Genomic DNA, 103,214 nt, shown 5'->3' with positions numbered 1-103,214 from the left:
TGGCGGCGATTTCGAGTTATCTGGCCGACAAGGGCTGCAACATCATCGACAGCTCGCAGTTCGACGATCTCGATACCGGCAAGTTCTTCATGCGCGTCTCGTTCATCTCGGAAGAGGGTCTTTCGGGCACCGAGATCGGCGCCGATTTTCCACCGGTCGCCGCCCCCTTTTCGATGGATTACGAATTTCACGACAGCGAGAAGCGCATGAAGGTGCTGCTGATGGTGTCGCGCTTTGGCCATTGTCTCAACGACCTGCTCTACCGCTGGAAGATCGGCGCGCTGCCGATCGACATCGTCGGCGTCGTCTCCAACCATTTCGACTACCAGAAGGTCGTGGTCAACCACGACATTCCCTTCCACCATATTCCGGTCACCAAGGCCAACAAGGTTCAGGCCGAAGCCCGTATCATGGAGGTGGCCGAGCAGACCGGCACCGAGCTGATCGTGCTCGCCCGCTACATGCAGATCCTGTCGGACGAGATGTGCCAGAAGATGTCGGGCAAGATCATCAACATCCACCATTCCTTCCTGCCGAGCTTCAAGGGCGCCAACCCCTACAAGCAGGCCTACGGCCGCGGCGTCAAGCTGATCGGGGCGACGGCGCATTACGTCACCGCCGATCTCGACGAAGGCCCGATCATCGAGCAGGACACGGCGCGCATCACCCATGCGCAGTCGCCCGACGACTACGTCTCGATCGGCCGCGATGTCGAAAGCCAGGTGCTGGCCCGCGCCATCCACGCCCATATCCATCACCGCACCTTCATCAACGGCAACCGCACCGTGGTCTTCCCGGCAAGCCCCGGCAGCTACGCCTCCGAACGCATGGGTTGATCGCGGGGATCAATCGGCGGCGCGCAGAGGCTACAGAAGTTTTGGGGAAATGCATGGCGGGCGGGGTTGCCATGGCGCGAAAGACTTATATACTCAGGAAATAAATATTCCGTAGAAGAAATAAGAGGGAACGGGAATGGCTCTATCATGGCGTTTCTCAGTGCTAGCGGATCGGCATCGCGCTCTGGGATCGAAGCTTGAGGACTGGAGCGGCATGGGAACCGCCTGGACCTACGACAAGGACATGTCGGAAGAGCATGTCGCCGTCCGCACCAAGGCCGGCATCATGGATGTCTCGGGCCTGAAGAAGGTGCACCTGGTCGGCCCGCACGCCATCGCCGTCCTCGACGCCATGGCCACCCGCGACCTGACCAAGATCTATCCCGGCCGCTCGGTCTATGCGACCATGCTGAACGAGCGCGGCCACTTCACCGACGATTGCATCGTCTATCGTACCGGCCCGAACTCCTGGATGCTGGTGCACGGCTCCGGCTCCGGCCACGAGGAGATCGTCAGGCAGGCGGCAGGCCGAAATTGCGCCGTGCTCTTCGACGACGACCTGCATGACCTGTCGCTGCAGGGTCCGCTCGCGGTCGACTATCTCGCCAAATACGTCCCGGGCATCCGCGATCTCAAATATTTCCACCACATGCAGACGACACTGTTCGGCGCACCGGTGATGATCTCGCGCACCGGCTATACCGGCGAACGCGGCTACGAGATCTTCGTGCGCGGCCAGGACGCCGTCATGGTCTGGGACCGGATCGTCGAGGAAGGCAAGGAGATGGGCATCATCCCCTGCTGCTTCTCCGTGCTCGACATGCTGCGCGTCGAAAGCTACCTGCTGTTCTACCCCTACGACAATTCGCAGATGTATCCCTTCGCCGACCAGCCGCCCGGCGACAGCCTCTGGGAACTCGGCCTCGACTTCACCGTCAGCCCCGGCAAGACGGGCTTCCGCGGCGCCGAGGAACATGCCCGCCTCAAGGGCAAGGAACGCTTCAAGATCTTCGGCATGCTGATCGATGCCGATGGACCGGCCGATCTCGGCGACGACGTTTTTGCCGATGGCAAGAAAGTTGGCGTCATTACCTGCCCGAGCTATTCGTCGCTGACGAAGAAATCCATGGCGATTGCCCGTCTTGACGTTGACAAGGCGGTGCATGGGACGAAACTCGAAGTCCGCGGCAAGACCGTGAAGGCAAACGCCACCGCCCACACGCTCCCCTTCGACGATCCGGAGAAGAAGAAGAGGACTGCCGTAGGTTAAGGAGCACGCAAATGCTCGTTGCAGGCATCAAGAGCCGACCAGTCTACACGGGCCTGACCATCCAGCCGCACGCCCGGCGGCACATTTTCGCACTCGAAGGGGAGGGTGCCAAGGCTCTCCTCGACCAGCGGCCGGCGCTTGACGAAACCGCCCTTTCCCGCAGCGAAATCCTCTATGTCGCCCGCGGCTCGCAAGGTTCCGGCCTGGACGAGGCACTGCGCCAGCTCGGCGCCGACATGTTTTTCACGGCCCCGACGATCGCAACACTGCTCTTCCGATTGAAGGGCTCGCTTGCCACCGCCCATATGGGCACGCGGCTTTATATTGCGGGCACCGAAGGCTTCATCGGCCAGTCAATGCTGGTGGCGCTCGACTACGGCATGGACCACGCCTCCGTCATCACCGAGCACCGCGGGTCGCTCGCCAGACGCGTGCAATGCGTTCATTGCAAGGGCATTACCGACGACGTCACCGCCAGTCCCTTTACCTGCAGCCATTGCGGGTTGACGCTTCTGGTGCGCGATCATTATTCGCGCCGGCTCGCCGCCTTCCAGGGCGTCAATATCGATGCGGAAGAACCGGGCAGCGCGCCCGACCCCGAGGAGTTGTTCCTTTGAGCGGCGGCACAGAAATTCCCGTCCGCGTGGCGCGGATCACCCCGATCGCCGAACGCGTCAAACGTTTCCGCTTCGAGCGCCTCGACGGCAAGCCGATGCCTTATTTTTCCGGCGGCGCGCATATCATCGTCTCGATGAACGATGGCGGCCATATGCGCCGCAACGCCTATTCGCTGATGTCGCCGCCGCATGATTGCGCAGCCTATGAGATCAGCGTGCTGCATGTCGAGGATTCACGCGGCGGCTCCACGTTCATGCATGAGAAGGTGAGCGAAGGCGACGAACTGAGGGTCAGCTACCCCGTCAATCTCTTCCAGCCGGACTGGCGCGGACGCAAGCATCTTCTGATCGCCGGCGGCATCGGCATTACCCCCTTCATCGCGATGATGGAGCAGTTCTCCCGCGAGGGCGCCAATTTCGAGCTGCATTATGCCATCCGCACGCGCGATCGCGGCGCCTATTGGCGGCAACTGCTGGAGCGCTACGGTTCCCATCGCATCAAGATCCATTGCGACGCCGAAGGCGCCGCCATCCCCCTGACGCGCCTGCTCGACAGCCAGCCGCTCGGTACGCATCTCTATGTCTGCGGCCCGTCCGGGATGATCGATGGCGTGCTGAAAACCGGCGTCAATGCCGGCTGGCCGGAACAGAATCTGCATTCGGAACGGTTCCTGTCGTCGCTGCCCGGCAAGCCTTTCACGATGGAGCTGATCCGCTCCGGCAAGAGCGTGAAGGTCGGCCATCACGAAAGCATGCTGGAGGCGATCGAAGCGGCGGGCGTCGACGCACCCTTCCTCTGTCGCGGCGGCGCCTGCGGTCAATGCGAGACTGGGGTCGTCACCTGCGAGGGCAAGCTGCTGCACAATGACGTCTATCTGACGAGCGAAGAAAAGGCCTCCGGCCGCAAGGTGATGATCTGCGTTTCCCGCTTCGAGGGAAACAGGCTGCATCTCGATCTTTGACGGCATCGGATGAAGCGGAACAAGGAGACCGATATGGCAATAGCCTTCAAGCAGGAAACCTTCCGGAATGATTTCAGCTACGGCAACAGCCCCGAAAACATCCGGCGCTTCCCGTTTCCCTTCGAGCGCGACGAATACATGTATTCCGTCAACATGGAGCCGCATGTGCGTGGCCGGGCGGGCACCGTCTTCGAAAACCTGATCGACGTCGACGAACATTATGTCGCCGAGATGCACGACCGGGCACTTGTTTTGAAGGAGGATCCGCTTCGCTATCAGGCCCTGCCGCACATGATGAGCGCGCAATGGGATACGCTGGAACTGCTGATGGAAGAGCAGGCGGCGGGTAATCCCGACCATTTCACGCTGATCCGCAACGGCGACCAGTGGCGCTGGATCAACCGCCCGCTCGGCATCGACGACAGCTTCACCTTCGGCGATGCCTCGACGCTGCCCTATGAGCCGTTCGAATACATCACCCGCCAGGCCCAGGGCGATTTCTGCATCGTCGACCAACGCGACGGCAATCTGTGGATGGATGCCGGCATGGTAACGACGCAGGCCGACTGGTCGCTCGATTTCGATATCGGCATGAATTTCATGGAATGGCATGGGCCGGTGCCGCTCGCCCACCAGATCGGCGTCTTCGACCGGGCGCTGAAATTCCTGTTGAACCTGCAGCAAGGCAAGCCGACACGGCGGTTCAACTGGACGATGACGATCAATCCGCGGCTCGACACCAGCCCCGAGAATTATCACAAATGGGGTCCAGATCGCACCACCGTGACATCGGGCAATGTCGGCGAGAAGGTGTATCTGCGCGTCGAGCTGCAGAGCCTCTGGCGCCTGCCGCGTTCCAACGCCATCCTTTTCGTCATCCGTTGCTACCTGATGAACATGGAAGAACTCGTCACCGTGCCGAAGTGGGCGCGGCGCTTCCCGCGCGTGCTGAAGACACTGCCGCCAGAGCTCATCGATTATAAGGGCCTCACCCGTTTCCGCGAGACGACGATCGACTGGCTATCCAAATATGACGATGGCGCTCCGACCAGCCCCGGCATCTTTCCCGACTGAGGCGCCGCGATGCACACCAGCACCGCGCATCTCTCAGGCGCGGAAAACACCGTAACGATTTGAATTTCTTTCGTAAATCGATATCGCATAATCAAGAGGGGAATGCTTCATGACAAGAGTAGCCGTCATCGGTGCCGGTCCTTCCGGGCTGGCGCAGCTGCGCGCCTTTCAATCGGCTGCCCAGAAGGGCGCCGAGATCCCGGAGATCGTCTGCTTCGAAAAGCAGTCGGACTGGGGCGGGCTCTGGAACTATACCTGGCGCACCGGCCTCGACGAATATGGTGAGCCGGTCCATGGCAGCATGTATCGTTACCTCTGGTCGAACGGTCCGAAGGAATGCCTCGAATTCGCCGACTATTCCTTCGAGGAGCATTTCGGCAAGCCGATCGCCTCCTATCCGCCGCGCGCCGTGCTCTGGGATTATATCAAGGGCCGTGTCGAGAAGGCGAATGTCCGCCATTGGGTACGCTTCAGCACGCCGGTGCGTATGGTCCGCTTCGACGAAGCGACGAAGAAATTCACGGTGACGGCGCATAACCGCGTCGAGGACCGGATGTATGACGAGGAATTCGACTATGTCGTCGTGGCATCAGGTCATTTCTCGACGCCGAACGTGCCCTATTTCGAGGGCGTGAAGGCCTTCAACGGCCGCGTACTGCATGCCCACGACTTCCGCGACGCGCTGGAGTTCAAGGGCAAGGACATCCTACTCGTCGGCCGCAGCTATTCGGCCGAGGACATCGGCTCGCAATGCTGGAAATACGGCGCGAAATCGGTGACGACGAGTTACCGCTCGAAGCCGATGGGCTTCAAATGGCCGGAGAATTTCGAGGAGCGGCCGCTGCTGACCAGGCTCGAAAACCGCACGGCGCATTTCCTCGACGGCTCGACCAAGGAGGTCGATGCGGTAATCCTCTGCACCGGATACCAGCATCACTTCCCCTTCCTGCCTGACGACCTCCGGCTGAAGACCGCCAACCGCCTTTGGGCGGACAGTCTCTACAAGGGGGTGATCTTCGATAAGAACCCGCAGCTCTTCTATATCGGTATGCAGGACCAGTTCTATACTTTCAACATGTTCGACGTACAGGCCTGGTGGGCGCGCGACGTGATGATGGGCCGCATCGCGCTGCCGCCGCAAGAGGAGCTGAAAGCCAATTTCGACATGTGGCGCGCCCGCGAGGAGACGCTCGAGGATGCCGAACAGATGATCTGGTATCAGGGCGATTATGTGAAAGAACTGCTTGCCGAGACCGATTATCCCTCCTTCGACATCGAAGGCACCAACCGGACCTTCATGGAGTGGGAACATCACAAGGCCCACAATATCATGGGCTTTCGCGACCATGCCTATCGATCGCTGATGACCGGCAACATGTCGCCGAAGCACCACACGCCCTGGGTCGACGCGCTCGACGATTCCAAGGAGGAATATCTGCGCAACTGATCGGGCGAAGACTGCCGCGGGACAAGGTGTTCGCACACCTTCGTCCCGCATATTGCGGCCCACGCCTTTGGAACGTGACGACATAAATCCATCTGCAACTCTTCTCTTCGGACGTGGTCTTCATGGATTTTCAAACGAGCATTCTCGGACGCATGAGCGGCTTTCTCTATCGCTGCCGTGCCGATGAAAACTACACGATGCTTGAGATGACCGACGGCATCGAGCGCATCTTCGGTTATCCCCCCGACCAAATCGTCGGCAACCGCACGCGAACCTTCACCTCGATCATGTACGAGGAAGACGTGCCTTTGATGGACGAAATCGTCGGCCGGGCGCTGGAGAAGCGCGTGGACTGGACGATGGAATACCGCATCCGCCATGCAATGGGTCATCTCATCTGGGTGACAGAGACCGGCGGCGGCATCTGGGATCAAAAGGGCGAGCTTCTCTACCTCGAAGGCAGCATCATCAACATCGAATCGCTCTATCAGCGAATCGATGAACGGACCGCCGACATGCGCGTCACCGCTTCGAAGACCAACGAGATCCTGCAATCGCTGCGCTACCTGAAGCTGCTCGCCGTCAATGCCGGCATCGAGGCGGCCCGCGCCGGCACCGCCGGATCGGGCTTTGCCGTGCTTGCCGCCGAGATGCGCTCGCTCGCCAACTCCTCCGAAGAGGCCGCGCGCGCCATTTCCGAGGCACAACGCAAGGCGGAAGGCTGAGCGTTTCCCCGGCCAGCGAAATAATTATGGCTCGGGTCGAAGGCTGGATCGTTAACCGCTCTACGCCTGCTGATATTACAACACATTTTCAAGGACTTGCCGCAGTTTTGCGGTTGAAGTATCTTATCTCATTGTGGGGAATGTTAAGGCCGCGTTAACTTTTTGTTAACCATAGCCGCGCTAGACATGGTCAACGATTTCTTCACATAGATGACCAAAGTGCTAACAGACGCTCGCTCTATCCGCATCAAGGGCCGCTCTTTCCTCGCGGTCATGCTGTCCCCGGATCTTCCCATCGATGATTGGTTGATCAGGCTGGACGATCTGGCCGCGCGCTCGGCCGGCTTCTTCCTCGGACGGCCTGTCGTGCTCGACCTGACGGACCTGCAAATCGACCGGCCGCAGCTGAAGGACCTGATTGCCGAACTTGCCAAGCGCAATGTCAGCATCATGGGTATCGAAGGCGCACGGCCTTCCATGCTCGGCACGGGCATGCCCCCGGCGCTCAAAGGCGGCCGCTCGGCTTCCGACATCGAGGTTCAGGCGAATGAGCCTGTCGATCCGGTCGGGAAACAGGCAGCCGCCGAACCCCGTCCGGCGATGCAATCGATCGTCATCAGGGAGCCCGTGCGCTCGGGACAATCGGTGATCTTCCCGGAAGGCGACGTCACGGTCATCGGATCGGTCGCCTCCGGCGCGGAGGTCATTGCGGGAGGATCGGTCCATATCTACGGGGCGCTGCGCGGTCGCGCCATGGCAGGATCCATCGGCAACGCATCGGCGCGGATTTTCTGCCGCAAGCTCGAGGCCGAGCTGGTTGCAATCGACGGCATCTACAAAATGGCCGAGGACATGGCCTCCAATCTTCGCGGACAAGCTGTTCAGCTTTGGCTGGAAGACGACGCGATCATGGCAGAGAAACTGATCTGACGACAGCGCCGCGCGCTTTCATAAGATGCGCAAAGGACGTTGAAACACTTTGAATTGCGCCACGGCAAAGGAGAGAGACATGGGGAAAGTGATCGTCGTCACGTCAGGCAAGGGCGGGGTCGGAAAGACGACCTCGACCGCCGCATTGGGAGCGGCGCTGGCGCAACGCAATGAAAAAGTCGTCGTCGTCGATTTCGACGTCGGCTTGCGCAATCTCGACCTGATCATGGGCGCCGAGCGCAGGGTCGTCTACGACCTGATCAATGTCATCCAGGGCGACGCCAAGCTCACCCAGGCGCTCATCCGCGACAAACGGCTTGAGACGTTGTTCCTGCTGCCGGCCTCGCAAACGCGCGACAAGGATAATTTGACGGCCGAGGGCGTGGAGCGCGTCATCACTGACCTGAGGCGTTATTTCGACTGGATCATTTGCGACAGCCCCGCCGGGATCGAACGCGGCGCAACGCTTGCCATGCGCCATGCCGATGCTGCCGTTGTTGTCACCAACCCGGAAGTCTCGTCGGTACGCGATTCCGATCGCATCATCGGCCTGCTGGATTCCAAGACCGCCAAGGCCGAACGCGGCGAGCGGATGGAAAAGCACCTGCTTCTCACCCGCTACGACGCCAACCGCGCCGAGCGCGGCGACATGCTCAAGGTTGACGACGTCCTGGAGATCCTGTCCATCCCGCTGCTCGGCATCGTGCCCGAAAGCATGGATGTTCTGCGTGCATCGAACATCGGCGCGCCGGTCACGCTGGCAGACAGCCGCAGCGCGGCTGCGATGGCCTATTTCGATGCGGCCCGCCGGCTCGCCGGCGAGACCCTGCCGATGGCGATCCCTGAGGAAAAGCGGAATATTTTCGGCAAGATCTTCGGACGGAGGGCGGCATGAATATTTTCCGTCTTTTCAACAAGCAGAGAACCGCACCGGCCGCTCGCGAACGCCTGCAGGTGCTTCTTGCCCACGAGCGCTCTTCAGCCGGGTCGGACCTGGTCACGCTGCTGCGCGAGGAAATTCTCGCGGTAATCGCCAAGCATGTACAGCTCGACCACGACAAGGTGCAGGTGACGATCGATCGCAACGAATACGTCTCGACGCTCGAGATCGATGTCGAAATCCCGTTGAATGCAGCCGTGCAGGCCGCTTGAAAGAGGGCGCTGCCTGTTCAGACGACAGGCAGCGCTGACAATCACGACTTTCTGGCTTTTCGATTGGCGTAACGCAGGTCGCGTGCGGCCTTTCGGGCGGCTTCATCGGCAATCACGCGAGCGATCCGGTCTTTGTCGGCCGCTTCGCGCGCGTCGGCATCAGCACGTGCTTCGGCCTCGGCGGCCGCCTGACGTTCAGCTTCTGCGGCTTGAGCCCGCTCCAGTTCCTCACGCTTTACCCGCTCCCGCTCGGCGCGCCGTTCTTCCCGGGCTTCGGCGACGGCTTGACGCTCCGCCTGCTTTGCGATCCGCGTGGGTTCGGCCGTATCCTTGGCGGTACGAAACGCATTGAGGAGAGCCGCCTTGGCTTCGGCAGCGGCGCTGCGACGATCGGAAAGCTCGTTGTTTTTGGCGTGTTTCAAATCTGTTACCTGACTGTTTGACTGCGACACTAGAGCATGACGCCGAAACCGGTGGGGCTCTTCGGATGACCCTATGCTCTATTTCTCGATTTGGATCTGGACAGTATTATGCCAATCCGGCGTGTAATCATCTAGATCTTGAATCAAATTTTCTTTTTTCGCTTCACGGCAGGGCCGGCGGCCGCGCTCGCGCGATCCTGCAATTCCTTCGCTTCACGGGCTTCGCGCAGTCTCAAGGTCTTTTCCTCGCGGGCGCGAACGGTCTGATCGATCTCTTCCACCGCGCGGCTTCTCGCCAAGAATTGCGATTGTGCGTTTCCGAAAGCGATCTCCGCCTGTTGGCGTGATTTGCTGTGTGTATCTGACATATTCGTCCTGGATTTCATTTAAGCGCCGCGCGTCTTTTTAGCAAAGGACGGTGGAACGCTTGGAATTGCTGCGTCATTCCTTAAACCGATTCCGATTTAAGGAATGATGCAGTGTTCGCTCAGCGAACGCAACAAAAAGGCCAGGCAACTTGCCTGACCTCGCCGGTATCACGCTTTCAACAGTGCCAGTACATCCGTGGTCAAAGGAAAGCAGATATCAATTTAAGCAGCTTGAAGATTGCAAGCGGACATTTTGCCCGACTTGTTATCGCGCTCAAGCTCGTAACCGATCTTCTGGCCTTCGACGATCTCACGCATGCCGGCGCGCTCAACGGCCGAGATGTGAACGAAGGCGTCAGCGCCACCGTCGTCAGGCTGAATGAAGCCGAAGCCCTTGGTGGAATTGAACCATTTAACTGTGCCAGTGGTCATAACAAACCCTTTCATAGCAATTGACAGGCCGCACGTGCGAGATGCACGACGGATGATAATCTCGATTTTGAAGAGGGAAGTTCGTCCAGGGCACGTTGTCGGCGTGCGATAACAAAAGTCAAACAAGCAATATCGACTATCCGGATATAATCATTGAACTCGAATTTGTCAACTTTCAGTTCTTCGAAACTCGATATTCTCTAAATGGTTGTATCTCAGCGGCTTTACACATCGCCGCAGAGCCGGCTCTTCCCCCGTGGTATCGGGCCGATATTAAGCAGCAGACGAGCCGCTGCCTAACTCGGAGGAATGATGATCAAAGTTTGATGCAGCTACCGTCCGGAAAACCGGATCTGTGGGATCGGCTCACCTTTCCGGATAGCCGCAGTTGCAGCGGCCATTCCCTCTGCGCCATCCCTGGTGTCGAGGATACCAGCGGTGACTTGGAGGGTAATGACGTCTGCGGCCGACACACCGCCCGACGACCAGGCCCGGATGAGCGAGCGCATCTTCCCGTAGGCAAGGGTCGGTCCGTTCGCGAGGCGCTGCAGGAGATCTTCCGTGACCTTCTCCAGTTCGGCGTCAGGAGCAAGGTGGGTTGCGACACCCAGATCCAACGCGGCCTTGCCGGATATCATCTCCGAGAGCAGGACCAGGCGCGTGGCGCGCGCACTGCCGACGCGATCGGCAAGTCGCTGCACTCCGCCGGTCATGGGAACTCCACCGACCATTCCCTCCGGGAAGAAAAGGTGTGCCGACTCTGCCGCCACGAGAAAATCGCATGCGAGAAGGAGTTCAAAACCACCGCCCAGCGCCATTCCGCTTACAGAGGCAACCGTCGGTATCGGCAATTCCTCAATCGCGCGCAACGAAGCCAAAACATCGGCGGCGAACGCTTCCAGGAATTTCGATCCCTTGCCTCCAATGTCACCTGGGTTATCTGCTATGGCGAAGCTGCCGGACGCGGAAGTCACATGAAGAACGCGGATGTCGCTTTCGTATGCCTGACGCACGCCAGCCCTCAGCGACGAGGGATAATCGGCTCCCGGCTCGCTGGCCGCGTCACCGAGCAAGATCAGCTTGCCCACCATACCATGCTGCTCGAAACGGAACGAACTCATGTCTTATCTCCTAATTTACTGACACTTATAGCCAGGCAGGCAGAACGCCTGCTACAAAACGGCTGGTACCGCACGCCGCGCTTGGCGTTGGCTATCGAGCCTATTATGTTACGTACATTACAGAATGGTGGTTGGCAATGGCCCGTCCTCGTACGTTCGAAGAAAGTGAAGTGCTGGATCGCGCGGCGGACGTGTTCAGCCGCCATGGCTATCACGGCTCAACCATGGTGGAGCTGACGGCCGCGATGGGCCTGAACTCACCCAGCATCTACGCCGCCTTTGGAAGCAAACGCGGGCTCTTCGACGCCGTTCTCAGGCGCTGCAGCGCTCGCGAGGACGAGCACTGGGCATGGGCGCTCGCCGCTCCGACGGCCGAAGGAGTCGTCAAACGCTTGCTGACGACCTCGCCGGAGCAGACGTCGAGCCGCGTTCTCGTCCATGCGGGTTTGGCGATGGGAGCGGAGAATGCAGACATCCCGCCTGCGCTGCTGCATCGCCGCCAATCAGCAGAGCTGAAACTACGAGACCGGTTCGAAGAAGCGAAGCGGGCGGGCGACCTCCCGGCAGAGGCTGATACCTCACGGTTGGCGAGCTACGTAACGGCGGTGCTCGGCGGTCTCGCCATGAAGGCCGCCGGCGGGGCACCGCACGGCGACCTGCGAGAGGCTGCCGAGCAGGCGGTAGCGGCGTGGCGGGCAATCAGGGACGTCGCAGCCGCTACGAACATTCGTACAGGGGGTTCGCCGCCGGCGGGGGAGCGAAGCCGCGACCCGCGAAGGTTTAGTGCAGATGCGGCACTCGATGCTGCCATGAAGCTCTTCTGGACCAGGGGTTTTACCGGCGCGTCGCTCAGTGATCTCACCGAGGCGATGGGGATCACCCGCCCAAGTCTCTATGCCGCGTTCGGCAACAAGGAAGCGCTCTTTTTCAAGGCTCTCGACCTCTACCAGTCTCTTCGGAAAGACTACATGACCGAGGCACTCCAGACCCCGACGGCGCGGGGCGTTTTCGAGGCACTCCTCAGGGGGGCGCTACGCGACCAGTTGGACGAGGAACAACCGCGCGGCTGCCTGATGGTTCTTAACGCGATGCAGGGAGGTGACGAGGCGCAGGCGATCCGCATCGAGGTCCTCAGGCGCCAGGCCATCGGGCGCGACCTGCTCGCCGCAAGGTTTGAGCGGGCCAAACGCGAGGGCGACCTGTTGCCGACGGTCAATGTCGACGGTCTCGTGCGTTTCGTCCAATCCCTGATGCACGGCATTCTCGCGCAGGGAGGGGCCGGCGCAAGCCCAAGCGAGCTGGAGGCGCTCGTTGAGAGCAGCCTGACCATGTGGACCGCGTCGGCAGATTTATCGATCGGTAAAGATTAGGCCTATCGAAGGGCTGTTGGTATCTTTACCGATCGGTATAAAGCCCTTAGGCGGAGACATCATCGCTTTCCCAGGAACCAATCTGCGACACCACCGTCGAACGCATGCATTACGAGCGCGGTCGCGTCTTCTGCGGGTCGTAGTGCGAAAGCGGCACGATTGTCGCCGGCAGGCGTTTCTGGTGGCCGTCGAGCTTGCCGATTTCGACCTCGGTGCCGGGACTTGCATGCATGACGTCGATGCGGGCGAGCGCGATCGTCTTGCCGAGGATCGGCGAGCGGGTGGCACTGGTGACGACGCCGACCTGAGCCCGGCCGATATGGATGCAATCGCCATGGCCGACCGCCTCGTTGGCCTTGACGTCGAGGCCGACAAGCAGATGGCGCGGATGCTCCTTGCGCCGGATCAGCGCCTCGCGGCCGATGAAATCGTCCTGCTTGGATTTCAGCGGCACGGTGAAGCCGATGCCGGCCTCGAACGGGTCCGTCTGGTCGGTGAATTCGTGATGGGCAAAGATCAGACCTGCCTCGATGCGAACCATGTCGAGCGCCTCCAGCCCCATCGGCTTCAACCCGTGCGGCTGCCCCGCCTCCCAGACCGCGTCGAACACCGCCAGCGCATCCTTCGGATGACAGAAGATCTCGTAGCCGAGCTCGCCGGTGTAGCCCGTGCGCGAGACGACGACGGGCGCGCCCTCGAAACCACCGATGCGGCCGACAGTGAAGCGGAACCATTCGAGCTCACCGATCGTCGGCTGGCGCGGCGCCGTCCAGATGATCTCCTTCAGGATATCGCGGCTCTTCGGCCCTTGCAGGGCGATATTGTGCATCTGGTCGGTCGAAGAGCGAACCCAGGCCTTGAAGCCTTTTTCTTCGGCCTGCTGACGCAGCCATATGCCACTGAAATCATCGCCGCCGATCCAGCGGAAATTCTTGTCGCCGAGGCGGAAGAGCGTGCCGTCATCGATCATGCCGCCGTTTTCGTAGCACATGGCGGAATAGACGACCTGACCTGTCGACAGTTTGCGCACGTCGCGTGTCAGGCAATATTGTAAGAGCTCCTCGGCATCCGGCCCAGTCACCTCGAACTTCCGCAGGGGCGAAAGGTCGATGACGGCGGCGCGCTCGCGGCAGGCCCAATATTCCTCGACCGGTCCCTCGGCGGAAAAGCGGTTCGGCAGCCAATAGCCGCGATATTCGGTGTAATCGCGCGTCAGGGTCGAGAGGCGTGGATGGAAGGCGGTTTCGCGCGTCAGTTCGGCGTCGGCATCTGGGGTCATGCGATAGGCCACCGCTCGTGAGAATTTTTCTTTTCCGGAAAAGGTGCGGACATGGATATCCGTCGGATCCCAGCCGTTCGCCGCGTCGATATCGTCGGGGCAGGACGATGAGACGCAGACAAGATCGGTGAGCGCCCGCATCAGCACGTAATCGCCGGGGCGCGACCAGGGCTCGTCGAGATAGAGCTGGTTGTTGTGGTCGATATTGGTGTTGTAGAAATAGTTCAGCGCTTCCCAACCCTTGCGGCCGGCAATGCCGTAAGGCGCCAGCGCCGCGTTGAAATTGTCCGTGCAGTTGACGTGGCCAGGATAACCCATGTCGTCGTAGTAGCGCGAATTGCAGGCGGTCGCGAAAGCATCGTGGCGCCCGACCGTATCCTGGACGATTTCGACCAGCGGCTCGAAGTCCCGGTCGAAGGCCTTAGAGGGCAGGCCCGGCATAGGATAGCTGCGGCTGAGCAGTGTGCGGGTAACCGTCGAATCAAGCGCGAGATCGAGGCCCTTGTCGACCTTGCGGGCGGCGAAAGCTTGGAAATCGGTGCACTGGCGCCCATAAACATCGATGATCTGGATGAATTCGCCGGCACGCACGAAATAGGCCGCGGCGGTCGCCGCCCGGATGCGGATATCCTCGATGGGGTCGGCGGCCGGTTCCGGCAGGGCGGAGGCGTAGTCGCGGATCAACAGGCTGCGCTTGATCCTGATCTCGATCGGCGTCGCCGTATCTTGGGCCTCCGGCAACATGGCGCCGGCCGGTGCCGCGACGATCAGCAGGCCCTTCATGGAAATCGTGAAATCCGCCCGGCTGCCCGGGCTCGATCCCGCCCCGAAGATGCGGAGCGCTCCGGCCGCGGCAAGATCGGCGCCGCGCCGCTCAAGCGCTGCGCGGGTGCGGGCAGCACTCTCATCCTCCCCTTGAAGAATGGCCTTCAAACCTTCGGCTGAATTGCTGAATGCCGTTCCGAGACCCGCCGCCAGGAAGCGTCCCTTTTCGTTGAGGAAAGAGACCTCGCAAACCTGTCCGCCCTCGCTGTCGATGACAGTGACGCAGTCGCCCGGCTCGACACGCACCACGACCGATCCGCCGCCTTTTGCCCTGTAGCGCTCCGTTCCCTCCGGCAAGGTGGGAATGCCCGGATAACGCACGAGGCTCGCGGTTGCCGGCCGCAGGCCCGTCATAGCAGGATGAAGTTCTCGCATTCTGCCCTCATTGGGAGGATCGGCATGCCCTCGGGCACCACCCATACAGGTTACAAAATGTCTCGCGAAAGTAAAGTCATGTTGACTAAAAAGAAAATATCTTCACTATGCATCAAGGGCTGAGACTCGGGAATCCGTCGGGAACACGGATCGCCAAAATCATCCGGGCGGGCTTGAGACTGTCAGGGAGACACGTTCAGGGAGACGTACAAAGATACGTCCGGAACAATCGAATGGGGAATTTCACTGATGACAGACGTTGTGGAGGCCGGGATTTCATCCGGCACCGAAGGTAAGCTTGTACGCGCGCTCGACTGGAAGGGCGCATTCTGGGTGGCTGCGGGCGTGCCGCCGCTCGTTCTTTTCTCCATCGGCGGCATTGCGGGCACGACGGGCAAGCTCGCCTTCCTCGTCTGGATCATTTCGATGGTGATGGGTTTCCTGCAATCCTTCACCTATGCCGAAATCGCCGGCATGTTCGCCAACAAATCCGGCGGTGCCTCGGTCTATGGCGCCACTGCCTGGCTGCGGTATTCGAAATTCATCGCGCCACTATCCGTCTGGTGCAACTGGTTTGCCTGGTCGCCCGTGCTGTCGCTCGGCTGCGCCATCGCCGCCGGTTATATCCTCAATTCATTCTTCCCCATCCCGGCGGCGGATTCGCAGATGGTCCTCGACTGGATCTCCGCGCATGCCGCTTCCATCACGGCCGATAGCCCCCGCGTCGCCGAATATATCGCGGCTCATGCCGGCACGACGCCGGATGACGCCGTCAAGGCGTTGCTGAGCACCGACGGCGTCGCCGCGCTGACGCCGTGGATCCGCAGCTGGTCGCTCGTCAGCTTCGGCATTCCCTTTCTTGCCACCGCCAACGTCAATGCTACCTTCTTCATCGGCGGCATCCTGATGCTGATCATCTTCGCGATCCAGCATCGCGGCATTTCGGAAACCGCCAGCGTGCAGAAGTGGCTGGCCATCATCGTGCTCGTGCCGCTGCTTATCATCGGCCTCTACCCCATTGTCAGCGGCCATATCCTTGCCGCCAACGTCACCGGCCTGGTGCCGCCGACGGCCGCCTATTCCGGCGCCGACGGCACCTGGAGCAATGGCGGCTGGACGCTCTTCCTCGGCGGACTCTATATCGCCGCCTGGTCGACCTATGGCTTCGAGACGGCCGTCTGCTACACCCGCGAGCTCAAGAATCCGAAGACCGACACCTTCAAGGCGATCTTCTATTCCGGCCTTGCCTGCTGCCTGTTCTTCTTCCTGGTGCCCTTCGCCTTCCAGGGCGTTCTCGGCCATGCAGGCATGCTCGCCCCCGGTATTGTCGACGGCACCGGCGTTGCCGAAGCGCTCGGCGGCCTGATCGGCGCCGGCCGGGTCGTCACCCAGTTGCTCGTCGTGTTGATGATCATGGCGCTCTTCCTCGCCATCATGACGGCGATGGCCGGTTCCTCGCGCACGCTCTACCAGGGCTCGAAGGACGGCTGGCTGCCGAAATATCTCGACCACGTCAACGAAAACGGCGCCCCGACACGGGCGATGTGGACCGATTTCGCCTTCAACCTCTTCCTTTTGGCCATCGCCTCGGATACCGGCGGCTACTTCTTCGTGCTCGCCGTGTCGAATGTCGGATACATCATCTTCAACTTCCTGAACCTCAATTCCGGCTGGATACACCGGATGGACTCCGGCCATATCGAACGCCCCTGGAAGGCGCCGACCTGGCTGATCGGTCTCAACACAGCGCTTGCCTTCGTCAATGCTCTGTTCCTCGGCGCCGGCGCCAAGGTCTGGGGTTATTCCAATGCGCTCTGGGTCGGCTTCATCTTCGCCGCCCTGATCCTGCCGGTCTTTGCCTATCGCCACTATGTGCGCGACGGCGGAAAATTCCCGGCAGGTGCGATGGAAGATCTCGGCCTCGTCGGCCAGGATCTTGGCGTCAAGAAGGCCGGCATGCTGCCCTATCTCGCGCTCGCCGCCGGTCTGGCGATCGTCCTGATCGCCAACGTGATCTTTCAGCTTCCGGCTTAAAGTGCCTCCCAAGCAAAAAAGCCGCCATGGAAACATGGCGGCTTTTTGCATTTGTGGGCGAAGCTCAGCGGCCGCCTTCGATCTTGCGGTGGCGCTGGTTGATACCGCCCTTGCCGTAGGGGTAATCGAAAGGCTGAGGCGCGCTTACCTCATCCAATCTCGCCAGGTCATCGTCGGAGAGCTTGAGCTTCATGGCGCCAAGATTGTCGGCCAGTTGCTCCGGCGTGCGGGCGCCGAGGATGACCGAGGTGATCGCCGGCTGCGCCGCCGTCCAGCCGAGCGCCACCTGCGCCATGCTGACGCCATGCGCCCTGGCGATCTCCTCGACAACGCCGATAATCGCCCAGGTTCGCTCCATCGCATTGCGCGGCGCATAGGACTCACCGCCGCGATTGGGATTTTCGCCGAGCCGGGTGGCGCCAGTCGGCATCTCGTCGCGCTTGTACTTGCCGGTCAGCCAGCCGCCGCCGAGCGGCGACCAGGGCAACAGGCCCATGCCGGCATCCTGGCAGGCGGCGACGATTTCGAGTTCGATGTCGCGCACCAACAGGTTATATTGCGGCTGCAGCGTCACCGGGCGGGTATAACCCCGCGCCTTGGCGATTTCGGATGCCTTGGCGATATGCCAGCCGACATAGTTGGAGAAGCCGTAATAGCCGATCTTGCCTGATGATACCGCATCGTCGAGGAAGCGCAGCGTCTCTTCGATCGGCGTCAGCGCGTCCCAGGCATGCATCTGGTAGAGATCGATCTGCTCGAGGCCGAGGCGGCGGAGAGAATCGTCGAGCGCCTGACCGAGATGCCGGCGCGACAGGCCGATGTCATTCGGTCCGTTGCCCATCGGAAAACGTCCCTTGGTGGCGACGATCGCCTGGCGGGCTTCGGTCGGGCGGGCCTTCAGCCAGCGTCCGATGATCTCTTCCGACTTGCCGGCGCTATAGACATCGGCAGTATCGATGAAATTGCCGCCCCAGGCGAAATAATCGTCGAGCAGCTTGTGCGAGGCCGCCTCGTCGGCCTCCGCGCCGAAGGTCATGGTGCCGAGGCAATAGGCAGTGACGACGGTCCCGCTGGAACCGAGCTTGCGACAATCCATTTTTCCTCCTCATGCGGAGACCCACAGCCGACGTGCAAAACCGTCGGGGTAGAAGCCGGGGCTCCCGCAATCAATGTCAATATCGTGCTTGAGGCGGCCACTTGCCGCCGGATGACGTCTGGCGCCCTGGGCTCAATCTGGCGCAGGGGCGAGGGCAGCATAACCAATCCGACCGGTGCCACAAGTGGGAAAAAATATTCCCGCGGGCGCCACCGGCGACGGTTACGCTTTTCTCGAGAACGACCCGTCGAGCAGATCGGCTGCGGCGACCCCGGTCTCATAGGCGCCGTGCGCCGTCGAGTAACGCGAGCGAGAACAGGCCTCACCCGCAAAGAATATCCGCTGGTCATGCGGTGCAGCGAGACGGCTGCGCAGATCGGAGGCGCCCGGCTCGGCATAGGAATAGGAGCCGCCGATATGGGGTGCAGCGGCCCAGGCCGACATTGCCGCCACCGACAATTCCTTGCGGATATCGGCGCCGAATGCTGCCGCCAGTTCATCCCCAGCGAAGGCAAAGGCGGCCTCTTTTCCCTCCCGCTCCAGATCATGCGCGAGGTCGCCGGCAAAATAGGCTTCGACGACGGCAGCGCCGAGTGGCCGGAGCTGATAGGTGCCGGTCGCGCCGCGGCTGATGGAGCCGAGCATATGGGTATCAGCCGGCAGCGCCTGCTGATTTGCGAGCCTGAGGAAGAGCTTGTCGGCGAGCCCGAGCGGCAACCGCGCCGCTGCCTCGATCTTCTCGGGCAAAGGCGGGTCGAAAACAATCTTGCCAGCGGCAAGCACATTCGTCGAAACCGTCACCAGCACCGCACGGGCACTGAGCCCACCCTGATTCGTCTGAATGTCGATGCGGCCGGCATGGCGGTGATTTACGCGCGTCACTTCGACGCCGAGCCTCGTCGCAACCGGCCTGCCGTAACGGCAGATCAACGTCCCATAGCCCTGGCGCACCCGCCAATCGGGGCCAGGACCGGGGTCGTATCGGTTGTAGTCGAGGACCGACGAGCGTTCCAGCTCGGCGCCGGTGATATAGGTGCCGATCGCCCGGATCTGCCCGTTCCAGGAATTGCCGGGTTCGAGCATCTCGGCCAGATCGGTGTCATCGCCTTCATGGCTTTCAAGGCGTTCGAAATAGTCACCGATCGCCGCTCGCGCGGCGTGGGTCTCCGCATCGTCCCGCTGCAGCCGCCGGCCGCCGTTCCAGGGCGCCGGTGTATGGTCGACCGCCAGTCCGACCTCACCGGCGATCGCGGTCCAGGCGTTGGTCCGCGCCCCATGCAGCCAGCCGCAACCGAGATCGAGTGCGATATCGCCGGCTTCAGGCAGCCCGACGCTCCAGGCGCGGCCGCCGAGACGATCGCCCGCTTCAAGCAGCAGGATGGAAAGATCCGGGCGGATTGCCTGCAGGCGACGAGCAGCGGCAATGCCGGCGGCGCCAGCGCCGATGATGACGACATCCTTCTCGGCGCCCCTGCCGTTGTCACCAGGCATGCATTCTCCTCCCGCCGCTCACCGCTCACCGCTCAGCTAAGCCTCCGTGTCCCCGAAACGCAAGGGTGTATAGCGCCGCGCGCGATGGATTAAACTGCGTCTCCATGACATATAGATCCGATGAGCGTGAACAGAGATTCGCAACTCGACATGTTTGCCAAGGCATCGCCCGCGGTGGTCCAGCTACGCGACCCGTCGCGCCGGCGGCTATCGCAGCCGGCCGCCTATTCCGACGAAGAGATGGCGCGGGCGCTTGAAGAGAGCGGCAACTACCGCATCCTCAGGAAACTGACTGCCCGGCCGGTCGCAGCCGCCAGACGGCCGGAGTTTTCGCGGCTCGGCGTCATTCTCGATACGGAGACCACAGGTCTCAATCACCGCAGCGACGAGATCATCGAAATCGGCGCCGTCGCTTTCACATTCGACGACGGCGGTGCGATCGGCGACATCGTCGGCATCTATGGCGGCCTGCAACAGCCATCGCGGCCGATACCGCCGGAAATTACCCGGTTGACCGGCATCACCGATGCGATGGTCGAAGGCCAGGTCATCGATATAAGATCGCTAAGCGATCTGATCGAGCCGGCGGATCTGATCATCGCCCACAATGCCGGGTTCGACCGGCCGTTCTGCGAAGCCTTCTCGAAGGTTTTCGCCGGCAAGGCCTGGGCCTGCTCGGTTTCGGAAATCGACTGGAGCGCCCGCGGTTTCGAAGGCACCAAGCTCGGCTATCTCGTCGGCCAGGCCGGTTATTTCCATGACGGCCATCGTGCCGTGGACGACTGCCACGCGCTGCTGGAAATCCTCGATCGGGAACAAGGCGACGGCGAGAGCCCGTTCGCGGAGCTTTACAGCGCCAGCCAGTGCTGCCGCATCCGTCTCTTTGCCGAACACAGCCCGTTCGAGATGAAGGACCATCTGAAGGCGAGGGGTTATCGCTGGTCTGATGGAAGCGACGGCCGCCTGAAGTCCTGGTGGATCGAAGTCGGTGAAGACGATCTCGGCGACGAACTGTCCTATCTGCGCTCGGAAATTTACCGATGGAAAGAGGCGGAGCCGCCGATCGTCCGGCTGACGGCCTTCGATCGTTTCAAATCTTGAGCAGAAACGACTCCCAAATCTGACGACCCATGCAAGCGTCGCATAGGTGCAGTGATGCATTGGCGCTGCAACAATCGATCGGCTCGTATTATATACAAGTCATCGAAGCGAACGAAGCGCCAAGGACTGGCAGCTAGGCTTCGAAAGCCCATCGAAAGGGGATCATCATGAACGTAGCACGCTCTTTCAATAACTGGCGCAAGTACCGTCAGACGGTCGCTGAACTGGGCCGTATGTCCACGCGCGAACTGAACGACCTCGGCATCGGCCGCAGCGACATCAGCAACATCGCTCGCGCTGCCATCGCCCGCTAACGGCCCGCAGACTAAGCATTATCGACACTTGGCCAGCGCCTGCTTTCTCTAGAAGCGGGCGCTTTGCTTTTGGGCTCCCGGTTGATGGAACCACGGCGAGGGAGCCGCCCGCTTTTCGCATAGCGCATAGCTGCCTTGCAAAGAAATGCCTACCAACTAAGCACGAAATAAGTATGATTATTTCTATCGAAGCGATGCACCTCCTCCCGCATCCCTTCGACATGCGGGCGCCCCATCCTCCTCCTAGGGTCGTCTGCGGGAACGGCAGCACTCCTCCTCCCAGCTGTCGTTCGGTTTTTTTCGAAAGCCTGCCGCACCTCCTCCCGCGGCAGGCTTTTTCGTTTTTGGCCGATCGCGCCAAAACCGCCGCTCGCGATCCGTCGCCCGGCATTGGTGACTTTTTCCTGCTTATCGCTGATTTTACTCCCGATTCCTGCGGCCACCGCCCACTGCGACCCGGTGCTGCAGAAACATATTGACTTCGAATTTGTCGTACAACTATGTAACCATTCGGTTCATTGCCGAGCGAAACGGCCGCCGAGCGGATCCGGCTCTCGCGGGAGCAACGACGCTTGACGACAACGAAACTGAAGGAATTTGACATGCAGATCGACGTGAGGCACTCCTCCCATCCCGAGGCCGTGCGCGAATACGACACGGAGACGCTGCGGCGTCACTTTCTGGTGGAAACCATCTTTGCAGGCGGCGAGATCCGGCTGACTTATTCCCACTACGACCGCATGGTCATCGGCGGCGCGACGCCGCTGGCCGATGGACTGGCGCTGACGGCGCCGACGGCGATCGGCCAGGAAACCTTCCTAGCCGAGCGCGAACTCGGCGCGCTCAACATTGGCGGCGCCGGCCGCATCGTCGTCGACGGCACCAGCTACGATCTTGCCAAGTATGATTGCCTCTATGCCGGTAAGGGCGCCAAGGACGTCCGGTTCGAGAGCGCGGATGCCGCCAATCCGGCAAAGTTCTATCTGGTCTCGACGCCGGCACATCAAGCGCACCCGACGGTGCTGCTCACCCGCGAGAAAGCCCGCCACCTGACGCCCGGCGACGCGGCAACGGCCAACAAGCGATCGATCTACCAGTTCATCCATCCTGAGGTTTGCCAGTCCTGCCAACTGACCCTCGGCTTCACCATGATCGAGCCGGGCAGCGTCTGGAACACCATGCCGGCCCATACGCATGACCGGCGCATGGAAGCCTATCTTTATTTCGATCTCGAAGCCGAGCAGCGCGTCTTCCACTTCATGGGCGAGCCGCAGCAGACCCGGCATATGCTTGTCGCCAACGAACAGGCGGTCATCTCGCCGCCGTGGTCGATCCATTCCGGCGCCGGCACCAAGAATTACAGCTTCATCTGGGCAATGGCCGGCGACAACAAGAGCTTCACCGACATGGATCATATCGCCATTGCGGATCTGAGGTGATCGTGGTGGCAAACCCCTTCGACCTTTCCGGCAGGACTGCCGTCGTCACCGGCGCCAATACCGGCATCGGCCAAGCCATCGCGGCGGCGCTGGCCGGGGCCGGCGCTTCGATCGTTGCCGTCGGGCGCTCCTCGATGGACGAGACCGAGACGCTGGTGAAGCAGGCGGGAAGCCGCTTCCATGTCGTCAAGGCCGATCTCGGCACGATCGAACCAGTCAAGGGGATCGTCGCTGAGACCATCCAGACCTTTGGCGGCCTCGACATCCTCGTCAACAATGCCGGCATCATCCGCCGCGCCGATGCGCTCGACTTCACCGAGGAAGACTGGGACGCGGTGATCGACGTCAACCTGAAGACCGCCTTTTTCCTGTCGCAGGCGGCCGGTCGCCATATGGTCGACAAGGGCAGAGGCAAGATTATCAACATCGCCTCGCTGCTCTCCTTCCAGGGCGGCATCCGCATCCCCTCCTATACCGCCTCGAAAAGCGGCCTTGCCGGCCTGACCAAGCTGCTCGCCTGCGAATGGGCCGGCAAGGGCGTCAACGTCAACGCCATCGCGCCCGGTTATTTCGTCACCAACAACACCACGGCGCTGCGCGAGGATGCCGACCGCAATACCGCCATCCTTGCCCGCATTCCGGCCGGGCGCTGGGGAACGCCGGATGAACTCGGCGGTGCCGCGGTGTTCCTGGCATCGTCGGCCTCCGACTACGTGCACGGCACGGTGCTGCCCGTCGACGGCGGGTGGCTGGCACGGTGAGCGGTGATCCGCATTATCCGGAGCTGCCGTGACTTACGTCGTTTTGCCTTTCCTGCCGGCATGCGTTAGCAAAAGGAAATGAGGCTGGCGCAGCCGCATCGGGGGCAGGATCGACACAAGATGACGGATAGGGACAACGCGGTTACCACCACTCGGCAGCCGCCGAACCTGCGCAGCGGCCTTGCCGACACGCTGATGGCGCAGATCGAATCCGGCGATCTGAAGCCCGGCCAGCGCCTGCCGACCGAACAGGCGATCATGAGGACGACCGGCGTCAGCCGGACGATCGTTCGCGAGGCGCTCGCCACCCTGCGCGCCAAGGGCCTGATCACCACGCGGCAAGGGCTTGGCGCGTTCGTCGCGAACGATCCGACCCCCAGATCCTTCTCGATCATTCCCAACGACCTGCAGTCGATCGACGAGGTTCTGCGCGTGCTGGAGCTGCGCATGGGGGTCGAATACGAAGCCGCCGGTCTTGCCGCGCTGCGGCGCACGCCTGAGGATCTCGACCGCATGCAGGATCGGCTCGCTGCGCTCGACAAGGCGCTGGAGGAGGGCGGATACGGGGCGCAGGAAGACTACGCCTTTCACAGGTCCATTCTGGTCGCGACGCAGAACTCCTATTACGGCCGCCTCTTCGATACGTTCGGCGACCTCATGGTGCCGCGGCAATGGGCACGCTTGGACAAAATGACGGCGGCCGAGCGCAAGCGCCATGCGGCGCGCATGCGCCGGGAACACCATGCCATATTCGCGGCGATCCGCGACGGCGAAGAGGCCGCCGCCCGCCGCGCCATTCGAACCCACCTCTCGAAGAGTGCCGCCCGCTTCGAAGAACTGCGCGACGCCAGCACTTCGTCGTGAATATTACGCGTCGGGCTTCGGCTTCATTAGCCGCCGCCAAGCGGCATGATCCGTCCGCAACTCGACGGAGGCGTGAACCTCAGGCAACAGCGGTTTGCGTCTGCGCCGGCCGAAGCGCCGTTTGAAGCCGAGGATATTTTCGACAACGCTCCTGGTGTAGAGCCCGGGGCCGCTTGAATAGATCCGCCACCCGCCGTCGACGGCTATCTCTCCCGCCTTGACGCGCTCCCATTCGGCCGCGGCCTGATAACGGTCATGAAAGGCCGCATCGCTGCTGCTGAAATAGCTGTTGCGCTGGCGCAGCGAAGCATGCGGCAGCACTGTCGTGACCGAGATCGGGTTGACGACTGAAATCGCCTTCCAGAGTTCGTCGGCTTCGGCGTCCAGCGCCAGCGTTTCGCAATAGCGCAGATGCGCATGCACATACATCAGCCCGATCTCGCGACCGACGAAGGAGGAGGATTCGGCGCGGCGAAACAGCGTCTCCGGTCCGCCGGCATAGGTCGCGGGTTTCTCCATCAGCCGCACGCCGTCGGGGAAGCGCAGATGCTTGTCGATCAGCTTCATATGAGCGCGTCGCTGATCGGGTGTGAACAGGCCGCCGAGCATTGCCTGCGTCATCGAGATAAGCGAGTAGGACAGGCCGGTGCGCTTATCGCTCGGGTGCAGCAGCAATTCGACGCCGTCATGGGCGGGATCGAAGATGCCGTAGCCGGCAACGATGCCATCCCGCATCAGATGACGGTTGAAATCCCGGCGCATCGCCGTTGCTACCTTCCTCAACCCCTTGGCCTCGACGCCGTGGCCGAGTCGGCGCAGGATTGCGGAGTAACGGACAATCTGCTCGTAGAGCAGGGCAACGGTCCAACTGCTGACCATCCAGTCGCGCAGATGTGGATCGGCCGGCTGCAGGGAATCGTTCCAGTCTCCCTCGCCATAGCGGATCAGATGCGTTCCGGGGATGAAAGCTTCGCGGACGGTGTCGAGCAGTTTCTCGACATGGATCGCGATAGTGTCGGTTTGGGCCGCCCTCTGCATGGTTTTTTCATCGCGCCAGGAGAGCTTCTCGTCAAGGATGGCGAGATCACCCGTCGCTTCGATATAGTCGCAGAGCGCCTTCAGCGGCCAGACGACGATATCGCCGTGGCTGTCGCCCGCCCTGATGTTGGCATAGGGCTCCAGCATGAACCACTGCGGCCAGTCGCCCTTCTCAAGGTATTGTTCGCTGAAAACGGTCTTTAGCACCTCCTTGGCTTCGCGATCATGCTCATAGGCAAGCAGGAACTCGATCGGCCCCTGGCAGGCGTCGCGTGTGCCCCAGGCCGCACCGGTATATTGCTCGAGGCCGTGCGGCACGCTCACATGCACGATGGCATCATGCGCGAGCCAGGGCAGCAGGGTCGTCTGCGCGGCAAGGTCGGGCGAAGGGTCGCCGATCGCCAGGCCGCGCACGGTGTTGCGCCAGAATGTCGAGGCCGGCGCCAGCATGGCCTCATCGGTGACGCCGGCCTGATAACGCTCTGCCAGCCGCTCGGCTTCTTCGGCATCGGTCATCGAACCGACGACGGCCAGGGAGAGCGCCTGCGTCGGCCGGGATCTGAGCGCGACGAAGGCGCCGTTGCGCGTGACGCCATCGCCATAGAGCAGTTCGTCGCCGCCGATCTCCTCGATGGCATCGGGGGTCGCGCTCACCAGCCAATAGGCGGCCTCGGGATAACGTTCGCCCCAGAGCCAGGCCGGATCCGGCCGAAACAGGATGCGCTTGCCTGAGGTATCGAATTCGATCTGGCCGCCCGCGTCATATTCACGCTCGCCGAGCACGACATGGCCGAACACCAGGAAGCGGCACGGCTTGCCCTCGACCGAGACGGCCCACTGCATCGCCGCTTCCTCGCCGGAGGCGACCGCCGTTACAATGATGGTGCGGTCGGCGCACTTGTAGATCCAGCGGCAATCGCTGAGCCCCATTTCGAAAGCCGACGGCACCGCCAGCAGCTGCCAGCCGGCGCCAACATCCACCATGATGCGCAGCCCGCTGGCGCGCGTCAGGTTGTAGGGATCGCGGGAGACGGAAAACAGCTTGTGAAAGGAAGTGTTGCCGATCGTCAGCTGCGCGGCGAAAATGCCCTGCATCCAACAGGTGGCGGCAAGGGTCGAATCGTCGAGCAGCATATTCTGGCCGCTTCTGACGATCGCGCCGTGGCGGCGCGCCACCAAAAATTCCTTTTCGCGCAAGACGACATGGCGGTTGAGGACGCCGTCCGGCACGAAGAACGACAGCAGCTTTCCGTCGACGCGTTCCTCCAGGCTGCGCTGGGGATAGAGCCGGCCTATCGCCTTTTTGTCGAGCGGCTCGACCTCCAACAGTGACGCGTCCGGCAGCAGGCTGCGGGCCGGCGCCGTCTCCTCGATATCGGCGATCGCACCGTCTGCCGCCGCGAGCCCGCCGAGCCGCGCAAGATCGGCATCGCTCGAGGCCTCGAGATGATCGGCGGCAAAGAGCGCGAAGAAGGTCGCGGTCGCGCCGCTTGCGGTGACAGACAGCAATTTCGACTGGATGGCGGGGCAGGCCGTTTCCTGCTGGCGCCGTTTGCTCGGCAGGCTGGTGCCGAAGCGGCCGACCAGCCGGTCGTCGAGACGGTCTCTCGCCTGCACCAGTTGGATCGCATCCGTGGCATAGGCAACTGCCCCGTCGAGGCAACCCTGCGCCAGCCAAGGATTGCGGCCACCTCCCTGTTTGAGATTTTGCCGGTTCATCACCACAGGTCCGAATGCCTGGTGATCGGCGATATGGTGATCGACATATTGCGAGGCATAGGCCTCGCTGTTCATCAGGAAGCCGCGATCGCCGAGACCGACATCCTGGATCAGCACCAGATCGACCGGCAACGTTCCATCCTTCAGATGCCGGATGGCGACACGCCAGAACCAGGCCGTCTCGGAAGGATGCAGCTCGAGCCGGACGTTATAGTGAATATCCCCGGCCTCACCACTCCAGGAGAAGCTGGTGGCGTTATGTCCGAAGCTGCCATTGGCGCGCGGCCCGACGATTTCGACGACATCGGGCCGAGCGCCGCCGACCCGCAGGTAAAGGCGGCCGATACCACCGATGAGCGGCGAGCCCTGGATCTGGTTGACCTGCACCGATCCCTTGTCGTCGGCATATTCGATGGCAAACAGCGTGCCGTTCGGCAGCGCCGATATCGACAGGCCGGAGCCGTTGCTGATCGCAAGGAGGCCAAGGTCGTCGCGGCGGGGCATTTGAAGACTGCGGTCAAGGTCCGGGGCCATTGAGATCTCGTCGATTGGCTTCAGAGGGGAACTGGAGGATGACGCAAAATGATTGAGAGAAATCTTACCGGCAGCCGGTCGATCGGGCAACCTGTCGTCCTATGTCACGTAGACGCCGGCCGCCTGGCGAAGGGCACGCAGAGCAGGGCGCAACTCGTGAGGACGGCGACGACCATCCAGGCTTCGTTGATCGCCTGCGCGCTTGCCGCGGTCTGGATCAGCGGATCGAGCAGCGCCGTCGTATCGGCGTCGAAACTGCCGCTATGTCCCGATATCGCCGGAAGGGGAGCGCCGACGAAGGTCGCAACCTCGATGTCGCCGGCTTGAAGACGGGTCCAGAGGCTTTGGCCCAGCGGTTCCGAGCGGGTGTAGATGATCGTGTCGATCAGCGCGATGCCGATCGCCCCGCCGAGATTGCGCATCAAATTGAAAAGACCGCTGGCATCGGGAATGCGATCGGCCGGGAGCGTGCCGAGCGCCAGCCGCGTCGGCGGCAGCAGGCAAAACATGATGGCGACGCCGCGCACGACCTGCGGCCAGAACATCGCGTCATAATCCGAACGCGGATCCTGAAAGGCGCTCATCCCAACGCCGATCGCAAACAGGGCGAAACCGGCGGCCGACAGCAGCCGCGCATCCAAACGCTTCTCCAGCGCGACCGCGACCGGCGCCGTGATCAGCTGGGCGATGCCGGTGACCAGCATTGTCATGCCGATCTCAAGGGCGTCGTGGCCCCTGACGAAAGCGAGAAAGACCGGCATCAGATAGACGGAGCCGAACAGGCCGATACCGAGCACGAAGCTCAGAACCGAGCCGACGAGAAAGTTCCGGTCAGTGAAATTGCCGAGATCGACGATCGGCCGGCCGCGGTGCAGCGTTCGCCGGATGAAAATACCGCCCGACGCCAGGCAGACCGCCAGCAGGCTCAGCACATAGGTCGAGGTCCAGCCGCTGGTCGGCGCCTCTTTCAGGCTGAGTTCCAGGGTCGTCAGCGCGGTTGCCATCAGCAGCAGCGACAGGCCGTCAAGATGCCGGAGTTCGGACGGATCGGCCGCCTGTCGCGGCAGGAAGAGCGCCGCCAGGATTGCCGAGGCAATGCCCGGCAGGATGTTGATCAGGAACAGCCAGTGCCAGGAATAGGTCTCGGTCAGCCATCCGCCGACGATCGGCCCGACGGTGGGCGCCAGCACCGCAAGCACGCCGGCGATCGTCGTCGCCAGCGCCTGCCGCTCGTTCGGGAAAAGGATGAACACGGCCGAAAACACCGAGGGGATCAGCGTTCCGCCGGAAAAGCCCTGCAGTACCCGCCAGGCCACCAGTTCACCGAAACTGCTGCTGGCAGCACAGCCAGCCGAGGCCGCAACGAAAACGCTGATGGCGGTAACGAACAGCCACCGCATCGTCAAAAGCCGCGTCAGCAGGCCGGTCAGCGGGATCGCCACCACTTCGGCGATGAGATAGGCCGTCTGTATCCAGCTCATCTGATCCGGATCGATACCAAGCGCTGACTGGATAGTCGGCAGCGATGTCGCCACCACCTGAACGTCGAGGATCGCCATGAACATGCCGATGCACATGGCGATGAAGCCGAGCCAGACGATGGCAGGCCTCGCATCGGGATGGGCAGGCTCAACTCGTTCCATGCGATGATCCCGCGCGCGCGGCATTTTCTGCCCCGGTGAGAAGACCGATCATGTTTGCGGTCGAGACGATCGACATGTCAACCGGCAAATCAGGGCAAAAGGGTCACCAAATGCGATCGAGTCCGGCCGGGAAGGCTAGGCTCGATCGTTTGATCGGCGGAGGTGAGCCGGGCGTTTTATGCGCCCGGCTCCCTTCGCATCGGCGTTTGCGATTAGCCGCGGAACAGCGACAGGATATTCTGGGAGGACGAATTGGCGATCGACAGCGACTGGATCGCCAGCTGCTGTTGCGTCTGCAAGGCAGACAGCTTGCTCGATTCTTCCTCCATGTCGGCATCGACCAGCCGCCCGACGCCCGAGTCGATCGAATCGGACAGCGCGTCGACGAAATCTTCCTGCAGTTCGATGCGGGTCGAAACCGAGCCCAATTGCGCACCGGCGGACGTCATCGCCGATAGCGCGGATTCGATGGTCGAAAGCGCCGACTGGATCTGACCGGTGGTAAAATTGGTAATGTCGAGCGAGTAGACGGAATCGCCGTTTGCATCCGCCGTTCCGAGGATACCCGTGGAGGTTTCGATTGACCCGCCGCTCATGCCGAACAGCACATTGCCCAGGGAGGCAGTATCCAGAACGTAATCCGTCATCTTAACGGAAACGGCGCCGGAGCCGTCGCGAACAAATGACGATACGACGCTCTTCGTGCCGTCAGCGCCAGCGACCCAGTTTTCGCCTGAGAACGACGCCGACTGGGCAATGCTCATCAGCTGCTCTTGCAGCTGACCGATTTCTTCCTGGACCTTTGATTTGTCGACACCGTCTTCGGTCGCGGCCACCAGCTTGGCTTTGATCTCGTCGACGACGTCGATCGCACTGTCCATTGCCGTGTAAGCCGTATCGACCTTTGCCGCGCCGAGGCCGAGCGCATCGGACACGGCAGACAGCGCCTTGTTGTCGGAGCGCATCGTGGTGGCGATCGACCAGTAGGCGGCATTGTCGGACGCGGTGTCGACCCGGTAGCCTGTGGAGACACTATTCTGTGTCGTTTCGAGATTGGAATTGATGCTGCGCAGCGTCTGAAGGGCAGCCATCGCGGAATTGTTGGTATTGATGCTCGTCATGGGAAATTCGCCTGGTTCGGAGGTTGAATATGTTGAAACCCGGGCAAACATCCCGGCCGTGGCGAGCAGCCTCATGCTTATTGACCTGGAGTTTCCGATCAATTCGCCATCGTTGGATTAATTATCGTACTTAAAAGTACCTTAATGATTAACGCGGCGAGCCCGGCCCTTATTTTTTTGTTCACCATGAAATTGTGCATCTCGATGTCTGCCGAGAACGGCTCCGGATGCCGCCCGCAAAAATTTGAGATCGGCAATTGACGCACCGGCGGGAAACTGACTATCAATATTAAATCAATTTGATTGACTTCAAAAATAAAGAACGAGGGAACGTTGGAATGAGATCGAGCAAAAGCATGTTTCGCAACATTTCCGTGCGCGCCGGCTGGGCAGCGGCAACCGCTCTGACGGCGCTCGTCGCTTTCGGGACGGGCAGTGCGGCCGCTGAATCGGTGCTGACGATGCACATCGAGGAGCAGACCAGCTGGGTTCAGAACTTCAATCCGTTCGATCTTGCCGGCCGCCGGCAGAGCACGATGGATTTCATCTACGAGCCGCTGGTCATCTTCAATGCCGAGGATGGCGGTAAACCGGTTTTCCGCCTGGCGACCGCCTACAAATTCTCCGAGGATATGAAATCGGTCACCTACACGCTGCGACCCGGTGTGAAATGGTCCGACGGCCAGCCGCTGACGTCGGCCGACGTGAAATATACGATCGACCTCATGCTGAAGAACGCAGCCCTCGACACGGTCGGCATCGGTCAGACCGTTGCCTCGGTCGAGACGCCCTCGGCGACCGAGGTGAAGATCGATCTCAAGGCCGTCAACTCCGATTTCCCGGAAACGCTGGCCGACCTCGCCGTCGTTCCCGAGCATATCTGGAAGGACGTTTCCGATCCCGTCGCCTTCAAGAACGAGAAGCCGGTCGGTTCCGGCCCGATGACCGAGCTGCGCCGCTTCACGCCGCAGGTCTACGAGCAGTGCCGCAACCCGAACTATTGGGACGCCGCCTCGCTGCATGTCGATTGCCTCCGACTGCCGCAGATTTCCGGCAACGATCAGATGCTTGCCATCCTGCCTGAGGGTAACATGGACTGGATCGGATCCTTCATTCCCCAGATCGACAAGACCTTCGTCGCGCTCGATGCCGACCATAACGGCTATTGGCAGCCGCCGGCCGAAACCGTCGCTTTCCAGATGAATTTCAAGAGCGGCAATGAAGGCAACCTCGAAGCCTATAAGGATCTGAACTTCCGCCATGCCTTCAGCCTCGCCATGGATCGCAAGTCCATGGTCGATATTGCCGGCTTCGGCTACCCCGTCGTCAATGAGCATGCAACCGGCCTGCCGCCGCGCTTCGAAAGCTGGCGCAACAAGGATGCCGAAGGCGGCAAGGACGCCTTCGTGGGCTTCGATACCGAAAAGGCCAGCAAGATTCTCGACGATGCCGGCTACAAGAAGGGCGCCGACGGCTTCCGCACGACGCCGAGCGGCAAGCCGATCGCCTTCCCGATCATCGTTCCGAACGGCTGGACGGACTGGATCGATGCCGTCCAGATCGCGGTCGAAGGCCTGCGTGCCGCCGGCATCAACGCGTCGGTCGCGACGCCCGAATATGAACAATGGCGCAAAGAGATCATCGACGGCAGCTTCGAGGTGGTCATGAACTCCCGCGCCGACGGCGCAACGCCGTTCCGCGGCTATTACCAGAGCCTCTCGACCGCCTATGGCGGGCGCATCACCGGCGCGCCCTCGCGTTATTCGAACCCGAAACTGGACGCGCTTTTCGATCAATATCTGCAGGCGACGTCGGACGACGATCACAAGAAGATCTTCAACGACATTCAGCTGCTGATCGCCGACGACTTCCCCGTCGTTCCCGTCTTCAACGGGCCGACCTGGTATCAGTTCTCCAGCAAGCGCTTCACCGGCTGGGTCATCGACAAGGATCCCGTGATGAATCCGGAGGATCACGACAACAACCGCATGCGCCTGATGCATCTGCTGCGTCTCAAGCCGGTCAGCTAAACCTCGCGAGGGAGCAGAAATGCGCATTTCGAGCCGGCGCCTCGGCGTCTATGCGGTCGCGCTGGCCTTTGCCATCGTGGTGAACTTCATCCTTCCCCGGCTGATGCCGGGGAGCCCGGTCGATGCCATGGTTGCCCAACTCGGCCCGCGGGCAACGCCTGCCGCCGTCGAGGCGATCAAGGCGCGCTTCGGCGCGGTCGACCAGCCGATGCTTTGGCAATTCGCCGATTACCTGAAGGGGCTGGCAACCCTCGATCTCGGCGTCTCCGTCAAATATTACCCCCAGACCGTCGTGCAGGTGCTCGGCCGCTCGACGCTCTGGACCATCGTCCTTGTCACGACCGCGATTATCTTTTCCCTCTGTGTCGGTGTCGTGCTGGGCGCAGTTTCGGCCTGGCGCCGCGGCGGGCGATTCGACACGATCGTCTCGCCGCTCTCGGTGATCATGATTTCGGTGCCGCCCGTCATCGTGGCGCTGACGACGCTTTTCGTCTTCGCGGTCTCGCTGCGCTGGTTTCCGGTGGGTTATGCCTACGATCCCAATCTCGATCCCGCCTTCAATTTCACCTTTATTGGCAGCGTCTTCGCCCATGCGATCCTGCCGGTGCTGACGCTTTCGCCGTTTCTGATCGGCGAATTCCAGACGACGATGCGCTCGTCGATGATCTCGGTGCTCGGCGAGGACTATGTGACGATGGGACGCGCAAAGGGGCTCAGCCACCTCACCGTGATGTTCGGCTATGGCGCTCGCAATGCCATGCTTCCCGTGCTGACCAATCTGGCGCTGATGCTCGGCGCCGTCTTCGGAGGCTCGATCGTCACCGAAATCGTCTTCAACTATCCCGGCCTGGGGCTGACGCTCTATACCGCGAGCATCGCCCGCGATTACCCTGTCATCCAAGGGCAGTTGCTGCTGATGACGCTCGCGACCCTTAGCGCCAACTTCCTCGTCGACATCATCTACGGCTTTGTCGATCCGAGATTGCGGGAGGCCGCGTGATGAGCTTTACGCTGTGGCCCATCTTCAAGCAGAAGAAAGCGCTCGCTGGCCTGATCATCATCGCCATCCTCTGGCTGATGGCGCTGTTTGCGCCGCTCGTTGCCCCCGGTGAGCCGGGAGCGCGTGTCGGGCGCTCGCATCAGCCGCCGTCGATCGAACATGTTCTCGGCACCACGAAGATGGGACGGGACGTCTATCGCCAGTTCGTCTGGGGCGCGCGCAGCTCTCTTTCCGTCGGCTTTGCCACCGGCATTGCCATCACCGTTCTCGGCACGGCGATCGGGCTCGTCGCCGGTTATGCCGGAGGCAGGACGGATGCCTGTCTCGACCTTGCTACGAATGCCGTGCTCGTCATCCCGAACATGCCGCTTCTGATCCTGCTCGCCTCCTTCGCCGGCACGGTGGGGCCGATGACGATCATGACGATCATCGCGCTGACCTCCTGGCCATGGGGGGCCCGCATGACACGGTCGCAGACGATGGCGCTTCGCAATCGCGATTTCGTCACGGCGTCGAAGATGATCGGCGAGCCGGCCTGGCGCATCATCTTCGTAGAGATCCTGCCGAACCTGACGACGCTGATCGGGATCAACCTCGTCGGTAGCATCATCTACGCCATCGTCGCCCAAACGACGCTCGAATATCTCGGCTTCGGCGATCCGCTGAAAGTCTCCTGGGGCACGATGCTTTACAACGCCCAGAATTCCTCGGCGATCATGGTCGGCGCGTGGTGGGACATCGGGGTGCCCGCACTCGGTATCGCGCTCACCGGCCTTGGCCTTGCGCTTTTGAATTTCACCTTCGACGAGATCGCCAATCCGCAGCTCCGCTCCGGCCCGGCGCTGACCCGCTGGTTTCGCCTCAACCGCGCCCGCAACAGGGAACTGGAGTTTGGCCGATGAGCGACAATCTTCTCGAAATCGAAAAGCTCAATGTCGACTACCTCGTCGACAAGGGAGAATTCCGCGCCGTGAAGGAAGTCTCCTTCACGATCGGCCGCGGCGAAATCTTCGGGCTTGCCGGTGAATCCGGCTGCGGCAAGAGCACGATCGCATATGCTATCACCCGTCTTTCCAAGGCGCCCGCCTGGATCAGCGGCGGCAGCATCCGGTTGGACGGGCAGGATCTCCTGAAGCTGCCGGAACGCGACTTGCAGAAAATCCGCTGGAAGCGCATCGGAATGGTCTTCCAAAGCGCGATGAATTCGCTCAATCCGCTGATGCGGGTCGAGGCGCAGTTCCACGACGTTCTGCGCCGGCACACCGGCTGCTCGCATGCGGAATCCCGGGCGCGGGCCGAGGAAATGTTCCGCCTCGTCGGCATTCCCACGCATCGCATCGGCGATTACCCGCACCAGTTCTCCGGCGGCATGCGCCAGCGTATCGTCATCGCGATCTGCCTGGCGCTGAGACCCGAGCTGATTATCATGGACGAGCCGACAACGGCGCTCGACGTCGTCGTGCAGCGGGAGATCCTCGAACAAGTCGTCGACCTGCAGCGGACCTATGGCTTCTCCGTACTCTTCATCACCCATGACCTGCACCTGATGGCGCAGCTCTGCCGGCGCATCGGCGTCATGCTGAAGGGTGAACTCGTCGAAGTGGGCGACGTCAGCCAGGTCGCCCATGCGCCGAAACACGAATATACGCAGAAGCTTTGGAATGCCATTCCGCAGCTTCCGGACAATCGGCAGCTATCGGGAGTCGTGGCATGAAAGCGGAGGCAAATCCCGTTGTCGCTGAAGCGGTGATCCGGCTCGAAGGGATAGAGCGCAATTTCGGCGCGGTCCGCGCGCTGAAAGGCGTATCCTTCTCGCTTTTTCCCGGCCGGGCATTGGCGCTCGTCGGCGAATCCGGCTGCGGCAAGACGACCTGCGCCCGCATCATTGCGCGCCTGGACGGGCCGACCGACGGCAGGCTGTTTTTCCGCGGGCAGGAGCTGACTGCCCGCGGCCAGGCTGGGGCTGAGCATCGCTACCGCCGAGAGGTGCAGATGGTCTTCCAGGATCCATTCTCGTCGCTCAACCCGGCCTTTACCGTCAGCCATCATCTGGCGCGGCCGCTGCAATTGCATCGGCCGAGCGGCGCAAAGGCTGATCTCGCCGAGGAGATTACCCGGCTGCTCGCAAGCGTCGGGCTAGAACCCGATGTGACCAGACAGAAATTCCCGCATGAACTTTCGGGCGGGCAGCGGCAGCGCGTCAACATCGCCCGGGCGCTTGCCGTCGCACCGAGCGTGCTGGTGGCCGACGAGCCGACCTCGATGCTGGACGTCTCCATCCGCAAGGATATTCTCGATCTGCTCGCCAGGGTGAAACGGGAAAACGATCTCGCCATGCTCTATATCACCCACGATATCGCAACGGCGGCGCATGTGGCCGAGGAGATCGTCGTGATGTTTGCCGGCCAGATGGTCGAATGGGGGGACACCGAGAGGGTTCTTTCCGACCCGCGCCATCCCTATACAAGGCTGCTGCTTTCCGCCGTTCCGGACGGCAGCAGGCCGTTCGTGACGGGCGGAAGCGCACGTTTCCTCGAACAGGCCGAGAAGGTGCGTTCGCTGAGTCGCCCTGAATCGGCGGTGATCGAGCAGGTCGGCCCCAACCACTTCATCCGCGCGCTCGGCGTTTCCAATGCCGAAATGCCCAAGAGCTGATTTTCAAAGCCCGATTCTCAACAGGAAAGAGTGACCATGTCCACACCGCGACCGAAAACCCTGCGGCTTGAAACCCTTTGGAACCCGCCTGCCGACGGCAAGGAGTTCTCCTATGTTCTGCGCCTCAAGAACCTCGGCAGCGAGCCGCTTTCGAATTTCTCCCTCTGCATCAGCGGTCCGGGCCGCGTCGATCCGGCCGGGCGGGTCGAAGGCGCCACGGTCTCAAAGCGGCTCTCCAATTTCACCGAATTCCAACCGCCGGCCGATTTCGTTCTCGGCGCGGGCGAGACCTGGACGGTCTCCGTCTATGCACTGAGCTGGCAGTTCCGTCATTGGACGGACGGCGCGACGAGCGCCTATCTCGCGCTTTCCGACGGCAGCACCATCGTGCTCGGTATCGAGCCGACGCGCTCTTCGGTCAGCAATGCGCCGCTGAAACGCGGCGCCGAGATCTATCCGGTACCCGTCAATGCGCCCGTCCAGGTGTCGATCATCCCTTGGCCGAACCATGTGGCCGTCACCTCGCGCCAGCCGCTGCCGGCCGGTTTTGCGCCGCAGGCACGGAGCGGGGAAGGGGAGGAGGCGGCGCGAAGCTTCGCGGCGCTGGTGGAGCATCTCTTCGCCGTCGAAGGCATCGTGCGGACTGAGGCGGAAGGCGCGGTCCCGGTTGCCCTGAAAGATGCCGCAGGGCTCAGTCCGGAGGCCTATCGGCTGAGCTTCGAGGGTGAGACGATCACGATCGAGGCAAGCAGCCGGACCGGCTTTCTCTATGGCCTCGTGACACTTGGCCAGATCTGGCGCGGTGCAAGGCTGCATCCCGGTGTCTTCCGGTTTCCGGCCTCGGGCGAAATTGTCGACGAGCCGTCGATGAGCTGGCGCGGCCTGCATCTCGATGTCGCCCGCCAATTTTACGGCGAAGCCGAGATCAAGAAGCTGCTGGCGGTGCTGGCCTGGAACAAGCTCAATCGTTTCCACTGGCATCTTTCCGACGACGAGGCCTGGCGCGTCGAGATCGACGCCTATCCCGCCCTGACCGAGATCGGCGCCTGGCGCGGCCACGGCCTTGCCGTTCCGCCGCTGCTCGGTTCCAGCCCGGCCCGTACAGGCGGCTATTACACCAAAGCCTCTATCCGCGAGATCGTCGCCCACGCAAAGAGCTTCGGCATCGAGATCGTGCCGGAGATCGATGTGCCCGGTCACTGCTACGCGATGCTGCAGGCGATACCGGAGCTGCGCGATCCGGCCGAGGTCGGCAGCTATTATTCGGTTCAGGGCTTTCCAGACAATTGCATCAATCCGGCCCGCGAGAAGACCTACGAGATCGTCGAGACCATCCTTACGGAACTCATCGAGCTCTTTCCGTTCAAGACCATCCATCTCGGCGCCGACGAAGTTCCCCTCGGCGCGTGGTCCGGCTCGCCGGAAGCACTCGAGCGCCTGCGCACAGTCGCCGGCGGCGAGGTTGCCGATGCGCATGCCAAGCGGCTGAACGTCGTGACCAACACCCACGGCGCCGACGATATCCACGGCTCGGGTGCGGCCGTCCTGCAGGCGGAATTCCTGAACCGAGTCCAGCGCTTCCTGGCGAGCAAGGGCTGCATCACCGGCGGATGGGAAGAGGCGGCGCACGGCGATGTCATCGACAAAGCGAAGAGCTATCTCTGCAGCTGGCGCAATGTCGAGGTCTCGGCCGAACTCGCCGAACGCGGCTACGAGATGGTCGTCTGCCCCGGGCAGGTCTATTACCTCGATATGGCGCTCAGGCCCGACTGGGATGAGCCCGGCGCCAGTTGGGCGGGGACTTCGGATGCGGAAAAGCTCTACACCTTCGATCCCATCGGCGGCTGGACAGCGAGCCAGAAACAAAAACTACTCGGCATCCAGGCCTGCATCTGGTCGGAACCGATGACGGATCGCGCCGTTTTCGACCGTCTGGTTTTCCCGCGCCTTTCGGCACTGGCCGAAACCGGCTGGACGAAACCGTCATCCAAGTCGTGGGAGCGTTTCAAGGCGCTGGCAGGGCTGATGCCGCTGCTTTATGGGCTGCAGGAATCCTAAAGCGCGTCGCATCAAACTTGATTCATGCGACGCGCTTCAGGCCTTTGTTTTTATGCGTGTCGTTATCCCGGAACCGCTGCACACTTCCGGGCGACATGCATTAAGGCGAGGATTGGGACCGTGATAGAATGTTCCTGGTCGGCGCCACCGAGCCGTCTTTCATACGCTTTGAGTAGGTCTGCGAGGTTGGCGGTCGGCCGTTGGGGCACCCGATCGGGTTAGCGTGGTAAGTATTGTAGAATATGCGAATGTGCGCATAATTTCTGCGGCTGGAGCTGCCAGGCAAGAACGATCGAGGGCTCTGGGAGATCCCAATGGAAACAATCGTCGAAGACGCCCATGTTGGCGTCGTGTCGCCCGAACTCGTGGTCGATGCCCTGTTTGCATGCCGAAAGACGGCGGCGATCAAGGCGGCCATCGAGCTTGATCTCTTTACTCATATCGGCGAGGGCAAAACGGCAGCCTTGTTGGCCTCGGCAACAAGCGCCTCGGAACGTGGAGTGCGCATCCTGTGCGACTACCTCGTGGTACATGGTTTCCTGACAAAGGAGAGCGGACAGTACCGGATGACTCCCGCGACCAGAATGTTCCTCGATCGCAATTCGCCGGCCTATATGGGCTCCGCTGTCGAGTTCGTCGCCGCACCCGAAATACTGGATAATTTTCTGCGCGATCCGGCCGCCGTCGTGCGAAACGGCGGTTCGGCCGGGCTTGCGAACATGTCGTCAGACAATCCCGTCTGGTTGAAGTTTGCGCGCGGCATGGGCTCCTTTACCGGGCTCAGCGCCAAAATACTGGCCGGCGAAATCTCCGGCTGGCCGAGGTCTCCCAAAAAGGTCTTGGACATCGCTGCAGGTCCAGGCATTTTCGGGATCGAAATTGCGAAAGCCTTTCCATCAGCGGAGATCGTCGCCATCGATTGGGCCGCCGTATTGGAGCTGTCGCGGCAGAATGCGGAAAAAGCCGGCGTGGCTGACAGGTATCGGACGATCGCCGGCAGTGCCTTCGATGTCGATTGGGGCACGGGTTATGATCTCGTCCTGCTTCCAAATTTTCTGCACCACTTCGATCTGCCGACATGCGCAGGGCTGTTGCGAAGGATCATCGCCGGTCTTGCAGAGGATGGTCGGATCGTTGCGGTCGATTTCGTGCCGAACGAAGATCGCGTGTCGCCACCTTTTCCGGCAGCCTTCTCCTGGGAGATGCTCGCCAGCACGCCGGCGGGCCAAGCCTATACGCAAAGCGAACTGACTGAGATGGCAAGACTGGCCGGCCTTGCCGGCGTCACAGTCAAACCGATGCCGCCGACTCCTTCAAGTATCATTCTGTTTGAATAGCCGGTCGACCGTCGCTGTGTCGCCGCGCGCGCCGTAGCCCGGCTCTACGACCAAGCCGGCTATCGGCTAAACTCAATTTAGCCGACCGGCTTTTGCAGAACGTCGAAGCGCGGATTGGTTTCGGAAAAGATCGGCAGGGCGGCGGCGCCGAGGATGGCGGTATCCTTGCCGGTCATGCCGATCATGACGCGGGGGATGGTCCGCTTCTGGCCGGGATCGATCGGGACGTGCAGCGGCTCCAGCCGTTCTGCGAGCCGGCGCATCAGCAAGGTCGATACGCTGCCGCCGAGCACGATGGTCTGCGGGTCGAAGGCAAGTTCGAGGAAGTCGAGCGTCTGCCGCAGCGGCTGGACGGCCTGGTCGAGCCAGGCGTCCAGACCTTCGCCGCCCTTGGCGATCCGCGCGTCGAGATCGTCGGAAGACAGCTCCTCGGCATTGGCAATGCCCATGAATTCGTAGGCGACGGTCGGCGAGATGTAGCGGTCCAGGCAGCCGCGCTTGCCGCAGCTGCAGAGCTTGCCGTGCGGCTCGACGATGATATGGCCGATCTCGCCGGCATTGCTGCGGCTGCCCTTGTAGAGGTGGCCGTCGAGGAACATTCCAGCGCCGATGCCGCCGCCGCCGGCAAGAAACAGATAGACGAAGCTGCCCAAACCGCGGGCGACGCCGTGGAGGCGCTCGCCGATCGCCGCTGCGGTCGCGTCGTTTTCGACGAGCACCGGCACCTTGACCCGCTGTTCCAGTTCATGCCCGACCGGAAAATCCTGCCAGCCCGGCAGATTCTGCGGGCTGAGAGAGGTGATGCCGCCATCGGCATAGCGGCCGGGCAGGGCCATGCCGACGCCGAGCAGCCGGTTTCGGTCGAAGACGAAGGCCTGTTGAATGTCCTCGACAATGGATTGCAGAACCGGCATCGCCCGTTGCGGATCGGGATGTTCGATAGGACGCTCGATGCGCGCGCGGACGGCGCCGGAGAGATCCGTCAGAACGCCGCTGGCACGTTGACGGCCAAGTTCGAGGCCGATCGAATAGGCGCCGGCGGGATTGATCGAATAGGGGATGATCGGCTGGCCGCGCGCCAGCTTCTGCGCCTCGGCCGGGACGAGAAGGTGCGACCTCTCCAGTTCCTCGACGATATTCGACACGGTCTGGGCGGTCAGCGCCGTCATCCGGGCAATCGCCGCGCGCGACAACGGACCGTTCGTCCGCACAGCCTCGATCACCACACGCCGGTTGTGAGATTTGGCCTGCTCGAGATTGGTGCCGGAGATCGCCTTCATGTCGCCTTCAAAGCAAATGGTGCCCCACCCTTGTCACAAGATGGAAAACGATGAAAGCCGCATTCTTCGTCAGGCCTATTGAACCCCGGCGTCAACCGGCGCAACGGCATTGCGTCTCTGCAGCAGGCCGAGGATCGTTATGCCCGACAGGCCGGTGACAGCGCTGAGGATGGCGGTCCCGGAATAACCTGTCATCCAGGTGCCGGCGGCAAAGACCAGCGCGCCGATCCCGGCGCTGGCAAAGATATTGACGGAGATCAGCGCGCTGCCGAGGCCCGGCCGATCGGCGATGAGATCCTGCAGATAGGTGATCGGAATGCTGATGATCGCCGCGGCGCCGATGCCGGCGATCAAGGTCAGCGCATAGAGGTGCCATGGCTCAGAGGCAAAGCCGAGAAGGCTGAGGAACACCGCATAGATGACGGTGCCGGCGGCAAGCGCCGTCATCTGCCCGGTTTTCCGTGCAATCCGCGACCAGACGATGATGAAGACGATTTCCAGCAAGGCGACGATGCCGACAAGAATGCCGACATCGCTGAGCGCGCCATGGGCAGCACCGGTGGCGATCAACGGCAGAAGGGCGTCGTTCAGATGCAGCGTGCTGGTGATCAGCGCCACACCGGCGATATGCGCTGAAATCCGCGGCGAAATCACCTGCCGCAGGGCGCCGAGATAGGTGAGATGATGAACCGCGGCCATCTCCGTTCCCACCCGTTTCGGCAAGGCGAAGAGGATGATGCCCTGGCAGAGAAGGCAGGAGATGGCGGCAAAGAGATAGGCCGGCAGCATGCTCGATGCGCCCGAAAGCAGCAGGCCGGTCACTCCCGGAATCAGCACCCAGGAGAGCGAGATCATGGCGCGCACGCCTGAATTGGCCGTCACCATGTCGCTCCGGGTCATGCCGTGCATCGCCGCGCGTGCATTGGCAAACAGCAGCGAGTTCAGCGCCCCGTAGATCGGCAGCGGCAACAACCCGCTGATGATGAAGACCGCCGCGCTCGGAAAGGTATAGACCATACCGTAGCCGACGATGCCGAAGATGCAGGCGCCGATCATCGCCGAACGGTACTCGCCGAGCCGATCGGCGAGATTGCCGAGCAGGATGCTGATGACCACGTTCACGGCCGCCGAGGCGAAGCTCAGCACGGAATAGAGGCCGTCGCTCAAGCCCAATTCGCGGATGCCCACGATCGAACGATAGGGCGCGGTCATTGCGCCTGCCATTCCGAAGGTGAAAATGGCGATCATGCTGGCGCGGATCGCCGGATTGCGGAAGACGTCGGGGAAAAGGCGGCTCATGCGCTCATCTGAATGTCAGTAATGTTCCGATTGGGAAAAGGTCCGCGCCAGCTCGGCCTGGCCGGCCGTCAGGCCGCAATCGACAGGCAGGCAGACGCCGGATATGGCGGCGGCGAGCGGACCGGCAAGAAAGCCAACGGCATTGGCGACATCCTGGGGATCGACGACGCGCTGCAGCGGATACCAGCGGCGGGCTTCCTCGAAAACATTCGGATTGGCGGCAGCGCGTTTCTCCCAGGCCTGCGTCTTCACCGTGCCGGGGGCGACGGCGTTGGAGCGGATGCCGAACTTGCCGTATTCGACGGCGACCAGCCGGGTGAAATGCAGAAGCCCGGCCTTGGCGGCGCTATAGGCCGGGTGTCCGAAGACATTCATGCCGTTGACCGAGGCGATGTTGACGACGGACCCTTTCGACGCCTTCAGCATCGGCTCGACGGCGCGAAAACACAGGAATGCCGCTTCGAGATTGAGCGCAATGTCCGCTCGCCAGATTTCGGGCGTCGTCTCGTGAAGGCTGGTGGCGCGGGCCGCCCCGGCATTATTGACCAATGTTCGCACCACGCCGGCGTCGGCGGCGCGTCTGACCAGTTCCGCAATGCTCGCCTCGCTGGTCACGTCACATCCGACGGCCACGAAGCGATTGTCCGGCCCGAGCTTTGAGGCCACCGCAGCCGCAGCGGCAGCATCGATATCGGCGAGCAACACGACATCGTGGTCATCGGCGAGCCGCGCGGCGATCGCAGTACCTATATCGCCCGCAGCGCCGGTGACGATCGCTATCGACTTCGTCATTTTCTGTCGCTCCCGTTCATGAACCTCAATCTCCAAGCAATTGCCGGTCGTCGCCGTCGCGGTGGAGGACGAGCTGCTGCTTGATGCGCCTGAGCGTGGTCGTCGCCTTCGGCTGCACCGCATAGGCGACCAGGCTCGACAGAATATCGACCGTCGCGATGTAGGCGATGCGTGTCGAAGTCGGGCGATAGATGTTGTTGCCTTCGGGAAGGTCGATCGGCACGACGATTTCGGCAGCCTTGGCAACCGGGCTTGCCGTCTGGGTCAGGGCGATCGTCTTCACCTTGGCCCCGCGGGCAAGCTCGAAGGCCCGCACCAGCTCCATATTGCGCCCTGAGAAGGACGAGCCGATCAGCACGTCGCCCGGCCTTGCCGCGGCCGCCATCATCAGCTGCATGCTGTGATCGGAACTGGCGGTGATGCGAAGCCCGAGACGGAACAGCCGGTTCTGCAGCTCGTCGGCGATCATCGACGAATTGCCGCCCGAGCCGAAGGCATAGATCATATCGGCCTTGGCGATGTGAGAAACGGCGGCTTCGATCGCCGCAAGATCGAGCGACCTATGCAGCAGAAACAGCGCGTTCTGGGCCTTGGTGATGATATCCTGGGCGACATCGGCCGGATCGGTGCTTTTCGATTCCGGTTTCAGATAGCGAACGCCGATATGGGCGGTCCGGGCGAGCTGCACCTTGAAGTCGGAAAAACTCTCGCAGCCCAGCCGCCGGCAAAAGCGCGTGACGGTCGGCGGCGATACCTCGGCCCGTTCGGCGAGCTCGATGATCGAGGCGTTCACGGCGAACTCGAAGTCGTTGACGATGATCTCCGCGATGCGGCTCTCGGAGGGGGAGAGCTTGCTCTTGTCTTCCTGCAATGTCGAAAAGATATCCAAGCCCGTTCCCACCCTTATTCCTCAAGCATCCTTCTTCTTATAGGCCACGCAGTCGATCTCAACCTTGCAATCGACCATCATCGACGATTGCACACAGGCACGCGCCGGCGGATGCTCGCCGAAATACTCCTGATAGATCTTGTTGAAGGTCCAGAAGTCGCGCGGATCGTCGAGCCAGACGCCGACGCGCACGACATCCTCGACGCCGTATCCGGCCTCCTCGAGAATCTCAAGAACATTGGCGATCGTCTTATGGGTCTGGGCGATGATATTGCCGTCGATGATTTCGCCGTCTTCCATCGCAACCTGGCCGGAAACATAGAGCCATCCGTCGGCTTCGACCGCACGCGCGAAAGGCAGCGCCTTGCCGCCGGCGCCCGTTTGAACAGTGCCATAGCGCTTGATGGGCATGCCGATGTCCTTGCAAATTATTTTCTTGATAAGTTGACAAAGGACCATAGAAAGCAGAATTTGACCAGTGAAAAACATGAATTATGAAAAGAATTTCAATCCGGGGCAGATATGCGCGATCCTTTCCTGAATCCTTTTCCCTCCGACAGCGCCCGGCAGGTTATCTGGGAAATGCTCGTTCCGCGCGATATCGATGCTTTTCTCGCCGCCGATTGGTCGATGGTGGAGCATGATTTCGTCGAAGAGGGCTTCATCGGCATCGATGCCCAGAAGCAGGTCAGTTCGGACAGATGGCGGCTCGCCTTCCCGACGCTGTCGGCCTATCGCCAGGAATGGCTGAGGCAGGCGAAGGATTTCGCCGAGCAGAGCTTCGCGGAAGATCCGCGCACGGCGATCTTCACCACGACGACGCTTGAGGATATCGAGATCGAAGGCGACATGGCGCTCGTTCGCAAGAAGTTCGACGGCGGCATTTCCAAGTCCGACGGCACCCGAGACGTCCTGCAATGGCAGACGCTTTATTATTGCAGGCTGCACCAAGGACGCTGGAAAATCTCAGGTTTCACCGGCTACCTGCCGAACCCGATGGGGTAAAGCAGGGGCCGATAACACGAAGGCCACTTTCTTGCGCATTTTCACGGCAGCACTGGCGACCGAGACCAATACCTTTTCCCCGATCTGCGTGGATCGCCGCGCGTTCGAAGCCTCTCTTTATGCCCCGCCCGGGCAACATCCGGAAACGCCGACGCTCTGCACCGCGCCGATCACCGTCGGAAGGCGCGTCACCCGAGAGAAGGGTTGGCAGCTGATCGAAGGAACCGCCGCCTGGGCCGACCCCGCGGGCCTCGTCAACCGGACAACTTACGAAGAACTGCGTGACGAAATCCTCGGGCAGCTCCGCGCCGCAATGCCTGTTGATGCCGTCGTCATGGGCCTGCATGGCGCCATGGTGGCAGCCGGATACGAGGATACCGAAGGCGATCTTCTCCAGCGCATGCGCGAGATCGTCGGGCCGGACGTGCTTATCTGCGCCGAGCTCGACCCGCACAGCCATCTCACGACAAAACGTGTCGCCGCGCTTAATTTCGCCGTCTATTTCAAGGAATTTCCGCATACGGATTTCGTCGACCGCGCCGAGGATCTCTGGCGCATCGCTGTCGACACGCTCGAAGGCCGGGTCAAGCCTGATATCTCGGTGTTCGACTGCCGGATGATCGACGTCTTCCCGACATCGCGCGAACCGATGCGCTCCTTCGTCGACAAGATCATGCAGATCGAGAAGGATGATCCCGATATCCTGTCGATCTCGGTGATCCACGGCTTCATGGTGGGCGACGTTCCCGAAATGGGGACGAAGCTGCTTGTCGTCACCGACAACAAGCCGGAAAAGGGCGCGGCCCTGGCGCGCGAACTCGGCCTCGAGCTGTTTTCGAAACGCGGCACCTTCATGGTTCCGCAGATCGACGAGAAGCAAGCCGTCGCGCGGGCGATGACTGCCACCGCATGGCCCGTCGTCATCGCCGATGTCTGGGACAATCCGGGCGGCGGCACGGCAGGGGATGCGACGGTCATTCTTGGAGAGCTTCTGGCCCGCGGGGTCACGAGTGCGGCGATCGGCACCATCTGGGATCCGGTGGCCGTGCAGATCTGTTTTGCGGCGGGCGAGGGGGCGGAAATTCCGTTGCGCTTCGGCGCCAAGTCGGCGCCCGGCACCGGCAATCCGATCGATGGCACGGTGAAGGTCGTCAAGCTCTTGAAGAATGCCGAGATGCAGTTCGGCGAAAGTCTCGCCCCTTTCGGCGATGCCGCGCATATCGTGCTCAACGGCATCGACATCATCCTCAATTCGACGCGCGCCCAGAGCTTCGACCCCAGCCTGTTTTCGGCGATGGGCATCGACCCGGCCAGGCAGAAGATCCTGGTGATCAAATCCACCAACCACTTCTTCGCATCCTTCTCCAGGATTGCCGCCGAGATCCTTTACTGCTCGGCCGGAACGCCTTATCCCAATAATCCGGCGACGACGCCGTACCGGCGGGCGCCGAAGACCATATGGCCGATCGTCGCCGATCCACATGGTAGAGAACGCGGAGCCGCCTAGATGCATGATGCCAGGTTTGCCGTCGTCGCTAAGGCAGGAGACAGGATCGCCGATCTCTCGACGCCGCGGCCTGTCATCGACGAAGACCGGCTGGCTGCCAACATCACCCGCGTCCAATCCTATATGGACGAACACGGGTTGAATTTTCGCCCGCATATCAAGACGCATAAGATTCCGGCATTGGCCGTGGCGCAGATTGCCGCGGGCGCCAGGGGCATCAATTGCCAGAAGGTCACGGAAGCCGAGGTCTTCGCCGAAGCCGGCTTCGGCGACATCCTCATCACCTTCAACATCCTCGGACAGCAGAAGCTCGAGCGCCTGGCCAGGTTGAACGAGAAGATCCCAGCGCTGAAGGTCGTCGCCGACAGCGAAACGACGGTCGACGGGCTGGCGGCGCATTTCTCCGGCCACAAGCCGATCACCGTGCTGGTGGAATGCGACACCGGCGGCGGCCGCTGCGGCGTGCAGACGCCGGAGGAGGCCGCCTCGCTCGCCAAGCGCATCGCCGCTGCCGACGGCCTCATCTTCGGCGGCATCGTCACCTATCCGAAGCCGCAATCGGCCGCCGCCGTCGAAGCCTTCATCACCGAAACGCTGGACCACCTGAAACCGGAAGGCATAACCTGCCCGATCGTCAGCAATGGCGGAACGCCAAGCCTGTTCGAGGCGCATCTCGTCACATCAGCCACCGAACACCGCGCCGGCACCTATATCTACAACGATCGCCAGATGGTGCGCATGGGCCATTGCAGCGAGGACGACTGCGCCATGCATGTGCTGGCAACCGTCGTCTCACGGCCAAACGCCGACCGCGCCGTCATCGACGCCGGCTCGAAGGCCCTGACCTCGGATCTTCAGGGCTTTAGCGATTACGGCCTGATCGTCGGTTATCCCCAAGCGCGGATCAGCAGCCTCTCGGAAGAACATGGCGTGATCGATCTCGCAAACTGCAACGGCCCCCGGCCGCAGATCGGCGAAAAGCTCTTCATCATCCCGAACCACACCTGCGTGGTGTCCAACCTGTTCGATACGATGGTCTTCCATCGAGGCGGCGTGGTCACCCGCGTCGAGCAAGTCGCGGCCCGCGGCCTCGTCTGGTAGGGGCCGGTTGGGCGAAATGACCTGCTCCCGGAAGGCTGCAGTACCAAGGGATTGCTCGCGGTCTCGGTATCAGCAAGAATGCAGTCGCTGACGCGAGACGTGCGCGCGACGGATGATTTCGTTGCGCAATGGCGGACATAGGCTCTACAGGCGAGCATCCGCTTTGGAGCCGAAACGTGCGGCTCATGGCGTGCAACGGTCGCCGCCCACTAGAGCGAACACTTGTCTTGTCGGGCGCTAAAATTCCCAATATCTGCTCCAATGGAAATGCATTTCTCACTGCTCAAAACGCACCAAATTCCGCATCAAGCTCAGTAAAGCACCCGGTTTCCGGGTTCCAATAGACCTGGCGCCAATCCTGCCCGCTGGGCTCGATGGTGTCAGGCAGGATAAAATGTTTTCCTTCTGACCCTTCGCAGGAATAGACAAGGGTGCGCTCGCCTAGCACGTCCATATAGGACGGTTCCACGATGACACGCTCGATCAACATCCCGTTGCGGCGCACCGATACGCGGCTGCCGGGCGCGTAAACGAGCAGTTCGCCGTCTCGCGCGGGATTGACGCCACCGCCCACAGCGAGACCCTCCTTGAGACCCTGGTACCATTGGCAGATCGAGTCTGCTGTGCGAAGGTCGATGAACGCTTCGTCTCCGGCGACCTGAGCGGCGCGCTTCAGCCGTTCGACGAACGAGCCGAATTCGGAAAACAGCGGTTCCGTAAGGCGTAATCCCCCATAGACGGCGTCGTAGATGACGATCGTATCCGTCACCTTGTGCGGTGCACCGTTAGTTATGAGCGCGATGCGGGTCGAGGCCCGGTCGAGGTCATGTGGCGCGATGCTCTTCTCCCGGACGAGCATCTCATACAGAGCGTCGGCCAAGGCTTGTCGCAACCTCGCCTGCTCGCCGGACCCCCCAACGAACCAGGGTTCCTCAATCCGAATGACCACGCCGGTTGTATCGAAATCCCGCTGGCGCTTCGCCATCCCTGGGTCGGAGGCGCGCAGGTCCTTGTAGAGATGGGTGGAACCGCCCACCCTGAAACCGACCACAGATTCGTTGACACGCATCGCAACCTCGGCAAGCACGCCGTTGGACGCGCTCATCGCACGCCCGTCGAGGATGGAATCTGTGTCGAGGCTGAGATTGATGCTGGTATTGAGGACCGGACGGGTCGAGCGCTTGTCGAGCGCACTTTCAAGCCGGATCGACCGCTCGAAAGCGCCGGCGCGCCATTCTCGAACCTTCAGCGGGCGCTTGTAGTGCCGGTAGAGCGCGCCGGGATAAGCTTCGCGGATCGCCTGGTTATGAGCGATGTCGCCAATGCGCTCGACGGCGTTTCTAGGCCCGGCAACCAGCGTGAAATTGGCCTCGCCGATCTGACGGAGCGGAAAGGCAAGATGTGGAGAATTGGCCGTCGTCGCTATCTGATTGATAATGTCGAAGGCGCGCGGCCGGACCCCACCAGGCTGCGCGAAACCAAACACCTGGCCAAAGTGCCTCGGCCACTCGGCACCGCCGGGCGGTTGGCGATCAGCGGCGCCCATCTGCTCGCCTTCGTCGAGAAGGCATTTGGCGTGGGCATAGGCAATGAAACGATTGTCCAGATAGAGATAGGAGGGCTCGACCGAACCCTCATAATATTCCCGAAAGGTTGAACCCAGCCTGGTGAAGGCGGCGTGATCCGCCAGGACTGCGAAAATGCCAGCAGACGCGCGGCCGACCCGCCCGAGGCGCTGACGGAATGCCTTCTTCGAGGCCGGTACGCCGACATTGATGCCTACGGTCATGCCGGGAATGTCGATGCCCAGTTCGAGCGCTGAGGTCGCCACGACCGCGCGCAAGCTACCTTCCCGCATCCGCTTCTCGATGGTCTTACGGTCGCTCGCTTCGTAGCCGCCGCGATAAGGCACGATGTCGTCACTCTCGAAACCGGCACTGACCCGCTCCACGCCCTGGCGGGAATCAAGAAAGGCGATGAGCGTACCGTCACGGCCGTCCGCGACGCCCGCCGTTACGCGGTCGAGAACGTCACGCAGCGCGCCTTCGCCGCCGTCCGTCGGTGCGGCTAGATGCAGCAGGATACGGGAGTGACGCGGCGAGCCATCCTGATCCTCGCCTACCGACACGAACGGATGGCCGGTCAGGGCTTGCAGATGCCCTTCGGGATTGCGGATCGTAGCGGTCGCCGCGATGATCTGCAGTCGGTTCGCGGAGCCGCGAGCAATGCGATGCTTGGCGGCGAAGACACGCCGCAGGAGGTAAGCTGTGTTGCTACCGAATACCGACTCATACGTGTGTGCTTCGTCCAGAACGAGATAGCTTAGATCGCGCAGGAAGTCCCGGACTGTGGGAACCGTCACGTTGCGCATTATCCAGGACTGTACCACGTCGGGCGTCGCAACGACGACACGTGCCTGGGCGAGCAGGCTTACGCGATCGAACATATCGACATCGCCTGAAAGTTCGGCGACGCTGCTCGGGGGCAATCCAAGATCGACCGCGATGCCTTGCCATCGCGCGAGTTGGTCACCCAGCAGCGCCTTCAGCGGATAGAGTACCAGCGCCTTACCGCTTCCTTCTAACGCGGCCTGCAGAAGCGGAAGTTGGAAGATGAGGGACTTGCCGGAAGCAGTGCCGGTCGCGACGACCACGTTGTTCCCGTCGGCGATTGCCTCGAGCGCCAGCGATTGATGGTTCCACAACTGCCCTTGCGGGAAACGACGCGAAAGCCAGGACCCTAGTGGGCCGTTGGCAAATGCGCTCGGGATGGGCCGGAGGCGCTCCATGCGGGTGGCCAAGTCTACTCGCTCGATGACGTCGAGCAAGCCTTCGTCGATCAGCGACAGCAGATTTTGGTAAACGGTCGTCATCAATTTCCCCCAGACTTGACCTTTGCGCGTATAGATGCGGGCGACGGCTTGGCGCCGCCGCGCGAAACAAGTTCGGAGAGACGCTTTTCCAATGGGATCGCTCCGGCGCGCAATCGGAGCGCGACGCACGTTCCCTTTATGGCGGCGTCGACGATCGACGTGCTCGTCGCTCCCAGAAGTCAACGCGGCGGTTCCGCTAGCCAGCATGAAGCCCTGCTTTCCGTCGGCAAGTCCCTGCGCCATGTAGAGACCATAGCCCGAATTGGCCCAGGCATCGTCGCATTGCCGCGCGATGATTGCGCCGCTGACGCCTGGCTGTGTCGCAAGCAATAGTGCCTCTACGTCGTCGGCGGGGTTATATTTCCCGTTGCACCGAAGACCTGCGGAGATGCCGATGCCAGCATCGGCGATAGCGATCTCGGCGGCGCCGGCCGCGATCCAGCATTGCGCCGCGATCAGGAACTCACTGGCCTTGCTGTGCTCAACGACGTTGCGAATGACCTCGCGGATCGCATAGCTCAGCGTATCGAAGAGGTCGCCCTCGCGGCTCTGGGTGAGGATGGCCGAAAGCTTCTCTGCATCGTCTTGGACGATGTCGCCGGCCGGGCGGGAGAAGGGTTGGTTCACGAAGAGGTCACGGATATTGCGGGAGGTGATCGGCAGAAATGTCGAAGAATGCGGCGCTTCGCCGACCCCGCGCCCCCATTGCACGCCAAGGGCGTCAAAAAATCCGGCATGGCCGGCATAAGTCATCGCGTTCGATGTGGTGTCGACGACTTTGCAGCGCGTGCCAGGGCGAGCGTCACGATAGCTTCGGAGCGAGCGGACGATCAGGAGCATCCATGCTGGCGTGACGAAATCGACATTGCGGAAGCTGAAATCGACTTTTGGATGATAGCCCATCGCTGCGATCTCGGCCGAAAAGCGAACGACGGCTGCCCTGTCGCGACCGCTTGGAACGTCGATCTTGAGCGTCTCGCTATTTCCCATTCGAGGCTCCCTTTCGAATTCCCGTCAATGTAGGCTTTAAAAGCATCGGTGGTGTTAAGCATTGAACTTGCGTAGCGGCTTCAGGTACTGGTTGCAAGATGGCGGCGTGCGCCAAGAGACGCAATGCCTACAAGCCTTCACTACGAACGACCGCTCCAGGTTTCGAGAACGCAGGAGCACGCTTGACCCAATCGTCCGCCATGACGAATAGATTTAGAACCAAGTCTAGTTTGAGAAAAAAATTACTTCGCACTCTGGATGACTAAATGAGGTGCAAGGCAGCCGCCCAGACCACCTGCAGGCCTTTGGTGTGGACAGCATGGTCTCGCCCGATCCGGCCCCTGGCTTTTGTTTTCTCCGGCCGAGACGCCTTGGCGGGCGCGCACAGGGGCTCGCGGAATCACCCAGGGTCAATATGTGCCGGCGGGCAGCCGTAATTACCTAGGGTCATTTCGCCCGGGAACTGACCCCTGACAGGACAAACCGCCCACGCTAAGCCAAGTCGCTTCAAGCCGCCGTCGGGTTGATCACGTTCATATCGATTTCGGTCAGTTCGACGCGCCGCTCGAAGGCAATGCCCGCCTCGTCGAAAAGATGGCAGTCCGCGGCATTGATGCCGGTTGAGACAGGCGCGTCCGGGCGGATGCCAACGCTGCCGGGCAGCATGGCGCAGAAATTCTCGGACTCGCCGTTGAGCGAGGCGTAAGCGACAGTATTTGCGCCAAGGCGCTCGATGACCGTCGGCGTCACGGTAAAGACGATATCGCCGCCGTTGAGCTGGATATGTTCCGGGCGGATGCCGAGGGTCAAAGCCTTGCCGGCCATGCCGTCGCGCGGCGTCACCGGCAAAACGGCTGTCTGGCCGAGATAATCCACCTCGACGCCGCCGGCGCTGACACCCTTGCAGGTGACGGGGAGAAAATTCATTTTTGGATTGCCGATGAAGCCGGCGACGAACTGGTTTGCCGGCTTGTGATAAAGTTCCAGCGGCGCGCCCGTCTGGGAGATATCGCCGGCGTCGAGCACGACGATGCGGTCGGCCATGGTCATGGCCTCGACCTGGTCGTGCGTCACATAGATCATCGTCGCCTTCAACGCCCGGTGCAGCTTGGCAAGCTCGATGCGCATGTCGGCGCGCAGCGCCGCATCGAGGTTTGACAGCGGTTCGTCGAACAGGAATATCTTCGGTTCGCGCACGATGGCGCGGCCGATTGCGACGCGCTGGCGCTGGCCGCCGGAAAGCACGCCGGGTTTCTGCTGCAGCCGCTGTTCCAGGTGAAGGATGCGCGCCGCATTTTCCACCCTGGCCTTGAGCTTTGCCTCTTCCATCTTTTCGACGCGAAGCGGGAAGGCGATGTTTTCGAAGACGGTCATGTGCGGATAGAGCGCATAGGATTGAAACACCATGGCAATGCCGCGCTTGACCGGCGGCAGGTCGTTGACCCTGACGCCATCGATGACGATATCTCCAGCCGTCGTCGCGTCGAGGCCGGCGATCATCCGCAGCAGGGTGGATTTGCCGCAGCCGGACGGGCCGACGAAGACGACGAACTCGCCATTCTTCACATCGAGCTGCACGCCCTTCAGAACTTCGTAGTCGCCATAGAATTTCTGAACTTTGTTGAGAAGGAGCTGTCCCAAAAATCTGTCTCCACCGGCGGCCTGGTCGCATGTTCGATCATGATAGGGGAGGGGCCGCGGCTTATGCCGCCGCGACCCCAGGAGAGGCTTACTTGAAGGCTTCGATTTCGCCGGCAGCCTTCTTGAGCGCTGCTTCCGGCTCGGCCTTGCCTGTTACCACCGACTGGATCATCTCGATTATCGAGTTCTGGAAGCCCTTATAGTCGGTGAAGAGCGGCTCGGGACCACCGTAGCTGATGCCGTCGATCAAAGGCTTCCAATTGGCATCCTTGGCGACGAACTCGTCGACCTTGGCGGAGGGGCGCAGCGGGGTGAGGCCGGCGCCGCCCTGCAGCTCGTATTCCGGCTGGACATCAGGCGAGGTGATGAACTTGGCGAATTCTATCGCCTTGTCCTCGACTCCAGAACCCTTGAAGATCGCCAGGCTGTCGGTGATCAACAGCGTGCCCGGGCCCTTGGCGTCGGGACCGAGCGGCAGCGTCGTGATGCCCCAGCTGATCTGCGTCTTCTTCAGACGGTCGGCTGCACCGGAGCCGGCCTGGATCATCGCCACCTTGCCGTCGAGGAAGATGGCGCGGACTTCGTTCTGCTCATAGGCCGTCGGGCCTTCTTCGGAGTAGGGGACGATGTCCTTATAGGCTTTCAGCGCGGCGAGAATCTGCGGGCTGTCGAGCGTGACCTTGCCGTCGGCATCGGTCACCGCGCCGTTGTTAGTGTAAACCCAATGCATGAACTGGTGCATGGTGTTGTCGAAGGTCTTGGCGGAGAGACCAAAGCCCGGAATGCCGGTCTTTTCCTTGATGGTCTTGGCCATCTCGATTTCTTCGGCCCAGGTCTTCGGCGGCGTCTCGGGGTCGAGGCCGGCCTGCTTGAAGAGATCCTTGTTCCAGTAAAGCGCCTTGGTGGAGAAGGCGATCGGAACGCCCCACTGGTTACCCTCGAACGTCACCGTGTCGACGATGTGGGGATAATAGGCCTTCTTCTCGTCATCGGTCATCGGCACCGGCACGATAAGATCGTTCTGGGCGAATTCCTTCAGCGTGCGCGAGCCGACATAGGCCATGGCAACCGGCGTGCCGGCTGCGGCAAGCGTCGTGGCCTTGTCCTGGCACTGCGCCCAGCCGACGACCTCGGGGGCGATCTTCCAGCCGGCGTTCTTTTCTTCCCACTGCTTGATGTATTTGGTGTGGACCGGGTCGATAGTGTCGCCGCAATAGATCCAGCTGATTTCCTTGTCGGCTGCATGGGCAGTGACCGCGGTCAGTGCGGTCGAACCGAGCAAAGCGAGCGCCATAAGGCCTGTCTTGATTGTTATGCTCACGTCGTGACTCCCGTTTCTTGTGTTAGCTGTTCACTCGTTTTTTGATCTTATTGTTTCACCGCACCGGCGGTCAGCCCGCCGACAAGGTAGCGCTGAAGGAAGAAGATGACGACCATCGCCGGCGCGATGCCGACGAAGGAGGCCGCCATCAGTTCGTTCCAGATGACCTCCTGCTTGCCGAAGTAAGCAAAGAGACCCACCGGCAAGGGCATGTATTCGGTCTTCGAGTTGAAGGTCAGCGCGAAGATGAATTGCTGGGCGTAAGCGCCGATGAAGGTGGTGATGGCGACGACGATGATGCCCGGCATCGCAATCGGCAGGATGACGCGGCGAAGCGTGTAGAAATGGCTGGCGCCATCCATATAGGCCGCTTCGTTGAGTTCCTGCGGGATACGGATCATGTAGGTGCGCAGCAGCCAGATTGCCGACGGGATCAGGAAGGCGACTCCCGGCACGATCATGGCCAGATAGGTGTTGAGCACGCCCAGGCTGCGCATCAGCCGGAAGAGCGGGATCAACAGCACGGCGCCGGAAAACATATTCACCGTCAGGAAGGCGCCGAGCAGGATCCCCATGCCCCTGAATTCGAACTTCGCGAAGGCATAGGCCGCCGGAATGACGAGGCAGAGCACGACCAGCGTGACGATGATCGAGATGAAGAACGAGTTGAAGATATAGCGTCCGAAGCCGGGAACGCTGACCCACATCGTCCGGTAAGCCTCAAAGGAACCGTTCTCCGGCCAGAAGCGATAAGGCGAGGAGAAGAGCTGGCTGAGCGGCTTCAGCGACACCATGAAACCTTCGAAGAAAGGCGCCAGCACGAAGAACAGAAAGAGCGCGATGCCGCAATAGATCAGGATGATTTCCCACCAGCGGTAACGGTCGATCATGGCGGAGCTGCTCATGCGCGCTTCTCCGGGTTGAGGCGGCGGGTGACGCGGAAATAGGCAAAGCAGAAGAGCGACAGGAAGATGCAGATCAACACGGCGCGCGCCGCCCCCTCACCGTATTTCTTCGAGCCGATGGCGGTCTGATAGGTGTCGATGATCATCGTCGTCGTCTCGCCGCTCGGTCCGCCCTGCGTCAGGATCCAGATGATATCGAACGAATTGAAGGTGGCGATCAGCGACAGCATCGACATGGTGATGATCGCCGGCACCATCAGCGGCAGGGTGATGCGGCGGAAGCGATACCAACGGCCGGCGCCGTCGGTCCAGGCGGCCTCGTAGAGATCCTTCGGAATCGATTGGATCGCCGCCAGGAAATAGATCGTCACCAGCGGCACGCCGATCCACACGTCGGTGATGATCGTCGCCCAGAAGGCGGTGTTTCCATAGGCGAGGAAGGCGACCGGACCGTCGACCAGACCGAGGCGCTGCAAAACGCCCGATATCATCCCGAACTGGCCGTTGTACATCCAGCCCCACATGAAGATGCCGATCGCCATCGGCACGATCCAGGGCGGCATGGTCAAAAGCCGGAACAGCGAGCGGCCGGGCACCGCGGCATTCAACATGCATGCACCGAAGGTGCCGATCACCATTTTCAGGGCGACCGAGAAGAACGTCCAGATGAAGGTGCGGATGATGACTTCGGCAAACCGCTCGTTGAAGATCTTCTCGTAATTGATCCAGCCCACCCAATTGGTGGTCTTTCGCAGCGACGCATCGGTGAAGGAGAGAATGAACGTATCGACCAGGGGATAGGCGACGATGGCGAGAACATAGAGCACGGCCGGAAGAAGCAGGATGCAGGCGAAGATGAAGGTGCTTCGTTGAACACTCATCCTGCCGCCCTCCTCAAGCCGCTCTTGCGTGAAGGGCTTCGTCGAAGCGGTCCCAGACGGGACGCAGGTCGACGACCGTTTTCTTCATCCTCGCTTCGTCCATCGCCAAGGCGAGGATGCCGGCTTCCAGCGCATTCAGCGTGGAGACGGGAAGTTCGAGCCCGGTGCGCACACTTTCGAGCAGATCGCTCGCCATCTGCTCATCGGCCCCGTAGTGCTGGGAGAGCTCGGTGGCAGCGTATTTGTTTTCGACCACCTTATTGCCGGTCAATTGTTCGTGCACGTCGAGATAGCCACGAACGAAATCGCCTTCGGCCATGCCGCGCGAACCCATGATGGCGAAACGGCGGAATTGGTCGGGCACGTTCAGATTGGTGTGGAAGTTCATGCCGACGCCATTTTCATATTCGACGATCGCCACCTGATAGTCGATGATATCGGCATCGCTGTCGAAGACCTTGTCCGTTCCCATCCAGCCGCTCGGCTTGCGGTGGAAAAGCTCGAGGTCGTTGATGCCCTCGCGCGCCGGGTCGTTGGCCGGAATGAAGCTCTTGCGGCCGCCGAAACTTGCAACGCGCTCGGGCCGCGCGCCGACGACGCCATTATAAAGGTCGAGGTCGTGGCAGCATTTCTCCAGCATGAAGCTGCCGGAATAGCGCTCATAGCGGCGCCAGTCGCGCATGAAGAAGGCGCCGTGATAGGGCTCGATATGTTCGGAGGCCTCGATCGACACGATCTGGCCGAGTGTGCCCTCGGCCTGGATGGCGCGCAGATCCTTATAGAGTGGAGAATAACGCAGCACGAGGCCGACCATCAGTCGCTCATGGCCGAATTTCGCCATCAGATGGGCAAGCTCGATGCTTTCAGCGATCGTCGTAACGATCGGCTTTTCACAGAAGACTTTGAGACCGGCTTGCAGTCCGAGCCTGATATGATCGAGATGCAGGTGATTGGGGGAGCCGATCATCAGCAGATCGAGCTTTTCGGAAGCCAGCAGCTCCTCCGGCGAAGCATAGGCCTTGCCGACCGAGACTCCCTTTTCCGTCAATCCGGGAAGTCCGGCGGGTTCCGGATCCACATAGCCGACAATGTCGAAGCTGCTATCGATCGCTTTGAACACATATCCGAGATAGCCGAGCCGGAATCCTAGCCCGATGATTCCCACTTTCATGCCGATCAAGTTCCCAATTAAGTAATTTATTTTCTTTAAGTTGGGACAAAAATCGAGAGGCGTCAATAGAAAACGGGCCTCAAAGCGCGGGCATGAAATTAATTTTCATAGATCGGTAGGCGGCTGCCGATTGTTGGCTTCAACCGGCCGGACGCGGATTGCCGAATGGAATAGCGCGCACAGCTTGAAGCAGCGGCGGCGAATTCATCGTATTTTGCCCAGGCGGCGATCGTCCCGACAACCACACGCGGGACTCGCGAAATGTTGAAAAGACACGTGAGTTTACGTGTGTAGGATGGCACGAGACCCGAAGGCAAGGAGGAGCCATCATGACCCGCATGACAGCCAAGGATTTCCCTCAGGAACTTCTCGAACTCTACGATTATTACGCGCACGGGAAGATTACCAAGCGCGAATTTCTCGACCGGGCCGGCAAATTTGCGGTCGGCGGGCTGACCGCAGCCGCCATTCTTTCGTCGCTGAGCCCCGACTATGCGCTGGCGACCCAGGTCGAGTTCACCGATCCCGACATCGTGGCCGAATACATCACCTATCCGTCGCCGAAAGGAAATGGAGATGTCCGCGGTTATCTCGTGCGCCCTAAAAACGCCGCCGGCAAAGTAGCGGCCGTGGTGGTCGTTCACGAAAACAGAGGCCTGAACCCCTATATCGAGGATGTGGCGCGACGCGTGGCAAAGGCGGGTTTCATTGCACTGGCGCCTGATGGACTCACTTCGGTCGGAGGTTATCCCGGCAACGACGAAAAGGGGCGTGACCTGCAGCAGAAGGTCGACCCGGAAAAGCTGATGAACGACTTCTTCGCGGCGGTCGAATTTCTGATGAAGAGCGACCTCACCACCGGCAAGGTCGGCATCACCGGCTTCTGCTACGGCGGCGGCGTCGCCAATGCTGCGGCGGTCGCCTATCCCGAACTTGCCGCAGCCGTGCCCTTTTACGGCAGACAGCCGCGCGCCGAGGACGTGCCGAAGATCAAGGCCCCCTTGCTTCTCCATTATGCCGGGCTGGACAAGGGCATCAACGAAGGCTGGCCGGCCTATGAAGCTGCGCTGAAATCCTCGCAAAAAATCTACGAAGCCTATGTCTATCCCGACGTCAATCACGGCTTCCACAACGACACCACGCCGCGCTACGACGAAGCAGCCGCCAAGCTCGCCTGGCAGCGCACGGTCGACTGGTTTACGAAATACCTAGCCTGAGGAGGCAGTGGCTTGAACGATGCTGCGGCGGGGAGCCATTCCCCGCCGCCTGGGGCGGTCCTGCGACAACCCTATGATTTCCGTTCACATCTAGATTGCTCTGCGGTTCGACCCGCGTGGGCTCGCGGACTGGAAGGGACCCCGGCGGGGACACCATGGTATGATCGATCGAAAAGCCCTTCTGTGGTTCTATGGGCAAGCCTATGATCGCGAGAGCCACCGGAGGACGTCACTGGAGCACCCTCGCGAAGAGACGGGCTCATCATGCAGCCATCCTCTATCGATCTCGAAATTGCGGTGATGATCATTCGGGAGAAATGTCATGGTACGCTTGCTTTCCGTCAATGTGGGCCTGCCGCGCGACATCACTTGGCAAGGCAAGATCGTCAACACCGCCATTTGGAAAACGCCGGTCGATGGCCCGCGCATGGTGCGGCGGTTGAACGTGGACGGCGATGGACAAGCCGACCTCGCCGGCCATGGCGGTGAAGGCCGTGCGGTCTTTGTCTATCAGATCGATTCCTACCGGTACTGGCAGGAGCAGTTGCGCCGCGACGACTTTGTCTACGGGCAGTTCGGAGAGAATTTTACCATCGATGGTTTGCCTGACGCAGAAGTCTGCATTGGAGACCGTTATCGGATCGGCGCCGCGCTGTTCGAGGTGACGCAGCCGCGCGTCACTTGCTACCGGCTTGGTATACGCATGGACGAGCCGCAGATGGCCGCGTTGCTGGTCAAACATGGCCGTCCCGGCTTCTATTTGCGTGTGCTCGAAGAAGGAGACGTGCGGGCAGGCGACGAGATCACGAAGGTTGCGTCCGGCCCCGAAGGCATGAGCATTTTTGCGATCAACGCGCTGCTTTACATGCCCGGCCATCCTCGTGACCAGTTGGAGCGCGCGCTGCGCATCCCGGCGCTGAGCGCCGGCTGGCGTGGTTCATTCGAGGCGCTGCTCAAGCAGAGGCGGGAGGAGGGGGCAACGACGGGAAATGCCGGGCTCGCCGCCGCATCCGGCCCGCCGCCGGCATGGCGCGGTTTCCGCCCTATGCGTGTGTCGCGCAAGGTGCGGGAAAGCGGCAACGTGACCTCCCTCCTGCTCGAACCGACGGATGGCCAACCCGTTACCGCGGCACTGCCTGGGCAGTTCGTGGTGCTGCGGTTCGGGCCAGCTTCTGCGCCGGCGATGATGCGTAGCTATTCGCTGTCAGGCGAGCCCAGCGCCAGCCATTATCGCGTCAGCGTCAAGCGGGAGCCCCATGGCCTTGCCGGCTGTTACATCGATGACGAACTGCAGATTGGAGACATCGTGCAGGCAAGCGCCGCACGCGGCAGTTTCACGTTGCGGCCGGGCGCCTCGCCAATAGTTCTCTTGAGTGCGGGTATCGGCGTGACACCGGTGCTGGCGATGCTTCACGTTCTGGCGGCCGAAGCGTCGACCCGGCAAGTCTGGTGGTTATACGCTACCCGCAACGGCCGCGAACATCCGTTTGCCGAGGAGGCGCGCGGGCTGCTCGGGACGCTTGCTCACCATCGCAGCCACATTCGCTACAGTTTGCCCGACCCCGAGGATCGGCCGAAGCTGGATTTCGACGCTTACGGCCGTCTGGATGTGCAGTCGCTAAGAGCACTCGACCTGCCGCGCGATTGTGATGTCTATATCTGCGGGCCCTCGACATTCATGAGCGATCTGACCGTCGGACTGATAGCCCTGGGCATCGCCCCGGATCGCATCCACAGCGAGATGTTCGGCGCCGGTCCGTCGATAACCCCCGGAATGTCTGCTTCGCCGCCTCGTCCACCACATTCACCGGCGGGGTCTCCAGGCTCGGGGCCGCTGGTGTCGTTTGCGCGCACCGGTCTTAATGTGCGCTGGGAGCCGACATTCCAGAGCCTGCTCGAACTGGCGGAGGCCTGCGACGTGCCGGTGCGATGGTCGTGCCGAACCGGCGTCTGTCACACCTGCGAGACCGGGCTTGTAGCAGGGAGCGTCGACTACCGGCCCGACCCGGTCGATGCGCCGGCGGACGGCAACGTGCTGATCTGCTGCTCGAAGCCTAAGGGCGACATCGTGATCGATTTGTAGAGGCAGGATTCTTAGTGGTCTTTCTGGCGGATGCCTGATTGTCCCTACCTTGCAAGCATGGCGATGCGATGCTGCCCAAAGGCGAACGAACATTCGTGGCGGAGGATACGGAAGGCTTCCTCGCCTCTTCATGACGCGCAAAGAGCGCTGCAACAGCTTGAATCGCGGCACAATCCTCAAGTCGCTTCCGATTTAAGCAATTATGCGGTAGCCTGCCCGCTGGCTTTCATCGAGCGAAGGTTTTCGCTCGACGCTGGAGACGGCTTCAGACGACGAAGTATCGACCGTCGGGATTGCAGAATACGTTCTGTCATCGATGATCAGGCCAAAATGCGATGTGCACGGAACAAGGATGCCTGTCATTGGGTTTCGAACCTTAGCGTTCAAAAGGAGGAGCATTCATGCCTACGGTTGCTGCGACACCCATCACCCCACCTGACCAGCACGTCGTCACCGCGCGCGAAGCCATCGAGCCGCTTTATGAGAAGCTCGAGCTCCAAACGGAATCGCTGGTTCTATCCGCGGCACTGGAAGCGGGATGGTCTCCGGATGAGGCAACGAGGGCACTTGCGGCGCTGAGACTGCAGGACGCTCTTTCCACCTTGGACGAACGAACCAGCCGTTAAACTCCGAGAATATCCACTGCCTCCGACAACTCCGACAGGGGTTGCCGTGCTGTTCGACTCGCACAGCTATTGCGAGCCGCCGGCTTTGCGTCGCCGCCGGCTGACCATCATTCCGCCGACGATGAGAACAATTCCGGTGGCGTTCGCCCAGAACGACGTCGGCACGGCGCGCAGATAATCAAACGCCACCCCCGTTACCATCTGGCCGCCAATGATCAGCAGAGCCGCATTGACCGCGCCTATCCGAGCAATCGCCCAGCTGCCTGCCGCCACGAAAACGACGCCGATCGGACCACCCAAAAAGACATACCAAGGCGCCTCGGCGGCTTCAGCTGGAAGCAGGCCTCCGACAACGAGACCAAGGCATGTAAGAACCGCAAAGCCTACGGCGTGATTCCAGAAGGATGCGATCAGCGGCGTTGTGGATATGCTCAACCGCCCATTGAGCTGACGACTGAGGCCGACGAGCACGCCGCCGAGGCAAGCCAGGAGAACGAACACTGTCACGCCGCACCTCGCCCAAACAGGATAATGAGTGCGCCGCCGGTGACGACCAGGCCGAGCGCGGCGATGTCCCGCATGTCCGGGCGCCGCTTGGGCAGTCCGAATAGACCCCAACTGTCGGCCGCCAGGCTGAAGGCGACCTGGCCTGCCAAACCCAAAGCCAAGGTGCCGGAGAGCCCGAGCGGCGAGTTGACCGCGGTCGAGGTCAGAATAACCGTTGCGGCCCCGGATACACCACCGAGATAGGCCCATAAGGGCGCTCTGTCGGTTTTACCCACCATCGGAGCGCGGCGGCGGTTGAGCGCTAAAAGAAGAATGACGGCGGCGACCATGCCTGTGCCGTGAGCGGTCCAAGATGAGAACAGGGGATTGCCGACCCGTGCCAACTCACCGTTGAGATGCACCATGAACGTTAAGAGCCCACCCGTCGCAAAAGCTCCGATGAAGTAGATGGGATGCGAATTACGTGCTGCTTCGATGGTCATTGCAGATCCCGTCAAAGAATCGATTGCGCCGGATATTTTTCAAACTGCCATTACCGAACGCGCGTCTTGCACCTGGCCGGAGCTATCAGCATCGACATGGGAGTGCTAAACGGCGACCTTTGCATATAAGGAAATATCGTGAAAAAATTAGTTCGCCTGCTGCTGACGATCGCTCTTGCTCTCGTCGTTTTTACCGGTTTCCGCTGGTATCGCTATATCTCCAACACCGATAGCCCCTATGACGAAATCGGCATCACCCTCAACAATTCCATGCCCGGTCCGATCAACAGCTGGGGCTGCGCCAAGCTGAAAATCACCTTTGCCGGTTCCCTGCCGCCATATGGCTGCGCTGCCGCCGACGCGACGCAGTGGAAATAACGCACCAAGGCTGCGCCGATGGCCCAGCCTGAATTGCCTCGCGGAGTAGGCCGACCCCGCCGGCTCAGATCGGCCAGACCGCCAGCAGGGCGGGCACACTGACCAGCACGACAATGAGCGAGAGCGGCAGGCCCAATCTCGCATAGTCGCCAAATCGATATCCGCCCGGCCCCATAACCAGCGTATTGCACTGATGCCCGATGGGCGTGAGGAAATCACAGCCGGCACCAATGGCCACCGCCATCAGAAAAGCATCGGGCCGAAAGCCCAGCTTGGCGGCAAAAGTCGCGGCGATCGGCGCCATGACCAGAACAGTTGCTGCGTTGTTCAAAAATGGGGTCACGGCCATGGCCGCAACCAGGATCAGAGCCAGAGCGCCGAACGGCGGGAGCATCTCGGCGATCCGCGACAGGAGGTCCGCGATGATGTCGGTGGTTCCCGTGGTTCTCAGCGAGTCACTGATCGGGATGAGAGCGGCCAGCATGATCAAAATGGGCGCATCAAGATGATGATAGACTTCGCGCAAGGGAATAGATCCGGTGACCACCATCAGAAAGGCGGCGGCAAAAAATGCTGTCGCGACAGGAATGCCGCCGAAGGCTGTCGCCCCCATGGTGGCCAAGAGGATGATGACGGGGATCATGCCGTTGCGGGCGTTGCCGAGCTTCAAATCCCGTACGACCAGCGGCAAACATCCCCATTCGCGTAAAAGATCCGGCAGCTTCTGCAAGTCGCCCTGCAAGACCACGACGTCGCCGTTGCGGATCTTGATCTCGCCCAGACGCTCGGTGAAGCGCCTGTCCCGGCGGCTGACGGCAAGAAGGTTGAGGCCGGTATTGTGGAAGAGAGAGACGTCTTTTGCGCTGACGCCGATCAAACGGGAATGTTCGCCGACGATGGCTTCAACGGAACTGATGTCCTGGCGTGTCTCCGGCTCGTGTTTACGATCGGACAGTTGAAGCCTGGCTTCACTGACGATCTTGTCGAGAGCGCTCTGCTCGCCCTCGATGATAAGACGGTCGCCATCCTTGAGCACTGTGTCGGGAAGCGGCGTTCGTCTTTGGCCGCTGCCACCGATAATTGCGGTCACCATCGCATCGCCGCCGGCGGGCTTCTGCAGCCAGCTGACGGACCGGCCAATCGCCGCCGACGGCGTGACGACCTTGGCCTCGGTCGTGTAGTTTTTGATCGCCACCGCCTCATCCATCGAGGTTTCTGCCCGGGTTCTTTCCGGAAGCAGCTTGTAGAACAGCCCCAGAAAGACAACGCCGGTGACCGCGAGCGCCAGGCCGACGGGCGTATAGTCGAACATCGTGAACGGCTGCCCGGTGATTTCCTCACGCACCCGGGAAACGATGATATTCGGTGATGTGCCGATCTGCGTCATAAGCCCTCCGAGCAGAGAGGCGAAAGACATCGGCATCAGGAACATCGACGGCGATACGCGTGATTTCCGCGCCATTTGCACGGCAACCGGGATCATGATTGCCAGCGCCCCGATATTTTTGACGAAAGCTGACAGGGCGGCGACAATGGCAACCAAAATGATCAGCTGCATCCGCGGCCCGCGTCTTTCGGGAGAAAATCGGCGCAACGCGACATCCATGATCCCCGATCTGGATATCGCCGCACTGACGATGAGCGCGCTGCCAACGATGATAACAATGTCATCGGCAAAACCGGAAAAGGCAGCTTTGGCAGGCACGATGCCGGCAATGATGGCAACGAGCAGCGAACTCACGGCGACGATATCGTATCGATAACGACCCCATACGAAGGCGCCCATCATGAGCGCGATGATGAGAAGGGAAAGCCATTGGTCAACGCGCATGTTTGCATCCCGGTGGTAGCAATTAACGTTTGAGGCATGAGAACGATACGACGCGACGGCGAATTTTTTTCATCGCCTCGCCGCTTCCTGTGGCCGACAATCGGTGGGTACCGGTTTGTTCGGCCCGGTCGGCACGCCTGGCCGTCATTCGAAGTATCGAAGGCCACGTTCGCGATGCGGTGAGGCTTGGAATAGACGCGCGTGTTGCCAATATTCAGCAAGAGCAGGCCACCATGGAACTTCCAGCCGCCAGCCGGCATTCCATGCTCGGATATGCTGTTTGGGGAACGACCATGGCCAGTGACAACCTCTCGACATATCGATCGAAGCGCGACTTTCAAAAGACGACGGAGCCGAGCGGCGATAAGCAGAGCGCGCGCAGCAATCGCCGTCGCTTCATCATCCAGAAACATGATGCCACCCGGCTGCATTACGACCTGCGGCTCGAACTCGACGGCGTCTTCAAATCATGGGCGGTCACCAAGGGCCCATCGCTCGATCCGCACGACAAGCGGCTGGCTGTCGAGGTCGAGGATCACCCGCTCGATTATGGCGATTTCGAAGGCACGATCCCGAAAGGGCAGTATGGCGGCGGCACGGTGATGTTGTGGGACCGCGGCTATTGGGAGCCGGAGGGAAAGAAAAGTCCGGAGCAGGCGCTCGCCAAGGGTGACTTCAAATTCACCCTGGAAGGCGAAAGGCTGCACGGAAGCTTCGTGCTGGTGCGCATGCGTAATGACCGCGATCGCGGCAAGCGAACCAACTGGCTGTTAATCAAGCACCACGACGAATTCTCGGTCGATGAGAATGGCGCAGCGATCCTGGAAGAGAACGACACCTCGGTCGCCTCCGGCCGAGCGATGGATATGATCGCGGCCGGCAAAGGCCGCAAGCCAAAGCCATTCATGATCAAGGGTGGTGATGTTCAAGCGAATGCCGTCTGGGACAGCAATCACGGGCTGGCCGCCGAAGAGCGAAAAGAGGACGCCCGAGCCGACAGGAAGCCCAAGACGGCAGCAAGGGTCGACCTTCCAGACTTCATTGAGCCGCAACTTTGCCAGGCCCTGGAGCGGCCGCCGGCCGGCACCGGCTGGATTCACGAGATCAAGTTTGACGGCTACCGCATCCAGATGCGCACGCTCGAGGGCGAGGTGACGCTGAAGACGAGGAAAGGCCTGGATTGGACCGGCAAATACCCACAGATCGCCGAGGCGGCATCGGTGCTGCCTGATGCCATCATCGACGGCGAGATCTGCGCGCTCGACGACCATGGCGCACCGGATTTCGCAGCCCTACAGGCAGCCATTTCGGAGGGCAGGACCGGCGATCTCGTCTATTTCGCCTTCGATCTTCTTTATGAGGGTGGCGAGGATTTGAGATCTCTGCCTCTCATCGAGCGCAAGGCGCGGCTTCGAAGCTTTCTGTCGGATGCCGGCAGTGATCCCCGCCTGCGTTTCGTCGAACATTTCGAGACCGACGGCGATGCGGTCCTTCGCTCTGCCTGCAAGCTCTCACTGGAAGGCATCGTCTCCAAACAGGGCGATGCACCCTATCAATCGGGCCGCACCGAAAGCTGGGCGAAATCGAAATGCCGCGCCGGCCACGAAGTGGTGATCGGCGCCTATGCCAAGACCAATGGCAAATTCCGATCCCTGCTGGTCGGCGTCTATCGCGGCGACCACTTCGTCTATGTCGGCCGCGTCGGCACGGGCTATGGCGCGAAAAAGGTGGAAACGCTGCTTCCGAAGCTGAAGGCGCTCGAGACGGCAAAATCGCCCTTTACCGGGATCGGCGCGCCGAAAAGGGAGGCCGAGGTCACCTGGTTGAAGCCGGAACTCGTCGCCGAAATCGAATTCGCAGGCTGGACCGCCGACGGTCAGGCCCGCCAGGCCGCCTTCAAGGGTCTGCGCGAGGACAAGCCGGCCAGGGAAGTCAAGGCCGAACGGCCGGCGAAGCCCGCACAGACTGAAGTGCCGGAGCCCGCGGTGGCGGCGAAGACCAGGCCCATCCGCCGCAAAGGCGCCAAGGCCGAGGTGATGGGCGTACTGATCTCCAATCCCGACAAGTCGCTGTGGCCGGATGCCAATGATGGCAAAGCCGTGACCAAGGAGGATCTGGCCCAATATTATGAAGCCGTCGGCACCTGGATGATCGAGCACATCAAGGGTCGCCCCTGTTCGATCATCCGAACGCCCGACGGGGTTGGCGGCGAGCAGTTTTTCCAGCGCCATGCGATGCCCGGCACCTCGAACCTTCTCGAACTGGTCAAGGTCTTCGGTGACAAAAAGCCCTATCTGCAGATCGACCGGGTCGAGGGTCTGGCTGCCGTCGCGCAGATCGGCGCTGTCGAGCTGCATCCCTGGAATTGCGAACCGCATAAGCCGGAGGTGCCCGGCCGGCTGGTGTTCGACCTCGACCCCGGCCCCGACGTGCCGTTCTCCACAGTCGTTTCCGCCGCCCGCGAAATGTGCGATCGTCTCGACGCGCTGGGTCTGATCAGCTTTTGCAAGACGACCGGCGGCAAGGGCCTGCACGTCGTCACGCCGCTTGCGATCAACAAGCGCAAGCCGCTTTCCTGGGCAGAAGCGAAGAGCTTCGCGCACGACGTCTGCCAGCAGATGGCGCGCGACCATCCGGAACTTTATCTGATCAAGATGACGAAGAGCCTGAGGAACGGCCGCATCTTCCTCGACTATCTCCGCAATGACCGGATGGCGACGGCCGTGGCACCTTTATCGCCCCGTGCGCGCCCGGGCGCAACCGTCTCGATGCCGCTGACCTGGAGCCAGGTCAAATCGGATCTGGACCCCAAACGCTTCACCATCCGCACCGTGCCGGCACTGCTGTCGAAATCGTCAGCCTGGGAGGATTACTGCGACGGCCAGCGCCCGCTGGAGCAGGCAATCAAACGCCTTGGCAAAGTCTCGAACGCGGCCTGAACGCGAATAACAGTCCGCCCGTGGTCAGCTGTCCCTGTCGGAATGAATTTTCTCTGAGGGCCGATATTGCCCTTCGCAAAACCGCTCCAAATTACAGCGGAGTGGATCGTGGACATCAAGCGTTGACAATCCTTTGCCCTCGAGGTCTACTGGCCCACTTATCGGACCAGCAGACCTCAGGGGGAGGGCATGGCGATGGATGTTCGAGCCATGCTCGAAGACGACGTTGCGACGCTTGGTGGAGCGCCGAAGAAGTCGATGAAAGACTTCGTCGTCCAGAAGATTGCGACCTTCATCGCCACCGGCATCCTCAAGACAGGTGACCCGCTTCCGAGCGAACGTGAACTGGCTGCCGCGCTCTCGGTCAGCCGCGAGACCGTCCGCGGGGCGATCCTGATCCTTTCCACGCATGGAATTCTCTCGGTTGCGCAGGGAACGCGCACGGTGGTGGCGTCTGAAGATGTCGGCGAATTGGCTGTTCAGGCGGCGCGCTATCGCGACATTGCGGCCTACAGTCTCGACAATGTTCATGAGGCGCGGCTGCTGATCGAAGCGCAGGTCGTCAGGGCTGCCGCGGTCAGGATGGAACCTTCAACGCTTGATTATCTCCGCCAGTCGATCGCAGCACAGGAAGCCGCCTGTGACGATCCTGTTCGCTTCTTGATCTGTGACCGGGAATTTCACACCGCCATCTATCGCTCCAGCGGCAACGCGGTGCTGGCTGACATGGCCGCCGACCTCTATTCCTACCTTCTCAGCCACCGAAGGCGCGTTGTATCGCAGCCCGGGACGATCGCCACCAGCATCGCCGATCACCGGTTGATCCTCGCCGGTTTGGAGACTGGGGATCCGGACGCCGCATGCGCGGCCTTCGCGCTCCACGAAACCCGCATTTATACGACAACCAAGCTGCTCCTAGCCTAGGCCGCAGGCGAAGAGCAGGAGAGACAGAAGTCGAAGACAGGGGGAATACGATGCATATTCTCATTATCGGGGCGGGAGGCATGATCGGCCGGAAGCTCGCTGCCAGCTTGGCGCGCAGCGGTTTCCTCGGCGCCGATACGATCACCCGCATGACGCTCGCCGATATCGCCCCTCCGCCTGTGCCAGCCGGCGTCGTTGCGTCGGTGGAAGCCCTAGCCGCCGATATTTCCGCAGGCGATGCCGCGGAAGCCCTGGCGGCTCGCCGGGCCGACGTGATCTTTCATCTCGCCGCGATCGTTTCCGGCGAGGCCGAGCGCGATTTCGAACTGGGCTACCGGGTCAATCTCGATGGCACGCGAGCTTTGTTGGAAGCGATCCGTCGTGAAGGAAGCCGGCAAGCCTATGTTCCCCGGTTCGTCTTCTCCTCGTCGATTGCGGTCTATGGCTCGCCGTTTCCCGATCCGATCCCCGACGATTACGTCCAGGCGCCTCTCACCAGCTACGGCGTGCAGAAGGCGATATCGGAGCTGTTGCTCGCCGACTATTCGCGGCGCGGCTTCATCGACGGCGTGGGAATTCGATTGCCGACCATCGTGATCCGGCCGGGTGCCCCGAATGCCGCCGCATCCGGCTTCTTTTCCGGAATTCTGCGGGAACCGCTCGCCGGCCAGCGGGCTGTTCTTCCCGTGGAGGAAACGGTCAAGCACTGGCTGGCAAGCCCACGTTCCGCCGTCAAATTTCTGATCCACGCCGCGACGCTCGACACATCGTCGCTGGGTGCGCGGCGCACGCTGACCATGCCGGGGGTTGCAGCCACCGTTGCCGACCAGATTGCCGCGTTGCGCCGGGTTGCCGGCCCCGAGGCGGTTGAGTTGATCGACCGTCGCCGCGACGAGGTCATTGAAGCGATCGTCGCCGGATGGCCGAAATCCTTTGCGCCTGATCGTGCGACGCAACTGGGTTTCACCGCCGAAACCAGCGTCGACGAGCTGATCGAGGTCTACCTCGCCGAAGACGCTCCGGGTGCGTCGCGAGGAGATTGAGGAGAGGGGCGGGAGCCTCATTATAACGACAAGACGAAGACACAGCATGTAGCGCTCGATTTCTGGGAGGAGTGAGTATGGCAGGCGTTCAATTCGCGGATGTGCGGAAATCATTCGGGGCATTTCCGGTCATCAAAGGCGTCGATATCGACATCGCCGATGGTGAGTTCGTGATCCTGGTCGGCCCGTCGGGTTGTGGTAAATCCACGCTGCTGCGGATGCTGGCGGGACTTGAGAACATTTCCGGCGGCGAGATCAAGATCGGCGGGCGCGTGGTCAACACGCTGCCGCCGAAGGACCGCGACATCGCCATGGTGTTTCAGAACTATGCGCTCTATCCGCATATGACGGTGGAGCAGAACATGGGCTTCTCGCTGATGCTGAACAAGGCGCCGAAGGCCGAGGCCGAGAAGCGGGTGAAATACGCCGCCGGCATCCTCGGTCTCGACAAATTGCTCGACCGTTATCCGCGCCAGCTTTCCGGCGGCCAGCGCCAGCGTGTCGCCATGGGCCGGGCGATCGTGCGCGATCCGGAGGTCTTCCTGTTCGATGAACCGCTGTCCAACCTCGATGCCAAGCTGCGCGTCGCCATGCGCGCCGAAATCAAGGAGCTGCATCAGCGACTGAAAACCACTACCGTCTACGTCACCCACGACCAGATCGAGGCGATGACCATGGCCGACAAGATCGTCGTCATGCATGACGGTGTCGTCGAGCAGATCGGCACGCCGCTCGAGCTTTACGACACGCCGGCCAATCTCTTCGTCGGCGGCTTCATCGGCTCGCCGGCGATGAATATGATCAAGGGCAGGCTCGATCCGGAAAACCCGACGCAATTCAGGGCATCCGACGGCACGACGCTGCCGGTCGCCCATCCGCCGGCCGGCGCCATCGGCCGCGACCTCGTCTACGGACTTCGCCCGGAATACATCTTGCTCGACGCCAATGGCCTGCCCGGCGAAATCGTGGTGATCGAGCCGACCGGCTATGAGACCCATCTCACCCTCAAGCTCGGCGGCAGCGATGTCAGCTGCGTCTTCCGCGAACGCGTCAACGCGCGGCCGGGCGAAATTCTGCGCGTTGCGATCGACGCCGCGCATGTTCATCTCTTCGATGCCGAGAGCGGCCGGAGATTAACCGACTGACGCCGTCCGGCAGCGGCGGGGCGGAGGAGCTCTCGCAGCCAGCAGGTTGGTCGCATCCCCTCTCAGGGATGCAAGGACCGTCGTTCACCAAGCGGGAGGTGAGCGCCGGGGAGTTCGCACCCGCGTTTTGATGAGGAGGAATCTCATGAGGATCAAAAGACGTGACTTTCTTGCCGCCTCGGCTGCCGTCGCCGGCGCCGCCGGCCTCGGCATTCGGCCATCTCTCGCCCAGGCCGAACCGAGCTACACGCCGGAAAGCGGTGCCAGCCTTCGTCTGCTGCGCTGGACACCCTTCGTCAAGGGCGACGAGGAGGCCTGGATCGCCAACACCAAGAAGTTTACCGAAGCGACCGGCGTCGAAGTGCGCATCGACAAGGAAAGCTGGGAGGACATCCGTCCGAAGGCCGCCGTTGCCGCCAATGTCGGCTCCGGCCCCGATCTCATCATGTGCTGGTTCGACGACGCGCATCAGTATCCGGACAAGCTGGTCGATCTCACCGAACTCGGCAATTATCTCGGCAATAAATATGAGGGCTGGTACGACGGTGTGAAGGGTTATGCGACCCGCGGCGACACCTTCATCGCCATGCCGCTGACGGCGATCGGCAACGCCGTCGTCTATCGCGACAGCCACGTCAAGGCCGCCGGTTTCAACGAATTCCCGAACGATACCGCAGGCTTCCTCGAACTCTGCAAGGCCATGAAGGCAAAGGGCACACCGGCCGGCTTCCCGCATGGCAAGGCCGTCGGCGACGGCAACAACTACGCCCACTGGCTGCTGTGGAGCCATAACGGCATGATGGTTGACGAAGGCGGCAAGGTAACGATCAACAGCCCCGAGACGCTGGCTTCGATCAACTATGCCAAGGAGCTCTACGCGACCTTCATTCCGGGCACGGAGAGCTGGCAGGACGTCAACAACAACCGCGCCTTCCTGGCCGGCCAGGTCTCGCTGATCGCCAACGGCGTCTCGGTCTATTACACCGCCAAGAACGACCCGAAGCTCGCCGAGATCGCCAAGGACATCCGCACGACGAACTTCCCGATCGGACCTGTCGGCAAGAGCGTCGAACTTTGCCAGACGAGCTCGCTGCTTCTCTTCAAGCACACCAAATATCCAGAAGCGGCCAAGGCCTACATCAAGTTCATGATGGAAGCCGATCAGATGAATGCCTGGATCCAGGGCTCCAGCGCCTATTGCTGCCAGCCGCTCAAGGCCTTCGCCAAGAACCCGATCTGGACCGCCGATCCGGTGCACGCGCCCTATGCGCGCGCCTCGGAGAAGCTGCGCCCGAACGGCTATGCCGGCCCGCTCGGCTATGCCTCAGCAGCGACCATGGCCGACTATGTTCTGGTCGACATGTATGCCGCCGCCGCCACCGGTCAGATGTCGCCGGAAGATGCGATGAAGGAAGCTGAACGCCGGGCAAACCGCTACTATCGCGTCTGACCCGCGCGTCGGAGCATGATGCCATCATGCTCTGACTATTCCTAAAGCAAGCGGGGTGCCGGCCTTCGGCATGCCGCAGCCTCCTCCGGGAGTTCAAACGCGATCTGGAGATAAGCAATGTCGATGGCAAATTCGAGGGATAGACGTGGGCCGGTCTCTTCGCTCCTGCAGAACAACAATGTGCTCGGCTTCCTGTTCATGCTGCCGGCGGCAGTGTTCCTTGTCTGCTTTCTTACCTACCCGCTGGGGCTCGGCGTCTGGCTCGGCTTCACCGATACCAGGATCGGCCGCGACGGCGTCTTCATCGGGCTGGAAAACTACCAGTTCCTGATGGACGACTCGGTCTTCTGGCTGTCGGTCTTCAACACCATCCTCTATACCTCCGTCGCCTCGGTGCTGAAATTCGCGCTCGGCCTCTGGCTGGCGATGCTGCTCAACCAGCACCTGCCCTACAAATCCTTTTTCCGGGCCATAGTCCTGCTTCCTTGGGTGGTGCCGACGGTGCTGTCGGCGCTGGCCTTCTGGTGGATCTACGATGCGCAGTTCTCGATCATCTCCTGGTCGCTGATGAAGCTGGGGCTGATCAGCGGACCGATCAACTTCCTCGGCGACCCGATCAATGCGCGCATATCCGTCATCGTCGCCAATGTCTGGCGCGGCATTCCCTTCGTGGCGATCTCGCTGCTTGCCGGGCTGCAGACGATCCCAGCCTCGCTGCAGGAGGCAGCCTCCCTCGACGGCGCCACGAGTTGGCAGCGTTTCCGCTATGTGACGCTGCCGATGCTGACGCCGATCATCGCCGTCGTGATGACCTTCTCGGTGCTTTTCACCTTCACCGATTTCCAGCTGATCTACGTGTTGACCAAGGGCGGCCCTGTCAACGCGACGCATCTGATGGCGACACTCTCGTTCCAGCGCGGCATTCCCGGCGGCCAGCTTGGCGAGGGTGCGGCGATCGCGGTTGCAATGGTGCCCTTCCTGCTCGGCGCGATCATGTTCAGCTTCTTCGGCCTGCAACGGCGCAAATGGCAGCAGGGCGGCCAGGATTAAGGCCAAGGTTTAGGAGAGTGACGATGTCGACAAATTCAAACACCGCCGATCAGGTCGTGACCGACAACGCCGAAGGCATGAGCTATCTGAACCGCCTGCCGCGGCGGATCGTGATGCTCTACCTGCCGATGGCCGTCTTCGTCTTCGTCCTGCTCTTCCCGTTCTACTGGATGGCGGTCACCGCGGTGAAACCCAACGACCAGCTGACCGACTACAACAATTACAGCCCGTTCTGGGTGGTGGGACCGACGCTTGCGCACATCAAATACCTGTTCCTCGAGACATCCTATCCGGGCTGGCTGTGGAACACGATGCTGGTGGCGGTCTGCTCCACCTTTCTCTCGCTTGTGGCTTCGGTCTTGGGCGCCTATGCCATCGAGCGCGTCCGCTTCACCGGTTCGCGTTCGGTCGGCCTGGTGATCTTCCTCGCCTATCTCGTGCCGCCCTCGATCCTCTTCATCCCGCTTGCCTTCATCGTCTTCAAGCTCGGGATCTACGACTCCCGGCTGGCGCTGATCTTCACCTATCCGACCTTCCTCATTCCCTTCTGCACCTGGCTGCTGATGGGTTATTTCCGCTCGATCCCGTTCGAGCTGGAGGAAAGCGCGCTCGTGGACGGCGCCAACCGGTGGCAGATTCTCACCAAGATCATCCTGCCGCTCGCCGTGCCGGGGCTGATTTCGGCCGGGATCTTCGCCTTCACACTGTCCTGGAACGAATTCATCTATGCTCTTACGTTCATTCAGTCCTCGGAGAATAAAACTATTCCCGTCGGCGTGCTGACCGAACTGGTGCGCGGCGATGTCTTCGAATGGGGGGCGCTGATGGCGGGAGCCCTGTTCGGCTCACTCCCGGTGGTCATCCTCTACTCGTTCTTCGTGGATTATTACGTGTCCTCGATGACCGGGGCGGTGAAGGAGTGACAGCGGCAAATGGGATGCCGAACCACATTCGGCGGTCTCAATGTCGAGCACTGGGCCTTCTTGCGACACGTGGTATAGTTAAATGTCGGTCATCCATCTGGACGATACGATAAAGGAATTATTCCATGGGAGACCAGAAACGCCCGCTGCAACCTGGAGAAGCCGCGCCCGGGTTTGCACTAGCCACGGCCAACTTCGACGGAACAGTCTCTTTCGCCGACTTGAGCGGTCGCCCGTTCCTGATCGGCTTCTTTCGCGGGCTCCACTGCCCGTTCTGCCGGCGTCAGCTGGAACAGCTTGCCGGCGTAGAGCCGACCCTGCGTGCCGCCGGGGTGGAGACCGTGGCCGTTATCAACACGCCGGTGGAACGTGCCCGCCTGTATTTCCGCCACCGGCCGACGCCGGTAACGCTTCTATGTGACCCGGACTGCCGCACGCATCGGGCCTACGGTGTGCCGCATGCCGGGTTCCTGCCCGATGGGAGTGGCGAGCAGCCCGAATGGCCCTATAGCGCGACGATGGCGCAGTTCCAGGCGGCACGCATCAACCCTACCGGCGAACTGCCGGAACCGCGGCACCCGATGGAAGCCAACACCATACTCAACGCCAAGGACCGCTTTGAGCTTACGGAAGCCGATCATGCGATCTTCGCGAATCACGCTACCCAACTCGTCGGGCACTTCATGGTCAATGCGAACGGCACCGTCGGCTGGGCACGAATCGAGGCGCTCGACGGACCGAACAGCCTCTCCATCTTCCCGACCGCGGCGGAGATCATCGCCGCCGCCGGCAGCCTTGCACGCTGACCTGCAGCGAACGATCACAAACGTTGCAAAAGCAGACCTGCCGCCAAGGCATGAAAGGCGTCGACCGCTTTCGGCAGCACGTTTTGCGGATTTTCGCTGGCGGCAATCCAGAGAGCAGCATTGAGAGCCGCGCCGCTCAGCAACCGGGCCGTTGCCTCTGCGTCAAGCGGCTTGAGGACGCCCTGTGCGATCAGGCGCTCGACGGTGCTCTTGGTCACCTGCAGACAGGTGTTCTGGCTTGGCCACTGCGAGGGATCGCCTAACACCGCAGGTCCGTCGAGCAGAACGATGCGTTGGACTTCCGGATTGAGCGCCATCTGGATATAGGCCGCACCCTCGGCGAGCAGGCCCCGCCAATCGTTACCCGCCAGAGCCCCGATCTCTTTGGCGCGCGCCGCCATTTCCATGTCGATCTGATCGACAACCGCTGCCAGCAGCCCGCGCTTGTCTCCAAAATTGTGGTAAAGCGCGCCCCGTGTCAGACCGGCGTCAGCGGTCAGCTCGTCCATCGATGCAGCGGAGTACCCCTTTTCCGCAAAAGCCTTTCGCGCTGCCGCGATCAACTTGGCGCGGTTTTCCTGCATCGTTTCGCCGCGTGTTTTCGCCATTGACCCTCTCAAATTCATATACGTAGCGTATATTAACTTGACATACGCCGCGTATGTCGATAGCACGCATACGTTCCGTATATCAAATAATGAGCGAGCTTGTGAAGCGCTATGCCGCGCTAATCGGTCGCTGCCAACAAGAAAGAGAGATCATAATGACCCAACGCGAAGCAATCTTTCCTGCCGACCGACACGCTCTTTACGAGCAGCACGGCTATTCCGCCGCGATCCGATCCGGTGATCTGCTGTTCGTGTCCGGACAGGTCGGCAGCCGTTCGGATGGAACAGCCGAACCCGATTTCGAACGCCAGGTCCGGCTGGCCTTTGAAAACCTGAAGGCCACGCTCAGCGCAGCCGGCTGCACGGTCGATGATATCGTCGATGTCACCACCTTCCACACGGATCCTGAAAACCAGTTCGCAACCATCATGGCCGTCAAACAACAGATTTTCAGCAAGCCGCCCTATCCGAATTGGACCGCACTCGGCGTCAACTGGCTCGCCGGCTTCGACTTCGAGATAAAGGTCATCGCCCGTATTCCGGCAAGCAACTGATATCGCCAGGTTCCGGCGGCACGGGACGCCCTCAAGGTGAAAGCGCGCAACTTTCATTGCGCCGCTGGTCGAGAACTTGCCGACATCGGGAGTCGCTCCTATCTCATGTCCAATAGACTGATGGAGCGACGAGATGGTGGAACTTGTGGCTGACACTCAATTCGATACGACGATCGAGATCATTCCTCCGGAAGACACAAAAGACCAGTCCGATGGCCGTATTTGCCTTTGCTGTAAACGCCGGTGTCGATGGATGGACGACGACGGCTGCGGCATCTGCGAGGAATGTCTGGCCTCATGATGAAAGCAGGAAGGGCACAACGCGATGGCAATCCGCAGCGCCGGACTTCTGATTTATCGGCGCGTGTCCAATGACCTCGAAGTTCTCCTCGTCCATCCAGGCGGTCCCTTCTGGGCTGGGAAAGACGAGGCTGCCTGGTCGATCCCGAAGGGATTGGTCGAGCCGGAAGAGGATGAACTGGCGGCGGCAATGAGGGAGACTGCCGAAGAACTGGGTGTTGCAGTCGACGGCATAGTCACACCGCTGGGCGAATACCGGCAGCCTAGTGGCAAGATCGTCGTCGCGTGGTCGATCGAAGCCAATCCGCTATTGGACGTGAACGCCATACGGAGCTCTGAATTTCAAATGGAATGGCCCCCGAAATCGGGCCGGCTAAAGAGCTTTCCGGAGGTCGATCGCGCGGGCTGGTTTTCCCTGGCCGACGCGGGAACAAAGCTTTTGAAAGGCCAGCGCCCGATGCTTGCCGACCTCTTGAAGCATCAGGAATGATCGGCGGGAAATGATGAATTGAGCCACCCCGCTCGCCGCACGCATGCGTGAAGCGCGCAGCAGCTATGAGTTGCTTCTACAGACGTCCATCTCCATCTGACAGTCAAAGCCATCTGACTCAAATCGAGAAAATCGGCGCTCCGACCCGGCTTGGGCACGCGCGAGGAGACAATCATGAACGAGATTTCGAAAACCCTGAACGACATGACGCTTGTCGAACGGTCGAGCCTGCTCGACACCGTCGCCGACGCCCTTGAGGCAACCGCTGAGGAGGCAGGAGGGGAGGGCGACGCCCGCTTCGTCGCCAACTCCATCTGCATCGCCAATACGATCCGGGGACTATCGGGGGAGCTTGCGCCCCGCGATCTGCGGGCGGCCGAATTGCTCCTCGAGCAGGGTATCATGCTCGTCCACCAATTTTCCAACAGGACGAAACCAGGCGGAATGGTCCACTAGCCGTAGCGCTTGGCTACGACGCGCGCCGGCCGGTCGACCATCCGAATCCGTTTGAGCCAACAGAATGCTTCAATCTAACCAGGAAAGGCTCTAGGTGTTTAGTCCCGGCCCTTCATGGTGCATGGGCCAGAGCGATGGCATCGGCGACTTCCTCGCAGCGATCGCTGAGCGTGCTGGTCGCGACACGAATATGGCTGCTTGGCAGGACGGAGAACTTGCTGCCCGGATTGACGGCGATATTGCGTGCGGCGAGCGTCACCATTGCGAATGGTTCGGACACAACGGGCACCCAGAGGCACAGGCCCTGGCCTGCGGGTATCGGTATTCCCCGCTCGCGGAGCGCATCGGCAAGAGCGTCGCGCCTCTGCTGATAGCGGTCGCGCGCCTCGGCGATGAGCCGCCAGCTTGCCGGATCGCGCAATAGCCAGGCGGCGGCCCCTTGCAGGATGCGGCTGGTCCAGCCGGCGCTGAAGGAGCGGTAGGACTGGATCTGGTCGACGATAGGCGCAGAACTCGACAAGACGGCGAGACGCAGATCCGGTCCGAGGCTTTTCGAGTGTGACAGGATATGGATCGTCCGTTCCGCAAATCGACCACCCAGGGAATGCGGAGGTGCTGCCGACACGTCGCCGACGCCGTCGTCCTCGATAATCAGCGTATCGCTGTCCTCCAGCACGGCTCCGAGCTGGTCGAGGCGGGATGCACTGACGGTAACCCCTGTCACGGAATGCAGCCGCGGCTGAAACAGGAAGGCTGCCGGGCGCTGTCGCAATGCATCGCGAAGCAAATCCGGCAAGGGACCGTCGTTGTCGCAGGCGACGGGAATGATCCTGACGCCGAGATCTTCCAGGATATCGAGCAGCCGCATCGCGGTCGGATGTTCGATCGCCACCGACGAACCCGGAGAGACCAGCGCATGCAACACCGTATAGACGGCATTGTAGCCGCCATTGGTGGCAAGAAACGCCTCCGCCTCATAGGGCCATCGCTCCGAAATGGCATCCTTCAGCTCCGGCACGATACGGCTGCGCTCATAGCTGTTGAGGTCGGCGGCTGACGCGCCATGGGCCATTGCTTTGGCCAGACCGGGAAGAAGCGCTGCATCCGGCCCGGCAGAGGTAAGGTCGAGTACACCCGCCGCATAATTTCCCGAACTCGCAAGACGCTCCGGCTTGGCGACAAAGCGGTCGCCGCTGACCCAGGTACCGTTGCGCCCCCGGCCGCTGATGATCTTCTGGCGCCGCAATTCACTCCAGGCTTCCGAGATCGTTGCCGGGCTGATGCGCAATTCATAGGCGATATCGCGGATCGCCGGCAGACGCGTGCCGACGGGCAAGGCGCCGGCACGGATCAGTGCACTCGTTTCGAGAGCGATCCCGCGGATGCTGCGGTCGGTTATTTTTTCGGCAAACCAGGAGGCTTCGACCGCGTCACCCATTTTGTTCTCACTTTAAATGTTCAATAACGTAATAACATTTGTACTCATCAATTTGAACATTTAATTTGCCCTTCGTCGAGCAATTTCGTGAGTTCTTCGCATGCCTGTAACGCTTCGCATCGCCCTCAGAGACTGGGATTACATGACACCGCTGGTGCTCGGTGATGTCAGGTCTTCCCGTCTCGAAATCAAAGTGGATCGTGTGGGCACGCTGGTCTCCAGTCTCGCCGATGACGAGGCTCATGATGCCGCAGAAATGTCCTTCAGCCGCTATTCGCAGATGCGGCTTGATGGCGATGCTCGGGTCGTCGGCATTCCGAACTTCATCATGCGCGGCTTCCGCCATCGCTGCATCATCACTGCCAAGGGCAGTCCGATCCGCAAGCTGTCCGATCTGGGCGGCAAGAATATCGGCGTGACCGGTTGGCGCGATTCCGGAAACACCTGGACCCGCGCTGCGTTGCGCCGCGAAGGCGTCGGTGTCGAGGACGCCACATGGTATGCCGGGCGCCTGACGGAGGCTCATCCGATCGTCGACCGGCTCGATGGCTTTGGACGGTCCGGCCGTATCGAAGCTGCTCCCGGCGAACGCCCTATGGTCGATCTGTTGTTGGATGGTCGGCTGGACGCCGTTTTCACGCCTTTCATGCCGAAGGGCTTTTTCGATCAGGGTTCGCCGCTGCGTCAGGTGCTGGATGATTTCCGCTCCGCTGAAGTCGCTTACTTCCACGCGGTCGGCTATATTCCGGGCATGCATCTGATCGGCTTCAAGGCGGAAATCGTCATGGAGCATCCCTGGATCATGGATGAACTCAGCGAGCTGATCGACGAATCCCAGCGTATCTGGCTGGAGAAGCGCGAGAAATACGCCGACACCACGCCGTGGATGATCGACGAATTGCGCCGCTGCGCAGCCGACCTGCCGCCGACCTGGAACGTCAGCGGGCTTGCCGAGAACGAGGCAATGATCGCCGGCTTCGCCGAGGAACTTTACGAACAGAAGATCATGCCGCGCCTTTTGACACCCGCCGACCTGTTTCCGTGGCACGCCAAAGCCCGGTGAAACTCCTCGCAGGCCTCATCGTTGAGCCACCATTTTCGCAAGACCAAAAAGGGGAATGACATGCATTCGAAACTGATCGCTTCCGCCGCCCTGTTGGGCCTGATGATGACGACGTCGGTGTTCGCCCAGGAAGCCGCCGTTCCGAAACAGACCGTCAACGACGCGCTTCGCGCCCGCTTGCCGGAGAAGATCCGCACAGACGGCAAGATGATCTCCGTCAATAATGGTTCATTTCCCCCTTATGAGATCGTCACCGGCACGGAACTGACCGGCGCCAGCGCCGATCTTACCGATGCGATCGGCCAGATGCTCGGCGTCAAGATCGAGCACGAAACCGTTAGCGGATTGACCGCGTTGCTCGCCGGCATCAACTCCGGCCGATACCAGTTCGCCTTTGGCCCGATCGGTGACTTCAAGACCCGCGAAGAGGCCAATGATTTCGTCGACTGGGTTCAGGAATACGTGGTCTTTTCCGTCCAGAAGGGCAATCCGAAGGCCATCGGTTCACTCGACAGCGCCTGCGGCAATCGCATTGCTGTCATGGCCGGCGGCTCCGCCGAAAAGGTGATCCAGGCTCAGGTCGAAAAGTGCAAGACGGACGGCAAGCCCGCGCTTGAAGTGCAGTCCTACACCGACCAGCCGAGCTCGATCCTGGCGGTCCGCTCCAAACGCGCCGATGCCTTCTTCTCCTCGCAGGCGCCGCTGACCTATTTCGTGTCTCAGGCAAACGGCCAGCTGGAACTGAGCGGCGTCGGCCAGAAGAATGGGTTCGACGATCTCTATCAGGGCGCCGTCGTGCCGAAAGGCTCGCCGCTCGGCCCCGTTCTGCTCGACGCGATCAAGTCGTTGATGGATAACGGCGCCTATGCCGCCATCATGAAAAAGTGGGGTCTTGAGAACAACATGATCAAGCAGCCCGGCCTCAATCTTGGTGGAGCCCTGCCGAAATGAGCAATGACCGCACGACTGCCACACCGCCTTCGGGCGGTGCGGATTTTCGGGATGTCGCCAACGCCCATAAGCCCTTTCGAACCGGCCGGCTCGTCCTGTGGGTGGTCGTGCTCCTCGTTGCCGCGAACTTCCTGTGGATCGTCGCCCACAACGAGAATTTCGGCTGGCCTGTTGTCGCGGCCTATTTCTTCGATCCGACAGTCATCAAAGGCCTTTACGTCAGCCTGGGCCTCACCGTGGTCGCGATGGCCATCGGCATCGTTCTCGGCCTCGGCCTGGCGATCGCCCGGCTGTCGAATGACCGGCTCGCAAGGTCGCTGGCATCGCTGTTCATCTGGTTCTTTCGCGGCACGCCGCTCTTGGTACAGCTGATCCTCTGGTACAATCTCTCGACCCTTTTTCCCGAACTTTCGATCGCCATTCCGTTCGGCCCGACGCTGGCGAGCTGGGAGACCAATTCGGTGATCACGCCAATGACGGCGGCGATCGGCGGCTTGGCTCTGAACGAAGCGGCCTACATGGCCGAGATCATTCGCGGCGGCCTTCTCTCCGTCGATCGCGGCCAGTTCGAGACGGCGGAAGCGTTCGGCATGACCAAGGGCAGGGCGCTGTGGCGGATCATCATTCCGCAGGCGATGCGCTCGATCGTGCCGCCGACGGGCAACCAGCTGATCAGCATGATCAAAGCGACGTCGCTCGTCAGCGTCATCGCCATGGCCGATCTGCTCTATTCCGTCCAGTCGATCTACAACCGTACGTTCGAGATCGTGCCGATGCTGCTTGTCGCGGTCCTCTGGTACCTCTTCATCACCTCGATCCTCAATCTCGGCCAGAGTTATATCGAGGCCTATTACGGCCGCAGCGAACGGCGCAGCAATACCGCAGCCGCCAAATCCGAGACCCGTGTCGAGGAGGCAAGCCATTGACCGCCGCCGCAACCACAAAGCCTCTCGTCAGGGCCCGCAACGTCCACAAGTCCTTCGACCAGCTCGACGTGCTGAAGGGGATCGACCTCGACGTCATGCCGGGTGAAGTCGTCGTGGTGCTCGGCCCGTCCGGATCGGGAAAATCGACCTTCCTGCGCTGCATCAACCATCTCGAAGCGATCAATCAGGGGTTCATCGAAGTCGATGGCGAACAGATCGGCTATCGCATCCGCAAGGACCGGCTGGAAAAGCTGTCCAGCAACGGGATCGCCCGCCAGCGGCGCAAGATCGGCATGGTGTTCCAGCAGTTCAATCTCTATCCGCATATGACGGTGCTGCAGAACATCACCGAGGCCCCAGTCGGCGTGCACGGAGAAAGTCGCAAGGCTGCGACGGAGAATGCCCTGCGGCTTTTGGAGCGGGTCGGTCTGTCGGAAAAGGCGGCCAGCTATCCTCGCCAGCTCTCCGGCGGTCAGCAGCAGCGCGTCGCCATCGCCCGCGCCCTGGCGATCAAGCCGAAGCTGATGCTGTTCGATGAGCCCACCTCTGCGCTCGACCCGGAGCTGGTGGGCGAAGTGCTTGCCACCATGCGCGATCTCGCCAAACAGGGCCTAACGATGATCGTCGTGACCCACGAGATCGGTTTTGCCCGTGAGGCGGCCGATCGGGTCGTGTTCATGGACGACGGCAATGTCGTTGAGATGGGCAAGCCTGAGGATGTCATCGGAAATCCGCAACATCCTCGCACCCAGGCCTTTCTCGCCCGATTTCTCTGACTGGCACCACTCAGCTGCTTCGACCCGCAGGCCGGAGCAATGGTTCTTTTCGATCACGACTGGATGTGTTCATGCCCACGCTCGATAATGCCTATGCCCGCGTTTCCGATTTCGAAGCTATGGAGGCGGAGCTGAAGGCGACCCGCCAGTATCTGCATGCTCGTCCGGAACTCTCTTTCGAAGAAGCGGAAACGGCACGTTATGTCGCCGAAAAGCTGGAAGGCTGGGGTTATGACGTGACCCGCAATGTCGGGGGCCATGGCGTTGTCGCGCGGCTCAGCGCAGGCAAGGGTGACAAGAGTATCGCCATCCGCGCCGATATGGATGCTCTGCCGATCGTCGAGGCAACGGGGCTTTCCTATGCCAGCAACACTCCCGGTAAGATGCATGCCTGCGGCCATGACGGCCACACGACCGTCTTGCTCGGCGCAGCCGAATATCTCGCCCGCACCCGCCGCTTCAGCGGCACGGTGACACTGATCTTCCAACCGGCGGAAGAGGCGGGCAAGAATAGCGGCGCCCAGGCGATGATCGCCGACGGCCTGTTCGAGCGGTTTCCGTTCGACGCAATCTTTGGTCTGCACAACCACCCCGGCGCTCCCGAAGGCACCCTGCTGCTGCGATCAGGCCCGATGATGGCGGCCTCGGATACCGTCAATATCACCATCAAGGGCAAAGGCGGCCATGCCTCGCGCCCGCACCTGACCATCGATCCCGTAGTCGTGGCATGCAACCTCGTCGTCTCGCTGCAGACGATCATCTCGCGCAACCTCGATCCGACCCAGACGGCGGTCGTTACCGTCGGCACGATCCATGCCGGCGATGCGGTCAACGTCATTCCGGAATATGCCAAGCTCGCATTGAGCGTGCGCTCTTTCGAGCCGCGCATCCGCGATCTTCTGCAGCAGCGCATCACCAAGCTGGCCCGCTCAGTGGCCGAAGGTCACGATGCTTCCATCGAGATCGACTACGATCGCGGTAATCCTGTCGTCGTCAATTCGCCTGTTGAGACGGATTTTGCCCGGATCGTAGCCGTTGAACTGATCGGCGAAGACAGGGTCGCGACTTGCCCGCTCATTCCCGGCAGCGAGGATTTTTCACACTTTCTCGAGCACAAGCCGGGCAGCTTCCTGCGTCTCGGCAATGGCATGAATTCCGCCATGCTGCATAGCACCAAATACGACTTCGCCGATGCCAGCCTGACGGTTGGCGCGGCAATGTGGGCAAGGCTCGCGGAGCGCTACCTTCAGGACGACGTCTGAGGCTGCTGCCGCTTCGGATTTGGAGCTTCCCAAGGGGACCACAGGCGATCGTGATCCTCAACTGCCGAAGCCGGTCATATCGAACACGGCCGCGTTGTCCTGAACCTCGCGCAGCCCTTTATACGAGGCGTGGCGGAGACTGCCGTCATCGGTCCAACCGCGAAACTCGATCTCGGCGATCAGTGTCGGCTGCACGAAGACGTAGCGCTTGCCCTTCAGGGGAACGACCGGCCGGGTCGTCTTCAATCGGTCGAGCGTCTTTTTCAGGTGCTCGGCATCGCTAGTGCTAAAACCGGTTCCGACCGACCCCACGGAAATCCAGTCAAAACCCTTCTTGCCGGCGAGCAGCAGGCTGCCGATGCCGCCGCGCGCGGATGCCGACTGTTCGTAACCGACGATCATGAAGCTCTCGCTCTCAACGCATTTGATCTTCAGCCAGTCGCCTGTTCGGCCACTGCGGTAGGGCCGGTCGCGATGCTTGGCGATGATGCCCTCCAGCCGATGATGGCAGGCATGCTCGAGGAGGTCTTCGGCCGGCTGGTCTATCTCTTCGGAAAAGCGGATCTGCCCATTGCCGCCCTCTGGTATCAGGTCTTCAAGAAGGTGCCGACGCACGGCGAGTTCGGTGCCGGTCAGGTCATGTCCGTCAAGATACAAAAGGTCGAAGGCGTAGAGCATCGACTCGGACGAGACCCGCTTGCCGCCTCGACCGCCGAGCGAACGTTGCAATGCGCCGAAATCCGATCGGCCGTGCTCGTCCATAACCACCGCTTCCCCGTCCAGTATGGCGGTGGCCACACCCAGTTCTTTGGCCGCCGCGGCGATGGTGGGAAAGCGGTCGGTCCAGTCATGGCCACCACGCGTAATGACACGAACGCTCTTCGGCTCGATGTGGATCGCCAGCCGGTAGCCATCCCACTTCGCCTCGTAGAGCCAATCCGAACCCAGCGGCACGGTGGGTTTCAGCAGCGCAAGGCAGGGCTCGATCCTCGCCGGCATTGGATCGAAGGGCAGGCTTGGCTGGTCGGGATCGCGCTTGCGGATCGGACGAGACTGCAGCGTTGTGTTGGACTCGTTGAGAAATGGCAATGAGGGGCGGCGCGAACGCGTCATGATGGATGTTTGCCCTTCCCGGACCGGTTTTCCGCTTCGACCGACTTGCGAAGCGCATCCATGATGTTAATGACGTTGCTCGGCGCCGGCTCTTCCTTTTCGCTCGCCTTGGGCTTCGCCTTGCCCGGCTTTTTCATCTGCTTCCGCTTCGCATCGATGATATCGAGAAGCTTGTCCTGAACCGGATCGGAGACCATTTTCGGGCTCCAGTGCTGCGTCTGCTTTTTGATCAGCTGTTGAACCAGCGGCATCATCTCGCTGTCGGCTGCGTCATCGTCAACCGTCTCGAAATAGGTCTTGGCGTCGCGAACCTCGTCACCGTAACGCAGCGTCCAGAGCACGATACCCTTGCCGCGTGGCTCGAGCATGACGGCGCGTTCCCGCCTCGAGATCACCAGCCTGGAAATACCGACCATATTCTCGGCTGCCATGGCGTCGCGGATAACGGTGAACGCCTCCTCACCGACCGGGTCGTCCGGAGAGAGGTAATAGGGCGTATCGAGCCAGATCCACTCGACACCGTCGCGCGGTGCGAAGACCTCGATGTCGATGGTCTTGGTACTATCCAGCGCGACGTTTTCCAGTTCCTCGTCTTCGAGGATCACATACTCGTTCTCACCGCGCTGATAGCCCTTGACCTCGTCCTCCTCCTTGATCTCCTTGCCGGTGACGGAATCGACATAGTGGCTCACGACGCGGTTCCGGGTTTCCCGGTTCAAAGTGTGGAAGCGTACCTTTTCGTTTTCCGACGTGGCCGGCGTCATCTGGACGGGGCAGGTCACCAGCGACAGCTTCAGATAGCCTCTCCAGTGGGGGCGGGGCATATCACTTCCTCCTCGATCAGCCGGCACGGCGCTGGTGGGCGCCGGTGCTGCGGCCCTTGGATCCGGACGCTCGAGTGGCTTTTTGCCTGCTCTTGCCGGCATTGGCGTTGGCCGCGGTGCGTTTGGTCTTGGCAGGCGCGGACATTCCCGCACTTTCACGCAGCGCCTGCAGAAGATCGCTCGGCTTGGACGCGGCGACCGCCTTTTTCTTCGGCAGAGTCCGGCCCTCTATCTTGGCCTTCACCAGCTCCGCCACCGCCTTTTCATACCGGTCTTCGAACTGCTTGGGATCGAACTGGCCTTTTTTCGTGTTGATGATGTGTTTGGCAAGCTCCAGCATCTCGCCCTCGATCTTCAGATCCGGCATCTCCTCGAAAGCCTTTTCCGACGAGCGGACCTCATAGTCGTAGTTCAAGGTGGAGCCAATGAGGCCGCTGCCATGCGGCCGAATGAGAACGGTGCGCAGGCGCCTGAACAGAACCGTGCGGGCAATTGCGGCGACCTTGGCTTTCGTCATGCCGTCGCGCAGCAGCTTGTAGGCATCGCTGCCCATCTTGTCAGGAGCAAGATAATAAGGCTTGTCGAAATAGACGTCGTCGACCTCGTCAATGGGAATGAACGCTTCGACCTTCAGCGTCTTGTCGCTGTTTGGAATTGCGGCCGCGACTTCATCGGGTTCGAGGACGACGTATCGCCCATCCTCAATCTCGAAGCCTTTGACCTGATCGTCGCGCTCGACGGCATCGCCGGTTTCGCTATCGACGAACTCGCGCCGGACACGATTGCCGGTCTTTCGATTCAAGGTATTGAAGGCGATCCGTTCGGAAGAGGATGCCGCCGTGTAGAGCGCAACGGGAAACGCGACTTCTCCGAACTTGATATAGCCCTTCCAATTCGCTCGCGGCGCAACCATCGACCCGACTCCCTCACGCAACCAACGCGAGTCAACGGCTGACCCCGCCATTTGTTCCGAGTCAAAACGAATCTAAATTCAAGCACTTAACACGCCTAAGTTTCTCGTTTTGCGAGTCGCGAGATGCTTTTGATTCCATGCGCCTTTTTGCCGTGGCGTGCGTTCTAAAGCATGTCGCGCAAAAGCGTGCAGCGGTTTTGCGGCAACGACATGCGCAAAAGCAAAGAGCTAACGCGCGAGGAGCGAATCTGAAAGATCGCGACGCACTTTAACGAGACGGCAACCACAGGGATGAACGACATGACCAAGCGCGAACTCATCGATACCGCCACCGACAAACGCTACGTCCGCCGCAATGGCCGCTCGCTGTCAGCCGACCGCCGCCAAACGGCGAAGACCAAAGCCAAGTCGGGGGAGGGTTCGAGGCGATGGGAACGTCAAGCACTGACGATCGCTCTTACGGCATCTGAGCACCGCTGAGTGCGACATAGACCGAATACACCGAACGCGTCGCCGCAATAAACAGCCGGTTGCGCCTCGGCCCGCCGAAGGTGAGGTTGGCGACGGTTTGCGGCACGCGGATCTTGCCGATCAGTTTTCCCATCGGATCGAAGCAATGCACGCCATCACCGGCACTCGACCAGAGGTTTCCGTTCACATCGGTGCGGATGCCGTCCGGAATGCCGCTGTCGATCAGGCAGAAGACGCGGCCGTTTTGAAGCCTGAGGCCGTCGACCACGTCGAAAGCCCTTATATGGCGCGGCAGGCTCTCATCATGGCTTGCGGCTGAATCCGCCACATAGAGAATCGTCTCGTCGGGGGAGAAGGCAAGGCCGTTCGGCTGGATGAAATCGGTGGCGACAGTCGCAAGCCCCCCGGTCGCCGGATCGAGCCGGTAGACGTTGCGGGTCGGCTGCTCCGGTACGGCGCGATAGCCTTCATAGTCCGACATGATGCCGTAGGTGGGGTCGGTGAACCAGATCGTGCCGTCGGATTTCACCACCACGTCGTTCGGCGAATTCAGCTTGGCGCCCTCGAAACGATCGGCGAGCACGGTGATCGAGCCATCGACCTCGGTGCGCGTGACGCGGCGGGCGCCATGTTCGCAGGAGATCAGCCGCCCCTGCCGGTCGCGTGTATGGCCGTTGGCGAAGTTGGAGGGTTGCCGGTAGACGGAGACACCACTCTCGGGCGTCCATCGCAGCATGCGCTGATTGGGAATGTCACTCCACAGCAGCTGGTTCGCATCGTTGAACCAGACGGGACCCTCCGCCCAGCGGCAACCGGAATAAAGTTCGTCGAGAGCGGCGCTCGTCACGATCAGCTGCCGGAAGCGCGGGTCGTGGATTTCGTAGATGCTGGCCTCGGCCATGGCGGTCTTTCCGTTTATCGCATGCCGGCCCGGCGACCGCCGGCGAGCATGATGACGCTGATGATGATGAGGCCGGTCATGATGAGGCGGATGCCGGCGCCGACCCCGTAAGTGTTGAGCATGGAGACGACCAGGAACATGAAGAGCGATGCACCCCAGATACCCGGCACGTTGGAATCGCCGCCGGCGACCGCGGTGCCGCCGATCACGACGACGGCGATCGACATCAACAGATATTCCGAGCCCATATTGAGCGCCGCGCCGCCGGAGAAACAGGCGAGCAGATAGCCTGCGACCGCGGCGAGCACAGCGCAGAACAGATAGGTGACGAAGCGTGTGCCGTCGACCGGTATGCCGGCCATGCGCGCCGCCGGCATGCTCTGGCCGATCGCCGAGGTCCAGCGCCCGTAGATCGTCTTCTCGAGCAGGAACCAGGCAAGCAGCGAGATGACAAGCGCGACGATCGCCACATTCGGGACGCCGAGCGTGTTCGAGGTGGTGAACTCCGCAAGCATGCTCGGAGGCTTGATGCGCAATCCCCGGTTCGTCCAGATCGCGGCGGACTGGACGATGAAGCTCATGGACAGCGTGGCGATGATCGGCGGAATGCGCAGCGCCTTGATCAGCGCATAATTGCCGAGGCCGACGACAAGGCCGATGACGACGGCAACGAGAAGGCCGGGCAGGATCATGCCGTTTTCGACATTCATCAGCTTCAGCGCCACCGTGCCGGCAAGCGTCATGGTGGCGGGAACCGAGAGATCGATATTGCCGGGACCGAGAGTGATGACGAACATCTGGCCGAGGCCGACAATGACCGAGAAGGCAGCGAAGGTGAGTGCTGCCTGCGACAGGCCGAGCGTGCTGGCGCCGAGCGTCACCATGATCGTCAGGAACCAGACGATGAAGGCGGCGAGCCACGACCAGATCCAGGGCTTGCCGAAGAGGCTGAGGAGCGCGGTCATCGGCGTTTCTCCCGCTTCTCCAGGCGGTTCAGCATCAGGCGAAGCGCGAGCACGATGATCAGGATCGCGCCCTGAGCCCCGATCTGCCAGTCCGGCGAGATGCGCAGGAAGGATAGGAAGGAGCCGGCAAGCGTCAGGGTCAACGCGCCGATGACGGCGCCGACAGGGGAGACGCGGCCGCCGATGAACTCGCCGCCGCCGAGGATGACGCCGGCGATCGACAGCAGCGTGTAACGCAGCGCGATATTGGCATCGGCCGAGGTCGTCAGGCCGACGAGGGCGATGCCGGCAAGCACCGCAAACAAGCCGGCAAGACCGTAGGCGCTGGCGCGCGCTGCGACAATCGACCAGCCGGCGCGCTCGACCGAGCGCTGGTTGCCGCCGATGCCGCGGATCAGCACGCCAAGCGAGGAGCGCATAACGAGAAAATGAGCGACAGCGGCGATGATAATACTGGCGACGATCGCCATCGGCACCAGTGGCGGTTTGACGGTCATCAGCCAGCGCACCCAGTCCGGCGCCTGACCGCCGGGTGCCGGCAGCAACAGCACGGCAAGGCCGCCCCAGACGAAGCTCATACCGAGGGTGACGACAATGGACGGCAGGTTGCGCAAATGGATGACGACACCGAGGCCCGCATAGATGGCGATCGCGCCGGCAAGGATCAGGATGCCGGTCAGGGGAGCATCCCGCAGAAAGGTTGCGGTTACGCAGGCGACGAAGCTGACGAAGGTGCCCATCGAGAGATCGAGATCGTTGACCGCCATCACCAGCATCTGGGCGATCGTCGCCAGCGCGATGGGCACAGCCAGATTGAACAGCAGGTTGAGCCCGACATAGCTCATGGCGCGCGGCTGCAGCCAGAAGACGGCGGCGAGCAGCAGCGTCAGCGACAGAGCGGGGATGGCAAGACGCATGGCGTCGGACGACAGCCGGAACGTCATGCGGCGAGCCCTTCGAAGGAGGCGGCGATGATATTCTTCTCGTTGACCGCGTCGCCGGCAAGTTCGGCGGTGATGCGGCCTTCGCGGAAGACGTAGACGCGGTCACAGAGGCTCACTTCGTCCATTTCGGTCGAGTACCAGATGAAGGTGCGGCCACGCGCCGCTTCGTCGCGGATGATGGCGTAGACCTCCTGCTTGGTCCCGACGTCGACGCCGCGCATCGGATCGTCCATCAGCACGATCGGCGCGCGCGTTGAAAGTGCGCGGGCGAAGAGCACCTTCTGCTGGTTGCCGCCGGAAAGCGACAGGATGCGATTGGCCATATCGGGCGTGCGGATTTCGATCCGCCGCCTCCAGTCGGCGCCCTTCATCTCCTCTTCGCCGGAAAGGATCAGGCCGCGCCGGGTGAGGTCACCGAGCGAGGCGATGGAGAAGTTGCGCAGGATGCTCCAGAGTTCGAAGACGCCGTTAAGGCGGCGGTCGCCGGCGACGAAGGTGACGAGCGGATCGCGCTCAGGCAGCCAGTTGCCGGACTGGGCGGCATGCAGGGCAAGCAGCAGTTCGGTCTGCCCGTGGCCGGCCAGTCCCGCCAGTCCGATGATTTCTCCCTTGCGGGCAGCGAAGGGCAGGCCTTTCGTCTGATGGGACAGAATGAGCGGAGCGGTGGATTGTTCGCGCCCCGGGCGCTGCTTGGTTTCCTCCTTGGCGACAGTGCCCATCGCTTCCACGAGGCCGTGATGGTCGAAGCCCTGCGCCGGACGCTCGGCGACGACGCGGCCGTCCTTCATGACGACGATGCGGTCGGCGGTTTCGAGGATCTCGTGCAGAATATGCGAGATGAAGATGACCGATCCGCCGGCGGCGATGAAGCGGCGGACATGATCGAGCATCTGGCGGGCAAGGCTTGCATCGAGTGACGAGGTCGGTTCGTCGAGGATCACCAGCCGCGGCGCAACACCGGCGTCGGAAAAGGCCATTGATATCTCGACCATCTGCCGCTCGGCGATCGAAAGATCGCCCACGGCCCGGCTGCTGTCGATACCATGGCCGGGAAAGACGGCATCGAGGCTCTTCTCGATGATTTTTTCGGCGCGCCTGCGCCAGCCGAAACCGCCGAGATGACGATGCATGATGCGCGTGTTCTCGACGATGGAGAGGTTGGGACAGAGCGAAAGCTCCTGGAAGACGCAGCGCACGCCGCGAGCTCGCGCCACGTTGATGCCGTAGCGCTCCAGCCGCTCGCCGTCGCTTGCCACACTTCCTTCGTGCGGTGTGAGGCCGCCGTTGATCACGCTGACGATCGTCGATTTGCCGGCTCCGTTATGTCCGACGAGCCCGACGCATTCGCCCGGCATGACGCGGAGTGTGACGCCGTCGAGCGCCCTGACCGCGCCGAAGCTCACCTTGGCGCCATCGACGGCGATCACCGCCTTCAAAACCTCATCCATGCTGCCCGCCATGCCTGCTTGCAAAGAATGCCGCGCGGCCATTTGCGGGCGCGCGGCGGTCGCCGGGAGATTTACTTTGCCGACTCGATGACCTTGATCGCGTCTGCCTGCGTGTATTCCACGTTGGCAACGCCGCCGGCCTGGGTATTGGCAAGGTTGGTTTCGAGATTGTCCTGGTCGATGCGCAGGAAGGGCACGACGAGGTCCTTCTTGACTTGCTTGCCGTCGAGGATCTGCTGGGCGACCCAGAAGGCGAGCGTGGAGACACCCGGCGCGATGGACACGGACATGGTCTCGTAGCTCTTCGCCTCTTTCTGCTCCTTCCACCACTTCAGTTCGTCTTCACGGTTGCCCATGATAATGATCGGCATCTTCCGGTCTGTCGCCGCAATCGCCTGTGCGGCGCCATAACCGTCGCCGCCCTGCGTTACCACGCCGGCGATGTCGGGCAAGCTCGGCAGGATGCCGGCAACAGCCTTCTGCGCCACGTCTTGCGCCCAGTCTCCATGAACGGAGCCGACAATCTTGAACTGCGGGAACTGCTTGACGCCGTCGTGGATGCCTGCCGAGATCTCGTCGTCGACGAAGACACCGGCAAGGCCGCGGATTTCGAGCAGGTTGCCGCCATCAGGCAGTTTCTTCGACAGGTACTCGACTTCGCTGCGGCCCATTTCCTTGAAGTTGACGGCGATGCGCCAGGCGCAGGGCTCGGTCACGATGCCATCAAAGGAAACGACGGTGATGCCGGCGTCGCAGGCCTCCTTGACCGCGCCGTTCAGCGCCGTCGGCGAGGCTGCGTTCAGCACGATGGCGTCATAGCCCTGCAGGATCATGTTCTGGATCTGCGCGGCCTGTTCCGTCGCCTGGTTCTCGGCGGTGGTGAAAGGGTCGGCTGCGGCAACGGCGCCGGCCTTCACGGCTTCACCCGTCACCTTTCCCCAGCTCGTCAGCATGGCTTGGCGCCACGAATTGCCGGCATAGTTGTTGGAAAGGGCGATTTTCTTGGCCGCTGTGTCGGCAAAGGCGGAAACGGGCATCGCGGCGCAAGCAATAGCGGCCGATGCCAGAAGCATCTTGCGGATTGTCATGTCTTCCTCCCTGATGATCGCGCTGGTCGGCGGATCGCTTCACTCCTGCCAACCCAATCGGGCTCGAGTGAAAATTGTTCTTGCACTGAGCTTCCTCCTCTCAGTAAGGGCAGGATGCGGGAGATCGACCGGCCTGTACAGGGGCAAGGCAGCAAGTCGTTTGCGGGTTTTGCGCAATTAGCTGCGGGTTTACGCAAGACGGCGGCGCTTCCGTGGGCGCTTACTGCAAGGGGATCGCCGCGGGTTGAGGAGCCTGCTGCCGTCTCGGGGAGGAACTACCATGCTGCATCTCGCACCCGCAGCCATGTTCGACCACTATCTCGGTATTTCTCGGCTGCTCGCGGGCCAGCTCGACTTCCGCTCGGCTATCCGTTCGGTTGCGGCCGAAGTCGCTCATATCATCCCGCACGACCATCTCGATGTCTGTGTGCTTCTTGAGGGAGGCAACTACCATACGGCCTACGAGACGGGCATCGAAACCGCCTGGGGCAACCTTGCCGGCGCGCCCGTGGTCAACAGCCCGATCCGTTCGCTGCTCTGGGGCGAGGTGGACTTTCTGCTGGCGGACGACGCCATGACGGACCCGCGTTTCCACTTCGAGGGCGCCTTCAAGCGGCCGATCGTCGAAGAGTCGCTGAGGAGCCGCCTGCATGTGCCGATGAAGGTGCAGGGCACGATCATCGCCGCGCTCTCCTGTTCGTCGCGAACGGCGGGCGTCTACACGATGGAGGATATCGAACGCGCCCGCATCATCGCCGACCTGCTGACCCCCTATTTCTTCGCGCTGCAGGCTGCCGAGCAGGCGCAACGCTCGGCCATCGTCGAGGCGGAGGCTCGCGCCCGCGAGGAGGGATTGCGGCAGGGGGCGCTGAAGCTGACCGAGGCACTGGAGCAGGAACGCCAGCGGATCGGCATGGACCTGCACGACCAGACGCTTGCCGACCTGACGCGGCTTGCCCGCCGGATCGACCGGCTGTCGCGCAACGGCGAGGTGGCGCCCGAGGCGCTGGAGCCGGTCTCCCGTTCCCTGCAGCATTGCATGCAGGATCTGCGGCAGATCATCGAACAGGCAAAGCCCTCGGTGCTCCAGCTCTTCGGTCTCGCGCAGGCGATCGAGCATCATCTCGACCGATCGACCCGCGACACGGGATCGGCCATCGAATGGGGCCTCGTCGACGAAACGCATGGTGCACTGGAGCGGTTGGAACCGACCGTCAGCGTCGCGCTATTCCGGATCGCCCAGGAGGCGATCAACAATGCGGTGCGCCATGCCGCCCCGCTGGCCGTGACCGTGCGGCTTGAGGCCGACGGGGAGCGGCTGTCGATCGAAATCTTCGACGATGGGACCGGGCTCGCCAAGGCGCGGGGACGGATCGGCGGCGGCATCGACAATATGAAGACCCGTGCGCGGCTGATCTCAGCGCGCTTCGCCACCGGCCCCGGCCACAACAATCGCGGGACTGTGGTGCGCGTCGTGCTACCGCTAACCCCGCACGACCCGGCGAGCGGCCCGGACCGAGGAGAGACACGATGAAGGTTCTGATCGTCGAGGACGACCCGCTGCACCGTTCCTATCTGCATGAGGCTGTCAACGCCGCCCTGCCGGAATGCGATACGGTGATCGAGGCTGAGAACGGCACCGTCGGCGAGAAGCTCGCCCGCGACCACAAGTCGGCGCATATCGTCATGGACCTGCAGATGGTCAGCCGCAACGGCATCGAGGCGGCACGCACCATCTGGAAGGAGCGGCCGGAGACCCGCATCCTGTTCTGGTCGAATTATTCGGACGAGGCCTATGTGCGCGGCGTCTCGCGCATCGTGCCGGATGGCGCAGCCTACGGCTATGTGCTGAAATCCGCCTCCGACGAGCGGCTGAAGCTGGCGCTGCGCTCGATCTTCATCGAGAGCCAGTGCGTCATCGACCGCGAGGTGCGCGGCCTGCAGCAAAAGAGCCTCGGCCAGGCGAACGGCTTTACCGATTCCGAATACGAGATCCTCGTCGATATCGCGCTCGGTCTCACCGACCGGGCCATTGCCAAACGCCGCAGCCTGTCGCTGCGTAGCGTGCAGAACCGCCTGCAGCAGCTCTACGACAAGCTCGACGTCTACCAGAGCGCCGGCGACGACCACGAGGACGGCCGCTTCAATCTCCGCGCCCGCGCCATTACGGTGGCTTTCCTGCGCAAGCTGCTGAACTACAGCGCTCTGGAGCGGGCCGAGGCAGAGCTGCAGGAGTGGCTAGACGGAAAGTAGTCCGGAGCTTGCTGGAAAGCCCATAATTCTGCCCAGGCGGATCAGGCGATGGCTTTCAACGGCGCGCGGCTGCTCGGTGCTGCCTCGGGCTTGCCGAACAGGAAGCCCTGCATCTGCGCCGGATGGCTTGCATGAAGGATCGCAAGCTGTTCTTGCGTCTCGACCCCTTCGGCAATTACCGGCAGGTTGAGCGTCGACGCCATCTCGATGACATTCTCAAACAGCGCCCTGATGGTGGGATCGACGCCAATGCCGGCAAGGAAGCGTCTATCGATTTTCAGCTTGTCGAACGGAAAATCGCGGAGGTTGCTGAGCGAGGAATAACCGGTCCCGAAGTCGTCCAGGACGATCCGGATCCCCATCGAGCGCAGCTGACCGAGCGTGGAAAGGACGGCAGCCCGATCGTGAAACAGCGCCGACTCGGTGATCTCAAGCTCCAGGCGGTCAGGCTGCAGTCCGGTTTTCGCAAGAATTTGCGAGAACTGCTCCACCAGGTTCGGCATCAGAAACTGAACCGGCGAGATGTTGACCGCGATCGTCAGCGGGGTTTTCCACGAGGCTGCTTCGCTGCAAGCTTCCTCCAGGACCCAGATCCCGATGGGGATGATGCAGCCGGTTTCTTCGGCGACAGTGATGAAGTCTGCCGGTGCAAGGATGCCTCTGCTTGCATGACGCCATCGCAACAATGCCTCGTAACCGCACGGCTCTTGCGAGGATGTATCAACGATCCTCTGGTAGACGAGGAACAGATCACCTTTGCCGAGTGCGTGCCGCAGATCATGCTCGAGCTGCCGCTTGGCATGCAATTCAATGTCCATCGCCTGCTCGAATGTGCAGGCTCTGCCGCGGCCGCCGCTCTTGGCCCGGTAAAGCGCCATGTCGGCATTGTTTCTGAGGCGCCGATCGGTAACGCCGTGCTCCGGGTACAAGGCAATGCCGATGCTGGCGCCGAATCCCGAAGAGGTTGCGAGATCTGCGAACTCGCCGGCGAAAGCCTTCAGCAGATCGGCCGACAACGCTTCCGTCTGTTGGCGGGACGTATTTGCGAGGATGATGCAGAATTCGTCTCCGCCCATGCGAGCGATCGTGACATGCGGTGGCAAGGTGCGGACCAAGACCTGCGCAACCCGCTGAAGAACTGCGTCCCCCTCGGCATGGCCGAACGTGTCGTTGACGAGTTTGAAACGGTCCAGATCGAGGGCAAGAAGCGCCAGCCCGCTTGGTGTTTCTGCAGCGCCGGCAATCGCCATCTCGAAACGCCGGTCAAACTCGCGACGGTTCGCGAGGCCGGTCAATGGGTCATGGCGCGCCATATGCTCGATCCTGCGGCTCGCCTCATGGCGCTCGGTCAGATCGCGTACGGCTATGACCTGGCACTCGCGCCCACGATATTCGATCGTTCGAGCAAGGATCTCGACCGGAATCCTGTCCTGGCCCTCTCGGAACACGGCGCCTTGGCAGGTGTCGATGCCAAGGCGTCTTTCGATCGCAAGCACCGCCTCGACCGGTTGCCCTTTCAGAAGCGCAGCTGCCTTACCGGCCATCGCCGCGAATTTCTCGTTGAGATCGATGACGACATTCTCCTGGGCAATGACGAGCCCCTCGAACGAGGCGTTCGCCAGCCCGCGCAGATCGGTCAAATGACGGTCAAGAAACAGGGCTGCGGCGGCTCCGAGCAGGATCAATGTCGAGATGATCGATACAGCGATGGCGATGGCGATCCGATCGACCGATGACAAATCGGCATGGACGGGCTCGGCGGAAGGGGTGATCTGGACACCGCTCATCGACACGGTATGCAGGCTGCAGATCGCCAGGACGATACACGCCGCGCTGGCGAAAATGTAGGAACGGCTGCCTGCGCTCCGCCGTAGGACGGCAACCGCAACCATGCCGAACACGATTGCCAACATACACGCAACGATCGATTTATCTACGGCGAGTGAGACCATGCTGAAAGGCGTGATCGCGAGCAGCCCCACGAAGTGCATCGCCGCAATGGCAATGCCGACCAAGACGCCACCAGACGCCTGGACAAGCCGGCTAGCATTCATGAAAGCGATTTCAACCGCTACCGCAAACAGAACGACGGCGGCGATAATCGACAGAACGATCAGAGGGCCGTCGTAGCCGATGGGCACCGGACCGGCATAGGCCAGCATCGCGATAAAATGGGTTGCCCAGGTGCTGGCGCCGAGAACGACGGCAGCGGCGATGAGCCAGTAGTGGTGGTGGTGCCGCACGCATTCCTGCGCACGCGTCAGCATGAAGACTGCCGTCAGGCTGCCGAAGCAGCAGATCGCCAGGGCAACGAAAAGCAACGTCCAGTCATGCTGGTCGGCGATACATGAAAGCACAGTGAACATGGCATCTCCCGAAGGTGGGGGGAGGGTGCCAAAGCGGACCTAACGAAATCATATAGGCATCATTAAAATGCAACTAATCCATGCATAAACCACAACGAAAAGACGAGAAAAAGCGTCACCTGGCAAGCCGCGAATAAAGGTGGCCACAAACCGCAGCTTCGGCCGAAGCAAGCCGACCTCTGACAAAGTGGTATTCAGGAGCTCCCCAGCGGGAGTGAACGCTTTGGCGTCTGCCAATGACGGACCGGAAATGACGCGGTACCGCGCCGCGACAAGGTTGTATATTCCGAAGGCTGCCAATCCGGCGGCAACCGCGATCCCCTAAGTTCCATAAGACAGATTACGCCACATTGTGATGTAGGAGGGTACATTCTATTTAGTAATGCGACAGTTGGGCCAGTTAGAGATGCGACAGTCTCGCCTCTTGATATGCTGGTCAATGTCAACTTACTGCTCGGCCTCATGCTGCAGGCTTATGACCATGCCGGTGCAGCCGGTCTGCTTTCGCTGAAGCGATCGCGGCCATGCAATCGTCGCCATAGCGAGAATCTTCGCAGCGCGGCGCATGTGTGCTTGAGTTGAGCGAGCGCCAGGTTTGCCGACTGCTGAACCGTATCGGCACTGGCGGCGCGGCGTCGGTGCGGCACAAGGCGATCGGCCGGCCGTCGAACAGCCGGATCAGCGACGGCGTTCGGGGTTATGCGGTAACGCTAGGATTTCGAGCCCCAGCAATATTCCGCGACCGAGATATTTCAGAATGGGGGCGATCAGGCTGGCGACGCCGCCTGCTTCACTGCCGATGTCCATAGTGGTGTCCTTTTCGATTCGACGGATCAATATCGAAAGGGCTGTCGGGTTTCAGGACTCGGCACCTGCGCTGCTTGCAAAGAGCGCGACCGTGGCAATTACCGCAGGCAGGCTGAACGCCGCTGCGGGAGCGTACATGTAACCGACAGCGCCGACACCGCAGCCGAGGGCGAAGGTCGCGACGGCAGCTGCCATCTTTTTAACCCGTGCTTTCGCTGTCACGACTTCGTCGGCTTTCGGATCGGCCAGAATGTCCGCGAGATCGAGCATGATCTGCGTCGTCGTGCCGGTCATCAGCGTGGAAGGCGGCGCTTTCGACAGATGCGCCTTGTGAAGCCCATTCTGAATAGCCATCGCCGAAACCAGGGCCATGCCGACCGCCAGTGTGACGGCCCCTTCTTCAGCCCGAAACGGGCCATGAAAGAGTGCGTAGGCAGCAACTCCCACAAACAGCAGCAGCTTGACGACAAGCATTGGCCGGATGGGTGAGCGATCCCGACTTTGAAGTTTCAGGCAGACCAGACGTGATACAAAAACGACCAGACAAAACATCGGTAGTGCCAGGAGTTTTGACAATGCTCCGTCCAGACCGTGCGCCAACGTGGCACCTAGCGTCACGAAGTTTCCAGTGACATGGGCGGTGAACAGCCCGGAAAGCGACAGGAAGCCGAGTGTGTCGACATAGCCGCCATTAAAGCTCAGGAGTGTGGGAAGGGAAGGAAGTTTCATGATCGTGACCTCGACTGATGCTGTTGCCGTAATTTCGTGTCTCGCACGGCACCTGAGTTTTGCCGCTGATCGTCGGCTCTCGCAATTGCATCAATTGTTTCGAATTCATTGCGCCAGGCGACATAATGGAAAGGGCGGCCGAAGCCGCCCTGCCCTTTGCGTTTTCGTTATGCGGCATCAGGCCGATTGATGGTCAAGAAGTGACGGACGACGGGCTTCTCCGGGCCGACGTGGTAGGTCAGAACTTTGCCCTGAAGGTCGGCGTCTGCATTGGAAACCCGCCGGTGCTGGCGAAGGTGTTCGGCCCAGGATTCCACCATGAACCACTCGACGATCTTCTCCGGGTCAGCCGAGTCTTCGGTAACGCCCCAGCCATATGCTCCATCGCGGCGACGCTCCTTGGACAGATAATCGATTGCGTGCAGGAACGCACTGCGGTGCTGCTTCTCGACCTTGTACTCGATCAGGATCAGAACCGGACCACGGTCATGGGCGATCGGCTCGGCGACAAGCGGTTCGGGCCAGTGGTTGGACGGCACCATGTCGGCATCGCCTGCAGGAAGCTTCACGCGATGCATGATGAAACCGGCAACGAGAAGACCAGCCGCTCCAATGAGCAAGGTAGACTGGATGCCAACAGCTTCGCCGACAGCACCCCAGCCGAGGCTTCCGGCAGTCATCGCACCATTGAATACGGTCAGGTAGACGGCAAGACCACGACCGCGCACCCAGTTGGGTAGAACAGCCTGCGCTGCGCCGTTGAGCGTGGTCAGGGCGGTGATCCATGCGCCCCCGAGGAACATAAGAACGATGATGGCGACGATCTTCGGCGGGGCAAGCGACAGGACACCCAAGACGACTGCGGTGATCAGTGCTGCGCCAAGAAGCAGACCGTCCGAGCTCAGGCGTTCGCGCAGCCTCGGCATGACCAAGGCTCCACCGATCGCACCAGCTCCGACCGCACCAAGCAGGATGCCGTAGAAGCTGGCATCCCCACCGAGCAGTTGCCGGGCGACGAGCGGGAGGAGCGCCCAGACCGCGCTGGCGAAGGCGAAGAAGATGGCGGCCCGCAGGAGGACGACATGCATCGGTCTGCTGGAGCGGGTGTAGCGAAGTCCGGCGCGGAAGGCACCGAAGAAGTTCTCCTGAAGCGCGTCGTTTGCATCCTTCGCCCGTGGCCACCAGACCAGAGCTGCGATCACCACGATGTAGCTTGCGACATCCGCGCCATAGGTGATCCCGGCTCCAAAGGCTGCGAGAAGCAGGCCGCCCGCAGCAGGCCCGATGGAGCGGGCGATATTGATGCCGAGCGAGTTGAGCGCCACTGCGCTCTTCACGTCCTCACGCTTCACCAGTTCCGGAACGATCGCCTGCCAGGTCGGCCCCACCAACGCGGCGCCAATGCCGCCGAGGAAGGTCAGGCCGATCAGCGCGCTGACCGAAAGCATGCCTGTCTGGGACAGAACCACCAGGGATATACTGACGGATGCCAGCAGGAGCTGGACAGCGATCAGGAACTTGCGGCGATCGAGGATGTCGGTGAGAACGCCTGCCGGGATGGCAAGCAGGAAGATCGGCAGGGTTCCGGCCGCCTGAACCATGGCGACTGCGGCGGGCGATGCGGACAGATCCGTCATCAGCCAGGAGCTGGCGACGTCGCGCATGAAACTTCCGGTGTTGCCAACGACGGTGGCGATCCACAGAACAGCGAAGACTGGCTGTGCGAGGGGCCCGAAGGTTCCCCCGGATGATTTTGCGGCACTCATTTGCCTGCTCCCTTGGTGAGGTCAAATGCTGCAACGAAGACGAATGCGCCTGCGAGGCCCAGGTGCTCGAAGAAGGCGTTGGCCGCCATCATACGGTCCATGCCCGGGGCCATTTCCCAGAAGCGGAGCGCGATGAAGGTCGCGAGAAGCGTGAAGCCAGCCAGCGCCAGGGCGCCTGTCCAGCGCAGGAAGCCCGAGACCACCATGGCGGAAGCCGTGAGTTCGAAGACGATGACGGCGACTGCGAAGAAGGCCGCTGGATGGAGGCCGAAATGATCCATCTCGGCCAATGCGCCGTTGAAATCGAAGATCTTGGTGAGCGGTCCCTGGATATAGGCGGCGCAGAGCGCCAGCAGCGACACCGTTCGCGTGACAGGAGAGCCGACGACGCGGGCCAGACTGCTCCGAACTGGATTCGACATATGTGATTGGTTGGTCATATCTGCTCCCTGCAGGTTCGCCGGTCTGAACGAGCGGCTGCGTTTGATGGAGCGATATTGGCTGGTTACCGCCCTGCCAACAATTGCAGCAATCGTTTCGATTCAATTGCGGTTTTTGAAATTATGAAATGGATTGCTCGGGCGGCGGCGTGGCCGCCCAAGCGTGAAGCCGAGATCAGACTGCCCAGCAGGAGCAGCCGAGAGCGCCGAAGAATCCCTTGAGGTCGGCGATCGGAAGTTTGGACGTCCAAGCACCGGCATGATCATGCCCATGCACGCCGCAATCGCTGGCACATCCGCATGTGGAGATTGCCGTGCGGCGTAACGAACGGGCACCGGCACCTTCCGGCTCGCCCCAGGCGGCATAGCCGCCGAATTTGCGGACAGGAGACCAGTCGGGCATCGCGGGCGGGATGTCGTTCTCGTCGAGCGTCTTGAAGTCGCCCGCGCCGTAGACGATCTTGCCACCGACCATGGTCAGCTCCGAAACGAGGAACGAGATTTCGTCCTCGGCGCAGGAGAAGAAGTCCTTGTCCGGCACGACCAGATCAGCGAACTGGCCCTTTTCGATACGGCCCTTCTTGCCCTCTTCGTTCGAGAACCAGGTGACCATTTCGGTCCACATGCGAAGCGCCGTCTCGCGATCAAGGCAGTTGGCACGCGGGTAGAGTTGCATTCCGCCAACTGTCTTGCCGGTCACCATCCACGAGAGCGAGACCCACGGATTGTAGGAGGCGACACGGGTGGCATCCGTACCTGCCGAGACATTCACGCCCTTGTCGAGCATGCGCTTGATCGGCGGCGTGGCTTCCGCCACGCCATGGCCGTAGCGCTCGACGAAATATTCGCCCTGATAGGCCATGCGATGCTGAGTGGCGATGCCGCCGCCAAGTGCCGCAATGCGGTCGATCGACCGTTCCGATATGGTCTCCGCGTGATCGAAGAACCAGTTGAGGCCTTTGAGCGGGATGTCCCTGTTGACCTTCTCGAACACGTCGAGCGAGCGGGAGATGGTCTCGTCATAGGTGGCGTGCATGCGCCACGGCCAACGGTTTTCGGCAAGAACCCGGACCACCGCTTCCAGCTCGCCTTCCATCTCCGGAGCCATTTCAGGACGTGGCTGTCGAAAATCCTCGAAATCGGCGGCGGAGAAGACAAGCATTTCGCCGGCACCGTTGTGACGGAAATAGTCGTTGCCCTGCTTGTATTTGACCGACTGCGTCCAGTTCAGAAAATCCTGCTTTTCTTCCTTCGGTTTCTGCGTGAAGAGATTGTAGGCCAGACGAACCGTCATCTGGTTCTCGTCCGACAGCTTCTGGATGACCTCGTAATCGTCCGGATAGTTCTGGAAGCCGCCGCCCGCGTCGATCACTCCGGTCACGCCAAGGCGGTTCAGTTCGCGCATAAAGTGGCGGGTCGAGTTTACCTGATAGTCCAGAGGAAGCTTCGGCCCCTTGGCGAGCGTCGAGTAGAGAATGCCTGCATTCGGCTTGGCCAGCAGCATGCCAGTCGGATTGCCATTGGCATCACGGGTGATTTCACCACCCGGCGGGTTCGGCGTATCGCGGGTGTAGCCGACGGCGCGCAGGGCCGCGCCATTCAGGAGTGCCCGATCGTATAGATGCAACAGGAAGACCGGGGTATCGGGAGCGATCGCATTGATCTCCTCGATCGTCGGCAGACGCTTTTCGGCGAACTGATGTTCGGTGAACCCGCCGACAACGCGCACCCATTGCGGCGCGGGCGTGATCGCCACCTGGCGCTTCAGCATGTCCATGGCATCTGCGAGCGAGCGCACGCCGTCCCAGCGCAGTTCCATGTTGTAGTTCAGGCCACCGCGAATAACGTGGGTATGGTTGTCAATCAGGCCCGGCAGGACGCGCTTGCCCTTGAGGTCGACGATCCTGGTGTCGGGGCCAGCCAACACCATGATCTCGCTGTCGGATCCGACCTCCAAGAACAGCCCGTCCTTGATGGCGATCGCCGTCGCGTTCGGATTGGTCCGGTCAAGTGTGGTGATGCGGCCGTTGTGAAGGATCAGGTCGGGATGCATGGTGTCTACTCGGGTCTGGTTGGGATCGGCGGCTTTCGCCGGTGAGAAGAGGTTCGAAAACGCCAGGCTTGATGCTCCTCCAAGGAAGGTTCGCCGCGTCGTCATCAGCTCCGCTCCTCTACTTGGCCGTCTGCGCGATGAGCAACGTCGATACGATCGCCGCCCTTGGGTAGGTGACCGAACATGTGCGGCTTGATCTGATGAAGCCATGAGACGGCTACCGGCTCCTTGCTCCACAAGGTCTTTGCGAGCGGTATGATCTGTTCGCCGACAAGAATTCCGAGAAGGCCGACTAGAGCGATGACCGGCGGTGCGGGTGAGCGGACGTTGAGCAGGCTGTAGACGATGCCGACAAGCAGGCCTGCACCGAGCGACAGGAGATAGATTTTCATGGGATGTCCTCCAGAATGACGGAAAGACCGCCCCGACGGGGTTATCGGAGCGGGCCGAGCAGGCCTTACTTGGCGGGGTTCGGGCCGATGCGCTTGCCGTGGGCGACGCGTTCGGCGGCCTTGTGGACGTGGGTGTAGGCATAGTCGATGCCCATGCCATAGGCGCCGGAGTGTTCCTTCACAAGCGTGGTGACCGCGTCGTAGGTCTCCTTGCGGGCCCAGTCGCGCTGCCACTCGAGCAGAACCTGCTGCCAGGTGACCGGGATCACGCCTGCCTGCACCATGCGATCCATCGCGTATTTGTGTGCGTCGGACGAAGTGCCGCCCGAAGCGTCGGCGACCATGTAGATCTCGTATTCCGGAACGTCGTGGAGGGCGGAGAGTGCGAAGGTCGTGTTGCAGACTTCCGTCCAGAGCCC

Annotated in this window: 92 protein-coding genes and 1 pseudogene (2 of these 93 only partly in view); 51 read left to right on the top strand and 42 right to left on the bottom strand. The window is 61.4% G+C overall.

The window, feature by feature from the left end; genetic code table 11:
• The 10 genes from purU to minE form a co-directional block, all read left to right on the top strand.
• Window positions 1-836: the 3' portion of a formyltetrahydrofolate deformylase gene (gene purU / locus HJB89_RS03170; protein WP_311044365.1), read on the top strand. Its footprint begins 43 nt before the window's first position; the window shows 836 of its 879 coding nt (coding positions 44-879); its start codon lies beyond the left edge, outside the window; the stop codon is at window positions 834-836.
• A gap of 136 nt (window positions 837-972) precedes the next feature.
• Window positions 973-2,106, top strand: coding sequence for an aminomethyltransferase family protein (locus tag HJB89_RS03165; RefSeq protein ID WP_207585326.1), 1,134 nt, complete (start codon window positions 973-975; stop codon window positions 2,104-2,106).
• An 11-nt stretch (window positions 2,107-2,117) separates the two neighbouring features.
• Window positions 2,118-2,723 carry a dimethylamine monooxygenase subunit DmmA family protein gene (locus tag HJB89_RS03160; RefSeq protein WP_207585325.1) on the top strand — a complete coding sequence of 202 codons (606 nt, stop codon included), beginning with the start codon at window positions 2,118-2,120 and terminating at the stop codon, window positions 2,721-2,723.
• On the top strand, window positions 2,720-3,685 hold the full coding sequence (locus HJB89_RS03155) for a PDR/VanB family oxidoreductase (protein ID WP_207585324.1): 966 nt from the start codon (window positions 2,720-2,722) through the stop codon (window positions 3,683-3,685). Before HJB89_RS03160 ends, HJB89_RS03155 begins: the two co-directional genes overlap by 4 nt.
• A 33-nt stretch (window positions 3,686-3,718) precedes the next feature.
• Window positions 3,719-4,759, top strand: coding sequence for a DUF3445 domain-containing protein (locus HJB89_RS03150; protein WP_207585323.1), 1,041 nt, complete (start codon window positions 3,719-3,721; stop codon window positions 4,757-4,759).
• Between the two features lie 109 nt (window positions 4,760-4,868).
• Window positions 4,869-6,206 (top strand): NAD(P)-binding domain-containing protein, encoded by a 1,338-nt coding sequence (locus HJB89_RS03145; RefSeq protein WP_221117760.1) that lies wholly within the window; start codon window positions 4,869-4,871, stop codon window positions 6,204-6,206.
• 122 nt (window positions 6,207-6,328) lie between these two features.
• Window positions 6,329-6,931 carry a PAS domain-containing protein gene (locus HJB89_RS33560; RefSeq protein WP_207585321.1) on the top strand — a complete coding sequence of 201 codons (603 nt, stop codon included), beginning with the start codon at window positions 6,329-6,331 and terminating at the stop codon, window positions 6,929-6,931.
• 210 nt (window positions 6,932-7,141) lie between these two features.
• Window positions 7,142-7,861 (top strand): septum site-determining protein MinC, encoded by a 720-nt coding sequence (gene minC / locus HJB89_RS03135; RefSeq protein WP_207585320.1) that lies wholly within the window; start codon window positions 7,142-7,144, stop codon window positions 7,859-7,861.
• Between the two features lie 79 nt (window positions 7,862-7,940).
• On the top strand, window positions 7,941-8,756 hold the full coding sequence (gene minD, locus HJB89_RS03130) for a septum site-determining protein MinD (RefSeq protein ID WP_207585319.1): 816 nt from the start codon (window positions 7,941-7,943) through the stop codon (window positions 8,754-8,756).
• Window positions 8,753-9,013, top strand: coding sequence for a cell division topological specificity factor MinE (gene minE / locus HJB89_RS03125; RefSeq protein ID WP_003548116.1), 261 nt, complete (start codon window positions 8,753-8,755; stop codon window positions 9,011-9,013). The genes minD and minE overlap by 4 nt, the downstream gene beginning before the upstream one ends.
• Window positions 9,014-9,054: 41 nt before the next feature.
• Here minE and HJB89_RS03120 read toward each other — a convergent pair whose 3' ends face one another.
• The 4 genes from HJB89_RS03120 to HJB89_RS03105 all read right to left on the bottom strand — a co-directional run bounded on the left by HJB89_RS03120 (window position 9,055) and on the right by HJB89_RS03105 (window position 11,356).
• The gene (locus HJB89_RS03120; RefSeq protein WP_207585636.1) at window positions 9,055-9,435 is read right to left on the bottom strand and encodes a DUF6481 family protein; all 381 of its coding nucleotides are present in this window, start codon (window positions 9,433-9,435) and stop codon (window positions 9,055-9,057) included.
• 143 nt (window positions 9,436-9,578) lie between these two features.
• Window positions 9,579-9,803 carry a hypothetical protein gene (locus tag HJB89_RS03115; protein WP_207585635.1) on the bottom strand — a complete coding sequence of 75 codons (225 nt, stop codon included), beginning with the start codon at window positions 9,801-9,803 and terminating at the stop codon, window positions 9,579-9,581.
• A 222-nt stretch (window positions 9,804-10,025) separates the two neighbouring features.
• A complete protein-coding gene (locus tag HJB89_RS03110; protein WP_003548109.1) occupies window positions 10,026-10,235 on the bottom strand; it encodes a cold-shock protein in 210 nt (69 codons plus the stop codon).
• Window positions 10,236-10,567: 332 nt separating this feature from the next.
• Complete coding sequence (locus tag HJB89_RS03105; RefSeq protein WP_221117758.1) at window positions 10,568-11,356, bottom strand: enoyl-CoA hydratase/isomerase family protein; 789 nt, start codon at window positions 11,354-11,356, stop codon at window positions 10,568-10,570.
• A gap of 137 nt (window positions 11,357-11,493) precedes the next feature.
• On the opposite strand from HJB89_RS03105, the gene HJB89_RS03100 reads away from it, so the two are divergent.
• On the top strand, window positions 11,494-12,726 hold the full coding sequence (locus tag HJB89_RS03100) for a TetR/AcrR family transcriptional regulator (protein WP_221131943.1): 1,233 nt from the start codon (window positions 11,494-11,496) through the stop codon (window positions 12,724-12,726).
• A 109-nt stretch (window positions 12,727-12,835) separates the two neighbouring features.
• Here the strand turns inward: HJB89_RS03100 and HJB89_RS03095 are convergent, their stop codons facing one another.
• Window positions 12,836-15,205, bottom strand: coding sequence for a DUF1989 domain-containing protein (locus tag HJB89_RS03095; RefSeq protein WP_221148910.1), 2,370 nt, complete (start codon window positions 15,203-15,205; stop codon window positions 12,836-12,838).
• Between the two features lie 249 nt (window positions 15,206-15,454).
• Here HJB89_RS03095 and HJB89_RS03090 point away from each other — a divergent pair, with 249 nt between their 5' ends.
• The gene (locus HJB89_RS03090; RefSeq protein WP_221148907.1) at window positions 15,455-17,239 is read left to right on the top strand and encodes an APC family permease; all 1,785 of its coding nucleotides are present in this window, start codon (window positions 15,455-15,457) and stop codon (window positions 17,237-17,239) included.
• A gap of 64 nt (window positions 17,240-17,303) precedes the next feature.
• Here HJB89_RS03090 and HJB89_RS03085 read toward each other — a convergent pair whose 3' ends face one another.
• Window positions 17,304-18,335, bottom strand: a complete 1,032-nt coding sequence (locus HJB89_RS03085; protein ID WP_221148905.1) for an aldo/keto reductase — start codon at window positions 18,333-18,335, stop codon at window positions 17,304-17,306.
• A gap of 222 nt (window positions 18,336-18,557) precedes the next feature.
• The gene (locus HJB89_RS03080) at window positions 18,558-19,826 is read right to left on the bottom strand and encodes an NAD(P)/FAD-dependent oxidoreductase (RefSeq protein ID WP_221148903.1); all 1,269 of its coding nucleotides are present in this window, start codon (window positions 19,824-19,826) and stop codon (window positions 18,558-18,560) included.
• 120 nt (window positions 19,827-19,946) lie between these two features.
• Here HJB89_RS03080 and HJB89_RS03075 point away from each other — a divergent pair, with 120 nt between their 5' ends.
• The 5 genes from HJB89_RS03075 (at window position 19,947) to HJB89_RS03055 (ending at window position 24,305) form a co-directional block, all read left to right on the top strand.
• Complete coding sequence (locus HJB89_RS03075) at window positions 19,947-20,927, top strand: 3'-5' exonuclease (protein ID WP_207585312.1); 981 nt, start codon at window positions 19,947-19,949, stop codon at window positions 20,925-20,927.
• 167 nt (window positions 20,928-21,094) lie between these two features.
• On the top strand, window positions 21,095-21,241 hold the full coding sequence (locus tag HJB89_RS03070; protein WP_207585311.1) for a DUF1127 domain-containing protein: 147 nt from the start codon (window positions 21,095-21,097) through the stop codon (window positions 21,239-21,241).
• Window positions 21,242-21,843: 602 nt separating this feature from the next.
• Window positions 21,844-22,680: a 5-dehydro-4-deoxy-D-glucuronate isomerase gene (kduI, locus tag HJB89_RS03065; RefSeq protein ID WP_221149021.1), complete on the top strand. Its 837-nt coding sequence runs from the start codon at window positions 21,844-21,846 to the stop codon at window positions 22,678-22,680.
• Window positions 22,677-23,441, top strand: coding sequence for a 2-dehydro-3-deoxy-D-gluconate 5-dehydrogenase KduD (gene kduD / locus HJB89_RS03060; protein ID WP_311044064.1), 765 nt, complete (start codon window positions 22,677-22,679; stop codon window positions 23,439-23,441). Before kduI ends, kduD begins: the two co-directional genes overlap by 4 nt.
• A 120-nt stretch (window positions 23,442-23,561) precedes the next feature.
• A complete protein-coding gene (locus tag HJB89_RS03055; RefSeq protein ID WP_221148901.1) occupies window positions 23,562-24,305 on the top strand; it encodes a FadR/GntR family transcriptional regulator in 744 nt (247 codons plus the stop codon).
• A 3-nt stretch (window positions 24,306-24,308) separates the two neighbouring features.
• Here the strand turns inward: HJB89_RS03055 and HJB89_RS03050 are convergent, their stop codons facing one another.
• The 3 genes from HJB89_RS03050 to HJB89_RS03040 form a co-directional block, all read right to left on the bottom strand.
• Complete coding sequence (locus HJB89_RS03050; protein WP_221148900.1) at window positions 24,309-27,596, bottom strand: GH36-type glycosyl hydrolase domain-containing protein; 3,288 nt, start codon at window positions 27,594-27,596, stop codon at window positions 24,309-24,311.
• Between the two features lie 104 nt (window positions 27,597-27,700).
• The gene (locus HJB89_RS03045) at window positions 27,701-29,239 is read right to left on the bottom strand and encodes a DHA2 family efflux MFS transporter permease subunit (RefSeq protein ID WP_221148899.1); all 1,539 of its coding nucleotides are present in this window, start codon (window positions 29,237-29,239) and stop codon (window positions 27,701-27,703) included.
• 212 nt (window positions 29,240-29,451) lie between these two features.
• Window positions 29,452-30,360, bottom strand: coding sequence for a flagellin (locus HJB89_RS03040; RefSeq protein ID WP_221148898.1), 909 nt, complete (start codon window positions 30,358-30,360; stop codon window positions 29,452-29,454).
• Window positions 30,361-30,698: 338 nt separating this feature from the next.
• On the opposite strand from HJB89_RS03040, the gene HJB89_RS03035 reads away from it, so the two are divergent.
• The 7 genes from HJB89_RS03035 to HJB89_RS03005 all read left to right on the top strand — a co-directional run bounded on the left by HJB89_RS03035 (window position 30,699) and on the right by HJB89_RS03005 (window position 39,440).
• Window positions 30,699-32,390, top strand: coding sequence for an ABC transporter substrate-binding protein (locus HJB89_RS03035; protein ID WP_221148897.1), 1,692 nt, complete (start codon window positions 30,699-30,701; stop codon window positions 32,388-32,390).
• A 19-nt stretch (window positions 32,391-32,409) separates the two neighbouring features.
• A complete protein-coding gene (locus HJB89_RS03030; protein WP_221148896.1) occupies window positions 32,410-33,390 on the top strand; it encodes an ABC transporter permease in 981 nt (326 codons plus the stop codon).
• Window positions 33,390-34,292 (top strand): ABC transporter permease, encoded by a 903-nt coding sequence (locus HJB89_RS03025; protein ID WP_221148895.1) that lies wholly within the window; start codon window positions 33,390-33,392, stop codon window positions 34,290-34,292. The genes HJB89_RS03030 and HJB89_RS03025 overlap by 1 nt, the downstream gene beginning before the upstream one ends.
• Window positions 34,289-35,104 (top strand): ABC transporter ATP-binding protein, encoded by an 816-nt coding sequence (locus HJB89_RS03020; protein ID WP_221148894.1) that lies wholly within the window; start codon window positions 34,289-34,291, stop codon window positions 35,102-35,104. Before HJB89_RS03025 ends, HJB89_RS03020 begins: the two co-directional genes overlap by 4 nt.
• Window positions 35,101-36,045, top strand: a complete 945-nt coding sequence (locus tag HJB89_RS03015) for an ABC transporter ATP-binding protein (protein WP_221148893.1) — start codon at window positions 35,101-35,103, stop codon at window positions 36,043-36,045. Before HJB89_RS03020 ends, HJB89_RS03015 begins: the two co-directional genes overlap by 4 nt.
• Window positions 36,046-36,081: 36 nt before the next feature.
• Window positions 36,082-38,103 carry a beta-N-acetylhexosaminidase gene (locus HJB89_RS03010; RefSeq protein WP_221148891.1) on the top strand — a complete coding sequence of 674 codons (2,022 nt, stop codon included), beginning with the start codon at window positions 36,082-36,084 and terminating at the stop codon, window positions 38,101-38,103.
• A gap of 314 nt (window positions 38,104-38,417) precedes the next feature.
• Entirely contained in the window at window positions 38,418-39,440 is a 1,023-nt protein-coding gene (locus tag HJB89_RS03005; protein WP_221148888.1) for a bifunctional 2-polyprenyl-6-hydroxyphenol methylase/3-demethylubiquinol 3-O-methyltransferase UbiG, read from the top strand.
• 77 nt (window positions 39,441-39,517) lie between these two features.
• Here the strand turns inward: HJB89_RS03005 and HJB89_RS03000 are convergent, their stop codons facing one another.
• The 5 genes from HJB89_RS03000 to HJB89_RS02980 all read right to left on the bottom strand — a co-directional run bounded on the left by HJB89_RS03000 (window position 39,518) and on the right by HJB89_RS02980 (window position 44,111).
• Window positions 39,518-40,720: an ROK family transcriptional regulator gene (locus tag HJB89_RS03000; RefSeq protein WP_221117748.1), complete on the bottom strand. Its 1,203-nt coding sequence runs from the start codon at window positions 40,718-40,720 to the stop codon at window positions 39,518-39,520.
• Window positions 40,721-40,795: 75 nt separating this feature from the next.
• Window positions 40,796-42,019 (bottom strand): MFS transporter, encoded by a 1,224-nt coding sequence (locus HJB89_RS02995; protein WP_221148885.1) that lies wholly within the window; start codon window positions 42,017-42,019, stop codon window positions 40,796-40,798.
• A 15-nt stretch (window positions 42,020-42,034) separates the two neighbouring features.
• A complete protein-coding gene (locus HJB89_RS02990; RefSeq protein WP_221148884.1) occupies window positions 42,035-42,811 on the bottom strand; it encodes an SDR family oxidoreductase in 777 nt (258 codons plus the stop codon).
• A gap of 25 nt (window positions 42,812-42,836) precedes the next feature.
• A complete protein-coding gene (locus HJB89_RS02985; protein ID WP_221148883.1) occupies window positions 42,837-43,700 on the bottom strand; it encodes a MurR/RpiR family transcriptional regulator in 864 nt (287 codons plus the stop codon).
• A 21-nt stretch (window positions 43,701-43,721) separates the two neighbouring features.
• Complete coding sequence (locus tag HJB89_RS02980) at window positions 43,722-44,111, bottom strand: RidA family protein (protein WP_097667163.1); 390 nt, start codon at window positions 44,109-44,111, stop codon at window positions 43,722-43,724.
• A 111-nt stretch (window positions 44,112-44,222) separates the two neighbouring features.
• On the opposite strand from HJB89_RS02980, the gene HJB89_RS02975 reads away from it, so the two are divergent.
• The 3 genes from HJB89_RS02975 to HJB89_RS02965 are packed head-to-tail and all read left to right on the top strand — an operon-like array spanning window position 44,223 to window position 47,313.
• A complete protein-coding gene (locus tag HJB89_RS02975) occupies window positions 44,223-44,705 on the top strand; it encodes a hypothetical protein (protein ID WP_221148882.1) in 483 nt (160 codons plus the stop codon).
• A gap of 31 nt (window positions 44,706-44,736) precedes the next feature.
• Window positions 44,737-46,212 (top strand): M81 family metallopeptidase, encoded by a 1,476-nt coding sequence (locus tag HJB89_RS02970; protein WP_221148880.1) that lies wholly within the window; start codon window positions 44,737-44,739, stop codon window positions 46,210-46,212.
• Complete coding sequence (locus HJB89_RS02965; RefSeq protein WP_221148878.1) at window positions 46,213-47,313, top strand: D-TA family PLP-dependent enzyme; 1,101 nt, start codon at window positions 46,213-46,215, stop codon at window positions 47,311-47,313.
• Window positions 47,314-47,596: 283 nt separating this feature from the next.
• On the opposite strand, the gene HJB89_RS02960 is transcribed toward HJB89_RS02965, so the two are convergent.
• The 6 genes from HJB89_RS02960 to HJB89_RS02935 all read right to left on the bottom strand — a co-directional run bounded on the left by HJB89_RS02960 (window position 47,597) and on the right by HJB89_RS02935 (window position 57,094).
• Entirely contained in the window at window positions 47,597-51,175 is a 3,579-nt protein-coding gene (locus HJB89_RS02960) for a DEAD/DEAH box helicase (RefSeq protein WP_221148876.1), read from the bottom strand.
• 507 nt (window positions 51,176-51,682) lie between these two features.
• The gene (locus HJB89_RS02955; RefSeq protein WP_221148875.1) at window positions 51,683-52,816 is read right to left on the bottom strand and encodes an ABC transporter ATP-binding protein; all 1,134 of its coding nucleotides are present in this window, start codon (window positions 52,814-52,816) and stop codon (window positions 51,683-51,685) included.
• An 88-nt stretch (window positions 52,817-52,904) separates the two neighbouring features.
• Window positions 52,905-54,110, bottom strand: coding sequence for an ABC transporter substrate-binding protein (locus HJB89_RS02950; RefSeq protein ID WP_207585634.1), 1,206 nt, complete (start codon window positions 54,108-54,110; stop codon window positions 52,905-52,907).
• A 74-nt stretch (window positions 54,111-54,184) separates the two neighbouring features.
• Window positions 54,185-55,042 (bottom strand): carbohydrate ABC transporter permease, encoded by an 858-nt coding sequence (locus tag HJB89_RS02945; protein ID WP_221148872.1) that lies wholly within the window; start codon window positions 55,040-55,042, stop codon window positions 54,185-54,187.
• Complete coding sequence (locus tag HJB89_RS02940) at window positions 55,039-55,923, bottom strand: carbohydrate ABC transporter permease (protein ID WP_221148870.1); 885 nt, start codon at window positions 55,921-55,923, stop codon at window positions 55,039-55,041. The genes HJB89_RS02945 and HJB89_RS02940 overlap by 4 nt, the downstream gene beginning before the upstream one ends.
• A 13-nt stretch (window positions 55,924-55,936) precedes the next feature.
• Window positions 55,937-57,094, bottom strand: a complete 1,158-nt coding sequence (locus HJB89_RS02935) for a Gfo/Idh/MocA family protein (RefSeq protein WP_207585289.1) — start codon at window positions 57,092-57,094, stop codon at window positions 55,937-55,939.
• Window positions 57,095-57,423: 329 nt separating this feature from the next.
• Between HJB89_RS02935 and yghX the strand changes: the two genes are divergently transcribed.
• The 3 genes from yghX to HJB89_RS02920 all read left to right on the top strand — a co-directional run bounded on the left by yghX (window position 57,424) and on the right by HJB89_RS02920 (window position 61,020).
• Window positions 57,424-58,311: a YghX family hydrolase gene (gene yghX / locus HJB89_RS02930; protein ID WP_207585288.1), complete on the top strand. Its 888-nt coding sequence runs from the start codon at window positions 57,424-57,426 to the stop codon at window positions 58,309-58,311.
• A 322-nt stretch (window positions 58,312-58,633) separates the two neighbouring features.
• Entirely contained in the window at window positions 58,634-60,394 is a 1,761-nt protein-coding gene (locus HJB89_RS02925) for an MOSC and FAD-binding oxidoreductase domain-containing protein (RefSeq protein ID WP_207585287.1), read from the top strand.
• A 401-nt stretch (window positions 60,395-60,795) separates the two neighbouring features.
• Window positions 60,796-61,020 (top strand): hypothetical protein, encoded by a 225-nt coding sequence (locus HJB89_RS02920; protein ID WP_207585286.1) that lies wholly within the window; start codon window positions 60,796-60,798, stop codon window positions 61,018-61,020.
• A 66-nt stretch (window positions 61,021-61,086) separates the two neighbouring features.
• Here HJB89_RS02920 and HJB89_RS02915 read toward each other — a convergent pair whose 3' ends face one another.
• Together HJB89_RS02915 and HJB89_RS02910 are read right to left on the bottom strand one after the other, a co-directional pair.
• A complete protein-coding gene (locus tag HJB89_RS02915) occupies window positions 61,087-61,527 on the bottom strand; it encodes a DMT family transporter (RefSeq protein ID WP_207585285.1) in 441 nt (146 codons plus the stop codon).
• The gene (locus HJB89_RS02910) at window positions 61,524-62,009 is read right to left on the bottom strand and encodes a DMT family transporter (protein WP_207585284.1); all 486 of its coding nucleotides are present in this window, start codon (window positions 62,007-62,009) and stop codon (window positions 61,524-61,526) included. Before HJB89_RS02910 ends, HJB89_RS02915 begins: the two co-directional genes overlap by 4 nt.
• A 138-nt stretch (window positions 62,010-62,147) precedes the next feature.
• Between HJB89_RS02910 and HJB89_RS02905 the strand changes: the two genes are divergently transcribed.
• Window positions 62,148-62,387, top strand: coding sequence for a hypothetical protein (locus HJB89_RS02905; RefSeq protein ID WP_207585283.1), 240 nt, complete (start codon window positions 62,148-62,150; stop codon window positions 62,385-62,387).
• Between the two features lie 64 nt (window positions 62,388-62,451).
• Here the strand turns inward: HJB89_RS02905 and HJB89_RS02900 are convergent, their stop codons facing one another.
• A complete protein-coding gene (locus HJB89_RS02900; RefSeq protein WP_207585282.1) occupies window positions 62,452-64,218 on the bottom strand; it encodes an SLC13 family permease in 1,767 nt (588 codons plus the stop codon).
• 293 nt (window positions 64,219-64,511) lie between these two features.
• On the opposite strand from HJB89_RS02900, the gene ligD (HJB89_RS02895) reads away from it, so the two are divergent.
• The 8 genes from ligD (HJB89_RS02895) to HJB89_RS02860 all read left to right on the top strand — a co-directional run bounded on the left by ligD (HJB89_RS02895) (window position 64,512) and on the right by HJB89_RS02860 (window position 74,498).
• On the top strand, window positions 64,512-67,157 hold the full coding sequence (gene ligD / locus HJB89_RS02895; RefSeq protein WP_221148868.1) for a DNA ligase D: 2,646 nt from the start codon (window positions 64,512-64,514) through the stop codon (window positions 67,155-67,157).
• Between the two features lie 195 nt (window positions 67,158-67,352).
• Window positions 67,353-68,081 (top strand): FadR/GntR family transcriptional regulator, encoded by a 729-nt coding sequence (locus HJB89_RS02890; RefSeq protein ID WP_207585633.1) that lies wholly within the window; start codon window positions 67,353-67,355, stop codon window positions 68,079-68,081.
• A 50-nt stretch (window positions 68,082-68,131) separates the two neighbouring features.
• Entirely contained in the window at window positions 68,132-69,124 is a 993-nt protein-coding gene (gene denD, locus HJB89_RS02885) for a D-erythronate dehydrogenase (RefSeq protein ID WP_207585280.1), read from the top strand.
• Window positions 69,125-69,201: 77 nt separating this feature from the next.
• Window positions 69,202-70,269 carry an ABC transporter ATP-binding protein gene (locus tag HJB89_RS02880; RefSeq protein WP_207585279.1) on the top strand — a complete coding sequence of 356 codons (1,068 nt, stop codon included), beginning with the start codon at window positions 69,202-69,204 and terminating at the stop codon, window positions 70,267-70,269.
• A 145-nt stretch (window positions 70,270-70,414) separates the two neighbouring features.
• The gene (locus HJB89_RS02875) at window positions 70,415-71,719 is read left to right on the top strand and encodes an ABC transporter substrate-binding protein (protein WP_221148865.1); all 1,305 of its coding nucleotides are present in this window, start codon (window positions 70,415-70,417) and stop codon (window positions 71,717-71,719) included.
• 117 nt (window positions 71,720-71,836) lie between these two features.
• Window positions 71,837-72,769, top strand: a complete 933-nt coding sequence (locus HJB89_RS02870) for a carbohydrate ABC transporter permease (protein WP_207585277.1) — start codon at window positions 71,837-71,839, stop codon at window positions 72,767-72,769.
• A gap of 23 nt (window positions 72,770-72,792) precedes the next feature.
• Window positions 72,793-73,692, top strand: a complete 900-nt coding sequence (locus tag HJB89_RS02865; protein WP_207585276.1) for a carbohydrate ABC transporter permease — start codon at window positions 72,793-72,795, stop codon at window positions 73,690-73,692.
• A gap of 125 nt (window positions 73,693-73,817) precedes the next feature.
• Window positions 73,818-74,498, top strand: a complete 681-nt coding sequence (locus HJB89_RS02860; protein ID WP_207585275.1) for a redoxin domain-containing protein — start codon at window positions 73,818-73,820, stop codon at window positions 74,496-74,498.
• Window positions 74,499-74,512: 14 nt separating this feature from the next.
• Here the strand turns inward: HJB89_RS02860 and HJB89_RS02855 are convergent, their stop codons facing one another.
• A complete protein-coding gene (locus tag HJB89_RS02855) occupies window positions 74,513-75,124 on the bottom strand; it encodes a TetR/AcrR family transcriptional regulator (RefSeq protein ID WP_207585274.1) in 612 nt (203 codons plus the stop codon).
• 137 nt (window positions 75,125-75,261) lie between these two features.
• On the opposite strand from HJB89_RS02855, the gene HJB89_RS02850 reads away from it, so the two are divergent.
• The 3 genes from HJB89_RS02850 (at window position 75,262) to HJB89_RS02840 (ending at window position 76,906) form a co-directional block, all read left to right on the top strand.
• Window positions 75,262-75,660, top strand: a complete 399-nt coding sequence (locus HJB89_RS02850) for a RidA family protein (protein ID WP_207585632.1) — start codon at window positions 75,262-75,264, stop codon at window positions 75,658-75,660.
• A 325-nt stretch (window positions 75,661-75,985) separates the two neighbouring features.
• Complete coding sequence (locus HJB89_RS02845; protein ID WP_221117729.1) at window positions 75,986-76,450, top strand: NUDIX domain-containing protein; 465 nt, start codon at window positions 75,986-75,988, stop codon at window positions 76,448-76,450.
• A 174-nt stretch (window positions 76,451-76,624) separates the two neighbouring features.
• Entirely contained in the window at window positions 76,625-76,906 is a 282-nt protein-coding gene (locus tag HJB89_RS02840) for a hypothetical protein (protein WP_221117728.1), read from the top strand.
• A 112-nt stretch (window positions 76,907-77,018) separates the two neighbouring features.
• Here HJB89_RS02840 and HJB89_RS02835 read toward each other — a convergent pair whose 3' ends face one another.
• Window positions 77,019-78,344, bottom strand: coding sequence for a PLP-dependent aminotransferase family protein (locus HJB89_RS02835; RefSeq protein WP_207585271.1), 1,326 nt, complete (start codon window positions 78,342-78,344; stop codon window positions 77,019-77,021).
• A gap of 100 nt (window positions 78,345-78,444) precedes the next feature.
• Between HJB89_RS02835 and HJB89_RS02830 the strand changes: the two genes are divergently transcribed.
• The 5 genes from HJB89_RS02830 to HJB89_RS02810 all read left to right on the top strand — a co-directional run bounded on the left by HJB89_RS02830 (window position 78,445) and on the right by HJB89_RS02810 (window position 83,322).
• On the top strand, window positions 78,445-79,407 hold the full coding sequence (locus HJB89_RS02830) for a nitrate ABC transporter substrate-binding protein (RefSeq protein WP_207585270.1): 963 nt from the start codon (window positions 78,445-78,447) through the stop codon (window positions 79,405-79,407).
• 60 nt (window positions 79,408-79,467) lie between these two features.
• Window positions 79,468-80,358: an ABC transporter substrate-binding protein gene (locus tag HJB89_RS02825; RefSeq protein ID WP_207585269.1), complete on the top strand. Its 891-nt coding sequence runs from the start codon at window positions 79,468-79,470 to the stop codon at window positions 80,356-80,358.
• The gene (locus HJB89_RS02820; RefSeq protein ID WP_207585268.1) at window positions 80,355-81,284 is read left to right on the top strand and encodes an amino acid ABC transporter permease; all 930 of its coding nucleotides are present in this window, start codon (window positions 80,355-80,357) and stop codon (window positions 81,282-81,284) included. Before HJB89_RS02825 ends, HJB89_RS02820 begins: the two co-directional genes overlap by 4 nt.
• A complete protein-coding gene (locus HJB89_RS02815; RefSeq protein WP_207585267.1) occupies window positions 81,281-82,060 on the top strand; it encodes an amino acid ABC transporter ATP-binding protein in 780 nt (259 codons plus the stop codon). Before HJB89_RS02820 ends, HJB89_RS02815 begins: the two co-directional genes overlap by 4 nt.
• Window positions 82,061-82,131: 71 nt before the next feature.
• Window positions 82,132-83,322 (top strand): M20 aminoacylase family protein, encoded by a 1,191-nt coding sequence (locus HJB89_RS02810; RefSeq protein WP_207585266.1) that lies wholly within the window; start codon window positions 82,132-82,134, stop codon window positions 83,320-83,322.
• A 57-nt stretch (window positions 83,323-83,379) separates the two neighbouring features.
• On the opposite strand, the gene ligD (HJB89_RS02805) is transcribed toward HJB89_RS02810, so the two are convergent.
• The 3 genes from ligD (HJB89_RS02805) to HJB89_RS02795 are packed head-to-tail and all read right to left on the bottom strand — an operon-like array spanning window position 83,380 to window position 86,172.
• Window positions 83,380-84,435 carry a non-homologous end-joining DNA ligase gene (gene ligD, locus HJB89_RS02805; protein WP_221140064.1) on the bottom strand — a complete coding sequence of 352 codons (1,056 nt, stop codon included), beginning with the start codon at window positions 84,433-84,435 and terminating at the stop codon, window positions 83,380-83,382.
• On the bottom strand, window positions 84,432-85,259 hold the full coding sequence (locus tag HJB89_RS02800) for a Ku protein (protein ID WP_221148863.1): 828 nt from the start codon (window positions 85,257-85,259) through the stop codon (window positions 84,432-84,434). The genes ligD (HJB89_RS02805) and HJB89_RS02800 overlap by 4 nt, the downstream gene beginning before the upstream one ends.
• 16 nt (window positions 85,260-85,275) lie before the next feature.
• Entirely contained in the window at window positions 85,276-86,172 is an 897-nt protein-coding gene (locus HJB89_RS02795) for a Ku protein (RefSeq protein ID WP_207585264.1), read from the bottom strand.
• A gap of 300 nt (window positions 86,173-86,472) precedes the next feature.
• On the opposite strand from HJB89_RS02795, the gene HJB89_RS02790 reads away from it, so the two are divergent.
• Window positions 86,473-86,652, top strand: a complete 180-nt coding sequence (locus tag HJB89_RS02790) for a hypothetical protein (RefSeq protein WP_207585263.1) — start codon at window positions 86,473-86,475, stop codon at window positions 86,650-86,652.
• On the opposite strand, the gene HJB89_RS02785 is transcribed toward HJB89_RS02790, so the two are convergent.
• The 5 genes from HJB89_RS02785 to HJB89_RS02765 all read right to left on the bottom strand — a co-directional run bounded on the left by HJB89_RS02785 (window position 86,630) and on the right by HJB89_RS02765 (window position 91,989).
• The gene (locus tag HJB89_RS02785; protein WP_207585262.1) at window positions 86,630-87,544 is read right to left on the bottom strand and encodes an SMP-30/gluconolactonase/LRE family protein; all 915 of its coding nucleotides are present in this window, start codon (window positions 87,542-87,544) and stop codon (window positions 86,630-86,632) included. The two genes, HJB89_RS02790 and HJB89_RS02785, sit on opposite strands and share 23 nt — an antisense overlap.
• 14 nt (window positions 87,545-87,558) lie before the next feature.
• Complete coding sequence (locus HJB89_RS02780) at window positions 87,559-88,509, bottom strand: ABC transporter permease (RefSeq protein WP_221148862.1); 951 nt, start codon at window positions 88,507-88,509, stop codon at window positions 87,559-87,561.
• Window positions 88,506-89,453 carry an ABC transporter permease gene (locus HJB89_RS02775; RefSeq protein ID WP_221148861.1) on the bottom strand — a complete coding sequence of 316 codons (948 nt, stop codon included), beginning with the start codon at window positions 89,451-89,453 and terminating at the stop codon, window positions 88,506-88,508. The genes HJB89_RS02780 and HJB89_RS02775 overlap by 4 nt, the downstream gene beginning before the upstream one ends.
• Window positions 89,450-90,901: a sugar ABC transporter ATP-binding protein gene (locus HJB89_RS02770; protein ID WP_221131912.1), complete on the bottom strand. Its 1,452-nt coding sequence runs from the start codon at window positions 90,899-90,901 to the stop codon at window positions 89,450-89,452. The genes HJB89_RS02775 and HJB89_RS02770 overlap by 4 nt, the downstream gene beginning before the upstream one ends.
• 71 nt (window positions 90,902-90,972) lie before the next feature.
• Complete coding sequence (locus HJB89_RS02765; RefSeq protein ID WP_207585258.1) at window positions 90,973-91,989, bottom strand: ABC transporter substrate-binding protein; 1,017 nt, start codon at window positions 91,987-91,989, stop codon at window positions 90,973-90,975.
• 280 nt (window positions 91,990-92,269) lie between these two features.
• Here HJB89_RS02765 and HJB89_RS02760 point away from each other — a divergent pair, with 280 nt between their 5' ends.
• The gene (locus HJB89_RS02760; RefSeq protein ID WP_207585257.1) at window positions 92,270-93,523 is read left to right on the top strand and encodes a sensor histidine kinase; all 1,254 of its coding nucleotides are present in this window, start codon (window positions 92,270-92,272) and stop codon (window positions 93,521-93,523) included.
• Window positions 93,520-94,242 (top strand): response regulator transcription factor, encoded by a 723-nt coding sequence (locus HJB89_RS02755; protein ID WP_207585256.1) that lies wholly within the window; start codon window positions 93,520-93,522, stop codon window positions 94,240-94,242. Before HJB89_RS02760 ends, HJB89_RS02755 begins: the two co-directional genes overlap by 4 nt.
• 41 nt (window positions 94,243-94,283) lie before the next feature.
• Here the strand turns inward: HJB89_RS02755 and HJB89_RS02750 are convergent, their stop codons facing one another.
• Window positions 94,284-96,608 (bottom strand): EAL domain-containing protein, encoded by a 2,325-nt coding sequence (locus tag HJB89_RS02750; protein ID WP_221131910.1) that lies wholly within the window; start codon window positions 96,606-96,608, stop codon window positions 94,284-94,286.
• A 563-nt stretch (window positions 96,609-97,171) separates the two neighbouring features.
• Here HJB89_RS02750 and HJB89_RS02745 point away from each other — a divergent pair.
• Window positions 97,172-97,321, top strand: a pseudogene (locus tag HJB89_RS02745) (helix-turn-helix domain-containing protein); the annotation flags it as partial.
• Here the strand turns inward: HJB89_RS02745 and HJB89_RS33070 are convergent.
• From HJB89_RS33070 to HJB89_RS02715, 7 genes are all read right to left on the bottom strand, one after another.
• Window positions 97,287-97,415, bottom strand: coding sequence for a hypothetical protein (locus HJB89_RS33070; protein ID WP_259669622.1), 129 nt, complete (start codon window positions 97,413-97,415; stop codon window positions 97,287-97,289). The pseudogene HJB89_RS02745 and the gene HJB89_RS33070 sit on opposite strands and share 35 nt — an antisense overlap.
• Before the next feature lie 51 nt (window positions 97,416-97,466).
• Window positions 97,467-98,144: a YoaK family protein gene (locus HJB89_RS02740; RefSeq protein ID WP_207585254.1), complete on the bottom strand. Its 678-nt coding sequence runs from the start codon at window positions 98,142-98,144 to the stop codon at window positions 97,467-97,469.
• 167 nt (window positions 98,145-98,311) lie between these two features.
• Entirely contained in the window at window positions 98,312-99,910 is a 1,599-nt protein-coding gene (locus HJB89_RS02735) for an MFS transporter (protein WP_221131909.1), read from the bottom strand.
• Window positions 99,907-100,350 (bottom strand): DoxX family protein, encoded by a 444-nt coding sequence (locus HJB89_RS02730; protein WP_221131908.1) that lies wholly within the window; start codon window positions 100,348-100,350, stop codon window positions 99,907-99,909. The genes HJB89_RS02735 and HJB89_RS02730 overlap by 4 nt, the downstream gene beginning before the upstream one ends.
• A gap of 175 nt (window positions 100,351-100,525) precedes the next feature.
• Window positions 100,526-102,508: an amidohydrolase gene (locus tag HJB89_RS02725; RefSeq protein WP_221131907.1), complete on the bottom strand. Its 1,983-nt coding sequence runs from the start codon at window positions 102,506-102,508 to the stop codon at window positions 100,526-100,528.
• On the bottom strand, window positions 102,508-102,795 hold the full coding sequence (locus HJB89_RS02720; protein ID WP_207585250.1) for a XapX domain-containing protein: 288 nt from the start codon (window positions 102,793-102,795) through the stop codon (window positions 102,508-102,510). Before HJB89_RS02720 ends, HJB89_RS02725 begins: the two co-directional genes overlap by 1 nt.
• A gap of 65 nt (window positions 102,796-102,860) precedes the next feature.
• Window positions 102,861-103,214, bottom strand: partial view of a hydrolase gene (locus HJB89_RS02715; RefSeq protein WP_207585249.1) — the 3' portion only. The gene runs 336 nt beyond the window's last position; the window shows 354 of its 690 coding nt (coding positions 337-690); its start codon lies off the right edge, out of view — the gene reads right to left on this strand; it ends in the stop codon at window positions 102,861-102,863.

Source organism: Rhizobium sp. NZLR8, from assembly GCF_019685025.1.
GTDB lineage: Bacteria > Pseudomonadota > Alphaproteobacteria > Rhizobiales > Rhizobiaceae > Rhizobium.
This window is presented reverse-complemented; position numbering and strand designations above follow the sequence as displayed.

What these genes read in the sequence shown, in the direction of transcription:
- HJB89_RS03055 (WP_221148901.1), top strand. Translation starts at nt 23,562, where the DNA reads ATGACGGATAGGGACAACGCGGTTACCACCACTCGGCAGCCGCCGAAC.
- HJB89_RS02720 (WP_207585250.1), bottom strand. Translation starts at nt 102,795, where the DNA reads ATGAAAATCTATCTCCTGTCGCTCGGTGCAGGCCTGCTTGTCGGCATC.
- HJB89_RS02860 (WP_207585275.1), top strand. Translation starts at nt 73,818, where the DNA reads ATGGGAGACCAGAAACGCCCGCTGCAACCTGGAGAAGCCGCGCCCGGG.
- HJB89_RS03015 (WP_221148893.1), top strand. Translation starts at nt 35,101, where the DNA reads ATGAAAGCGGAGGCAAATCCCGTTGTCGCTGAAGCGGTGATCCGGCTC.
- HJB89_RS02725 (WP_221131907.1), bottom strand. Translation starts at nt 102,508, where the DNA reads ATGACGACGCGGCGAACCTTCCTTGGAGGAGCATCAAGCCTGGCGTTT.
- HJB89_RS02775 (WP_221148861.1), bottom strand. Translation starts at nt 89,453, where the DNA reads ATGACGTTCCGGCTGTCGTCCGACGCCATGCGTCTTGCCATCCCCGCT.
- HJB89_RS02890 (WP_207585633.1), top strand. Translation starts at nt 67,353, where the DNA reads ATGGATGTTCGAGCCATGCTCGAAGACGACGTTGCGACGCTTGGTGGA.
- yghX (WP_207585288.1), top strand. Translation starts at nt 57,424, where the DNA reads ATGACCCGCATGACAGCCAAGGATTTCCCTCAGGAACTTCTCGAACTC.
- HJB89_RS02980 (WP_097667163.1), bottom strand. Translation starts at nt 44,111, where the DNA reads ATGCCCATCAAGCGCTATGGCACTGTTCAAACGGGCGCCGGCGGCAAG.
- HJB89_RS02875 (WP_221148865.1), top strand. Translation starts at nt 70,415, where the DNA reads ATGAGGATCAAAAGACGTGACTTTCTTGCCGCCTCGGCTGCCGTCGCC.
- HJB89_RS02790 (WP_207585263.1), top strand. Translation starts at nt 86,473, where the DNA reads ATGACCAAGCGCGAACTCATCGATACCGCCACCGACAAACGCTACGTC.
- HJB89_RS02825 (WP_207585269.1), top strand. Translation starts at nt 79,468, where the DNA reads ATGCATTCGAAACTGATCGCTTCCGCCGCCCTGTTGGGCCTGATGATG.
- HJB89_RS02900 (WP_207585282.1), bottom strand. Translation starts at nt 64,218, where the DNA reads ATGCGCGTTGACCAATGGCTTTCCCTTCTCATCATCGCGCTCATGATG.
- ligD (WP_221148868.1), top strand. Translation starts at nt 64,512, where the DNA reads ATGGCCAGTGACAACCTCTCGACATATCGATCGAAGCGCGACTTTCAA.
- HJB89_RS03010 (WP_221148891.1), top strand. Translation starts at nt 36,082, where the DNA reads ATGTCCACACCGCGACCGAAAACCCTGCGGCTTGAAACCCTTTGGAAC.
- minE (WP_003548116.1), top strand. Translation starts at nt 8,753, where the DNA reads ATGAATATTTTCCGTCTTTTCAACAAGCAGAGAACCGCACCGGCCGCT.
- HJB89_RS03095 (WP_221148910.1), bottom strand. Translation starts at nt 15,205, where the DNA reads ATGCGAGAACTTCATCCTGCTATGACGGGCCTGCGGCCGGCAACCGCG.
- HJB89_RS02795 (WP_207585264.1), bottom strand. Translation starts at nt 86,172, where the DNA reads ATGGTTGCGCCGCGAGCGAATTGGAAGGGCTATATCAAGTTCGGAGAA.
- HJB89_RS02810 (WP_207585266.1), top strand. Translation starts at nt 82,132, where the DNA reads ATGCCCACGCTCGATAATGCCTATGCCCGCGTTTCCGATTTCGAAGCT.
- HJB89_RS02965 (WP_221148878.1), top strand. Translation starts at nt 46,213, where the DNA reads ATGCATGATGCCAGGTTTGCCGTCGTCGCTAAGGCAGGAGACAGGATC.
- HJB89_RS03115 (WP_207585635.1), bottom strand. Translation starts at nt 9,803, where the DNA reads ATGTCAGATACACACAGCAAATCACGCCAACAGGCGGAGATCGCTTTC.
- HJB89_RS03100 (WP_221131943.1), top strand. Translation starts at nt 11,494, where the DNA reads ATGGCCCGTCCTCGTACGTTCGAAGAAAGTGAAGTGCTGGATCGCGCG.
- HJB89_RS02975 (WP_221148882.1), top strand. Translation starts at nt 44,223, where the DNA reads ATGCGCGATCCTTTCCTGAATCCTTTTCCCTCCGACAGCGCCCGGCAG.
- HJB89_RS02845 (WP_221117729.1), top strand. Translation starts at nt 75,986, where the DNA reads ATGGCAATCCGCAGCGCCGGACTTCTGATTTATCGGCGCGTGTCCAAT.
- HJB89_RS03035 (WP_221148897.1), top strand. Translation starts at nt 30,699, where the DNA reads ATGAGATCGAGCAAAAGCATGTTTCGCAACATTTCCGTGCGCGCCGGC.
- HJB89_RS03020 (WP_221148894.1), top strand. Translation starts at nt 34,289, where the DNA reads ATGAGCGACAATCTTCTCGAAATCGAAAAGCTCAATGTCGACTACCTC.
- HJB89_RS02925 (WP_207585287.1), top strand. Translation starts at nt 58,634, where the DNA reads ATGGTACGCTTGCTTTCCGTCAATGTGGGCCTGCCGCGCGACATCACT.
- HJB89_RS03070 (WP_207585311.1), top strand. Translation starts at nt 21,095, where the DNA reads ATGAACGTAGCACGCTCTTTCAATAACTGGCGCAAGTACCGTCAGACG.
- denD (WP_207585280.1), top strand. Translation starts at nt 68,132, where the DNA reads ATGCATATTCTCATTATCGGGGCGGGAGGCATGATCGGCCGGAAGCTC.
- HJB89_RS02765 (WP_207585258.1), bottom strand. Translation starts at nt 91,989, where the DNA reads ATGACAATCCGCAAGATGCTTCTGGCATCGGCCGCTATTGCTTGCGCC.
- HJB89_RS03040 (WP_221148898.1), bottom strand. Translation starts at nt 30,360, where the DNA reads ATGACGAGCATCAATACCAACAATTCCGCGATGGCTGCCCTTCAGACG.
- HJB89_RS02880 (WP_207585279.1), top strand. Translation starts at nt 69,202, where the DNA reads ATGGCAGGCGTTCAATTCGCGGATGTGCGGAAATCATTCGGGGCATTT.
- HJB89_RS03165 (WP_207585326.1), top strand. Translation starts at nt 973, where the DNA reads ATGGCTCTATCATGGCGTTTCTCAGTGCTAGCGGATCGGCATCGCGCT.
- HJB89_RS03030 (WP_221148896.1), top strand. Translation starts at nt 32,410, where the DNA reads ATGCGCATTTCGAGCCGGCGCCTCGGCGTCTATGCGGTCGCGCTGGCC.
- HJB89_RS03145 (WP_221117760.1), top strand. Translation starts at nt 4,869, where the DNA reads ATGACAAGAGTAGCCGTCATCGGTGCCGGTCCTTCCGGGCTGGCGCAG.
- HJB89_RS02935 (WP_207585289.1), bottom strand. Translation starts at nt 57,094, where the DNA reads ATGAAAGTGGGAATCATCGGGCTAGGATTCCGGCTCGGCTATCTCGGA.
- HJB89_RS02865 (WP_207585276.1), top strand. Translation starts at nt 72,793, where the DNA reads ATGTCGACAAATTCAAACACCGCCGATCAGGTCGTGACCGACAACGCC.
- ligD (WP_221140064.1), bottom strand. Translation starts at nt 84,435, where the DNA reads ATGACGCGTTCGCGCCGCCCCTCATTGCCATTTCTCAACGAGTCCAAC.
- HJB89_RS02850 (WP_207585632.1), top strand. Translation starts at nt 75,262, where the DNA reads ATGACCCAACGCGAAGCAATCTTTCCTGCCGACCGACACGCTCTTTAC.
- HJB89_RS03105 (WP_221117758.1), bottom strand. Translation starts at nt 11,356, where the DNA reads ATGAGTTCGTTCCGTTTCGAGCAGCATGGTATGGTGGGCAAGCTGATC.
- HJB89_RS03050 (WP_221148900.1), bottom strand. Translation starts at nt 27,596, where the DNA reads ATGGCCCCGGACCTTGACCGCAGTCTTCAAATGCCCCGCCGCGACGAC.
- minD (WP_207585319.1), top strand. Translation starts at nt 7,941, where the DNA reads ATGGGGAAAGTGATCGTCGTCACGTCAGGCAAGGGCGGGGTCGGAAAG.
- HJB89_RS02750 (WP_221131910.1), bottom strand. Translation starts at nt 96,608, where the DNA reads ATGTTCACTGTGCTTTCATGTATCGCCGACCAGCATGACTGGACGTTG.
- HJB89_RS02820 (WP_207585268.1), top strand. Translation starts at nt 80,355, where the DNA reads ATGAGCAATGACCGCACGACTGCCACACCGCCTTCGGGCGGTGCGGAT.
- HJB89_RS03000 (WP_221117748.1), bottom strand. Translation starts at nt 40,720, where the DNA reads ATGAAGGCGATCTCCGGCACCAATCTCGAGCAGGCCAAATCTCACAAC.
- HJB89_RS02995 (WP_221148885.1), bottom strand. Translation starts at nt 42,019, where the DNA reads ATGAGCCGCCTTTTCCCCGACGTCTTCCGCAATCCGGCGATCCGCGCC.
- HJB89_RS03090 (WP_221148907.1), top strand. Translation starts at nt 15,455, where the DNA reads ATGACAGACGTTGTGGAGGCCGGGATTTCATCCGGCACCGAAGGTAAG.
- HJB89_RS02960 (WP_221148876.1), bottom strand. Translation starts at nt 51,175, where the DNA reads ATGGGAAATAGCGAGACGCTCAAGATCGACGTTCCAAGCGGTCGCGAC.
- HJB89_RS03075 (WP_207585312.1), top strand. Translation starts at nt 19,947, where the DNA reads ATGAGCGTGAACAGAGATTCGCAACTCGACATGTTTGCCAAGGCATCG.
- HJB89_RS02990 (WP_221148884.1), bottom strand. Translation starts at nt 42,811, where the DNA reads ATGACGAAGTCGATAGCGATCGTCACCGGCGCTGCGGGCGATATAGGT.
- HJB89_RS02760 (WP_207585257.1), top strand. Translation starts at nt 92,270, where the DNA reads ATGCTGCATCTCGCACCCGCAGCCATGTTCGACCACTATCTCGGTATT.
- HJB89_RS02920 (WP_207585286.1), top strand. Translation starts at nt 60,796, where the DNA reads ATGCCTACGGTTGCTGCGACACCCATCACCCCACCTGACCAGCACGTC.
- HJB89_RS02835 (WP_207585271.1), bottom strand. Translation starts at nt 78,344, where the DNA reads ATGGGTGACGCGGTCGAAGCCTCCTGGTTTGCCGAAAAAATAACCGAC.
- HJB89_RS02735 (WP_221131909.1), bottom strand. Translation starts at nt 99,910, where the DNA reads ATGAGTGCCGCAAAATCATCCGGGGGAACCTTCGGGCCCCTCGCACAG.
- HJB89_RS03080 (WP_221148903.1), bottom strand. Translation starts at nt 19,826, where the DNA reads ATGCCTGGTGACAACGGCAGGGGCGCCGAGAAGGATGTCGTCATCATC.
- HJB89_RS02740 (WP_207585254.1), bottom strand. Translation starts at nt 98,144, where the DNA reads ATGAAACTTCCTTCCCTTCCCACACTCCTGAGCTTTAATGGCGGCTAT.
- HJB89_RS03045 (WP_221148899.1), bottom strand. Translation starts at nt 29,239, where the DNA reads ATGGAACGAGTTGAGCCTGCCCATCCCGATGCGAGGCCTGCCATCGTC.
- HJB89_RS03025 (WP_221148895.1), top strand. Translation starts at nt 33,390, where the DNA reads ATGAGCTTTACGCTGTGGCCCATCTTCAAGCAGAAGAAAGCGCTCGCT.
- HJB89_RS03160 (WP_207585325.1), top strand. Translation starts at nt 2,118, where the DNA reads ATGCTCGTTGCAGGCATCAAGAGCCGACCAGTCTACACGGGCCTGACC.
- HJB89_RS02800 (WP_221148863.1), bottom strand. Translation starts at nt 85,259, where the DNA reads ATGCCCCGCCCCCACTGGAGAGGCTATCTGAAGCTGTCGCTGGTGACC.
- HJB89_RS02830 (WP_207585270.1), top strand. Translation starts at nt 78,445, where the DNA reads ATGCCTGTAACGCTTCGCATCGCCCTCAGAGACTGGGATTACATGACA.
- HJB89_RS02840 (WP_221117728.1), top strand. Translation starts at nt 76,625, where the DNA reads ATGAACGAGATTTCGAAAACCCTGAACGACATGACGCTTGTCGAACGG.
- HJB89_RS02945 (WP_221148872.1), bottom strand. Translation starts at nt 55,042, where the DNA reads ATGAGCAGCTCCGCCATGATCGACCGTTACCGCTGGTGGGAAATCATC.
- HJB89_RS02950 (WP_207585634.1), bottom strand. Translation starts at nt 54,110, where the DNA reads ATGGCGCTCGCTTTGCTCGGTTCGACCGCACTGACCGCGGTCACTGCC.
- HJB89_RS02730 (WP_221131908.1), bottom strand. Translation starts at nt 100,350, where the DNA reads ATGACCAACCAATCACATATGTCGAATCCAGTTCGGAGCAGTCTGGCC.
- kduI (WP_221149021.1), top strand. Translation starts at nt 21,844, where the DNA reads ATGCAGATCGACGTGAGGCACTCCTCCCATCCCGAGGCCGTGCGCGAA.
- HJB89_RS33560 (WP_207585321.1), top strand. Translation starts at nt 6,329, where the DNA reads ATGGATTTTCAAACGAGCATTCTCGGACGCATGAGCGGCTTTCTCTAT.
- HJB89_RS02940 (WP_221148870.1), bottom strand. Translation starts at nt 55,923, where the DNA reads ATGAGTGTTCAACGAAGCACCTTCATCTTCGCCTGCATCCTGCTTCTT.
- HJB89_RS03110 (WP_003548109.1), bottom strand. Translation starts at nt 10,235, where the DNA reads ATGACCACTGGCACAGTTAAATGGTTCAATTCCACCAAGGGCTTCGGC.
- HJB89_RS02785 (WP_207585262.1), bottom strand. Translation starts at nt 87,544, where the DNA reads ATGGCCGAGGCCAGCATCTACGAAATCCACGACCCGCGCTTCCGGCAG.
- HJB89_RS03005 (WP_221148888.1), top strand. Translation starts at nt 38,418, where the DNA reads ATGGAAACAATCGTCGAAGACGCCCATGTTGGCGTCGTGTCGCCCGAA.
- HJB89_RS03085 (WP_221148905.1), bottom strand. Translation starts at nt 18,335, where the DNA reads ATGGATTGTCGCAAGCTCGGTTCCAGCGGGACCGTCGTCACTGCCTAT.
- HJB89_RS02770 (WP_221131912.1), bottom strand. Translation starts at nt 90,901, where the DNA reads ATGGATGAGGTTTTGAAGGCGGTGATCGCCGTCGATGGCGCCAAGGTG.
- minC (WP_207585320.1), top strand. Translation starts at nt 7,142, where the DNA reads ATGACCAAAGTGCTAACAGACGCTCGCTCTATCCGCATCAAGGGCCGC.
- HJB89_RS02855 (WP_207585274.1), bottom strand. Translation starts at nt 75,124, where the DNA reads ATGAATTTGAGAGGGTCAATGGCGAAAACACGCGGCGAAACGATGCAG.
- HJB89_RS02780 (WP_221148862.1), bottom strand. Translation starts at nt 88,509, where the DNA reads ATGACCGCGCTCCTCAGCCTCTTCGGCAAGCCCTGGATCTGGTCGTGG.
- HJB89_RS02755 (WP_207585256.1), top strand. Translation starts at nt 93,520, where the DNA reads ATGAAGGTTCTGATCGTCGAGGACGACCCGCTGCACCGTTCCTATCTG.
- HJB89_RS02870 (WP_207585277.1), top strand. Translation starts at nt 71,837, where the DNA reads ATGTCGATGGCAAATTCGAGGGATAGACGTGGGCCGGTCTCTTCGCTC.
- HJB89_RS02910 (WP_207585284.1), bottom strand. Translation starts at nt 62,009, where the DNA reads ATGACCATCGAAGCAGCACGTAATTCGCATCCCATCTACTTCATCGGA.
- HJB89_RS03150 (WP_207585323.1), top strand. Translation starts at nt 3,719, where the DNA reads ATGGCAATAGCCTTCAAGCAGGAAACCTTCCGGAATGATTTCAGCTAC.
- HJB89_RS33070 (WP_259669622.1), bottom strand. Translation starts at nt 97,415, where the DNA reads ATGGACATCGGCAGTGAAGCAGGCGGCGTCGCCAGCCTGATCGCCCCC.